Source organism: Limnohabitans sp. B9-3, from assembly GCF_002778325.1.
GTDB lineage: Bacteria > Pseudomonadota > Gammaproteobacteria > Burkholderiales > Burkholderiaceae_C > Limnohabitans > Limnohabitans kasalickyi.
In genome coordinates this window covers 1-111,364 of record NZ_NESI01000010.1, presented here as the reverse complement: position 1 = coordinate 111,364, position 111,364 = coordinate 1, and the positions used below count along the sequence as shown (strand labels likewise).

The following is a 111,364-nucleotide window of genomic DNA, read 5'->3' as shown; positions in this document are numbered from 1 at the left end:
AAAATTTCTTGGAAACACGTAGGGCTGGTGACGTTCACCTCGGTCAAACAGTCGCCAATCACATCGAGGCCGACCAGCAGCAAACCGCGCTCGGCCAACACGGGGCCCAAAGCTTCTGCAATCTCGCGGTCGCGCGCCGAGATGGCTTGCGCCACACCCTTGCCGCCTGCCGCTAAGTTGCCGCGCACTTCACCGCCTTGCGGAATACGCGCCAAGCAGAAGGGCACCACTTGACCACCAATGACGAGCACGCGCTTGTCACCCTGCTCAATGGCAGGAATGAATTTTTGCACCATCACCGTTTGCGCACCCTCTCGATTGAGGGTTTCGATGATGGCACCGAGGTTCAAGCCATCGTCTTTCACGCGAAAGATGCCCATGCCGCCCATGCCATCGAGCGGCTTCAAGATGATGTCGCGATGCAGCGCATGAAAGTCGCGCACGGCCTGCGCACTGCGGGTGACCAAGGTGGGGCTGATGAAGCGCTCAAACTCCAAAATCGCCAGTTTTTCAGGGTGATCCCGCAAAGCGCGTGGTTTGTTGAACACCTTGGCACCTTCGCGCTCGGCTTGCTCTAACAAGTGGGTGGCGTAAAAGTATTCGCTGTCAAACGGCGGGTCTTTGCGCATGACGATGGCATCTGCGGTGTGCAACGCCACATGTTCGTCCACGCCTTGCACCTCAAACCAATCGGTCGCGTCGCCCGTCAAACGGACGCGTTGCACGCGCGCCGTTACCTTTTGGCCGCTTTGCCACACGATGTCTTGTGGCTCACACGCCAGCACCTGATGACCGCGCTTTTGGGCTTCGCGCATCATCGCGAAAGTGGTGTCTTTGTAAATTTTGAAAGTCGACAGCGGGTCGGCAACGAACAGAATGTGCATGGGTTAGATCTCGATCTTGCTGCCCAACTCGACCACCGAGTTGCTCGGTAAGTTCAAGAAGTCCGCAGCGGAACTGGCATTGAGGTGCATTTGTGCAAAGATTTTTTCACGCCAAGTCGCCATGCCCTTGCCAATCGTTGGCACGATGCTGTCACGCGACAAAAAGTAACTGGTGGTCATCGGATTCACCTCGCACCCCATGCCGCGCAGCTGGGTCAAGGCGCCAGGGACATCGGGGTTGTCTTTGAAGCCGTAATGAATGACCACCTGCCAACATTCGTTGACAAGCGGCGTGATGACCACGCGTTCGTTCTCCGCGATCCAAGGCACTTCATGGTTTTGCACGTTCACGAACAGGTTTTGTTTGTGCAGCACTTTGTTGTGCTTGAGGTTGTGCAGCAGCGCATTCGGCACAGTGCCTTTGCCGGTGGTCAAGAACACGGCGGTACCTTCCACGCGGGTGGGAGGCGACACAAAGACGGCCTCTAAGAAACTGTCCAAATCGAGGGCGTCTTCTTTGCGGATGTCATCGAGCAGCTCGCGACCATCTCGCCAAATCAACATGAGCATCATGATGACCGCGGCGATCAGCAGGGGGAACCAACCGCCATCCATCAGCTTCAGCAAGTTAGAGGCCCAGAAAGTCAAGTCGATGACCAAGAAAAATCCAGTGACGCTCAAGCAGATCCACAGCGGATATTTCCAGCTGTAACGGATCACAAAGAACGTCAACACGGTGGTGATGAGCATGTCGGTGCACACCGCAATGCCATACGCGGCGGCCAAATTACTGGACGACTTGAACATCACCACAGCCAAGACGATGACAGCAAACAGGCCCCAATTGACAAAGGGAATGTAGATTTGCCCCGTGTCTTTGACACTGGTATGCAGCACTTGCAAACGGGGCAAGAAGCCCATCTGCACCACCTGTTTGGTGACGCTGAAGGCGCCTGAAATCAGCGCTTGTGACGCGATCACCGTGGCGGCCGTGGCCAAAATCACCAAAGGCAATAAAAACCAATCTGGGGCCATGTTGTAAAAAGGGTTGGACACGGCTTTGGGGTCGCTCAGCAGCAAAGCACCCTGTCCAAAGTAGTTCAAGGTCAAGGACGGCATCACCACGGTGAACCAAGCCACGCGGATCGGCTTTTTACCAAAGTGCCCCATGTCTGCGTACAAGGCTTCGCCACCTGTCACACACAGCACCACGGCGCCCAAAATCAAAAAGGTCACCTCGGGCTCTGCAAAGATAAAACGCAGCGCGTGATGCGGGCTGATAGCCCACAGAATTTCTGGATGAGAGGCGATGTGATACACGCCCAAACCTGCAATCACGGCGAACCAAATCACGGTGATGGGGCCAAAGAATTTACCAATGCCGCTGGTGCCACGCTTTTGAACGGCAAACAGGCAGAACAAAATCACGATGGTCAGCGGTATCACGTATTTCTTGAAGGCCGGCGAGACGACCTCCAAACCCTCGACCGCAGACAGCACCGAAATAGCCGGCGTGATCACGCCGTCACCATAGAACAAGCAGGTGCCAAAGATACCGACGACCATCATCCGCTGTCGCAACTTGGGCTTGTCTTTCACCGCCATGGAGGCCAGCGCCAGCATCGCCACCAACCCCCCCTCACCGTTGTTGTCGGCACGCAGCACCAAGACCACGTATTTGATGGACACGATGAGGGTCAAGGTCCAAAAGAAAATGGACAAGATGCCAAAAATATTGTCGGGCGTGAACTGCACATGGCCAGAGCCAAACACTTCCTTCATCGCATACAACACGCTGGTGCCGATGTCGCCGTAAACGACGCCGATCGCACCAAGGGTGAGCGCCGCAAGCGACGATTTGCCGTGCTGTTCCATCATGGACCTCAGTCGTAATTCTCAGCTTCAGGGTCAGTCGCTTCCAACTCGTAACTCGCCGCCAGCATGGCCAAACGGCCAATGACGCCATACATGTAAAAGCGGTTCGGCGTGCTCACACCCGGCTTCATGCCCGGCTGCGGCGTGTGTGCGCTTTGCTCAAACGCCAAGGGCACGAAGCTGGCACCAGGCGCGTTGAGGTTTTCGTCCACACCGCGCTCCGCGTGCACACGGTAGAAGCCGCCCACGACGTAGCGGTCCATCATGTAGACCACCGGCTCGGCTACAGCGTCGTTCACGCGCTCGTTGGTCAACACGCCTTCTTGGATGATGACTTGGTTCACCGACTGGCCATCTTTGACCACGCTCATTTTGTTGCGCGTTTTGCGATTCAAGACATCCAAGTCTTTGACATCGCGCACGGTCATGATGCCCATGCCGTAAGTGCCGTTGTCGGCCTTGACGACCACAAACGGCTTTTCGTTGATACCGTACTCTTTGTATTTGCGCTTGATCTTGGTCAGCAAGGCATCCACATTGGTCTGCAGGCACTCCATGCCCGTACCCTCTGCGAAGTTGACTTCACCACATTGGTTGAACATGGGGTTGATCAGCCATGGGTCGATGCCCAAAAGTTTGCCAAAGCGCTTGGCCACTTCTTCGTAGCATTCAAAGTGCTTGCTCTTGCGACGCACGCTCCAACCCGCATGCAGCGGTGGCAAGAGATGCTGCTCGTGCAAGTCTTCCAAAATGCCGGGAATGCCCGCGCTCAAATCGTTGTTGAGCAAGATGGTGCAGGGGTCAAAGTCTTTCAGGCCCACGCGACGCGCACTGCGAATCACTGGCTCTAAGGTGACGCTGTCGCCATTGGGCAAGTCGATGGTGGTGTTTTCTTTGATCTCGGGGTTGATCGAGCCGATGCGCACGTTCAAACCAGCCATGTGGAAGATGCGCTGCAGCTGCGCCACATTCGACAAATAGAAGGTGTTTCGCGTGTGGTTCTCGGGGATCAGCAACAGGTTGCGCGCTTCTGGGCAAATCTTTTCAATCGCCGCCATCGCGGCTTGCACGGCCAAGGGCAGCATCTCGGGCGTCAAGTTGTTCCAGCCGCCGGGATAGAGATTGGTGTCAACGGGCGCCAGCTTGAAGCCGGCGTTGCGCACATCCACTGACGTGTAGAACGGGGGCGTGTGCTCCATCCATTCCAAACGAAACCAGCGCTCAATGGCGGGCATGGAATCGAGAATGCGTTGTTCAAGCTCGTTGATGGGGCCGGTGAGGGCCGTGATGAGATGGGGAACCATGGTGTCCTTCTTGATGGAGCGTCATTCTAGGCCGTCAGGTCGCGCCCTTGTTTAGAGGCACAACCTCATAACAGCGCCGTTTTAAACGCGGATTTCGCCTTGACCCAAAACCACGTACTTCAACGAGGTCAGGCCTTCAATGCCCACAGGGCCACGGGCGTGAAACTTGTCGGTTGAAATGCCGATCTCGGCCCCTAAACCGTATTCAAAACCATCCGCAAAACGGGTACTGGCGTTGACCATCACGCTGGAGGAATCCACCTCGCGCAAAAAGCGCTGGGCGTGCATGTGGTCGCGCGTGAGGATGGATTCGGTGTGGTGACTCGAATAATGGTTGATGTGGGCAATGGCCTCGTCCAAGCCTGTCACCACTTTGACGCTGATGATGGGACCGAGGTATTCCTCAAACCAATCTTGCTCGGTCGCGTCTTTCAGCTGGGCGCCTGGCACGTTGGCGAGCATGGCTTTGGCTTCTGGGCAACAACGCATTTCCACACCCTTGGCCGCATAAATCGCGCCGATCTTGGGCAAGAACTCTGCCGCCACCCCACGCGCCACCAACAAGCTTTCGCTGGCATTGCAAGGACTGTACTTTTGGGTTTTGGCGTTGTCGGCCACGGTGACGGCCATGGCGATGTCACACGGATCGTCCACATAGGTGTGGCAGTTGCCATCCAAATGTTTGATGACGGGCACTTTGGCCTCGCGGCTGATGCGCTCGATCAAGCCTTTGCCACCGCGCGGAATGATGACATCCACAAACTGAGGCATGGCAATAAGGTGGCCCACGGCCTCGCGGTCGGTGGTTTGCACCAGTTGCACCGCGTCGGTGGGCAAGCCACTTTCGATCAACGCTTGTTGAACCAACTTAGCCAAGGCTTTGTTGGACTCAATCGCTTCCGAGCCGCCGCGCAAGATGCAGGCGTTACCGCTCTTGATGGACAGCGACGCCGCCTCAATCGTCACGTTAGGGCGGCTTTCGAAAATCATGCCGAACACACCCAGAGGCACGCGCATTTGCCCCACGCGAATGCCGCTGGGTTGCTCTTTCAGGCCTGTGATTTCACCAATCACCTCGGGCATGGCGGCGAGTTGTTCGCAGCCTTGTGCGCAGGTTTCCAATACTTTGGGGGTGAGCTTCAAGCGGTCGACCATGGGTGCGTCGAGGCCAGCGGCGGTGGCTCGCGCTAGGTCTTTGGCGTTGTCGATTTGGAGCGCATCGATGTTGGCACGCAGCAAAGCGGCCAAAGCACGCAAGGCTTTGTTTTTGACAGCCGCAGAAGCTTTGGCCATTTGCGCAGAGGCCGTCTTGGCTTGTGCGCCCAAAGCATTCATGTGGTCAACGACGTTGAGTTCGGTCATGGTGTGGTTTTCTTTCAAGCTTGGCGAGGCATACACGCGCGGCACAAGCGCAAGGCCAAACGGTGCAGGGCCTGCCAGTTATCGGTCGGCCAATCGGCCACTTTGAGGCCTTTGACAATGCCATCGACTTGGTGTGCCGATTGCAACAATTTATCTAGCATGCCCACGCTCAAGCGCGGCAGCACGCGTTCAAACAAACGCTCACGCGGGCCCCAAATACGCTGCTCACGCAGCGCCATGGGCAAGGCTTTGCCTGAGGCCACCGCGTCTTTGACACGCTTCAAAGCACGAATTTCTTCGGCCAGCGTGTAGTGCACCAGCACCTCGGCTTCGCCCTCGGCCTTGAGGCCATCAAGCATGCGCTGCACACGCAAGGGCTGGCCACTGAGCACAGCCTCGGAGAGTTTGAACACGTCATAGCGGGCCACATTCAGCACCGCGCGCTCCACCTGCTCAAAGCTCAACTCGCCAGCGGGGTAGAGCAGACCGAGTTTTTGGATTTCTTGATGCGCCGCCAACAAATTACCTTCCACCCGATCGGCAAAAAACTGCAAGGTGTGTTGGCCCGCTTCGCCTTCGCTCACGCGCTGCTGTTGCGCGCCCAAGCGATGCGCAATCCAAGTGGGCAAGGTGTGACGCTCAATCGGGTCAATTTGCACGCTGATGCCGTTGTTCTCCAAGGCGGTAAACCACGCTGAGCTTTTGGTGGCTTTGTCCAAGCGCGGCAGCAAAACCACCGTCAAGGTGCTGTCATTGCCCACCGCCAATTCCGCAATGTTTTGCAGCGCCACGCTGCCATCTTTACCGGGCTTGCCCGAGGGGATGCGGATTTCAATCAACTGCTTGTCGGCAAACAAACTCATGGAGCCACCTGCCGCCAACACCTCGCCCCAGTCAAAGTGCGCGCCTGCCACGGTGAACACGCTGCGCTCGGTATAGCCTTGCGCACGCGCGGTGGCGCGCAAGGCATCCAAGGCCTCTTGCTGCAACAAGGGCTCATCGCCATGGAAGGTGTAGAGGCTGCGCAGACCTTTGGAAGCCTGGGCTTGCAGGTGCTGGCTGAATTGCGAGGCGGCGACTTGCATGGTCAGAGCTGGCGAATGGCAGCCAGACGCCGCTGAATCTGTTGCACCAAATCGTTTTCCATGTCGCGGTACAGCAAGCCTTCTTCCGACTCTTTGGACAACGCGCCGGTTTCGTTGAAGTTGATGTCACGGGTGAGCACCAACTCGGTGTCGGGGATCAACTCGATGCCCGCTTGTTTGCGCACACGAAAGCGGTAACGCAGGCGCAATTGAAACTCGCGAATCGCGCCTGTCGAGGTGCGCCCGACCACCACTTTTTCACGCAGCTCGAAAAGCTGGTCAAAGATCACTTGGGCGCGCTCGATTTGCTTGGGATCGGTGATGACTTCAACTTGACCGCTCGCTGTCAAGCTGCGAGAAAGCTTGATGCCCAGAGGCGACACCACAGGCACGCTGCTAAAAAGTGTGCTGAAGGCATAGTTCGGTGCCTTGCGCAACTCAAAGCCGCAGCCCGCCAGCCCGACAACGAGGCTGGATGAGACCAACAGGGCACGGCGTGTGGTGGACATACTCAGCGCTTAAACCACGATGTTGACCAAGCGGCCAGGCACCACGATGACCTTCTTGGGTGCAGCGCCGTCGGCTTGCTTGATGAAGGCTTCAGTGGCCAAGGCCGCTTGCTCAATTTGCTCTTTGCTGGCCGTGGCGCTGACCGTGACGGAGCCGCGCAGCTTGCCGTTGATTTGCAGCATCAGCTCCAGCTCGTCGCGCACCAACGCAGACTCATCCACCTCAGGCCAAGCGGTGTCCAGCAGGTCGCCGGCCTTGGCGGCGTAGCCCAGCTCGGCCCACAAGTTCGCACTGATGTGCGGGCAAGCGGGGTAGAGCATGCGCAGCAAGATGGAGACGCCTTCGCACAACACGGCGTTGTCGCCATCGCTGCCGTCGGCCTTGAAATCTTCCAAAGCGTTGAGTAACTTCATGCAACCCGACACCACGGTGTTGTATTGCATGCGATCGTAGTCGTAGCTGACTTGCTTCAACACCACGTGCATTTCACGACGTAAATCAGCGGCTTCTTTGCGTGGCTTGGCAGCGCTCAAGTTGCCAGCGGTTGCAGCCTTGAGGGTGGCTTCGTGTTTGACCGCGAAGTTCCACACACGGCGCAAGAAGCGGTAGCTGCCTTCCACGGCGGCATCGTTCCACTCCAGCGTGGCTTCGGGTGGCGCGGTGAACATGGTGTACAGACGCGCGGTGTCAGCGCCGTAGCGCTCGATCAGGTCTTGCGGGTCTACGCCGTTGTTCTTGGACTTGGACATGGTGCCCACGCCTTCGTAGTCGATGGCGGTGCCCACGGGCAGTTTGCCATCGCTGCTGTCGGCTGCATTCTTCAACTTAGCGCCCACCACTTTGCCTGCGTCATCAAGCACGTGCTCGACGTCGTGTGGCCAGAAATAGTCTTTGCCACCTTTGGCGGTGCGACGTGAGTAAATGTGATTGAGCACCATGCCTTGCGTGAGCAACTTGGTGAAGGGCTCGTCCACTTTCACTAAGCCCATGTCACGCATGACCTTGGTCCAGAAGCGTGCGTAGAGCAAGTGCAGGATAGCGTGTTCAATGCCGCCAATGTATTGGTCCATCGGCGCCCAGTACTGCGCACCCTCGGCCACCATGGCGTCGGTGTTGGTTGGGTCGCAATAGCGCATGAAGTACCACGACGAATCCACAAAGGTGTCCATCGTGTCGGTCTCACGGCGGGCTGCCTTGCCGCAGATTGGACAAGTCACGCCGGCGTGGAAACCTTCGTGCTTGTGCAGCGGGTTGCCCGAGCCATCTGGGATGCAGTCTTGCGGCAGCACCACGGGCAAATCTTTTTCGGGCACAGGCACAGCGCCGTGTTCGTCGCAATGGATGATGGGAATGGGCGTGCCCCAGTAGCGCTGGCGGCTGATGCCCCAATCGCGCAAACGCCACGTGGTTTTCTTCTCGCCCAAACCTTTGACAGCGAGCAGTTCAGCCACTTTGGTGACGGCTGCTTTTTGGTTCAGACCGTCGAGTTCGCCGGAGTTCACGCACACGCAGCTTTGCTTGTCGGCGTACCACTCTTGCCACTCTTGGTCATTGAACGCTTGGTCTTTGACCGACACCACCTGCTTGATGGGCAAGTCATATTTCAAAGCAAACGCAAAGTCACGCTCGTCGTGCGCAGGCACGCCCATGACCGCGCCGTCGCCGTAGGACATGAGCACGTAGTTGCCCACCCACACTTCGGTCTTCGCGCCCGTCAACGGATGCGTGACGAACAAGCCAGTAGGCATGCCCTTTTTCTCTTGCGTGGCCAGCTCGGCTTCGGTCGTACCACCGCTTTTGCATTCTTCGAGGAATGCGGCCATTGCGGGGTTGCTTGCCGCAGCGTGCAGCGCCAGCGGATGCTCAGCCGCCACCGCACAAAACGTCACACCCATGATGGTGTCGGCGCGTGTGGTGAACACATACATTTTTCCGTCGCCAATCAAGGTGCCATCTGCACCAGCAATGTCGTGCGTGAACGCAAAGCGCACACCCTCCGACTTGCCAATCCAGTTCTCTTGCATCAAGCGCACTTTGTCGGGCCAGCCATTCAACGTGGCTTTGTCGTTGCCCATTTGCACATGGTCCAACAGCTCAGGCGCGTATTGGGTGATGTTCAAGTAGTAGCCAGGAATTTCGCGCTTCTCAACTGGTGCACCCGTGCGCCAGCCCTTGCCGTCAATCACTTGCTCGTTGGCCAACACGGTTTGGTCGACCGGGTCCCAGTTCACCACTTGGGTCTTGCGGTATGCGATGCCTTTTTCAAGCATCTTCAAGAACAACCATTGGTTCCACTTGTAATAGGTCGGATCACAGGTAGCCACTTCGCGTGACCAGTCAATGGCCAAGCCCATCGCCTGCATTTGCTTCTTCATGTAGGCAATGTTTTCGTACGTCCACTTGGCCGGTGGCACGCCGTTTTTCAGCGCTGCGTTTTCAGCAGGTAAACCAAAAGCGTCCCAGCCCATGGGCATCAAAACATTAAAGCCCTTCATGCGCAGGTTACGCGTGAGCATGTCGTTGATGGTGTAGTTGCGCACATGGCCCATGTGCAGCTTGCCGCTGGGGTAAGGCAGCATGGAGCAGGCGTAGAACTTTTTCTTGGACGCGTCTTCGGTCACGCGATAGGCGTCGGCATGGGTCCAAGCGGCCTGAACGGCACGTTCGACCTCGGTGTGGTTGTATTTGTCTTGCATGAAATCAGTCAGGAGACCCCGATGGGCACAGGAAGCACGCCTTCAGAAGAAAGGCTGGATATCGCTAGATTTTAGGGCTTGGATCAGGGCTTGAGTCAGGGAGGTGTCAAGGCCGCTTGCGCTCGGTCACAAAGCCAATCCGGTTCATCCCCACTTGCTGAGCCAAGTCCATGACTTCGACCACGCGGCCATAGGGCACACGCGCATCGGCACGCAACTGCACCTCAGGCAACGCCTCAGCGGATTGACCCGCTGCTTGTGCAGCTCGTTGCGTTAAGGCCTGCTTTAACTCGGTCAGAGAAACAGCCTTGTCGTCCAAGAACACGTCGCCTTTGACATCAATGGCGACTTGCACCGACTGCGGCGGTGCGCTGCTGGCTTGGGCACTTTCCTGATTGGGCAAATCGAGCTTCAATGCGCTGACCATCAAGGGCGCGGTGATGATGAAAATCACCAACAAAACCATCATCACATCCACGAGGGGCGTAACGTTGATGTCGCTCATGGGCGTTTGACCTGGCGCGCGCTCAAAACGACCAAACGCCATCAGAGCTCTCGCAAATCGTGGGCAAAGCCTTCGAGCTCTTGCTCCAAGCGGCTGATCACGCGGCCCATGACGTTAAAAGCCAAGACGGCTGGAAGCGCCACAGCCAAGCCTGCCGCCGTCATGATGAGGGCCTCGCCCACCGGACCCGCCACTTGCGCAATCGAGAGCTGACCCGCGTTGGAAATGCCGGTGAGTGCGTGATAAATGCCCCACACCGTCCCCAACAAGCCGACGAATGGCGCTGTAGAACCCACCGTCGCCAACAGCACTTGACCCGACTGCAAACGATGCAGCACAGCATGCAATGCGTCTCTCAGCACACGGGTGCGCTGAGCGGCTTCGTCCCCTTGAGAACCCAACGTGCCGGGCATGCGCTGCTGCTGTGCTTGAGCCAACGGCAGTAGCACGCCACAACGGTCTAAGGCACCCAGCACGGCCAAGCCCTGAGCCGCATCTCTGGCTTGCCAAAAAGCGACCTTGCCCTGTGCCACATCCGCGCTGACCCGATGCAACAACCAAGCCTTGTAAACAATCACCGTCCACGTCAAGACCGACATCGCCAACAACACGACAGCCAGTGTCACGCTGAGTGCGTCGCCTTGCAAAGTGGCTTCGAAAAAACTCATCGTATCTTGGGCTCGGTGAAAAACTTAGCGCAGATTCAACACATCAAACATGTCGAACAGCCCTTTGTCTTTGCTGGCCAAAAAGCTGGCGGCTCGCAAACTGCCTTGCGCGTAAGTGGCGCGGCTCGAGGATTTGTGGGTGACCTCAATGCGCTCGCCCGTTCCGGCAAACAACACGGTGTGGTCGCCCACGATGTCACCGCCTCGGATGGTCGCAAAACCAATGGTGGACGGATCGCGCTCACCGGTGTGGCCGTAACGCTCGTACACCGCGCAATCTTTGAGATCGCGGCCCATCGCTTCGGCGATGACCTCGCCCATTTTGAGAGCCGTGCCCGAAGGCGCGTCGACTTTGTGGCGGTGATGCGCTTCAATGATTTCAATGTCATAGCCGGTGGGCATGGCTTGCGCCGCCATTTGCAACAGCTTCAAGGTCACGTTGACGCCTACGCTCATGTTAGGCGCCATCACAATGGCGATGTCCTTTGCCGCCTCTGTGATCTCTGCTTTTTGGACGTCGGTAAAACCTGTGGTGCCAATCACCAGTTTCACACCCAACTCACGACACACCTGCAGATGTGCCATGGTGCCCTCGGGCCGTGTGAAATCGATCAAAACTTGGCTGTTTTTCAAACCTTGACGCACATCGGCCTCGATGTTGACGCCGCTGGCTTGACCTAAAAAACCGGTGGCATCGTTGCCAATGCCGGGACTGGCGGGCACATCCAAAGCGCCACTGAGCTGAAACTCTGGCGCATGACGCACGGCTTCGATCAACATGTGGCCCATGCGGCCGCTGGCGCCAGCGATGGCAAGTTTCAAAGGAGGTGTTGTTTGGGCCATGAGACGGGCACTTTCAAAAATCAACGGGCAGGGGCTTCAAGCGGCGGATAGCTGACAGGTTTGGAGGGGGCAGGCGTTGGCGCCAGTGAAACGGACGACTTGGCTGGGAACTGGGCCAAGTCTGTCTCGGAGGCCTTCAATTCGGGCACCTTTTTGGCAGTTGCACGGGTGTCAATCTTGGCTGCAAACTCTGCCTCGGTGGGCAGTGGGTCACCTTCGAGTTGCACCAAGATGTCGTTCTTGAAAAACACACTGAAGCGTCGCAACTGGGGCTCGGTGCCTTGACGGCGGATGGTGAACGCGTAGTCCCAGCGGTCACTGTGGAACACGCTGGTCACCAAAGGAGTTCCCAAAATATCTCGCACTGCCTGTCGCGGCATGCCCAATCGCAAGGCTTGCGCTTGCTCGCGCGAGACAAAGTTGCCTTGCACAACATCTGGCCGGTAGGGCGTTATGACGCTCGAACACGCGGTCAACCCTAGGGCAGCCAACAAGCAAGCGATGCCTAGCAAGGGGTGTCGAGGGAACGACAAGAAAGAGGCTTTTCGACAGAGTTCAAACATGGTGTGAAAGGCCGAATTGGGCTGTAACGCTATGATCCGTTCATTGTAGCGGGCCACCTGTTTCGCCCATCTTGGAGATGCCTCATGGCCCACCCCGACGACCTCAAAAGTATTGGCCTAAAGGCTACATTGCCACGACTGAAGATACTGGATTTATTTCAAACCAGCGGCCAACGCCACATGACCGCTGAAGATGTGTACCGACAGTTAATGCTTCAAAACGTCGACATTGGTTTGGCCACCGTTTACCGGGTGCTGATGCAGTTTGAACAAGCGGACATCTTGAAACGCAGTCATTTTGAGAGTGAACGTGCGGTGTACGAGCTCAATGAGGGGGAGCACCACGACCACTTGGTGTGCTTAGATTGCGGCCGTGTGGAAGAGTTTCATGACAAAGAAATCGAAGCGCTGCAGGTCAAAGTAGCCAAACGCCAAGGATTTGAAATCGCCGACCATGCCTTGAGTTTGTACGCCCATTGCCGCAAGCCCAACTGCGAGCACCGCCCCTCAAAAACGAACGTCGCTTAGTTTTGCGACATGGCACGCTGGTGCCTAGAAATGAATTCCTGATAGGTGTCAACACCGCGCAATTGCAAAATGGTGTTGCGCACCGCCGCCTCAACCAGCACCGCAATGTTGCGACCGGCCACCACTTGAATCACCACCTTGCGCACCGGCACGCCCAGCACGTCTTGGGTCAACGGCTCGTGCGGAAGTCGCTCGTAATCGCGCTCCAAGGTCTCTTTACGCACCAAGTGAACAATCAGCTTGAGACGCATTTTGCGACGCACGGCTGTTTCGCCAAAAATGGCGCGAATGTCCAACAAACCGATGCCTCGCACCTCTAACAAGTTTTGAATCAACTCGGGACAGCGTCCTTCAATGGTGGTTTGGTTGATACGAAACAAATCCACCGCATCATCGGCCACCAAGCCGTTGCCACGGGAAATGAGCTCCAAGCCCAACTCACTTTTACCTAGACCTGACTCGCCCGTGATCATCACGCCTAGGCCCAAAATATCCATGAACACGCCGTGCATGGAGGTGCGATCGGCAAAGTGCTTAGACAAATAAGCGCGCAACACATCGATCACAAAAGCTGCAGATTCCGACGTGGAGAACAACGGAATTTGAGCTCGCTCGCACATGGCGATCAACGCAGGCGGCGCCATTTGCCCGTCCGCCAAAACCAACACCGGCGGCTCTAAGGTCACGATGCGGGCAATGCGGCGTGCGGAATCCGCCGCAGAGCACTGAGAGATGTAGTTCACCTCTCGCTCACCCAAGACTTGGGCGCGATAAGGATGGATGTAATTGAGGTAACCGACCAAATCGGCACCGGAACGTGCGGCACGGACGGCCACCTCATCAAAATGCCGCTCAGAAGCACCCAATCCAGCCACCCATTCCCAGCGCAAACTGCTGCGAAAGGCCTCGAACAACAGATCGGCACTGATGACGGTGGGTTTCAAATGGGCACCGAATTCCAGGTTGAAACAATGCGATGCAATTCCGTCGCGTTGTCACATGATTTGATTTTTTCACGCAGAGCTGTGTCGCTCAGTAACTCGGCGATCTCCGACAAAATCTCAAGATGTTTTTGCGTAGAAGCCTCAGGCACCAACAAAAAGATAAGCAAATTCACCGGTTGCTCATCTGGGGCATCAAAGCCAATCGGTTGGTGCAACTGAAAGACGGCGGCCATGGGCGACTTCAGGCCCTTGATACGACCATGTGGGATGGCCACGCCGTGACCCAACCCGGTAGAGCCCAAACGCTCGCGGGCAAACAAACTGTCGGCCACCATCGCGCGACTCAATCCGTGCAGGCCTTCAAACAAAAGGCCGGCCTCTTCAAAAGCACGTTTTTTACTGGTGACCTCTACTTGCACAAGGACTTGTGCTGGAGGCAGGATGGAAGCTAATCGATTCATGGTGTGAGCGCAGATTATGCACCCCTTGTGAGCCCCACTTAAAAACGCAAAAACCGCCAAAGTTGGCGGTTTTTGAAGGTTTCTGTGGGCTAACGGCCTACATCAACCGCTTAGGACTCTCGTGGTGATGCTGCTGTAGCTTGTCTTTGTGACGAACCACTTGTCGATCGAGCTTGTCGACCAACTCGTCGACAGCCGCGTACAAGTCTTCGTGGGCACTTTCTGCAAACATGTCGTTGCCTTTGACGTGAATGTTGCATTCGGCCTTTTGACGACGATCTTTCTCAGTCTGATTTTCAATACTCAAAAGCACTTTCACGTCCACCACTTGATCAAAATGCCGTGTGATTCGGTCTAACTTTCCAGTGACATAACTGCGCAATGCGGGGGTAACTTCAAGATGGTGACCACTGATCGTCAGGTTCATAAAAGCCTCCTAGTGTGAATTGGCAGTTTCACTATGCGCCTGCCTTGGAAAAAATACAAGGCCTTGCACTCAAAGATTTCGTAAAAAGTCCTAGCTGTAAACCCCTATCGCCGTCGGGTCAAGTGCCATAATTCAAGCCTCTTTAACAGCGGAGATATCTCCTTGGAAACCTGCCCTAGTCGGTAGCTTTCGGATCGCATCAGGCCCTCGTGCCGCACGGATTCGAAAGCTGCATTTCACCTCCTTCGAATTTCGGTGCCACACGCACAAGGAACGCCATGCTCAATATTTTCACGCTGGCCAATGGCCGACTCTTCCAAGAAGAGATCGAGTCGCTGGAAGAACTCTCTAAATTTCAACCGATTTGGGTCGATCTAGAAGCCCCAACAGTGGAAGAAAAACGCTGGATCAAACAGTACTACGGCCTGTCTATTCCAGAAGATGCGATGGATGAAGACATCGAAGAATCAGCGCGTTTCTACCAAGAAGACAACGGCGAACTGCACATCCGCAGTGACTTTTTGATCGCCGACGAAGACGAGCCCCGCACCGTGCGCGTGGCGTTCATCTTGAACCAAAGCAACGATGCCTTACGCAGCCGTGGTGTGCTGTTCTCCATCCACGACGAAGATGTGCCCGTGTTCCGCCTGCTCCGCATGCGCGCACGCCGCGCACCAGGCTTGATCGAAGACGCCAAAGAAGTCCTGCTCAAGCTCTTTGACGCGGATGCCGAATACTCCGCTGACACCCTAGAAGGCATTTACGACCAACTCGAAAAAGCCGGTAAATTGGTTCTGTCTGAAGACGTGACCGATGCGTTGGCGGGGGATGTCTTGGGCGCGATCGCGCGCCAAGAAGATTTGAATGGGCGTATCCGTCGCAACGTGATGGACACCCGACGCGCCGTGAGCTTCATGATGCGCTCGCGCATGCTCAATGCTGACCAGTTTGAAGAAGCGCGCCAGATCCTGCGGGACATTGAATCGCTGGACAACCACACCGCATTTCTGTTCGACAAGATCAACTTTTTGATGGACGCCACGGTCGGCTTTATCAACATCAACCAAAACAAGATCATCAAGATTTTCTCGGTGGCCAGCGTCGCGCTGCTCCCCCCCACATTGATTGCCAGCATTTACGGCATGAACTTCCAGTACATGCCCGAGCTCAACCAAACCTGGGGCTATCCGTTCGCTTTGGCCTTGATGCTGGCCAGCGCCTTGGTGCCTATGTGGTATTTCCGTAAACGCGGCTGGTTGAAGTAAAGCGATAGGCCCACCGCCTTTGGCGAATACCCGCTCACGCCACAGGCAGTTGCGCCAGCAAGCGGTCGAGCACAGCCACGCTGTAGCGGTTAGCAATGGTTTGAATGAATCGGGGGAAGTCCACATGCGCAGCGTCGTCAGCACGGTCTGAAATAGTCCGCACAGCAGCCAAGGGCACGCCGTAGTCGTGACACACCTGCGCGATGGCGGCGCATTCCATCTCTACGGCTAAAGCCTGCGGTAAACGACGGTGCAACTCTGCACTTTCAAGTGTGGTCGACACAAAACGGTCACCGCTGGCCACCAAACCTTGGTGGACCTGTGCGGCATCAAGCGACAAGCCCAGCCAGTCGCAGGATGGCAAACTTTGCACCACATCGGCCAAGGCCAAAGGCGCCACTGCCGTCAAGGCATCACGCAAGTCGGCGTCCGCGGGAAAGTGGGTCATCCCCGTCAGTGGCACCTCATGACGCGGGAACAATGGGGAAGCATCCATGTCGTGCTGAACAAACGCTCGGGCCACCACCACGTCGCCCACGTTGACATGCGGCGCCAAACCTCCTGCTACGCCCGTGAAGACCATGCGGGTCACGCCAAATCGTTCGATCAGGGTTGTGGCTGTGGTGGCAGCGGCCACTTTGCCAATACGCGACAGCACGGCAACGACCTCATGGCCATGCCAATGGCCCAACCAAAATTCGCGACCTGCCACCACCGTTTTTTGCTCGTCTGGCAGGCGATCCAAAACCGCCGCCAGCTCTTCATGCATGGCGCTGATCAACGCCAAGCGGCTCATGGGTGGTCGCGTAACTCGCGGCGCAAGACCTTGCCCACGGGGGTTTTGGGCAAGTCGGCACGAAACTCAATCACTCGGGGTAGTTTGTAACCCGTGAGGTTTTGTTTGCAGTGTTCACGCACGCTCGCCTCGGTCAAGGCGGGGTCTTTTTTAACAATCACCAATTTGACCGCTTCGCCCGAACGCTCGTCCGGAATGCCGATCACCGCACACTCCAAAACGCCGGGCAGGCTGGCCACCACGTCTTCCACTTCGTTCGGGTAGACGTTGAAGCCACTGACCAAAATCATGTCTTTCTTGCGATCCACGATGCGGAAAAATCCTTGTTCGTCCATCACGCCCACATCACCAGACTTAAAGAAACCATCGGGTGTCATCACCCGCGCTGTTTCGTCCGGCCGCTGCCAATAACCCGCCATCACTTGAGGACCGCGGATGGCAATCTCACCTCTCACGCCGGGTGCCACTTCTTGGCCATCGTCATCGATGATTTTCATCTCTGTACCGGGAATCGGCACACCAATGCTGCCGGTAAACGCCGTGCTGGTCACGAGGTTGCAACTGGCCGATGGACTGGTTTCAGACAAGCCATAACCTTCGCAAATTGGGCAACCCGTTTTCTCCAGCCAAAGCTTAGCCACAGCACCTTGCACCGCTGTTCCGCCCCCCAAAGACACCACCAGATGCGACCAATCGACCTTGTCAAAGTCAGGGTGATTGGCCAAGCCATTGAACAAGGTGTTGACCGCAGGAAACATGTGGAACCGGTGCTTGGACAGCTCCTTGATCACCGCAGGCAAATCACGCGGGTTGGGAATCAAAATGGAACAGCCGCCCATGCGCAGGGTCAACATCATGTTGATGGTGAACGCAAAGATGTGATAGAGCGGCAAAGCGCAGACAAAGGTCAGCTGTTCTTCGGCAGGGACACGCTTGAGGGCGGGGCTATTCCAAGCCGCGGACTGCAACACGTTGGCCACCAAATTACGGTGCAACAACTCGGCGCCTTTTGACACACCGGTCGTGCCGCCCGTGTACTGCAACACGGCCAAATCGTCGCCAGTGATAACCGGCAAGGTCAGTGTGCTGCGCTCGCCCAAAGACAGAGCTTCATTGAAACGCACCGCATCGGGCAAGTCAAAGGGAGGCACCATCTTTTTGACGCGTCGCACCACTTGGTTCACCACAAAGCCTTTGAGCGCGCCCAAGCGGTCACCCATCGCACACAACACCACATGTTTGACCGGCGTTTTGGTAATGCACTGCTGCAGCGTGGCGGCAAAGTTTTCCAGAATCACAATGGCTTTGGCGCCCGAGTTTGTGAGTTGCATTTCCAACTCACGCGCGGTGTACAAAGGATTGATGTTGACCACCACAAAGCCCGCGCGCAACACAGCCGCCACGGCGATCGGATACTGCAGGACATTGGGCAGCATGATGCCGACGCGGTCGCCCGCCACCAAGCCCAACCCTTGAAGATAAGCCGCAAACACTTGACTCAAGCGGTCCAATTCTGCATAGGACATGCTGCGCCCCATGAAATTGAACGCCGGCCTGTCGCCGTAGCGCTTAAAGCTGTCTTGCATCAGCTCCACCAATGAGGTGTAGGCGCTCGTATCAACGTCAGCAGCCACACCGTCAGGATAGGCACTCAGCCAAGGGCGATTCATCATGCTTATTCCACGGCCTTGATCATGTCTTCCACGACCTTTTTAGCATCGCCGAAGACCATCATGGTTTTATCCATGTAGAACAACTCATTGTCCAAACCGGCATAACCCGCGGCCATCGAGCGTTTGTTGACGATGATGGTTTTGGCTTTATAGGCTTCCAAAATCGGCATGCCATAAATCGAGCTGCCCTTTTGCAAAGCAGCGGGGTTCACCACGTCGTTGGCACCCAAGATGATCGCCACATCGGCTTGCGCAAACTCGCCGTTGATGTCTTCCATCTCAAACACTTGGTCATAAGGCACTTCCGCCTCAGCCAGTAACACGTTCATGTGCCCAGGCATGCGCCCCGCTACGGGATGGATGGCGTACTTCACGTTGATGCCTCTGTGCATCAGCTTTTCGGCCAATTCGTTCACGGCGTGCTGTGCACGCGCCACGGCTAAACCATAACCCGGCACAATGATCACCGTCTCCGCGTTGCCCAAGATGTAAGCTGCGTCATCGGCACTCCCGCTCTTGACGGGGCGCTGCTCTTGAGCCCCCGCAACCGCCGTGGTGGCTTCACCACCAAAGCCGCCCAGAATCACGCTGAAGAACGAGCGGTTCATGGCCTTGCACATGATGTAGCTCAAAATCGCGCCCGAGCTGCCCACCAACGAACCCGCAATGATCAACATGCTGTTGTTCAACGAAAAGCCAATACCCGCAGCTGCCCAACCCGAATAGCTGTTGAGCATAGACACCACCACCGGCATGTCCGCGCCACCAATCGGGATGATGATCAGCACGCCCAACACAAAAGACAGGGCCAACATGGCGTAAAACGCATTCATGTCTTGCGTGGCGGTGTAGACCAAACCCAGGCCCAAGGTTGCCAAGCCCATCACCAAATTCAACTGGTGCTGGCCAGCAAATGTGACCGATGCGCCTTGGAACAAGCGAAATTTGTACTTGCCAGACAACTTGCCAAACGCAATGACAGAACCACTGAAGGTAATGGCACCAATAGCGGCGCCTAAAAACAGCTCCAAGCGATTACCTGCGGGAATCGGAGGCACGGTGCCGTCTGCGGCTTTGAGCACGATCTGGAAGGCCGCTGGTTCAACCGTCGCGGCAATGGCGATAAACACCGCAGCCAAACCAATCATGCTGTGCATGAAGGCCACGAGTTCGGGCATCTTGGTCATCTCGACGCGTTGCGCCATCAAGGTACCTGCACCGCCGCCCAGCACCAAACCGAGCAACACCCAGCTCATGCCGATGCCAGAACCCGACAGTTTGACGATCAGCGCAGCCGTGGTGATGACAGCAATCGTCATACCTGCCATGCCGAATACGTTGCCGCGTATCGAGGTGGTGGGATGGCTCAAGCCTTTGAGGGCTTGAATGAAAAACACACTGGCCACCAAGTACATCAAGGTGACCCAATTCATTGAAACAAAGTCTAAGTTCATGCTTTGTCTCCTGAAGCTGCCTTAAAAGGCTTGTCTTTCTTTTTAAACATTTCCAACATGCGGCGCGTGACCATGAAGCCACCGAACACGTTGACGGCGGCCAGCGTGACGGCGAGCACACCCATGGTTTTACCCAGCGTGGTCTCGGTCATGGCAGCCGCCAACATGGCGCCCACAATGACAATGGCTGAAATCGCGTTGGTCACGGCCATCAAAGGCGTGTGCAGCGCAGGCGTGACGGTCCACACCACGTGGTAACCCACGTAGATGGCCAACACAAAAATAATGAGGTTGATGATGGTGGGGGAAACGGCATCCATGTTCTTAGGTCCTTGCGATCACTTTTTAACCACGGCGCCATCACGGGTGACCAAACAGGCCGCCACGATGTCGTCTTCTAGATCGATGTGCAGCGCGCCTTCTTTGTTGATGACGAGCTTCAGAAAGTCGAGCACGTTGCGGGCATACAGCGCGCTCGCGTCAGCAGCCACCAAGGCGGGCAAGTTGGTTTCACCCACCAAGGTCACACCGTGCTTGATCACGGTTTTGCCAGCTTCGGTCAGCGGGCAATTGCCGCCCACGCCATCGGCACCTTTGCCTGCGGCAATGTCGATGATCACTGAGCCCGGCTTCATGGCTTGCACCATGTCTGCCGTCACCAACACGGGGGCTGCACGGCCAGGAATCAAAGCGGTGGTGATGACCACATCGGCCTGCGCCACGCGCTTGGCGACTTCAATTTTTTGACGATCCAACCAGCTTTGTGGCATGGGTCGGGCGTAACCACCCACACCTTCCGCCGCTTCTTTTTCTTCGGCCGTTTCAAACGGCACGTCGATGAACTTACCGCCCAACGACTCCACTTGCTCTTTCACGCTGGGACGCACGTCGGTGGCTTCAATCACCGCGCCTAAGCGTTTGGCCGTTGCAATCGCTTGCAAACCCGCCACACCCACGCCCAAAATCACCACGCGTGCGGCTTTGACGGTGCCCGCTGCGGTCATCAACATGGGGAAAAAACGTTGGTATTTGTCTGCGCCCAACATCACCGCTTTGTAGCCTGCGATGTTGGCTTGGCTCGACAACACGTCCATGCTCTGCGCACGTGTGGTTCGCGGCGCCGCCTCCAACGCAAAACCAACGGCCCCGGCAGTCGCCAGACGCTGTAGGCCCTCCGTATTGAACGGCTCCAACATCCCCACCACAGCGCTGCCAGATCGGATGCTGGCTGCTTCGGCCGCTTCTGGCACGCGCACTTTGAGCACCAAATCTGACGCCCAAGCCTGAGCGGCATCGACGATGGCCACACCCACTGCAGCATAAGCGTCGTCAGTGATGCTTGCCGCAACACCGGCACCGGACTGCACGCGCACGGCATGGCCTTGCGCAATTAATTTTTTAGCCGTCTCCGGCGTGATAGCCACACGGGTTTCACCGGCCGATATTTCGGCAGGAACGCCAATCTGCATGGGAAGGCTCCTAATAGAAAAGTTCGTCTCTGTCAGACCCCAGAAAGGTTACACCAGAATTCACATAATCTTGAGACGGACTTACCCGAAAGATAATAATGAAATGAACAAACGTTGGAAACCCAGTGTCACCGTTGCCGCCATCATTGAACGCGACGGACGCTACATGCTCATTGAAGAACACACGCCCGAGGGCTTGCGCCTGAACAACCCCGCCGGCCACCTGGACCCAGGCGAGTCCCCAGAGGCAGGTTGTGCGCGCGAAGCTTTGGAAGAAACCACGCACCCCTTCGTCCCCACCGAGCTGGTCGGCATCTACATGTCGCGCCTTGAGCGCCCCGCCCGCGCAGGGCGCGCGGCCGAAGACGTGACCTATTTACGCTTCGCCTATTGCGGCACCTTGGGCGAGCCCGTGCCAGGCGCCAAGTTGGACCATGGCATTGTTCGCACCCTCTGGATGACGGCAGATGAAGTGCGCGCCAACACACACAGACTGCGCAGCGCCTTGGTGCTGCGCTGCATCGAAGACCACAAAAATGGCCAACGCTTTCCCCTAGATATGGTCTACACCGACCCCAGCGTCACCCGTCCCGCAAAGGGATAATTGCCCCTATGGCAAAGAACAAACGTGTGGTGGTGGGACTCAGCGGTGGCGTGGACTCGGCGGTCACCGCCTACCTGCTCAAACAGCAGGGCTATGAGGTCATCGGCATCTTCATGAAAAACTGGGAAGACGATGACGATTCCGAGTTTTGTTCCTCCAACATTGACTTTGTCGACGCCGCCGCCGTGGCTGACGTGGTCGGCATTGAGATTGAACACGTCAACTTCGCCGCCGAGTACAAAGACCGCGTGTTCGCCGAGTTTTTGCGCGAGTACCAAAACGGGCGCACGCCCAACCCAGACATTTTGTGCAATGCCGAAATCAAGTTCAAAGCATTCCTTGATCACGCCATGCGCTTGGGCGCAGACAAAATCGCCACCGGCCATTACGCGCGCGTGCGTGACGTGGACGGGGAATTTCAGTTGCTCAAAGGCTTGGACCCCAGCAAAGACCAAAGTTATTTTTTGCACCGCTTGAACCAAGCGCAGCTGTCCAAAACCATGTTCCCCGTGGGCGAGTTGCACAAAACCGAAGTCCGTCGCATCGCCGACGAGATCGGCCTACCCAACGCCAAGAAAAAAGACTCCACGGGCATTTGCTTCATTGGCGAGCGCCCTTTCCGCGACTTCTTAAACCGCTACATCGCCAACGCGCCCGGGCCCATCAAGGACGAGCGAGGGCGCAAAATCGGCAACCATGTGGGCTTGAGTTTTTACACACTGGGGCAACGTCAGGGCTTGGGTATTGGCGGTCTCAAGGAAAAGGGTGCACAACGTGGTGGCGGCGAACACCACCCGTGGTTTGTGGCCCGTAAAGACTTAGCCACCAACACCTTGTTCGCAGTGCAAGGCCACGATCACCCATGGTTGCTGTACAGCGCACTGCATGCGGACGATCTGAGCTGGTGTGCGCCGCATCAACCAGCTCCCGGCCGCTACGCCGCCAAAACACGCTACCGCCAAACCGATGCACCTTGTGCACTGAGCTACAACGAAAAAGGCGAGCTGGTGCTCGCCTTTGATGATCCTCAATGGGCCGTCACACCGGGCCAATCGGCTGTGCTGTATGACGGTGACGTTTGTTTGGGTGGCGGGGTGATTGCCAGCGCGTCACATCCGTTGTGACCAATGGCCTTGGCACTTGGGACACGTGATCTCAATGTGGCGAAAGTAATGGCCTCGGCATTTTTGGCCGCAATGCGGGCAACGCACAATCACTTTGTCGTTCAGGACTTCCGGTACTTCGATGGCATCCGCGCGTATAAAAAGCGGCGCCCTCAAGTCGTATTGGTTCGACTTTTTAAAATGAACTTGAAAGCCTGAGACCTGGGCATCCACCGTGGCCAAGTCGGCGATCTCTAAAAAAATCGTCGATAGCTTGTCGCCCACCCCATCGACAGATTTGTACCAACGCGGCTCAGGCGACATGCCAATCAAGGCCAGCCCCTCCTTGTTCGGCACCACTTTGTCCGCTTCGGGCGCCACCAACCGCGACTGCTCCATCAGCAACTTCACGGCATATTGCGAGTGGCTTTGGAACGCATAAAAGTAATGGCCGAAATACAAACACGCATCGACCTGATTGCCAAACGAGTACCACTTGAGCACCAGCAAACGCAAGAGATTGACCAAACTCTTGGTGTCTTCATTGATGGTGAACAAGCGCTCGTTCAAGCCTGCCATCAGCACCAAACGCAGCGCCGTCTCAAACCCCAAATCTTGGCGAATGCCCTGCGGGTTCCCAAACATATTTTTTTGCGCAATGCTGTGCTGCGCAATCGCCATGGTTCGAAAAAACTCAGGCATAGCCGCATTCAATTGAGGCAGTTTTTCTCGGAACAGTTTCGCCTGCTGCGCGTCAGATCGGAGATGCTCAAACGGATACGGCATGGCGAGTCTCCTAGTCCTTGCTGAGATGGGCCACCAAATCAGATTTGATGGTCTCGAAATCAATAGGTTGCGTGACCCCCCCGCGGATCAAAGAATACGTGTTGATCCAACCGTGGTGAATGCGGATTCGGCAGTCAAACGCTTTTTCAAACAGATCGATGACCTGGATTTCATCCAGTGAATTTTTATCGAGCCTGGCAATCAATTCCTGCGTCTCCTTGGACTTAACCGGCGCAGGTTTGACTTCCGCAGGTGCCTTCTTAGCCACCAACGATGCCCGCAAATCGTCATAAATTTTGCGCAGCGCAGGGTTGCCAATGACCGCGTAAGACTCATTCAGCAACGCCATCTTGGCCGTGTTTTCGACCTTGTTGGAGAGGTGCCGATCCGGATGGTACTTTTGCGCCAAGGCCTTGTATGCAGCTTTGATCACCACCTCTTCTGCGTCGTGCAGCAGGCCCAATGTTTTATAGTGATTTTTCATTCAATTCACGGATAGGCCAATAACGTAAAAGCCGGTTGACCTGAGATCAACCGGCTTCTCATTCGCGTCGGCAGGGGTGCCAATCGAATCCTCAAAGCCTCAAAATGGAATGTCATCGTCCATGTCGTCAAACCCACCGCGTGCAGGAGCGGGTGCAGGTGCTTGACGTTGCGGCGCTGGGGCAGCTTGACGAGCAGGGGCTGCAGGACGGCTGTAGCCACCGCCACCTTCTTCGCCACCACCGCTGGGACCGCCCATGCCTTCACGGCCGCCCAAGAGTTGCAGCTCGGTCGCAATGATGTCGACGGTGTTCTTTTCCACGCCGGTGGTTTTGTCGGTGTAAACACCGTATTTCAAGCGGCCTTCCACATAAATAGGACGGCCTTTTTTGACGTATTCACCAGCAATCTCGGCCAAGCGGTCATAGAAGGTGACGCGGTGCCACTGGGTGTCTTCAATCATCTCACCGCTGTTTTTGTCTTTGCGCTTGCTGGATGTCGCCACGCTCACGTTGGCCACAGCTTGGCCGCTAGGCAAGTAGCGCACTTCGGGGTCGCGGCCGCAGTTGCCGACGAGGATGACTTTGTTCACAGATGCCATGGGTAAATTCCTCCAGATATAGGCTAATTATGGGGTGTTACGGACGGTGCCGCACGTTGAGGGGCCACCATGGGCCAAGCTACCACCAGCCACAGCACCATGAGTGCCGCGCAAGTTAAAAACAGGCCTTGCGTGCCGTAACTTTTGGCCAACTGACCACCCATCAAGCCACCCACAAAAAAGCCCAAGGACTGCAAGGTGTTGTAGATGCCCATGGCTGCACCCCGCGACGAAGCGGGTGCGATGCGCGACACCATGCTGGGTTGCGTCGCCTCCAACACGTTGAAGCCACAAAAGAAAGCAAACAGCAACCAAGCCAACCACATGATGCTGGGCGAGCCCGACGATACCCACAACAAAGCCAACTGCACAAAAGCCAACAAAGCAATCGCGCTTAAAAAGACAGCACGCAGATAGCCACGGCGCTCCAGCGGGAACACGCCGCCCATGACCACGAAGGAGCCCAAAACGGCTGGCAAATAAATTTGCCAATGGTCGTCTTTCACCCAGCCCGCCTGCACCAACAAGGCAGGCACCACCACCCACATGGCCAGTTGCACGGCGTTCAACACAAACACGCCGATGTTCAAACGCAGCAATGCAGGGTTAGACAGCACTTGACGCAAACCACCTCGCCCTGCATCTTTGAGGACGGCAGGTGCAGGAGGTACCGCCCACACCACGACCGCCATACCCATCACAGCCAGGACGGCCGTGAGAAAAAACAAACCTGCCAACCCGATGTGGGCCACTAACAAAGGGGCCACCACCAGAGATAGAGCAAACATGAGTCCAATGCCAGCGCTGACCAGTGCCAGCGCTTTGGTGCGCACCACGTCACGGGTTTGATCCGCCAACAAGGCCGTCACTGCAGCAGACACCGCACCCGCACCTTGCAAGGCACGTCCCACCAAAAGCTCCCAGAGCGAGTCCGCACAACCCGCATACAAACTGCCCAAGGCAAACACAATCAGGCCAAACAGGATCACGCGCTTGCGGCCAAATCGGTCTGACGCCATGCCAAAGGGGATTTGCAACAGGCCTTGCGTCAAACCGTAGATGCCCATGGCTAGGCCAATCAGCGCGGGGTCATCCCCGCCTGGGTACTTGCGCGCTTCAAGCGCAAATACGGGCATCACCAAGAACAAACCGAGCAACCGGAGCGAGAAAATGGACGCAAGCGTGAAACTGGATCGCAGCTCCATGGGCGTCATGGTGGGGCTGTCTTCTGGCGTGGGGTTGGGGTTTAAATTGGTCGTCACAGCCTGTTATTGTCCCGCATTCCTTGGCAATGACTTACGCCGCCACTATCATGGCGGGTTGCCCTTAATTTGATTGCCCCGTGAACAAACCCACCGATGACGGCGCCTACTTAGGCCTTGCCCTGAACCACCCCTCCGCCATGCGAAACATCAGCATTCGCGGGGCGCGTACGCACAACCTGAAAAACATCGACCTCGACATTCCGCGCAACCAGTTGGTGGTCATCACGGGTTTGTCGGGCTCGGGCAAATCCAGCCTTGCGTTTGACACGTTGTATGCCGAAGGCCAGCGCCGTTATGTGGAAAGCCTGTCGGCCTACGCCCGCCAGTTTTTGGGCCGCTTGGACAAGCCCGATGTGGACCTGATTGAGGGCCTGTCGCCCGCCATCAGCATTGAGCAAAAAGCCACCAGCCACAACCCGCGCTCCACCGTGGGCACGGTGACCGAAATTCACGACTACCTGCGCCTGCTGTTTGCTCGCGCCGGCACGCCCTATTGCCCTGACCACAACTTGGCGCTGCAAGCGCAAAGCGTGTCGCAAATGGTGGACGCCGTCATGGCCCTGCCCGAAGACACCAAGCTCATGCTGCTCGCGCCCATCGCGCGCAACCGCAAGGGCGAATACAGCGAGCTTTTCACGCAGCTGCAAGCCCAGGGCTATGTGCGTTTTCGCATCGAGGGCAAGGTCTACGAATACGACGAACTGCCGGAGCTGAAGAAAACCGAGAAACACGATATCGACGTGGTAGTGGACCGCATCAAGGTGCGCCACGAAGCGCCAGCGCCTGCGGCTGCCCCTGACACGTTCAAAGCGCCCAGCATTGGCGACATCGCCATCACGCCCACAGCACCACCGCCGCCCGCCCTGCGCCAGCGTTTGGCCGAAAGCTTTGAAGCTGCCTTGCGTTTGGCTGAAGGCCGCGCCATCGCGCTAGAAATGGACACAGGCGTAGAGCACAGCTTCAACGCCAAGTTTTCTTGCCCGCAGTGCACCTACTCCATCAGCGAACTCGAGCCCCGCTTGTTTTCGTTCAACTCACCCGTGGGCGCTTGCCCCTCGTGCGACGGCTTAGGCCATCAAGACTTTTTCGATCCTGCGCGCGTGGTGGCATTTCCGTCGTTGAGCCTTGGCAGCGGCGCCATCAAAGGCTGGGACCGCCGCAACGCGCATTACTTCACCCTGCTCGAGAGCTTGGCCAAACATTACAAGTTCGACATTGACGCGCCCTTTGAAGACCTCAGCCCCGAGATGCGCCAAGTGCTCTTGTACGGCTCGGGCGACGAAGAAATCAAGTTCAACTACAGCTTGGACAGCGGTGCCTCGGGTGGCAAAAAGCTCAGCAAAAAACACCCCTTCGAAGGCATCTTGGTCAACATGGAGCGCCGCTACCACGAGACCGACTCGGTGGTGGTGCGCGAAGACTTGGCCCGCTACCGTGGCTCGCGCTCGTGCGTGGCCTGCGGCGGTACTCGCCTGCGCCGCGAAGCGCGCAACGTGCGCATTGGCGATGGCGAACAAATGCGCGGCATTTTCGATATCAGCCACACCACGCTGGGTGAATGTTTCGGCTACTTCAACACCCTGCAGCTGCAAGGCGCAAAAGCCGAGATTGCCGACAAAGTGGTGCGCGAAATTGCCTCACGCCTGAAGTTCTTGAACGACGTGGGCCTGAACTACCTCAGCCTCGACCGCAGCGCCGACACCTTATCGGGCGGCGAAGCACAACGCATTCGCCTCGCATCGCAAATTGGCTCGGGTCTGACCGGCGTGATGTACGTGTTGGACGAGCCCAGCATCGGCCTGCACCAACGCGACAACGACCGCCTGATCGACACCCTCAAACACCTGCGCAATATTGGCAACAGCGTGATCGTGGTCGAGCACGACGAAGACATGATCCGTTGCGCCGACTTCTGCGTGGACATGGGCCCCGGCGCGGGCGTGCACGGTGGCCAAGTGATGGCCAGCGGCACACCCGCCGAGATTGAGGCCAACCCCAACTCGCTGACCGGCCGCTATTTGGCGCAAACCCTGCGCATTGACGTGCCGACAAAGCGCAACAGCTTTTGGCCCGTACCCGCCGACGACTTGGTCTACAACCGCAAGCTCGACAAAGACGCGAGCGAGCACCAAGTCATCCGCATCAAAGGCGCGCGTGGCAACAACCTCAAAAACGTGACCGCCGACTTCCCCGTGGGCTTGCTCACCTGCGTCACGGGCGTCTCGGGCTCGGGCAAATCAACGCTGGTCAACGAAACGCTGTACACCGCGGCCGCACACGCCATTCACCGCGCCCACGACGAGCCCGCGGCACACGACGAAATCACGGGCCTCGACTACTTCGACAAAGTCATCAACGTCGACCAGTCGCCCATTGGCCGCACGCCCCGCAGCAACCCCGCCACCTACACCGGCTTGTTCACGCCCATTCGGGAACTCTTGGCCGAAGTGCCCATGGCGCGCGAACGTGGCTATGGCCCGGGGCGATTCAGCTTCAACGTGGCCGCAGGCTCAGGCGGTGGCCGCTGCGAGGCCTGCCAAGGCGACGGCATGGTGAAAGTCGAAATGCACTTCTTGCCCGACGTGTATGTGCCTTGCGATGTGTGCGCGGGCTTGCGCTACAACCGCGAAACGCTAGAGGTCATGTACAAGGGCAAAAACATCGCGCAAATTTTGACGCTCACCGTCGAAGCCGCGCTGGTGTTTTTCAACGCCGTACCCAACATCGCCCGCAAGCTGCAAACCTTGATGGACGTGGGCTTGTCGTACCTGCAACTCGGCCAAGCCGCCACCACCCTTTCGGGCGGTGAGGCGCAACGCGTGAAGCTGGCCTTGGAGCTGAGCAAGCGCGACACCGGCCGCACGCTTTACATCTTGGACGAGCCCACCACGGGCCTGCACTTTGCCGACATTGCGCTGCTGCTCAAAGTGTTGCAACACCTGCGCGACGCAGGCAACACCATCGTCATCATTGAGCACAACCTCGACGTGATCAAAACCGCCGACTGGCTGATTGACATGGGGCCAGAGGGCGGCTCGGGCGGTGGCATGGTGGTTGGTGTGGGTACACCCGAAGACTTGGCCGACAACGCAGCCAGTTTCACGGGCAGATACTTGAAGCGCTTGTTGAAAAACTGAGCGGCGCAGCGGCAGCTCCGCATCGTCACCTAGTCGTGCTGATGCCCATGCGCGCCATGCACATGGCGGTGGGTAATTTCTTCAGCCGTGGCAGCACGCACTTCCGTGACGCTGCAGCTAAAACGCAGCGCTTGGCCCGCCAGCGCGTGGTTGCCATCGAGGTGGACTTCGGGCCCTTTGATTTTGACCACGTTGAACACTTGCGGTTGCCCGTCAGCGCCTGCGCCTTGCAACTGCCCGCCCACTTTCACGCCCGGTGGAAATTCGGCTTTAGGAATGACGCGCACCAACGATTCGTCGCGCTCGCCAAAGGCATCTTCTGCGCTCAAATCCAGCGTGACGGCAAAGCCCACCGCTTGGCCATTGAGTGCGGCTTCGACCTTTGGAAAAATGTTTTCGTAGCCGCCGTGCAAATAGGCCAATTGCCCCGAGTCCAAAGGCTTGCCAGTGGGTGTGGTGACTTGGTATTTGATGGTGACGGCCGTGTCTTGAGTGATGTGCATGGCTAGGCTTTGAATGAAAAGCGCCATTGTCCACGACCACACGGCTCAACTGCCTTCAGGCCTTACCATTCCCACCCATGAAACCTGTCATCCGTGTCTTCTTTAAAACCGTGCGCCTCGTCCTCGGCCCCGTCATGCTGCTCAAAGAGCGACTCACCCAGCCCAAGGGCGTGCAGCGCGACCCCGCCGCACAAACCACGGTCAACCTGCAATGCCAGACCATGGTGCTGTACCAGTTCAACACCTGCCCGTTTTGCATCAAGGTGCGCCAAGAAATGCGCCGCCTGTCATTGCCGATCGACAAGCGCGATGCACAACACGACAGCACCCACCGCAACGCACTGCTAGAAGGCACGGGTGCCACCAAAGTGCCTTGCCTGCAAATCACCGACGCCAACGGCCAAACTCAGTGGCTGCAAGACTCGACGGCCATCGTGACCTACCTGCGCGCACGCTTCGAGAACGCCCCTCGTTGAAATCTTTCGCCGCCTCAGCGCGTCCGTTCTCAGCGCAACGTGTCTGGCTCGGCACAAGTCCTCACACCATGGAAACCGAACTCAAACTCATCGTGTGCCAGCAAGACGTGGCTGCACTGTTGACGCACCCGCTCCTCACCCAACCGGCCCAAACACAACGCCTGCTCAACACCTACTTCGACACGCCCGCCCTAGATTTGAAGCAACGCCGCATGGCTGTGCGCGAACGATTGGCAGGCGAGCAATGGCTGCTCACGGTGAAGACGGCTGGAAAAAGCGAGAACGGTTTGTCGCGTCGCCAAGAGTGGGAAGGACCAACAACGCCAGGCGCCTTGCAGTTCGACACACTGGTGGACGACACCTCGTTGGCCGCCGATTTGATGGCGTTGCGTCCCAATTTAAAAGCGCTGTTTTGCACCGACTTTGAACGCCAGCGCTGGGTGGTGACGCACGACGGGGCTCAGATCGAAGTGGCCCTTGACCAAGGCCGCATCCATGTGCCTGGCACCGCGTTGCAAGATCCGTTACTCGAGCTGGAACTTGAACTGCTCAGCGGACCCGAATCTGCTTTGATGGTGCTGGCAGATGTGCTGCGCCAAACGCCGCAAGGCCCCGTGACGCTCACACCTAGCGACGCGAGCAAGGCGCAGCGGGGAATGGCGTTGTGGGACACATCGAACACATAACAGCGCCACCCACTTGCGTCACATGGGTCAGGCCTGCACAACGGTGAGCAAGGTCTGGCCATTCGCCACCAACTTTTCGCCCTCGGCATCGACGGCAAACAAGTCACAACTTGTGAAAATCTGTGCCTTGCCTGGCTTGACCACACGGGCACGGGCGATGAATTTTTGGCCCACGGCGGGGCGCAGGCAGTTCACAGAGAAGTTCGCTGCCAACAAATGCGGGCCCGCCACCGTGGCAGCAGCAAAACCGCAAGCCGTGTCGATCAATGTGCCGATCAGCCCCGCATGCAAAAAGCCCGAGTACTGCCCAACCTCCGGACGCCAGGGCATCTGAATTTCTACGAGGCCAGATTCGGCCATCGTCACTTCAATGCCACACCACCGATTGAACTCGGCCATGGCGTTGATTTTCTTCAACATTTCAAGTGCGTTCATTTCGATTTCCTTTTACGATTTTTAAACCAGTCGATGTGACTGAGCAGCGTTTTTTTCAGGACTTCATGTTCTGCAATGACCTTGTCAATTTCGGCCACGCGCTGGTGAATGGCCCCCATCATTTCTTGTGGTGTTAACTTTCCAGATTGAAATTTGGGCAAGTATTCGGCGATAAAGGGCAGCGAAAAACCCATTTCCCGAGACATGGCGATGAAGATCACATGGCTGACGGTTTTTTCGTCGTAATCACGATAGCCATTCAACTGCCGCTGACTGGCAATCAGTCCTGCAGATTCGTAACGCCGCAAGCGATGCACCGACACATGGGTCTTGGCAGAAAGTTCTGAAATTCGCATGAATTCAGTCTAGCAACGCTAGCGCTGCGCGAAGGTTCTGGCCTTTGACGCATGGGTGACAAATGTGTTTTGCCTGTGCTCTAAGTGATACCTAGTTGTCCGGCCTTGAGTTACAAATCGCTCATCTCAAGGAGCGTCAAATGTCCACCACCCAACTCACCTCACCCCATCAACCACTGCCCCACGCCCAACCCGCCGACGTGGGCCTGTGCCCCGAGCGCACGCAGCGCCTGATGGACGTGCTGCGCCGCGAGGTGGCCAGTGGGCGTTTGCCGGGCGCGGTGGCCATGATTGCTCGGCAAGGAAAGATTGCCCTCTTCGAAGCCGTGGGTCAGCAAGACCCCGCCAGCGGTTCGGCCATGCAGCCCGACAGCATCTTCCGCATCTACTCCATGACCAAACCGGTCGTATCGGTGGCAGTGATGATGCTGGTGGAGCGCGGGCTGTTGTTGCTCAGCGACCCCGTGAGCCGTTGGTTGCCCGAGTACGCCAACCAGCAAGTGGCCACCGCCAAAGGGCTAGAGCCGGTGCACAACCCAGCCACGGTGCAAGACCTGCTGCGCCACACGGCGGGACTGACCTATGAATTTTTGGGCACGTCGTCGGTGCAACAGCACTACGACCAAGTCAAGATCGGCTCACGCGAGCGCAGCAACGCCGAGTTTTCGCAAACGCTGGCCGCCCTGCCGCTGCAGTTTCAGCCCGGCAGCGTGTGGGCCTACAGCCGCGCCACCGATGTGCTGGGGCGGTTGGTGGAGGTGGTCAGCGGACAAGGCCTGGGTGCATTTTTGCAAACCGAAATTTTTGGTCCGCTGGGCATGGTGGACACCGGCTTTGCCGTGCCGCCCGAGCAACACCACCGCATTGCCGAACCCTTCGCACACGACCCCGACGGCGGCGTGCCCATGAAAGTGATCGAACCTCGCCAAGTGCCCGCCATGGAGGGCGGCGGCGGTGGCCTGATGTCCACGGCCATGGACTACACGCGCTTTTTGCAGTGTCTGCGCAACCGAGGCGAGCTGAACGGCGTGCGCCTGCTCGGCCCCCACACGGTGGACTACATGACGGCCGACCACCTGGGCGACATTCCTTCAGACGGCCCCTTGCTGCCGCCGGGCCATGGCTTTGGTTTGGGCTTTGCAGTACGCACACACGTGGGCGTATCGCCCGTGCCGGGCTCGGTGGGCTTGTATTACTGGGGCGGCATCGCGGGCACCACGTTTTTTGTGGACCCCGCGCTCGACATGTATGCGATGCTGATGATTCAGGCGCCCAACCAGCGCGACTACTACCGCCCGCTTTTCCGCGATCTCGTCTATGCAGCTTTGGTCTGAAACACGGGCAACACAACGCAAAGAAAGTTACTGACATATGACGCATGAAGTGGACTACCTCATCATTGGCGGCGGCTCAGCGGGCAGCGTGATGGCGGGTCGCTTGAGCGAAGACGCCAACGTGCAGATCATGCTTTTGGAAGCAGGCGGAACTGGTGACAGCTGGCTGGTCAAGACCCCCGCAGCAGCTGTGGCCATGCTGCCTACGCCGATCAATAACTACGCTTTCGAGACCGTGCCTCAAGCGGGCCTCAATGGCCGCAAGGGTTACCAACCTCGCGGCAAAGGGCTGGGCGGATCGTCTGCCATCAACGCGATGATCTATACCCGCGGGCCCCGCAGCGATTACGACCACTGGGCGGCATTGGGCAATGCAGGCTGGTCGTACGACGAGCTGTTGCCCTACTTCAAACGCAGCGAAAACAACGGGCGCATTCACAACGAATTTCACGGCAACGACGGTCCCTTGCATGTGTCGGACCTGCAGACCCACAACCCGTTTCAACAGATCTACCTGAACGCCGCGCGCGAAGCGGGCTTTCCGATCAACGACGACTTCAACGGGGCCACGCAAGAAGGATTGGGCATCTACCAAGTCACCCAGCGCAATGGCGAGCGTTGGAGCGCAGCGCGAGGCTATCTGCACCCGCACATGGGACAGCGCCAGAACCTGCATGTGGAAACGGGTGTTCAAGTGACACGCATCTTGTTTGAAGGCCGACGCGCAGTGGGCGTGGAGTGCATCCAATCGGGCAACAAGCGGGTGATCCGGGCACGCCGTGAAGTGATTTTGTGCGCCGGCGCTTTTCAGTCGCCACAGTTGCTGATGGTCTCGGGCGTGGGGCCAGGCGCGCATTTGCGTCAGCACGGCATCGACGTGCTGCACGACTTGCCCGGCGTGGGCCAGAACCTGCAAGACCACCCTGATTTCATTTTTGGCTATGCCGCCAAGAGCCTGGACCTGATGGGCATTTCGCTGGGTGGCACGGCTCACCTGGCCAAAGAGGCCCTGAAATACATGCGAACGCGGCAAGGCTTTATCGGCACCAATTACGCCGAAGCCGGCGGCTTTCTCAAGACCGACCCAGCATTGGAAGCGCCCGATGTGCAATTGCACTTTGTGATGGCCTTGGTCGAAGACCACGCGCGCAAACTGCGCACCGCCCACGGCTACTCGTGCCATGTGTGCCTGCTGCGCCCCAAGAGCCGAGGGCAAGTCACGTTGGCCAACGCCAACGCGCGAAGCGCACCCCTCATCGACCCGGCCTTTTTGGCGCACAACGACGATTTAGAAACGCTGGTCAAAGGCTACAAGCTGACCCAAAAATTGATGGATGCCCCAGCCTTAGCCAACATCCGACACAAAAACGTCTTCACCCCGCATGTCAAAACAGACGACGACATTCGACAAGTCTTGCGCGACCGCTCGGACACGGTGTACCACCCCGTGGGCACCTGCAAAATGGGCACCGACGCCATGGCCGTGTTGGACTCGCAGCTGAGGGTGCACGGTCTCGATGGCCTGCGCGTGGTGGACGCATCGGCCATGCCGACCTTGATCGGTGCCAACACCAATGCCACGGTCATCGCGATGGCAGAAAAGGCCGTGGACATGGTGCGTCAAACTTAAGATGCAGCCACACAATCAAAAACTGGAGACCTAACCATGCCTCAAATCGGCCTCATGATGACCCGCCCTCTACTCATTTCGGGCATCCTCGAACACGGCGCTGCGCAGTTCGGCGACCAAGAAATCGTCTCGCGCGAAACACACGGCCCGCTGCACCGCACCACCTATGCCGAGACCGCCCAACGTGCGCGCCAGCTGGCCAACGCCTTGGCCCACATGGGTTTGAAGCTTGGCAGCGCGGTCGGCTCCATCGCCTGGAACAACCATCGCCACTTAGAGGCGTATTACGCCGTCTCGGGCTGCGGCATGGTCATGCACACCTGCAACCCGCGCCTGCACCCGCAGCAGCTGATCTATGTGATCAACCACGCCGAAGACGAAGTGGTGTTGTTTGACGCCACCTTTGCGCCGCTGGTCAAAGGCATTGCCGCGCATTGCCCCAAGGTGCGCGCCTGGGTCTGCCTGGCAGATGCAGCCAACACGCCTGCCATCGAAGGCGTGGCCAACGTGATGAATTACGAAGGCCTGATCACCGGCCACAGCGACAGCTTCGACTGGCCCGAATTGGACGATCAAACCGGCGCTGCACTTTGCTACACCTCGGGCACCACCGGCAACCCCAAGGGCGTGCTGTACACCCACCGCGCCATCGTGCTGGACGCCACCACCGCCTGCCTGCCCGATGTGCTGGGCTTCTCCACGCAAGAGACTGTTCTGCCCGTGGTGCCCATGTTCCACATCAATGCCTGGTGCATCCCCTACGCCGCGTTGGTGGCGGGCACCAAGCTGGTTTTGCCCGGCCCCAAGCTCGACGGTGCCAGCCTGTTCGAATTGATGGACAGCGAGCAAGTCACCATCAGCGCAGGCGTGCCCACCATCTGGATGGGTCTGATCCAGCACGTTGAGCAAAACAACTTGCGCTTTGCCCACATGAAGCGCACCTGCGTGGGCGGCTCGGCCATGCCCATGGCGCTGATCGCCAAGTTCATGGACACCTACGGCGTGGAAGTGCGCCACGGCTGGGGCATGACCGAGACCACCGCCGTGGCCACCATGAGCAACCTGAGCCGTGCTGACCGCCTGCGCCCCGCTGCCGAGCAACACGCTATCGTGGCCAAGCAAGGCAAAACCGTCTCGGGCATCGAGATCAAAGTGGTCGATGAAAAAGGTGCGACTTTGCCCCGCGACGGCACATCACAAGGCGAGCTGATGGTGCGCGGCCAGTGGATCATGGAGCGCTACTTCAAGTCCGACAAAACCGCGCTGATCGACGGCTGGTTCCCCACCGGCGACATCGCCACCATCGATGCACACGGCACCATGCAGATCCGCGACCGTACCAAAGACGTGATCAAAACCGGTGGCGAGTGGATCAGCTCCATCGACCTGGAAAACGCCGCCGTGGGTCACCCCGCCGTGGCCATGGCGGCTGTCATTGGCGTCAAGCACCCCAAGTGGGACGAGCGCCCGCTGCTGTTCATCGTGCGCAAGCCCGGGCAGGCGCTGGAGAAGCAAGAGATCCTCGACTTCCTCACCACCAAGGTCGCCAAGTGGTGGGTGCCGGACGATGTGGTGTTCCTCGAATCGCTGCCCGTTGGCGGCACCGGCAAGGTTCAGAAAAACGACCTGCGCAAGGAATACGGCGGCGTGTTCAGCTGATCAAACTCAGCCGATCAAACCCTGGCGCTCGGCCGCTCGTTCATGCGGTCGCGCCAAGCCTGCAAGGCGCTCATGCCCTCGTCGCCGGGCACAAACTTCATCAAGCCGCGTGCAAACTCCAACGCGCAAAACGCGGTGATGTCGGCAATGGTGAAACGCTCGCCCGCGATGAAGGGCTGGCTTTGCAGCCGCTGGTCAAAACCCCGCGCCACCTCGCGCACCTTCTCTGCCTGCGAGCGGCCAAATTCGGGGAACTGTGGCTTTTCTAAAGCAGCCAAGCCGGGATGGCTGTGGCGAATCGCGTTGGCTATGCCGCCCAGCAAATACAGCTCCACCTGCCGGTCGGCCATCTCAATGAAGCCACGCTCATCGCCGTCCAAGCCCATCAGGTTAGGCTCGGGAAAGCGGCCCTCCAGCAACGTGCAAATCGCCCGCGTCTCGGTGATCACGCGGCCATCATCCAGCTCCAGCGCAGGCACTTTGGCCAACGGGCTCTTGGCCAAGTATTCGGGCTGGCGGTGCTCGCCACCGTTCAGGTCCATGTTGACCATCTCAATGCCCGTGATGTTTTTCTCGACCAAAAACATCAACACTCTGCGGGGGCTGGGGGCGCGGTGGGCGGTATAGAGCTTCATGGCTTGTCCTTGTTGAGAGCACTTTGGTTTTGGCCCATCTCGACCATCTTGCGGGCTTCTTCTGAAAACTTCTTGGCGGCATCGTCGCCGTCTTTGGTCAGGTTGATCCGCGACGGCGGTGCTTCGATGCCACGCAACACGGCAGGGCGCTGGCGGATCGCATCGAGCCAGCGCTTGAGGTGCGGCAAGTCGTCCACCTCCACGCCCGACCAGCGGTGCGTGCGCACCCAGGCCCAATTGGCGATGTCAGCAATCGAATAATCGCCCGCCAAATATTCGTGGTCTTTCAGGTGGCTGTCGAGCACCGTGAACAGGCGCTTGCTCTCGCCTTGGTAGCGGTCGATGGCGGGCTGGATCTTTTCGGGAAAGTAGCGAAAAAACACATTCGCCTGCCCCATCATCGGCCCGATGCCGCCCATCTGAAACATCAGCCACTGCAGCACGCGTGAGCGGCCCTTGGCGTCCGTCGGCATGAGTTGGCCTGTTTTTTCGGCCAAGTAAATCAGGCAAGCGCCCGACTCGAACACCGCAAAGTCATCGGCCTCGCGGTCCACGATGGCAGGGATTCGGCCATTGGGGCAGATGGCCAAAAAGTCGGGCAGCTTTTGCTCGCCCTTAGACAGGTCCAACACCTTGAGCGTGTAGGGCAGCGCCAACTCTTCAAGCGCGATGGAGACTTTGTGCCCGTTGGGCGTGGCGGAGGTGTAGAGGTCGATCATGGCCAGAGGCTATCAGCCATGCAAGCTGCGAACTGGCACGCAGATGACAGTGCGCAAGAGTTTCTTCAGTCTGCAAAACCGCCGCGGGAATTGAACCCGCTTTGGCTAAAGCTTTATGCGCGCGCAGCCGCTTGCAAGGTCTCACGCGTTTGCAAGGCCACCCGACGCGCAGCGTCTGCAAAGTCATCGCCTTTTGACGCATACAAAATCGCACGCGAGGAGTTGACGATGATGGGGCCTGTGGTGTTGCCGTCGGCCACACGCAAGCCCGCTTTCACGGTAGCCACCGCATCGCCACCTTGTGCGCCAACGCCGGGGATCAGCAACGGCAAGGTGGGCGCGAGTTCACGCACACGCTCAATTTCTTTAGGGTAGGTCGCGCCCACCACCAAGCCCAATTGGCCATTCAAGTTCCATGGGCCTTGGGCCAATTTGGCGATGTGCTCGTACATCAAGGGCTGGCCGTCGACGGATGCGAGGCGTTGGTTTTGCAGGTCGTCACCGCCAGGGTTGGAGGTGCGGCACAGCAAAAACGCGCCTTTGCCGTGGTACTTCAAATACGGGGCCACCGAGTCCCAGCCCATGAAGGGCGAGAGGGTGACGGCGTCTGCACCGTAGCGCTCGAAGGCTTCGATGGCGTATTGCTCAGCGGTGCTGCCGATGTCGCCGCGCTTGGCATCCAAGATGATGGGCACTTGGGGCGCGACGCGGCGCATGTGTTCCATCAAACGCTCCAACTGACCTTCGGCGCGGTGCGCGGCGAAGTAGGCGATTTGGGGCTTGAAGGCCATGGCCAAGTCGGCCGTGGCGTCGACGATGGCTGCGCAGAAGTCATAAATCTTGTTCGAGTCGCCCTTGATGCGGTCGGGGAACTTGGTGGGTTCGGGGTCAAGTCCCACGCAAAGCATGGAGGCGTTTTGGCGCTCGGCGGCGCTCAACATGTCAAGGAAGGTCATGGCTTGATTTTAGAAGCCTTACCATGCACCTCATGAATGCGCAGCACACACCGGCCCCGCAGGCCACCCCCACCCCCACACCTAAGCCCACCTCCAACATGGGCACACGCCTGCCGCTGCTGACACGCCGCCAGCTGTGGACCCTGATCGCACTGACCCTGGTCTGGGGCTTGAATTGGCCCATCATGAAACTGGGCGTCACAGGCTTTCCACCGCTCACCTTTCGCAGCTTGTCGATGGTCGCAGGCTTGCCCCTGCTGGGCTTGGCGTTGGTTGTGATGAAGGTGCCGTTTCGCATTCCGCGGGCGCATTGGCGCGAGTTGTTGGTGCTGGCGGTGTTCAACATGTTTGTGTGGCACATCTTGGTGATTCTGGCGCTGCCTTTGCTGTCCAGCGGACGGGCCGCAATCTTGGGCTACACCATGCCTATTTTTTCGGCCATGTGCGGCGTGTGGTGGTTCAAAGCGCCATTGCGGCCCCGCCAATGGCTGGGCGTGGTGGCGGCAGCCGTGGGCGTTTTGTTGTTGCTGTGGAATGAGTTGACACACTTTGCGGGCCAACCTGTGGGTGTGCTGATGGTGTTGGTTGCTGCCGCCACTTGGGCTTACGGCACACAGCGTTTGCGTCACACGCCCATGTCCGTGCCCACACTGACCATCGCGTTTTGGATGACCACGCTGACCACGTTGCTGATGATTGTTTTGAGCGTGGCCACCGAACAAGACCGCTGGCAGATGCCTGCCGCCAGCACCGCGTGGGCCATTGCCTACAACGCTGTGGGCGTGTTTGCCTTTGCACAAGCCGCTTGGCTGACCTTGGCTCGCGGCCTGCCACCTGTGGCCTCTACTTTGAGCGTGATGTTCATTCCCGTGCTGGGTGTGTTCAGCGGCGCGTGGTGGCTGGGCGAGGTGCTGCACTGGCAAGACTGGACCGCTGTCGCTTTGATGGTGGTGGCCATTGCCTCGGTGCTGTGGCCGGCGAAAACCAGTTAAGGTTGATCGCTGATCTGCGCCATGGCCAAACACAAATCGGCCCACACCTTGGCTTTTTCAGGTAGGTTGCGCAGCACGTAGGCTGGGTGGTACGTCACCACCACCGGCACACCTTGGTAGCGCCGCACTTGGCCGCGCAGCTTGCCCAACGGGGTGGTGTCTAGCTCAGGCACGGTGTCTTGCAGCAACGCTTGAATGGCGACACGGCCCATGGCCACGATGACTTTGGGTTTCAGCAAGGCCACTTGTTGTTGCAAATACGGCGTGCATTGCGCCGCCTCTTCGCGTTTGGGGTTGCGGTTGCCCGGCGGGCTGCACTTGAGCACGTTGGTGATGAACACCCCACCCGCATCGGGCATTGCGCCTTTTAGAGGACCGATGCGCGACTGACCGCAGGCGCGCAACATGTTGTCGAGCAGTTCGCCCGCAGCGCCCACAAAGGGCTCGCCCTGCGCGTCTTCCGCTTCCCCCGGCGTCTCGCCCACGATGAGCCAGTCGACCTTGGGCGCTTGGCCTTCTTGAATCGGGCCACCGACACCAAACACCGTGTTTTTTCGGGTGCCGCACAAGCTGCAAGCTTGGCAGCTCGCGACAGTGGCTTGCAAGGTGGGCCAGTCCATCTGGTCCAAGCCTTCAGGGCGCTGGATGATGACGGGCGCAGCCATTGCGGCGCGGGGTGACGGCACTGACACGGGAGAACGGGCCGCGCTGGTTGCGCTGGTTGCGCTGGTTGCGGGCAAAGCAAGGGCCGCCAAGTCGGCAGCATCTGCAAAAGTCGAGGGCTTGTTTGCCGATACGTCATGGGCCTGAGGCGCCCCAACGCCAAGCGCAACGGGTGATGTGCCAAAAGCAGGATCCGCGTTTTGGCTCGTCGAATCCGCCGCATGCGGCTCCGCCACCAAATCAGGCTCCCACGCAGGCGCCCAGACGCGCACATGCATCTCGGCCAGCATGGCGCGTTGACGGGGATCGAGGTTGAGGGACGTCATGGCAGAAGGCTCACAGTTTGAACGACATGACCACCGCGTGTTCGCGTTGCCCAAAGTTAGCGGGGTAATAGTTTTTGCGCTCGCCCACACGGCGATAGCCGTAGCGCTCGTACACCTGCATGGCGCGGGCGTTGCTGGCACGCACTTCCAGCCACAGCCACTGTGCGCCACGTCCGCGTGACCACACGGCCAGCGCGTCGAGCATCAGCACCGCCCAACCTTGCCCCTGAAACTCAGGCGCCACGGTGATGTTGAGCAAATGCACCTCATCCACGCCCTCCATCGCGACAAAGTAGCCCAGCAAGGTGTCGCCGCCCAGCAGCGCCACCACCTCGTAACCCGCCTTGAAGGAGTCGGCAAAATTGCCCCGCGTCCAAGGGTGGCTGTAGGCGCTTTGCTCCACGCGCAGCACGTCGTCGAGCAGCGCTGGGGTCAGCGGCTCTAGGCGAACTTCGGGTTTCAAAACGGCGCTCATCGGGGCATTGTCGATCAAGCGGCGGACTGCTGTTTCGCCAGCATGCGCTCTTCGGTGGTCTGAGCCACCTTGTCGCGGATGTACAGCGGCAAAGCCTCTTCAGGCGGCACAGCGCGGCCTTGCGCCCACGCTTGCGGGGCCAAGCGCAGCAAGGCGGAAGCGGTGGGCAAGGCCGTGATTTGCGGTGCGGTGAATGCCTCTGGCCAGCGACCGGCGTACACGCCCCATGCGTTGCCTGCGGCGATGAAAGCAGGGTCGCGGGTGGCAAGTCTGCCGTCGCTGAGGGCACAGGCCTCGTCGGCTGCCCAAGCGCTGGGCCAGCGCAAGGTTTCTGGGTTTTGCAACTCGGCTTCTTGAACGCAACGCCAGACGGGCACGGGAACAACAGTGTGGGCAGAATCGCTGTGAGCCTGCCTATCGTCAGATATGTCGCATTCGTAGGCGGCCACATAAACCTGATCCATGCGCGCATCCAGCACCGCGAGCACTCGGCTGACGGGCGTCAAAGGTTGCGGTGTGACGGGCAAATCTTGCGACTGGGAATCTTGCATGGGAGAAGGCGGCGCATCGTTTGCCACCGCAGCACATGCACGACGCGCTTCTTCAGCAACCGCCAACAAGGTGTCGATGGGCAATACGGGCACGTCAGCCCCAAAAGCCAAACCCTGCGCCACCGAGCAAGCGGTGCGCAAGCCCGTGAACGCGCCCGGCCCACGGCCAAACACCACCGCCTGCAAATCGGCAAAGGCCAGTCCGGCTTGCGCCATCAAGCGCAAGGTCTGCGGCAAAGTCTGCGCCGACGACTGCGCGCCGCCTGCGCTGGTGTGCGCCCACGTTTGTGCGTCACGCGAGACGGCGATAGAGAGGGTGTCGGTGCTGGTCTCTAAGGCCAGCCAAGGCTTGTGTTGCATGGCCTGATTATCCCGCTGTGATAATTTGCTTATGACGACTCCGCACCGGCCCGCTACGCATTCTTTGATGCACCATTTTTTCCTTGATTTGCGGGTGCAATTGCTGCGTGATCTGCAGCACTATTTTTTGTGCCGCCCACAGCAACACGTCACCACCGCGCATCGGCTCCGCACTTGGACCGTGCTTGGCTGCGTGTGTTTGGGCACCCTCTCGCCCGATCTGAGCCAAGCTCGCCCAGACGGACGCGGCGAGGCCCGCCAAAAACAACAACAGAGCGCACCGCCATCCGTTCAAAGCCGAGAGGACATCGGCCAACTGCCCCCCGAGGTCGACGCCGCACTGCAACGCGCCAAAGTGCCCCGCGACGCCTTTCATGTGATGGTGGTGGAAGCCGGCGGCCACACCGCCCCGCGGTTGAGCCACCAAGCGCAAACCGCGGTCAACCCCGCCTCACTGATGAAGCTGGCCACCACCACCGCCGCGCTCGATTTGCTCGGCCCCGCCTTCGTGTGGCGCACCCCCGTTTTTGTGGATGGGCCTGTGCGCGATGGCGTGCTGCAAGGCAACGTCTACGTGCGCGGCAGCGGCGACCCGCGTTTGGGTGTGGAGCGCGTGTGGCTGCTCATGCGCCGCTTGCAGGGCTTGGGCATTCAAAAAATTCAAGGCGACATCGTGCTCGACCGCAGCGCTTTTGAGGTGCCGCCGCGCGATGCCGCCAGTTTTGACGGCGAGCCCCTGCGCCCTTACAACGCTGCGCCCGATGCGCTGCTGTTGAACTTCAAATCGCTGCTCATTCAGTTCGTGCCCGACCGCGCCGCCAACGTGGCGCGCGTGCATGTGGAGCCGCCAATGGCAGGGGTGCAATTCCCTGCCAGCGTGCCACTGTCCGCCGGCGATTGCAGCGATTACCGCACCAGCTTGCGCGCCGACTGGACCGACGCCACACGCCCCCGTTTTGCCGGCAACTTCCCCGCCGTGTGCGGCGAAAAAATGTGGCCCATCGCCTACAGCGCGCCCCCGCAGTTCGCGGCCCGCGCGGTCTTGGGCATGTGGCAACAGCTGGGCGGTCAACTCGGCGGTCAAGTGCGAGAAGGCACAGTGCCCAATGGCCTGCCACCCGCGTTCACCGTGGAGTCGCCCACGCTGGCCGAGGTGATTCGCGACATCAACAAATTCAGCAACAACGTGATGGCGCAGCAGCTCTTCCTCACGCTCAGCCAACAACCACGCGGCGTCGGCAGCTTCGAGGCTTCCCGCGAAGTGATGCAACGCTGGTGGCGCGACCGGGTAGGCGGCGATATGCCCGTGTTTGACAACGGCTCGGGCCTGAGCCGCGAGGAGCGCATCAGCGCCCAAGGCTTGGCGCGTTTGCTGCAAACCGCGTGGGCCTCGGCCAGCATGCCCGAACTGATGAGCTCGCTGCCCATCACCGGCTTAGACGGCACCTTGAAACGCAGCAAAGCCCAGTTCTCAGCCCACCTCAAAACGGGCAGCCTGCGCGACGTGGCCGGTATTGCGGGCTTTGTCGACGGCCCCAACGGCAAGCGCTGGGTGCTGGTCGCTGTGCTGCACCACCCCAATGCCAACGCCGCCCGCCCCGCCCTCGATGCGATGGTGGACTGGGTCGCCCAACAACCTTGAATCCCTTGAAAGAATCCATGCGAAAGAACCCATGCCACTGACCGATTTGATTGGTTACGCCGCCGCCTTTTTAACCACCGCCAGCTTCATTCCGCAGGCGTGGTTGACGTTCAAAACACGTGATGTCAGCGGCATTTCTTTGAGCATGTACAGCGCCTTCACCCTAGGGATCGCGCTGTGGCTGGCCTACGGCTTGCTGATCGAAGCCTGGCCCGTGGTGATCGCCAACGTGATCACGTTGGCCTTGGCATCCAGCATTTTGTGGATGCGCTTGCGGTTTGGCGCGGCCGCAAGCTCAAACTAAAACATCGCCGAGGTTAACGCCAAGCGGCTTGGTAAAACTTGGTGTTGTAAACGAAGTTAGACACCAAGGTGTTGCCCAATGGCGTGAAGTTGAAGTTGTCGGCGAACAAATAACCGTTGAAAGCGGTGGTGGTGAATGCAGTGGTATCGCAGCCGGTATTTTTAGTCACATCGCTCGCCAAATAGCCCACAACATTCACAGAGCAAGCGGGCGTGCTGGGTGGTTGCGTGATGCCATAAGACAGATACGTATTCAAATTACCGGTTGCAGTGGTGCCTGACCATAAATTCAGCTGCTGTGCAATATCAACGTGCAAAACACGACGGCTGTCGGCATCTTTGGGGTATTTGTCCATCAAGGCCACGGTGAGTTTGCAGTGGAACGAGTTGTTGGGGTTGGTTTTCAAACAGCTCTCATCTGCGTCATAGGCCAATGAGCGTAAAAACTCTTTTTGGCTCGTGGGAAGAGACAAGCCCCATGGCGTACGCGCCAAATTTAAAGGCTCCACCACCAACACATATTTCGCGCCAGCTTGGATGAGTAAATCGATGGAGCTCATGATGCCGTTCGCACCGTTCACCGTCGTTTCGAGTCTGGCAAAAGCTGCATTTTTTGCGGTGGTAGTTTCTAAGGCGGCAATGTATTGCTGGCCGATTTCGTATAAATCTCGCGTTCCAGCCGTGATGACGATCAGATCATCTTGGGCCACGACGCCACCGACTTGGGTCAAAAACTTTCTCACCTGCAAGTCCAAACTCTGGGCGTCTGGGCCTGCCGTTGCAATCAAAGAATTACCTTTCGCGTAACTCAGCAGACCCTTTTTAGGAAAAGTCGCTGGCACATAAGAGGCTGTGTACATGGACAAGGGCGGCAAAGCACTCGACCACAGGCCGTAGATATTGGCCAAGTTCTCGCTCACGGTCGTGGGGCTGGCCAAGGTGTTGGCTGCACCGGCGACCGTACCGTTGATGGTGAAGCGCCCGCCTAAATCCGTGACGCTGCCCGTACCCACATCATTCAAACCATCACCCAAGGCGATGATGCGCGAAGGACGTATGGGGTTGACCGTGCTGCTGGCACCGCCACAGGCCGAAAGCACGGCCAAGACAGTGATCGCGCACAGGGCTTTGAAGGTCTGACTAACAATCTGGTTCATCGCGGGCTCTTGGTTGGTTGCGGCGCTAGTTTAACGAGCCGGGGTGGCGGCGCGGGTCAGGCGGTCGCGCACACCGTCCCAAGCGGGGGTGAAAGGCGGTGTTTCCACCCAAATCTGCGCCACGCCTTGTGCGTCGAAGCGGCGGAGTTGGGCAAACAGGTGGTAGGCGCAGACGGCGGGGTCTTGCGGCATGGCATACAGCGCGACTTGTTGGCTCTGCACTGGCGCAATGCTTGTATCGCTGCGTGCCCAAATGGCAATGCTCGGTTTGGCAGGGCAGGCTTCGCCTGCTGATCCCGACCCACCCGGCGCAGCCTGAGTGGGGGTGTTGTATTGCTTTGCGCTTTGGGCGTTCACGGCTAAACCGCGCAGCGCTTCTTGTATTTCAGCCGCCGTCATCAAGCGCACTTGGGCGTGCGGGGCGTAATGCGAAGCGAGCGTGCCCGAGGCGCGCGGAGCGTCAGCATCAGGCGCTTGGGGCGTGACTACGGCGATGCCACATGCCGCACTGAGTTGCTCGGGCGTCAAGGCCCCTGGGCGCAACAACACGGGCGCAGCGCGGGTGCAGTCGACGATGGTGGACTCAATGCCCACGGCACATGCGCCGCCGTCCACGATGAGCAACTCTGGCCCAAATTCACCCGCCACATGCGCGGCGGTGGTCGGGCTGACGCGGCCAAACAAATTGGCGCTGGGAGCAGCTACACCGTACACGCCCAATACTTCGCAAGCTTGCAAAACGGCTTGTGCCACTGGGTGCGCGGGGCAACGCAAGCCGACCGAGTTTTGCCCGCCTGCTGCGGCTGCCGCAACTTCCGCGCGGCGCGGCAGGATGAGGGTCAGCGGGCCGGGCCAAAAAGCGTCGATCAGCTTCTGCGCAAATTCCGGTACATGGCTGGCAAAACGCTGCACGCCTTGCGCGCTGGCCACATGCACGATGAGCGGGTGGTTGGCAGGGCGGCCTTTGGCGGCAAAGATTTTGGCTACGGCCGCGTCATTGCCAGCGTCTGCCGCCAAACCGTAGACCGTTTCTGTAGGCAAGCCCAACAAATCGCCGCGCTGCAACGCTTGCGCAGCGGTGGCGATGGATGGGGGGAGCTGGCCGTCAAGAATCATGGGGCAAACGGAGCGGGCGTCGTTAGGTAATCGGGCGATGGGTGCAGCAATGCGTAGGCCCAGCGTTAAAACGCCGCGATGCCCAAAATGGCAGCCGCTTGCAACGCCGTGTGGCGCGCAGCCTCAGGCGTTGCCGCCGTGATGTTGAGGTGCCCCATCTTGCGACCCACGCGCGCTTCGCGCTTGCCGTAGAGGTGCAAATGTGTGCCGGGCAGCGCCAACACGTCATGCCAAGCGGGTTCGACTTGCGAAGAATTAGGGTCAGAACCCAATTGTTTGGGGAACCACAAATCGCCCAGCAGGTTGAGCATGACGGCAGGGCTGTGTTGGCGGGGTTGCGTCAAGGGCAAATCGGCCATGGTGCGCACTTGCAGTTCGAACTGCGACACATCGCAGGCGTCTTGGCTGTAGTGGCCGCTGTTGTGGGGGCGGGGGGCGATTTCATTGACGACCAACTTGCTCACAACATCACCACCTTCGACCAACACAAAAAACTCCACGCACAACACGCCCACGTAGTTCAGTTCTTGCGCCACGGCTTTGGCTGCCGTGATGGCTTGTTGGGCCAATGCCTCAGGCACATTGCCCGCAAACACCTCGGTCACGGCCAAGATGCCGTCGCGGTGCAGGTTGCGTTGCACGGGCAAATTGACCATCGCGCCATCGCGGCCACGTGCCACGATGACCGAGCATTCGCTGGCCAAGGGCAGCATTTTTTCCAACACGCAAGGCACGCTGCGCAGTTTGGCCCAGCCCGCCTGCAGTTCGTCACGCGTGCTCACGCGCAATTGACCTTTGCCGTCGTAGCCCATGCGAGAGGTTTTCAAAATGCCGGGCAGCAAGGTGTCGCTCACGGCGGCGAGTTGCTCGGCCGTGTCGATCACCGCATGCGGGGCCACAGGCACACCGCATTTCACAAAGTGAGCTTTTTCACGCGCTCGGTCTTGCGCCACAGCCACGGCTGATGCAGCGGGTGACACAGGCAAGGTGGCGGCGAGCTGCGCCAGCGCATCGGCGGGCACGTTCTCAAATTCGGTGGTCACCGCTTGGCACACGGCGGCGAGTTGCTTCAGGCCCGCGGGGTCTAAGTAGTCGGTGTGGATGTGGTGGTGGCTGACCAAGCCTGCGGGGCTTTGTGCATCGGGGTCGAGCACCGCCGTGTTGTAGCCCATACGCTGCGCGGTGTGCGCCCACATGCGGCCCAACTGGCCGCCGCCCAACACGCCCAAAGTCGAGCCGGGCAGCAAAGGCTTCAAGGTTTTGCTCATACGGGTGGCAGCGTCATGTTGCGGGCCACGTCGGTTTGTGCCACACGAAAGGCTTGCAGCTTTTCAGCCAACACAGGATCGGTCGACGCCAGCAGGGCTACGGCGAACAAGGCCGCGTTCGCCGCGCCCGCATTGCCAATGGCAAACGTGGCCACCGGAATACCTTTGGGCATTTGCACAATGCTGTGCAACGAGTCCACGCCTTGCAAATGCTTGCTCGCCACCGGCACACCCAGCACCGGCACGATGGTTTTGGCCGCCAACATGCCCGGCAAATGCGCCGCCCCACCCGCGCCTGCGATGATGGCGCGCAGACCACGGTCTTGCGCGGCCTCAGCGTAGGCAAACATGTCGTCAGGCATGCGGTGGGCAGAAACCACACGGGTTTCAAAAGCGACCCCAAATTCTTGGAGAATCTGGGCTGCATGTTGCATGGTGTCCCAATCAGAATTGGAACCCATGACGACGCCGACTTGGCACTGGGTCATGATGTGGCTGTGTGTGTAAGCAAAAACGAATTTTAAGACGGGACCCCCATGATCGATGTGACGATGGAAAATTTCGAGGCCGATGTGATCGCCGCTTCTCAAACCACCCCCGTGTTGGTGGACTTTTGGGCCGACTGGTGCGGGCCCTGCAAATCCCTCGGCCCCGTGCTGGAAAAGTTGGAAGCTGCCTACGCAGGCCGCTTCAAGCTGGTCAAAATCAACGCCGACACCGAGCAGCAGTTGGCGGGCGCATTTGGTGTGAAAAGCTTGCCCACCTGCATTTTGTTGATGGGCGGTCGCCCTGTGGACGGCTTCATGGGCGCAATTCCTGAGGGCAAAGTGCGGGAATTCTTGGACAAACACTTGCCCTCCGACGGCGAAGTGGCCGCACAAGCCGACGCCCAAGAAGCCGATCAGCTGCTGCAATCGGGCGACGCACACGCCGCCCTGGCCAAACTCAGCGATGCGCTGAGCCAAAACCCCGCCGACGACGAAACCCGCTACAACTTGGTGAAACTGCTGATTTCGGTCGGTGAACTGGCCGAAGCCGAGGCCGCGCTGAGTCCCAAACTCACAGAAATTCCGCTGCAGCTGCGCTTTGACGCCCTGAACTATTGGCTGAAAGCTTTGCAATTCGTGGCGACCGACGAGCGCGCAGCTTGGAGCTTCGAGCAGTTCGACGCCGCCATCGCCCAAAACAAACGCGACTTCGACACCCGCTTGGCCAAAGCACGCGTGTTGATTGCTGCCGAATTGTTTGAAAACGCGATGGAAGAGCTGCTCGAAATCATCATGCGTGACAAGGCATGGAACCACGATGTGGCGCGCAAAACCTACGTGTCTATCTTGGAACTCATGACCCCACCCAAGCCCAAAACGGACGATGCCGCCTTCGGCAAATCCGCTGGCGGCATCGAATTAACCGGCAAAGCTGCGGTACAAGAAGACCCCGTGCTGGAGATGATTTCTCGCTACCGCCGCAAGCTCAGCATGGCGCTGAACTGATCTCGCTGCTAGCTCAGCGGGTGCTCTTGGATGTATTGACGCAACGCTGAGTTCACACGGGTTTGCCAACCCTTACCCGTGGCTTTAAATGCGCCCACTAAATCAGCGTCCAGACGAATCGCTGTGAACACCTTGGTGGCCTCCGCTTTGGGTCGACCGCGCGGTCGCTTCATCGCGACCAAAGCCTCGTAAACGCTTGCTGACAGCGCCTCTTGCGCTGGCTTAGCTTGACTGTCCCAAACATGTGTCAATTCGCGAGAATCGGCATCTGCGGCAATACCCGTTGCAATTGCGGCATCGTCTTGCGCCGTTGGCAATACAGTTCCTGCTTTAAGCTTTGGCATAACTCTTCACCTCTCGTAAATTGGCTTTGCGCAAACTGATGATGCGCAATGCGCTATCGCGCAAACAGAACACCATCACGCACAAGCGCTCACCTACATAGCCCTTGGCTTCAAACCTTGGCTCGGCATACGTCCGGCGGCGATCCTCCAAGATCCATGCGGTTTCCCATTCAAAGTCTTCCGCATCCGATAAGCGCAAGCCGTGCTTTTTGAAATTGCTGTCGTCTTTGACGGGGTCAAATTCGTAGTGCATCCGATGGATAAATTAATGTATTAACAATAAATCAATTTGTCAAGACTGACAACCCCCATTCTTCAAGGGTCAGGCGCAAAAATGACCAGCCAGAAGTCAAAAACCCCGCTTGTTTCAAGCGGGGTTTTCACATCAAAGTACAAAAGCTCAGTCCTGCAACCGATCCCAAGCCTCTTGGTACTTGGCTGCGGTTTGGGCAATCACCGCTTGCGGCAAATGCGGCGCAGGCGGTGATTTACTCCAAGGCTTGCCTTGCACTTGGGCCGTTTCCAACCAATCGCGCAAAAACTGCTTGTCGTAACTCGGTGGGTTCACACCCGCTTTGAAGCTCTGCTCATAACCCTCGACAGGCCAATAGCGTGAAGAGTCGGGTGTGAGCACCTCGTCCATCAACACGAGGTTGTTGTTGGCGTCCAAACCAAACTCAAACTTGGTGTCGGCAATGATGATGCCTTTGGCTGCCGCCACGTCGCGGGCAGTCTCGTACAAAGCGATGCTGATCGTTTTGATCTTCTCAGCCAAGCTGCCGCCAATCATCTCCACCACTTGCTCATACGAGATGTTCTCGTCGTGGTCACCCACCGCCGCTTTGGCGGCTGGCGTGAAGATGGGCTCTGGCAGCTTGCTGGCGTTCTTCAAACCTTTGGGCAGCTTGACGCCACACACAGCTTGGTTGGCTTGGTATTCGGCCCAGCCGCTGCCCGCCAAATAACCACGCACCACGGCTTCCACGGGAATGGGCTTCAAGCGCTTGACCAACATCGAACGACCGGTCACCTGCGCCACTTCGTCCGCGCTCACCACGCTCTCAGGCGCGTCGCCGGTTAGGTGGTTGGGGCAAATGTGACCGAGCTTGCCAAACCAGAACAACGCCATTTGGGTGAGCAATTCGCCCTTGCCCGGGATGGCCTCGCCCATGATGACGTCAAACGCGCTGATGCGATCCGACGCGACCATCAAGATGCGGTCGTCGCCCACGGCGTAGTTGTCGCGCACTTTGCCGCGTGCGAGCAATGGCAATGAAGTGAGCGCCGAGGTGTGCAGTGCTGACATGGATTACTTCACCAACTGGGCGAGTTCGCCTTTGGCGTATTTGGCAGCGACGATTTGCAGGTTGTCACCCTTGATCTTGCTGCCTTGGCCTTCGCAACCGAATTCCAAATAGCGTTGTTTGCAAATGGCCATGGCGGCTTCACGGGCGGGCTTCAGCCACTCGCGGGCATCGAACTTCTCAGGGTTCTCGAACAAGAACTTGCGCACTGCGCCGGTCATGGCCAAACGGATGTCGGTGTCGATGTTGATCTTGCGCACGCCGTGCTTGATGGCTTCTTGAATTTCAGACACGGGCACGCCGTACGTCTCTTTCATCTTGCCGCCGTACTGGTTGATGATGGCCAACAGGTCTTGCGGCACGCTGGAGGAACCGTGCATCACCAAGTGGGTGTTGGGAATGCGTGCGTGAATTTCTTTGACGCGGCTGATGGCCAAAATGTCGCCCGTGGGCATGCGGCTGAACTTGTAAGCGCCGTGGCTGGTGCCGATGGCGATGGCCAAGGCGTCGAGCTGCGTGGCTTTGACAAACTGAGCGGCTTCTTCGGGGTCGGTCAGCATTTGGCTGTGGTCAAGTTTGCCTTCGGCGCCCACGCCGTCTTCTTCACCGGCTTCGCCCGTTTCCAAATTGCCCAAACAGCCCAATTCGCCTTCGACCGACACGCCCACTTGGTGCGCCATGGCCACAACTTTTTGGGTCACGCTGACGTTGTAGTCGAAGCTGGAAGGGGTCTTACCGTCTTCGAGCAACGAACCGTCCATCATGACGGAGCCAAAACCGAGGTCAATCGCGCCTTGGCAAATCTTGGGCGACGTGCCGTGGTCTTGGTGCATGACCAAGGGGATGTGGGGGTAGGCTTCGGTGGCCGCTTGGATCAAATGCTTGATGAACGACTCACCCGCGTATTTGCGCGCGCCAGCACTGGCTTGCAAGATCACAGGCGCGCCCACAGCATCAGCAGCGGCCATCACGGCCTGCACTTGTTCTAAGTTGTTGACGTTGAAAGCGGGAATGCCGTAACCCTGCTCTGCCGCGTGGTCCAGAAGTTCGCGCATCGAAACGAGTGCCATGGAAGATTTCCTCTAATGTTAAAAATTTGTGAAACTGCCAAAATTTTAAATGCGGCAGCTTGGCGGGAAGCTGACAGGACATCGCTGTCGAGCACCCGCCTCAAAAACAATCATCCAACTTCGCAAATGCGCAGCATGTTGGTGCCACCAGGCGAGCCCATCGGGTCGCCGCAGGTGATGGCGTACACGTCGCCTGTATTGATGATGCCGCGCGACTTCAACCGCGCTTCGGCTTGGGCCATGGCCGTGTCGCGGTCGGTGCTGGTGTCCATCAACAAGGGGCGCACATTACGGAACAACGCCATGCGGCGTTGCGAGGAGACCTTAGTCGTCAGTGCGTAAATAGGAATATGAATGCGGTGACGGCTCATCCACAGTGCCGTCGAACCCGACTCGGTCAAGGCCACGATGGCCTTGGCACCCAAGTGGTGGGCGGTGAACAAGGCGCCCATGGCGATGGTTTGGTCAATGCGGCTGAAAGTCTGGCCTGTGAAATCGGCATCCAACTCGACCTGCTCGGCGCCTTCAGCAGCAGCGCAAATTTTGGCCATTTCTTCCACGGTTTCGAGCGGGTATTTGCCAGCAGCGGTTTCGGCACTGAGCATCACGGCGTCGGTGCCGTCGAGCACGGCGTTGGCCACGTCGCTCACCTCGGCGCGGGTGGGCACGGGGTTGGTGATCATGCTTTCCATCATCTGGGTGGCGGTAATCACCACTTTGTCGTGCTGGCGGGCCAGCTTGATCATGCGTTTTTGAAGCGCGGGGACAGCGGCATTTCCGACCTCCACCGCCAAATCGCCGCGCGCCACCATGATGCCGTCGCTGGCTCGCAGAATGGCCTCGAGGTGAGGAATGGCCTCGGCGCGCTCAATCTTGGCAATCAAACCGGGCTTGTGTTTGTATTCGGCGCCCGCCACGTTGCAGAGCTGACGCGCCATTTCCATGTCGGTGGCGTTTTTAGGAAAGCTCACCGCCACGTAATCGGCCTGAAAACTCATGGCAGTGCGGATGTCGTCCATGTCCTTGGCGGTCAACGCAGGCGCCGTCAAGCCACCGCCTTGTTTGTTGATGCCTTTGTTGTTGGACAGCTCACCACCCATTTTCACGGTGGTGAGCACTTGCTCGCCGCGCACCGCGTCCACCGTCAACACGATCAGGCCGTCGTTGAGAAGCAAGAGGTCGCCCGATTTCACATCGCGGGGTAACTCTTTGTAGTCCAAGCCCACGCCTTGCAAGTCGCCGAGTTCGGTGCGTGAGGCGTCCAACACAAATTTGGCACCGTTTTCTAGCATCACTTTGCCGTCAGCGAACTTGCCAACGCGGATTTTGGGTCCTTGTAAGTCGGCCATGATGGCCACTTCACGGCCAGCGCGCACGGCCGCTTCGCGCACCAAATGGGCGCGGTCAATGTGGTCTTGGGCCTTGCCGTGGCTGAAATTCAAGCGAACCACGTTGACGCCTGCACGGATCATTTGCTCCAGCAACGCGGGATCGCTGGAAGCAGGGCCTAATGTGGCAACAATTTTGGTGGCGTGACGGGGCATTCAGCAGTCTCCTAATGGGTGTTCTTTGCGTTGATTCTCACACGGTTGACAGGCCAATTTCGCAAAGTCCCGCCCCCTTTCTCGGTGTCAGAGCGGTCAAAGCCCGTACCACGCAAGGGCAGACTCGCGCCAATCGGCTCAACAGAGCACAAAAAGCGATAATCAAGGTCGTATTTGATTCAAATCAGTGCAAATTGCCTCGGCAAACCTAAGATTCAGTGACTATGACCACCCACATCCAACCTATTCTTCCCGGCGAACCCATGCCTCACCGCAAAGTGATGCGTGAGTGGCTGCTGCCTCTGTCTGGCCGCACCACGGCCCTTGCCTTTGTTTTGATCATCACCGACTACATCTTGTGGGCCGCTTTGCTCACCGGTACCGTGCTATTTGAAGCCTGGTGGGCCAAGCTCTTGTGCGGTTTGGTCGCTGGCTTTGTGATTGGCCGCCTGTTCATCTTGGGCCACGACGCGTGTCACCAAAGTCTGACACCTCACCGCAACCTCAACAAGTGGTTGGGCCGCATCGCGTTCTTGCCCTCGTTGACGGCTTACAGCTTGTGGGACATTGGCCACAACGTGGTGCACCACGGCTACACCAACCTCAAAAACTTCGACTTCGTGTGGGCCCCCTACACCCCAGAAGAGTTCGCCGCACTGAGCCCGTTTGAGAAGCTGCGTGACCGCGTTTATCGCAGCGGCTGGGCACCTGGCCTGTACTACATGATCGAAATCTGGTGGAACAAGATGGTGTTCCCCAACGAAAAGAACATGCCCACACGCCGTCCCATCTTCACCAAAGACTGCTGGTTGATCACGGTCTTCGGCTTCGCATGGGTCGCGGTCATGGCTTGGGCGGCCGTGGCGACCGAGCAATCGATTGGCTACATCTTGTTGATGGGCGTCGCGGTGCCGTTCTTCTTCTGGGTCACCATGATTGGTTTTGTGGTGTATGTGCACCACACCCATGTAGAAGTGTCTTGGCACGAAGAGCGCACTGGCTGGTCTAAGGCGTCGCCGTTTGTGTCCACCACCGTGCACCTGACCTTCCCCATGCAGATCGGCGCGCTGATGCACCACATCATGGAGCACACCGCCCACCACTTGGACATGAGCATTCCTCTGTACAAGCTGAAGCAAGCACAAAGCAAACTTGAAGAATTGCTGCCCGAACGCATCATTGTTCAGCCCTTCTCGTGGAGCTGGTATGTGCAAACCGCCCGCGACTGCAAGCTGTATGACTTCAAAACAGACAGCTGGATGACGTACGACGGCAAAGTCACCAGCCCTCGGGCGATGAAAGCGGCCTGAGCCTTTTGAGCCATCAGACGCAACGAAAAAGCCCCGCAATGCGGGGCTTTTTAATGGGCGAGGTTGAAAGGCGACACATCAAATACTTTTAAAGTACCGCCTCTAGACCTTTACGCTCTAACAAACTGAGCAATTTGAGCGATGGACCGCTCGGGTGCTTGTCACCCAACTCCCATTTACGCACCGTCGAAATGCTGGTGTTGAGCACCGCAGCCAACACGGCTTGGCTCAATTGCAAACTCTGTCGCAAATCACGAATCTTGGCGCTGTCAAAGTCGGCCACCGGCGCAATGCACAACGCATCAAACTTGCTCATCTTACGTTTGTCGATAAAACCCAAGCGATGCAAATCTTGCGCCGTTGCATGTGCAGCTTCTAACAATCGGCTTTTTGTTTTTAATTCAGTGCTCATGACAAATCTCCTTCAATGCGCCATCCGCGACTGCAATTGCAAGCTCAGCACCGGACCTCAGCAATAGCTGTTCAGCTAGCTCTTGTAAAACATCTAACTCATCGGCATCAATATTGGTGCGTTCGTTTTTCTCAAAACCAAAAACAAAAAACCATCGATTGTTTTTGTTATTCGCCACCAAGGTTCGTGCGCCACTGCGTTTGCCACGGCCCGCCAAGCCCACGCGCTTTTTAACCAATCCATGACCAAGGTCTGCATCGATCAAACCTTGCGACATTTCTAGCACTGCTGTGCATAAAGCCACGTCAGTGAGATCGGTCTTGCGCATCCATCGGTCAAAGTGACGCGTTTTGAAAACTCTCTTTTTAATTATGCCACTTAGTGGCATAGATTTAATCATCGTCATGGTTCACCTTGCAGGACATGAGTCCATGCAAGATACCCATGCGATAGCGTTTTAGTGCAAGTAAAAATCGTAAAAAAGCCCCTCGCATCTGACATGCGAGGGGCTTGTGATTGCCTGATCGTCAATTCGCGCAAATTTTCTCGCCAGTCGATTCGCGTTTGAAGCAATTCATGGGCAGTTTGTCATCAGCGCCGTTCAGCTTTGGAGGCGGTGATGGGTAGCGGTAGCGGTCTTTCATTTCCTTCTCCCATTCTTGGCCTTGAGCTTTTTGCTTCGTCTGACAGTCTTGAATTGCCGCATGATTCGGCAAATTGACGCAACTCTGAGGCGAGCCAATCGGAAAGGGCTGCAACGGTTGCGCCCAGACAGCCAACGGAAAAAGGACAACGCCAGCGCAAACAAATTTGACCGTGAAACGCATCTTCAAACCCCCAAATGAAAACACGGGCAAAGATACCCGTGTTACTTGGTGCGCCGTTGAGTTCAACTCAACTTGACATCAGGTCCTCGCTCAACCGGCTGCGCGCTTGGTCAAGATCTCAAAGGCGGGCAAAGTTTTGCCTTCCAAGATTTCCAAGAAAGCACCACCGCCGGTGGAGATGTAACCCACTTGCTTTTCAATGCCGTACTTGGCAATGGCCGCCAAGGTGTCGCCGCCGCCCGCAATGCTGAACGCGCTGGATTCGGCAATGGCTTGCGCAATCACCTTGGTGCCGTTCTCAAACGCGGCAAATTCAAACACGCCCACGGGGCCGTTCCACACGATGGTGCCTGCCGATTTGAGCTGTATGGCCAACTTGGCTGCGGTTTCTGGACCAATGTCCAAAATCAGGTCGTCGTCGGCCACTTCGGTGGCTTTTTTCACGGTGGCCACCGCATCGGCCGAGAAGGTTTTGGCGGTCACCACGTCGGTAGGAATCGGCACTTCGGCACCGCGAGACTTCATGAGTTCAATCACGGCTTTGGCTTCGTCGATCAGATCGGGTTCGGCCAAGCTCTTGCCAATCTTCAGGCCCGCCGCCAGCATGAAGGTGTTGGCAATGCCGCCGCCGACGATGAGTTGGTCCACATTGCTGGCCAAGCTCTTCAGAATCGTCAATTTGGTGCTGACCTTGCTGCCAGCCACGATGGCGGCCAAGGGACGCTTAGGCGAGGCCAAGGCTTTTTGGATGGCGTCAATTTCAGCCGCCAACAAGGGGCCAGCGCAGGCGATGGGCGCGAATTGCGCGATGCCGTAGGTGGTGCCTTCGGCGCGGTGGGCGGTGCCAAAGGCGTCGTTCACAAAGATGTCGCACAGCGCGGCCATTTTGCGGGCCAAGTCTTCGTTGTTCTTTTTCTCGCCCTTATTCACGCGGCAGTTTTCCAGCAACACCACTTGACCGGGGGCCACGGTCACGCCGTCCACCCAGTTCGAAATCAGTGGCACCTCGCGGCCCAACAACTCTCCCAAGCGCTTGGCGACGGGGGCCAACGAATCTTCGGGTTTGAACTCGCCTTCGGTGGGGCGGCCCAAGTGGCTGGTCACCATCACGGCGGCACCCGCGGCCAGCGCCATTTGAATGCAAGGCACCGAAGCGCGCACGCGTGTGTCTTCGGTGATGGCACCGCTGTCGTCTTGCGGCACGTTCAAGTCGGCACGGATGAAAACACGTTGGCCTTGGGCTTTGCCGTTGGCGCACAAATCAGAGAAGCGAATGACGTTCATGGTGGGCTGAGTTTGAAATTGAATAACTCGCCCATTCTAAAAGTCTGGGCTTGCGCAACCTGACACGCCACGATCAGCCTCTGCGCCTGAAGCTGATCGTGTCGAACGCTGCTAAGCGTTACATCACCGCGCCGAGTTGCCACGGCACAAACTCGTTTTGACCATAACCGTGTTGCTCGCTCTTGGTGTACTGGCCTGACGCTGCTGCGATCATCATTTGAAAAATGCGTTCGCCGGCTTGCTGCACAGTTTCTGAGCCATCGACCACGCCGCCGCAGTTGATGTCCATGTCGTCTTCTTGGCGCTGCCACAACGCGGTGTTGGTGGCTAACTTCAGCGACGGGCTGGGCGCGCAGCCATAAGCAGAGCCGCGTCCGGTGGTGAAGCAAATCAAGTTAGCACCGCCTGCGACTTGGCCAGTGGCCGACACGGGGTCGTACCCCGGGGTGTCCATGTACACAAAGCCTTTGGCGGTGATGGGCTGGGCGTACTCGTACACATCCACCAAATTGGTGGTGCCGCTTTTGGCAATGGCACCCAAGCTTTTCTCAAGAATGGTGGTCAAGCCGCCCGCCTTGTTACCGGCGGAGGGGTTGTTGTCCATTTGCATGTTGTTGCGACGGGTGTAGGCCTCCCACCACGCAATGCGCGCGCGCAATTTGTCGGACACGGCCACGCTGACGGCACGTCGGGTGAGCAAGTGTTCACCACCGTAAATTTCAGGCGTTTCCGACAACACCGCCGTCCCGCCATGGCGCACCAGCAAATCAACCGCAGCGCCCAACGCGGGGTTGGCACTGATGCCCGAATAGCCGTCGCTGCCACCGCACTGCAGACCCACTGTCAGGTGGCTCAGCGGCACGGGCTCGCGGGTCACGCGGTTGGCCTCGGGCAACATGGCTTTGATCAGTGCCACGCCTTTCTCCACGGTCTTGCGCGTGCCGCCCGTGTCTTGAATGTTGAAGGTCGCCAGCTTCACATTTTCTTGCAATCCTTCTTGTGCAATCAAGCCTGTGATTTGGTTGGTCTCGCAGCCCAAACCCACCACCAGCACGGCCGCAAAGTTGGGGTGCTTGGCGTAGCCACCCAAGGTGCGGCGCAACACTTGCAGTTCTTCGCCGTCGCTGGCTGTGGCGCAGCCCATGCCATGGGTCAACGCAACCACACCATCGACGTTGGGAAAGTCAGCCAAGGCTTCAGGGCGAATGTCGCGACGGAAGTAATCGGCAATAGCGCGCGCTGCGGTGGCCGAGCAATTGACCGAGGTCAACACGCCAATGTAGTTGCGCGTGGCCACGCGGCCATCCGCGCGCACGATGCCTTGAAACGTGGCGGGTTGGTCCACATACGCGGTGGGCTGTGCGGCCGAGCCGGGTGCGTGTTCACGCGCAAAGTCGCTGAAGGCCAAGTTGTGTGTGTGCACATGCTCACCCGCCGCAATGTCACGTGTTGCCATGCCGATGATTTGGTCGTAGCGACGCACAGGCTGCCCCTTGGCAATCGCCGTGGTGGCCACTTTATGGCCCGGCGGCACCAAGCCAGACACCGTCACGCCTTCTTGCGCGAGCACGGTGCCGCCCAAAAGTTGTTGGCGCGCAATGACCACGTTGTCTTGCGCGTGAATGCGAATGACGGGCAACATCAGTTCGACCACCCGCCGTCAATGATTTGTGACGTGCCCGTGGTGAAGCTCGACTCATCGCTGGCCAAGTACACGGCCAACAAGGCAATTTCTTCCACACGGCCCACGCGGCCCATCGGCTGACGTGCCACAAAAGCGGCTTCGACTTGCGCAATGGTTTGGCCGCTGGCCTGTGCCTGTGCCGAGATGCGGTCACGCAACGAAGGCGACTCGACGGTGCCCGGGCAAATCGCGTTGCAACGCACGCCAGTGGTGATGTAGTCGGCGGCGACCGCTTTGGTCAAACCAATGATGGCGGCTTTGGTCGTGCCGTACACAAACCGGTTGGGCGCACCCTTGATGCTGCCGGCCACGGAGGCCACGTTGATGATGGAGCCTTTGCCTTTTTTGAGCATGCCGGGCAAGAAGGCTTTGATCATGTGGAACTGCGAGCGCACGTTGAGGTTGAACGCAAAGTCCCACTCGGCTTCGGTGCAATCGAGCACGGTGCCCGCGTGCACAAATCCTGCGCCGTTGAACAGCACATCGATCTCGCCATGCTTGGCGTGTGCGGCTTGAATGGCTGCGTCGCTGGTGACGTCCAACACGTCGATGGCGCAGCCGCATTCTTGCTTCAGAGTTTCAAGGGCTGCTGCATTCACGTCGGTCGCAATGACCGTCGCGCCTTCGCGCACAAAGGCCAGTGCGGTGGCGCGGCCAATGCCTTGACCTGCTGCAGTGACGAGGGCTGTTTTGCCTGCTAAACGATTGCTCATGGTTGTCTCTCTGTGTGGATTAAGTGTTGGAAGTTTTGGGCACCAAAGAGGCGCCCGTGATGCGTTCTTGTGCCTCGACCAAGGAGGGCACAAATTTTTTGCCAAAGCCCAAAGCACTGGCCATGCTGAGTGACTGATGCACCGCCTCGCCCATCAAAGTGGGAACGCCCATGCCTTCGGCCAAATGGGTGTAGTACCGGATGTCTTTGCGGGCGTTGTCGAGCTCGAATTTCAAGCCCGTCAAGTCACCATCCAAGGTTTTGGCCATGGCTTGGAACAAGCCAGAATTCACCGGCCCTGCACCCACCAAGGCGACGAGTTGCTTGGGGTCAATGCCCGCGCGTTTGCCCACGGCAAAAGCCTCGGCTGTGGCTGTGCAAATGGCTTGGCCAATGAAGTTGTTGAGCAGCTTGATGCCGTGGCCCGCACCGGGCCCACCCACATGAAACACGTTTTCTGCGCAGCATTTCAAAATGGGCTCGAGTTGGGCAAACACCGCAGGCTCAGCGCCCACCATGATGTTGAGCCGACCCGCCTCAGCCTCGACAGGCGACCGTGCCAACGGCGCATCCACAAAGGTCACGCCTTTGCCGTGTGCCAATTCACGCAAATGCGTGGTGGAGTGCGGCTCGCTGGTGGAGCAATCGACGATGACCAAGCCCGCTTTGGGGTTGGACAACAAACCATTTGCGCCTGACACCACAGCTTCGACTTGAGGAGAGCCGGTGACGCAAATCAGCACCACATCACATGTCTCGCCTAACTCGGCCGCATTGGCCGCCAGGGTCGCGCCTGCGTCCAACAAATCTTGCACACGGTCGCGCTGCTTGTGCACCGTGATCGCCACCTGTTGGCCTTTGGCCAACAGGTTTTTTGCCATGCCGTGGCCCATGAGGCCGGAAGCACCGATGTAACCAATTTTCATGTCTGTCTCCTTTGTGTTTTGTTGCTCTGTTTTTCAGTCGTTCAAATTCATACGCCTGCCGCGCTCAGCTCTTCTCGGGTAGGCAGGCCTTCGCAATCGCCACGCACTTGCACAGCGCGTGCACCCAGCCATGCGCCACGACTTGCTGCTTTTTCTAAGGACATACCTTCAAGCAAAGCGCTGATCACGCCCACAGCAAAGGCGTCGCCTGCGCCCACGGTGTCCACCACCTTCGCCACGGGGAACGCTGGCACGAACGCACAGCCTGCTGGGCCATCCACGTAAGCACCTTGCGCGCCCAACTTAACGACCACCTGCGTGGTACCTGCGTCGCGGTAAAAACGTGCAATGTCTTGCGGCGTGTCGCAACCGGTGAGTTGACGACCTTCATCCAAGCCAGGTAACACCCAATCGGCTTGCGCCGCCAAGGCGTTGAGAGTGTCGCGCATCACAGCGCGATCGGGCCACAACGCGGGGCGCAAATTGGGGTCAAAGCTGATGGTTTTGTGGTGTGCCCGCATGTGGCGCATGGCCGCTTGCGTGGCAGCCATCGTGCTGGCCGACAGCGCAGGAAAAATACCCGTCACATGCAAATGACGGGCGCTGGCCAGCCACGGTAAATCCAAATGTTCGGGGCCAAGCTGACTGGCTGCCGAGTTCGCACGTTGGTAGGCAATGGGCGGGTCTGACCCATCATCCACACGCCCCTTGCGCATGGAGGCGGTGAGGCCATTTGACATCGTGGCAACGTGCGAGCAGTCGATGCCTTCGCGCTCAAAGGCTTGCCGCAAATAATCGCCATTTGCATCGTCACCCAAGCGGCTGACCCAACCGACACGCAAGCCCAAACGCGCCAAGCCCACCGCCACATTGGTTTCAGCACCTGCCGTGTGTTGGCTGAAGCTTTGCACCTCAGCCAACGGCCCCGTTTGCTCGGCAGCCCACAGCACCAAGGCCTCGCCCAGCGTCACCACATCAGGGGGTGCGGCGTGTTGCATGGGCTAGGGCAAGGGCAAGGATGCGTATGAGGGGCGTTTTAGCCGCGGCCCACAAAAGGCATCTGGTTCGCCATCACCGTGACGAACAAGATGTTGGACGACAGCGGCAAGCTGGCCATGGTCATGAAGGTGTCGACCACCGAGCTCATTTCCATACGGGCTTCGGGCTTGATGGTGCCGTCGGCTTGGTGCACGCCATTGGCCATCTTGATGGTCATGTCGCTGGCCACGTTGCCAATGTCAATTTGACCCACCGCAATGTTCATACCGCGACCGTCCAAATTGGCCGCACGGGTCAAACCGCTGATGGCGTGTTTGGTGGCGGTGTAGGCAATCGAACCTGGGCGCGGTGCATGTGCCGAAATCGAGCCGTTGTTGATGATGCGTCCGCCTTGTGGCGACTGGGTTTGCATTTGCTTGAAGGCGTGTGAGAGGCAATAAAACGCGCCGTTCAAGTTGACGTCCACCGCTTGACGCCATGTGTCTGCCGCCATATCACCGGGCAGGGTGTAGGGCAGCGAAATGCCGGCGTTGTTGAACAACAAATCCACGCGTCCAAATTTGGCGACCACAGTTTTAAAAAGCTGCGCAACCTCTGCGTCTTTGCTCACATCAGTGGGCACGGCCAAGGCGTTAGCGCCGTTGGCACCGGCTTCTGCGATGGCGGCATTCAGCGCGTCGGCGCGTCGCCCCACCAAGGCCACTTGCCATCCGGCTTGGAGCAAAGCCAAGGCACACGCTTTGCCAATGCCTGAGCTTGCGCCCGTCACAACTGCTACTTTTGTCATCTCGCTTGTCCTCTTGAAGTCTGGAAATTAATGGTTGTCTTTGGGCACGGCAGAGCCGCGCATGCCACGCAAGAAGTCAAGGTCAGCACCTTCATCCGCTTGCAGCACATGGTCAATGTAGAGCTTCCAATAGCCGCTATTCATCGCAGGTGCTGGCGGCGTCCACGCGGCGCGGCGGGTGGCCAACTCGGCATCATCCACATGCAAATGCAGGCTGCGATTGGGCACGTCAAGCGTGATCAAGTCACCGTTTTGCACCAAGGCCAAGGTGCCTCCCGCAGCAGCTTCGGGTGCGGTGTGCAACACCACGGTGCCGTAGGCGGTGCCGCTCATGCGGGCATCGCTGATGCGCACCATGTCGGTGATGCCCTTACGCAACACCTTGGGAGGCAAGGGCATGTTGCCCACTTCGGCCATGCCGGGGTAGCCCTTGGGTCCGCAATTTTTGAGCACCAAGATGCAGGTTTCGTCCACATCCAAATTCTCATCGTCGATGCGGGCGTGGAAATCGTTGCTGTCTTCAAACACCACGGCGCGACCGGTGTGTGTCATCAACGCGGGGGTGGCTGCGCTGGGCTTGATCACGGCGCCGCGTGGCGCCAAATTGCCACGCAAGATGGCGATGCCGGCCTTCTCTTTGAACGGCTGGTCAAACGGCTTGATGACGTCGGTGTTGTAGTTTTGGGCGTCCGCCACGTTTTCGCCCACGGTCTTGCCGTTGGCGGTGATGATCTCGGTGTGCAGCAGGTGGGCGATTTCTTTCATCACCACGGGCAAGCCACCGGCGTAGCAGAAGTCTTCCATCAGGTATTGGCCCGAGGGCTGCAAGTTCACCAAGCAAGGCAATTCGCTGGCCAAACGGTCAAAGTCGTCGATGCTCAAAGGCACGCCCAAGCGACCGGCGATCGCCACCAAATGGATCACCGCGTTGGTGCTACCGCCAATCGCAGCCAAGGTGCGAATGGCGTTCTCGAACGCTTCACGGGTCAAGATTTGTGAAATCTTGATGTCGTCTTTGACCATTTGCACAATGCGGCGACCCGCATCACGGGCCAGCACATTGCGACGGCCATCTACCGCAGGGTAGGCGGCGTTGCCGGGCAAACCAATGCCCAAGGCTTCGACCATGCTGGCCATGGTGCTGGCCGTGCCCATGGTCATGCAGTGGCCGTGGCTGCGGTGCATGCAGCTCTCGGCTTCAAAGAAATCTTGCAGCTTCAAGGTGCCTGCGCGCACTTGCTCGCTCATGCTCCACACGCCGGTGCCAGATCCTAACTCTTGGCCGCGCCACTTGCCGTTGAGCATCGGGCCACCGCTCACGCCAATGGTGGGCAAGTTGACACTGGAAGCCCCCATCAACAAACTGGGTGTGGTCTTGTCACAGCCCATCAGCAGCACCACGCCGTCAATCGGGTTGCCACGGATGCTCTCCTCCACATCCATGGAAGCGAGGTTGCGGTAAAGCATGGCGGTAGGGCGCAACAAGGTTTCGCCCAAGGACATGACAGGGAATTCAAGCGGAAAACCACCCGCTTCATACACGCCAATCTTGACCTGCTCGGCCAAGGTGCGGAAATGCGAGTTGCAGGGCGTGAGCTCGCTGAAGGTGTTGCAAATGCCGATGACCGGACGGCCATCGAATTGATCATGCGGCACACCTTTGCCTTTGACCCAGCTGCGGTAAGCGAAGCCGTCGCGGTCTTGGCGACCGAACCATTGTTGACTGCGTAAATCTTCGGGGCGTTTTTTGGGCTGATCGGTCATGCGGTTCTCGTGGGTTTACTGGTTTCCCCGCATCCGGATGCAGGGCACCCGAGCATATTATGGTATGACGATTGAATTCCAACCCCGTAGAAGCCCTAGGAGCCCGCTTTGTCTCAAATTGATGTCTTGTCCGTGACCAAACTCTCGCCTTTGCTGGAACCGCAATTGCGCGCCGTCTTCAACCTGCACGACCGCCTGCACGAAACCGATCCTGCTGCGTTTGCCAAGATCGCGCCCAGCATTCGTGCCATCGCCGCAAGTGGCGAGTCCAAAGTGCCCGCTTCGTTGATTGAGCAGTTGCCCAAGCTTGAAATCATTTCTGTTTTTGGCGTGGGCTATGACGGCGTCGATGTGGCCGCAGCCAAAGCGCGCGGCGTGATGGTGACCCACACCCCCAATGTGCTCAATGACGATGTGGCCGACTTGGCCATGGGCTTGATGCTGGCAGCGGCTCGCCAATTGCCCGCCTCTGACCGCTACGTGAAAGACGGCAAATGGCCCACAGGCCCCATGCCCTTGGCGCGCAAAGTGTCAGGTGCACGCATGGGCATTGTGGGCATTGGCCGTATTGGCCAAGCCATCGCGCAGCGCGCGCTTGCCTTCAACATGTCGGTGGCTTACACCTCGCGCAGCCCCAAGGCCGACTTGCCCTTCACCTACTTTGCTTCGGCCGAAGCCTTAGCGGCTGAGAGCGATTATTTGGTGGTCATCACCCCGGGCGGCGCGGGCACACGCAAGCTCATCAACGCCGACGTGCTGAAAGCTTTGGGCACTAAAGGTATTTTGGTGAACGTGGCTCGCGGTTCGGTGGTCGATGAAGAAGCTCTGATTGCGGCCTTGCAAAACGGCGTGATTGGTGGCGCGGGCTTGGATGTGTTTGAGAACGAGCCCAACGTGCCTGAGGCGCTCAGGGCTTTCCCCCATGTGGTGCTGGCGCCGCACATTGGCAGCGCCACCACACAAACTCGCCAGGCCATGGCGGACTTGGCCTTCAACAACACCAAGTCGCATTTTGATGGGCATCCCGTGCACACCCCCGTGCCGGAATGTGCAGTCAAGGGTTAACCCATGAATGCGGGTAACTCCGCATTTTTGATCGACTCAATCATCATACGATAGCACCAAGGTCTAAGCAGCCTTGCATTTCCAACATTAGGAGACAACAGATGAAACTGAAGACATGGTTGACAGGCGCAATGGTTGCGGCCGGCCTGATCACAGCGGTGGGCCCCGCCTTCGCCCAAGAGAAATTGAACGTTTGGTGGGTCAAAGGCTTCTACAAAGCCGAAGACGACGCCTTGTTCGCGGCCATCAAAAAATTTGAAGAGAAGAACAAAGGGATCAAGATTGAATTGTCCCAGTACCCGATTCAAGACATGATCCCCAAGACGGTGGCAGCGCTTGACTCTGGCAGCCCCCCTGACTTGGCTTACGCCGACACCTATGACTTCCAAGTCACAGCCAAGTGGGCTTATGACGGCAAGCTGGAAGATGTTTCCAGCGTGATTGACAAAGTGCGCAACAACTTTGAGCCTGCTGCACTGTCCACCACGTTCTTGTACAACAACCAAACCAAAACGCGCGCTTACTACGCCTACCCCATCAAACAGCAAACCATGCACATCCAGTATTGGAAAGACATGCTCGCTGAGTCAGGCTACAAAGAAAGCGACATCCCGACCGACTGGAAAGGCTACTGGGACTTCTGGTGTTCCAAAGTCCAAACCGGCTATCGCCAAAAAACCGGCAAACGCGGCTTTGGTACTGGCTTCCCCATGGGCGTGGACTCCACCGATTCCTTCTTCTCCTTCCTGACGTTCATGGACGCGTACAACGTCAAGTTGGTGAGCGACTCCGGCAAACTCTTGGTCGATGACCCCGCTGTGCGCGCCGGTCTGATCAACGCTTTGAACGACTACACCGCCGTGTACACCAAGGGCTGCACACCACCGTCGTCCACCAGCTGGAAAGACCCGGACAACAACGTCGCATTCCACAACAAAACGACGGTCATGACGCACAACGCCACGATCTCGATCGCTGCCAAGTGGTTGGACGACATGAACAACACCGCGCTGACCCAAGAGCAACGCGATTTGGGCAAGAAGAACTACTACGAGCTGATTGGTACAGCAGGTTTCCCACTGAAACCCGATGGCACCAAGATGACTTACCGTTCGGCGGTCAAAACCGGCGTGATCTTCAAGGATGCCAAGCGCAAAGACTTGGCGAAACAATTCTTGGCTTTCATGCTGGAAGAGCAAAACCTGACACCTTACGTGGAAGGCTCGCTCGGTCGTTGGTTCCCTGTGACCAAAGCGGCGCAACAACGCCCCTTCTGGAAGCAAGACCCTGCTCGTTTGGCGGTTTACAACCAGTTCATGAATGGCACCCAACCGTTTGAGTTCACCAAGAACTACAAGTTCACCGTGTTGAACAACGAAAACGTGTGGGCCAAAGCCATGAACCGCATGTTGAACGAAAAAGTGCCGACTGAAAAAGCTGTGGACGAAATGATCGCCCGCATCAAAGAAGTCGCCGGTAACTAAACCCAAAGCGCACACCGGTGCCAGCCTTGCGCTGCACACCGGTGTGTGTCTTTCCCCCTCCCGATTGACATTGGGTTGCACGCGTGAAAACTGCAACCTTTGAGGCGAACTTTGCCCATGAATACCCTAGCTACCCCTCTTAACCCGCCGCCCACCAAGCCGATCACGACGTGGGAGTACTGGGGCCGCCTGATGGTGGTGCCCTACATCGTGGTGTTTTTGGTGTTCGTGCTCTACCCCGTTGGCTACGGTTTGTGGCTAGCGCGCCATCCACAAAGCTATGTGGATCTGTACAACGACCCTATCTTTTTCCGCAGCGCAGTCAATACACTGGTGTTCTTGGTCGTGGCCATCAACTTGAAAATGATGGTGGCCTTGGCGCTCTCAGGCTTCTTTGTGATGGAGCGGTGGTGGGTCAAAATTGTGGCCGCCATCTTTATCTTGCCTTGGGCTGTGCCCTCGATTCCCACCATCTTGTCGGTGCGCTTCATGCTCAACCCTGAGTGGGGCATCATCAACAGCGCGATCTTCCGCTGGACCGGCTTAGACGGCCCCAATTGGCTCAATGACCCCACCCTGGCCTTGAGTTTGTCCATGGTCATGCACATCTGGAAATCGCTGCCATTTTGGACCTTGATTTTGGTCGCTGCGCGCTTGTCCATTCCGACGGAGCAGTACGAAGCAGCCTCTGTGGATGGCGCGACCGGATGGCAAAAATTCAAGTTCATCACTTGGCCTTCCATGCGCTCGATCTACCTGACCTCGACCATCCTCTCCATGATCTGGACACTGGGCGACTTCAACAGCGTGTACTTGCTCACCGGCGGCGGCCCTGCCGACATGACCCACGTTTTAGCCACCCTAGGCATTCGTTACCTGCGTCTTGACCAAGTGGACTTGGCCATGGCCTCCATCGTCGTGGGACTTCCATTTATCTTGCCCTTGGTTTACTTCATGATGAAAAGGCTGTCGAAATGAGCTTGAAAAAAATAGCCACCGAAGCCAAGTTGCTGCTGATCGGCATCCCTGTGCTGATTTGGACCTTGTTCCCCATTTATCACATGGTGTTGTTTGCCATCTCCCCGCGCGACACCGCCACCTCCGGCCATCTCTGGCCTGAGCACCCGACGCTGCAAAACTTTGAAATCGTCTTTAAGCGCGATCACTTTTACTTAGACCATTTTTGGCAGCAACTCGGCAACTCGTTCGTGATCGCGTTGTCCGTTGGCGCGCTGACCTTGTTCGTCGCCACCACCTCCGCGTTTGCCATCAGTCGCCTCAAAGTACGCGGCGGGCGCACAGTGATGAACTTGGCTTTGTTCACCTACTTCATCCCTGCCGCTTTCTTGGCAGTGCCCATGTACAAAACCATGGGTTTGTATGGGTTGCTGAACAACCAATGGGCCTTGATCTTGGCCATGGTCACCATCGCGTCGCCCTACTGCATTTGGGTGCTCAAACAAGCCAGCGACAAACTGCCGTTTGAGTTGGACGAGGCCGCTCGCATTGACGGCGCCACGCCTTTGCAATTGTTCTGGATGGTGTACCTGCCCCTGATGGTGCCCTCGCTCGTCGCAGTTGGCACCTATGCCTTGTTGCTGGCTTGGAACGAGTACCTCTACGCCTTCTTGTTGCTGTCCAGAGACCAAGACGTGACCTTGGCCGTCGCGCTAGGCAACTTCTTATCGGCTGACGACTCACCGTGGGAACTGCTGATGGCCACTGGCTTGATTTACGCCTTGCCTCCCGCCGCGATTTACTACACCTTCAAACGCTACATGGTGTCGGGCTTGACCGCCGGCGCTGTGAAAAGCTAACTTTTTGCGCAACTGAGAACCAAACCATGGCATCCGTTTCATTTAACAACGTTCAAAAAACCTACGGCAACAAAGTCAAGGTCATCCACGGCATCACGTTCGAGATTCAGAACGGCGAATTCGTGGTGTTGGTCGGCCCCTCAGGCTGCGGCAAATCCACCCTGCTGCGCATGTTGGCCGGCTTGGAAGAAATTTCGGGTGGTGAGATCAGCATCGACAGCACCGTCATCAACGAGTTGGAATCCAAAGACCGCGACATCGCGATGGTGTTCCAAAGCTATGCGCTGTACCCCCACATGACCGTGCGCGAGAACATGGCGTTCTCGCTGCGGCTGCGCAAAGCCGACGCCAAGACCACCGAAGAACGTGTGGGCAATGCCGCCCGCATCTTGAACCTTGATGCGCTGCTCGATCGCTATCCCCGCGAACTCTCCGGCGGTCAACGCCAGCGCGTCGCGATGGGCCGTGCGATCGTGCGCGACCCCAAAGTGTTCTTGTTTGACGAACCGCTGTCCAACCTCGACGCCAAGCTGCGCGTGGCCATGCGCGCTGAAATCAAAGCCCTGCACCAACGCCTGAAAACCACCACCGTTTATGTGACGCACGACCAGATCGAAGCCATGACCATGGCCGACCGCATCGTGGTGATGCACGACGGCATCGTCGAGCAGATCGGCACGCCGCTGGAACTCTTTGACAAGCCGGGCAATTTGTTTGTGGCGCAGTTCATTGGCTCGCCCGCCATGAACGTGTTCAAAGGCACCGTGCAAAACGGCCAAGTGACTGCATTAGATGCCTCGTGGCCCATGCCGCCCACGACCCAACCCGTGGCAGACGGCACCTCGGTTCATTACGGCGTGCGCCCCGGTGATTTGGAATTGGCCGAGAGTGGCATCGCCGCCCAAGTGGTAGTGGTCGAGCCCACGGGCGCCGAAACCGAATTGCTGCTGCAAATTGGTGAGCAAAAATTCACCTTGGTCATGCACGGCCGTACCTCGGTTCAACCCGATCAAACGGTGTATCTGAAGTTCGACACCCACAAAGCGCACGTGTTTGACGGCACCACCGAGCAACGCCTCTGACCATGACACCTCCCCGCCTCATCATCATGGGCGTGAGCGGTTGCGGCAAAAGCACCGTGGGGCTGCGCTTGGCGCAACGTATTGGCGTACCGTTCTTAGAGGGCGATGCCTTGCACCCCCCGCGCAACGTGGCCTTGATGGCTGCGGGCACACCGCTGACCGATGCTGACCGTGCGGGCTGGCTCGACGCCATCGCTGAGCACTTGTCGGCGCTGACGCCTGATGAAGGCCTGATCGTGTCCTGCTCGGCACTCAAACGCGCGTACCGCGAACGACTGCGCGCCTCCACCCCCGACTTGCAGTTTGTCCATTTGCACGGCACCCGTGCTTTGCTGGCGGCGCGTTTGGGCGGACGTCAAGGCCATTACATGCCGCCTGCCTTGCTCGACAGCCAGCTCGACACCCTAGAAATTCCCAGTGCTGACGAAGCCGCGCTGACCCTTGACATTGCCGAACCTGCCGACCTGTTGGTCGCACAGATCGAGCACCATTTGCAATTCAACCTTGCATGACAAACCTTGCATGACAAACCTCGCATGACGAACCACGCATGATCACCGCACAAACTTTTCGACTCGACGGCCGCATGGCCTTGATCACCGGCTCCTCGGCGGGCATAGGCTTGGGCCTGGCACGGGGCTTGGCCCAAGCGGGCGCCAGCGTCGTACTCAACGGACGCGACGCCACCAAGCTCAAAGCCACAGCCGCCACCTTGCGCGCGGAAGGGTTGGACGTGTTTGAGCGCTCCTTTGACGTGACCGATGCAGACGCCGTGAAAGCGAACATCGATGGCATAGAGCGCGATGTGGGTCCGATCGACATCTTGATCAACAACGCAGGCATACAACGTCGCGCGCCCTTGCACGAGTTCGACCACAAAGATTGGCACGAACTCATGCAAACCAACTTGGACAGCGTGTTCTTTGTCGGCCAAGCGGTGGCCAAGCACATGATCACGCGCAAGAAGGGCCGCATCATCAACATTTGTTCGGTGCAAAGCGAGTTAGGCCGCCCCGGCATTTCGCCCTACATGGCCAGCAAAGGCGCTTTGAAAATGTTGACCAAAGGCATGGCGATTGACTGGGGTCCGCTCGGCCTGAACGTCAACGGCATTGGCCCCGGCTACTTCAAAACCGAACTCAATGAAAAACTGGTGAACGACACCACCTTCAGCGCTTGGCTGACCAACCGCACGCCCAGCCGTCGCTGGGGCGATGTGGAAGAACTCGCCGGTGCGGCCGTGTTCTTGGCCAGCGACGCCTCCACCTTCGTGAACGGCCACATCCTCTATGTGGATGGCGGCGTCACCGCTCAGCTCTAAGGAACACCTATGAAAGCCATTGTTTGCCACGCGCCCGACGACTTGCGTCTCGATGCGTTTGAAACCGACACCCTCGGCCCCCAACAGCTCGCCGTGCGCGTGGCGTATGGCGGCATCTGCGGCTCTGATTTGCACTACTTCCGCCACGGCGGTTTTGGCACGGTGCGCATCAAAGAGCCCATGGTGCTGGGCCACGAGGTGTCGGGCATCGTCAGCGCCGTCGGCTCGGACGTGACAAATTTTGCGCCCGGCCAACGCATTGCTATCTCGCCCTCGCGCCCGTGTGGCGTATGCCAGTACTGCCAAAAAGGTCACCACAACCATTGCTTGGATATGCGTTTTTACGGCAGCGCCATGCGCTTCCCGCACATCCAAGGCGCATTCCGCGAATCGCTGGTAATTGACGCTTCGCAAGCGCACAAAATCAACGACACGCTGAGCTTGTCGCTCGCTGCGCTGGCCGAGCCTTTGTCGGTCGGCCTGCATGCCATTCAGCGGGCTGGCTCGGTGTTTGGCAAGCAGGTGCTGGTCACCGGCTGCGGCCCCATTGGTGCGCTGTTGATTGCTGGCTTGCGACGTGCCGGTGCGGCACGCATCGTGGCCGTCGACGTGGCCGACAAACCACTGGAATGCGCGCGCGCCATGGGCGCCGATGACACCATCAACCTCGCCACCACGCCCGATGGCTTGGCCCCATTCGCGGCCAATAAAGGCGTGTTCGATGTGATGTTTGAAGCCTCGGGCAATGACAAAGCTTTGCGCAGCGGCCTCGATGTGGTGACCCCGCGCGGCATCATCGTCAGCATTGGCCTGGGCGGTGACTCGACCTTGCCGCTGAACCAACTGGTGGGCAAAGAGCTGGAGTTGCGCGGCACCTTCCGCTTCCATGAAGAGTTTGCGGTGGCTGTGCGCTTCCTCAATGAAGGCTTGATCGATGGTCGACCCGTGATCTCGCATGTGTTGGACTTCGATCACGCCACCCAAGCTTTTGAGCTGGCCTGTGACAAGAGCCAAGCCATGAAGGTTCAAATCAACTTCGGCGCAGATAAAGTAACCGCATGACCACCTTCACCAAAACCATTCTCTTCACCGACACCGATGGCTGCGCGCGTTTTCGCGACGAGCCCATTTCTTTGACCGAAGGCAAACCTCAAGCGCGTTTGTCGACACTCATGAGCAGTGGCGGCTACCAGTTGCGTCACAGCCCTGTGGGCTTTCGCAGCACCTTCCACTGCAGCGACCATGGGCAATGGGTGTTCATCTTGAGCGGTCACATGGAAATTGGTTTGCAAGACGGCAGCTCACGCGTGTTCAGCCCCGGCGAACACTTCTACTCCGAAGATTTGCTGCCCGCAGGCGCCACCTTTGACGACAAGGTGCACGGCCACTGGAGCCGCCAAGTTGGCAACCAACCCTTGGTGACTTTGTTCGTGCGCGGATAAACCCACATGGCCATCAAAAACATGCTCGGCCACTCGCTCGATTTGCTGGGCGAAGCCATCGTGTCGGGCTATTACGCACCGGGTGCATCCATCCCACCCGAAACGGTGCTGTGCGTTGAACTGGGTGTCAGCCGCACCGTGGTGCGCGAGGCCGTCAAGTCGCTGGTCGCCAAAGGCTTGGTCAGCACGGGGCCCAAAGTGGGCACACGTGTGCTGCCCTCAGACCAATGGAATTGGTTTGACCCCAACGTCGTGGCATGGCAATCCAAAATCGGCCTGACGCGCGAATTTTTGCGCGACCTGCAAGACCTGCGCCGCGTGGTCGAACCCGCGGCCGTGCGACTGGCCGCTGAACGTGCCACCCCCGAAGATTTGGCCGAGGTCGAGGCTGCCTATGCCGGCATGAAGCACGCCATCGAATTTGGCGGCGACTACGTGACCCATGATTTGTTGTTCCACCAAGGCTTGCTCAAAGCGTGTCACAACCGCATGGTCGCGCAAATGAGCAAAGCCATTGGCGCCTTGCTGCGCACCAGTTTCGAGATCACCACCACCAAACCCAATGGGCCTGCCTTGTCCCTGCCATTGCACCGCGCCGTGCTCGACGCCGTGATTGCTGGCGAACCTGACAAGGCCGAACGCGCCGTGCTCAAGCTGATCGATAGCGCACGCGAGGACATTGAAATGGTCTTGGTCTCGAAAAAGAAACTGCCTTCATTGGCACTTCCTGCGGCCTCTTTGCGCGCGCCCAAATCGGTGCGTGCTTCCTCCATCACACCCTGAACGAAAGAACCGACCCATGCGTTTATTGATCACCGGCGGCGCTGGCTTTATTGGCGCCCGATTGGCCCGAACCCTCTTGGCGCGCGGCCAATTGAACGGCCAAGCCATCACCCAAATCATCTTGGCAGACCAGTTTCCAGCTCCTGCTGATTTGGCGGCTGACCCACGCGTGTTGGTCAAAACTGGCCCGCTGTTGGACCATTGCCAAGCCTTGGCCCATGAAGCTGTGGACGGTGTGTTCCATTTGGCATCTGCTGTGTCGGGCGAATGTGAGGCCGACTTTGACTTAGGGCTTCGCTCCAACCTCGACAGCACCCGCGCCTTGCTCGACGCCTTACGCTCACGCGTGCAAGGCGGCGCAGCACCCGCGCGTTTGGTGTTCTCCAGCTCGGTGGCGGTGTTTGGCCCAGATGATGCCGTGCCCATGCCCGACGTGGTGGGCGACGACACGCTGCCCACACCCCAAACCTCGTACGGCGCCCAAAAACACATCTGCGAACACTTGGTCGCAGACTACACGCGCAAGGGCTACATCGACGGCCGCAGCGCACGTTTGATGACGGTCACTGTGCGCCCCGGCAAGCCCAACGGGGCAGCGTCTTCGTTTTTCAGCGGCATCATCCGCGAGCCCTTGGCGGGCGAGCCCTCGGTGTGTCCTGTGTCGCCTGAGGTGTCGCACCCCGTCACCTCGCCGCGTGCCACCGTGGAAGGTTTGATCACGGTGTTTGAGTGCTCACGCGAAGCCTACGGGGGTCGCACCGCTTTGAACTTGCCAGGCTTGAACGTGACCGTGCAAGAGATGCTCGACGCCTTGACCCGCGTGGCCGGCCCCGAGGTGCGCGCCCGTGTGACGTTTGAGCGCAACGAGACCATCGCTGGCATCGTGTCGCGTTGGCCCAAAGGGTCCAGCTCGGTGCGCGCCAACAAGCTCGGCCTCTTCGCCGAAAAAACCTTTGACGACATCATTCGTCAATACATCGCCGACACCCAAGCGGGACCCAACGCGGCACAAGCTCTGAAAGGATACACACCATGAACCAGATCGATTTACAAGGCCGCGTCGCGGTCGTCACCGGCGGTGCCCAAGGCATTGGCTTTGCCACCTGCGAACGCCTGCTGCGCTCCGGCGCATCCGTGGTGATGTGGGACATCGACAGCGCCAAGATCAACGAAGCCAAGGCGCTGTTGAGCGAGCTCGGCCCCATCAGCGGCTACGTGGTGGAACTCACCTCCGACGCGGCCGTGGCAGCCACCACGGCACAGACCATCAAAGACTTGGGCCGCATCGACATCTTGGTGAACAACGCGGGCATCACCGGCGGCAATGCCACAACCTGGGAACTCGACCCTGAAGTATGGCGTCGTGTGATTGAGGTCAACCTGATTGCGCCTTATTTGACCTGCCGTGCTGTGACCCCGCACATGATCGAGCGCGGTTGGGGCCGCATCATCAACATCGCGTCCGTCGCTGGCAAAGAGGGCAACCCCAACGCCAGCCACTACAGCGCCTCCAAAGCCGGCGTCATTGCCTTGACCAAATCGCTGGCCAAAGAAGTGGCTACCAAAGGCGTCTTGGTCAACGCGATTGCCCCTGCCGTGGCGCGCACCGCGATGTTTGCGCAAATGACCGAAGCGCACATTGCTTACATGCTGGGCAAGATCCCCATGGGCCGCTTCGTGGAAGTGGAAGAAATTGCCGCCATGGTGGCGTGGCTGTCCAGCGAAGACTGCTCGTTCACCACCGGTTCGGTGCTGGACATCACCGGTGGTCGCTCGACTTACTAAAACCCAAGCCCGAGATGCAACGGTAAGTACACCGCCATGCCGCCCAAGATGGTCCACAGCACGTTGCGTTTGAGAAAGTAAATCAACGCACCGGCTGCTGCGGCAAACAAGCGGGCGTCTTGCCACGTGGTGATGAGCTGGCCATGGCTCATCACAATCTCGGGCACCACCACCGCCGACAAAGCGGCAATGGGTGCGTATTGCAAACCGCGTTGGGCCCAGTGCGGCAAATGCCACGGCTTGTTCGACAAGAAAAAGAAGCTGCGCGTCACCACCGACACCACGCCCAGGCCAACGATCACCAGCAAGGTCCAAAGATCGGTGGTGTTCATGTGCCCACCCCTGTTGGGTCTGTGGGTTTGAAGCGCTCTAGCGTCATGCACAAGATCACAGCCGCCGCGATTGCGACCACAATGTTGAGCTTCAAAGGCAGAGCATAAGCCACCACCGCCGCCACGCCCGCCACCGCCGCCGAGACCATGCGAAGCCGCGAACTGGCCAGCGAACACTGCACACCCACCAGACACAAAATGCCTGCAAAGCCCAAGCCCCATTCCGTTGGAATCCCATGTGCCAAAGCAATGCCCAACAAACTGGCCACCATCCAACCGCTCCAGTTCAAACAATCGCTGCCCGCCAAATAGGCCTCTTGACCCAAGCGCTCTTCGGGTGTGGCGCCGGGCTTATGAAACCGTTTGGTGAACAACACATAGCTGATGTCAGCCGTGACATAGGCGTGCATCAAACGCTCCCAACGCGGCAAGTGAATCAAGTGTGGCCGCAAGTGCAAGCTGAACACCACAAAGCGCAAGTTCACACAAAAACCGGTGGCCAAAATCACCCAAGCAGGGGCCCCGGCCACGATGAGCGGAATGGACGCCAGCTGCGAGCTGCCAGCAAACACCACCAAGGTCATGAACACCGACTCAACAATGCTCATGCCCGACTTGACCATGGCCACGCCGGTCATCAAACCCCAGGCGGCCACGCCCATCGCTTGAGGCGCGAGTTCGTGTAAACCGATTTTGAATTCAGGATGGCGGTAGAGCTTGGGGCTGAGAAACATCATGGCAACATCATTCCGCTGTGAGGTCGAAATGCTGGCCTGCACTGACAGCAAAGCCACGCAAAAACTCGGCCGCTGCCAAGCGTTTGCCACCTGCGCGTTGCAGCTCGGTGACACACAACACCCCCTCACCACACGCAATGCGCACACCCTGTGCATCCGCACTGAGCACCGTGCCGGGCAGGGTGTTGACGGCACGGTTAGACACCTCCGGCACCGCACGCCACAGCTTGATGACTTCACCCTCCAGCTGAGCCGAAGCGGCTGGAAACGGATTGAACGCGCGCACGCGGCGGTCAATGGTTTCAGCCGTGTCGCGCCAGTTCACGGCAGCCTCGGCTTTTTCAATTTTGTGGGCGTAAGTGACGCCCTCCAACGGCTGCTTGACGGGCGTGAGCTGGCCCGCTTGTGTATCTCTCAAAGCCTGCACCACCAACGCGCCGCCTAGGTCGGCCAAGCGGTCGTGCAGGGTCGCGGTGGTGTCTTGCGCATCGATGTCGAGCACCCCGGTCAACAGCATGTCGCCCGTGTCCAAGCCCGCATCCATTTGCATGATGACCACGCCGGTTTGCGCGTCACCCGCCTCAATGGCGCGGTGAATCGGTGCCGCGCCACGCCAACGTGGCAGCAACGACGCGTGGATGTTGAGGCAGCCCAAACGCGGGGCACTGAGCGTCCATTGCGGCAAGATCAACCCATAAGCCGCCACCACCATCACGTCGGCGTTGGCGGCTGCAATGGCCGCTTGGGCCTGAGCTGCGTCGTCGGGGTATTTGCCATCCAAACGCAAGCTCAAGGGCTGGGCGACGGGGATGTTGTGTTGCAAAGCAAGTTGCTTGACAGCCGAGGCTTGCAGCTTCATGCCGCGACCGGCAGGGCGGTCGGGTTGCGTCAGCACCAAGGGCACCTCGTGGCCTGCGGCCAAGATCTGGGCCAAAGCCACAGCAGCAAATTCGGGCGTACCCGCAAAAATAACGCGCATCAATGACCTTGGGTTCAGGCGTCGTCGCGCGCAGATTTGAGCATTTTTGTTTTGATACGGGTGCGCTTCAAAGGCGAGAGATATTCCACGAACACCTTGCCCAGCAAATGGTCCAGCTCGTGCTGCACGCAGACCGCCAACAGGCCCTCGGCCTCGATGGTGCGCACCTTGCCGTCCGCATCCATGGCTTTGACTTTGACTTGGGTGGCACGTTCGACGCCGTCGTAAATGCCAGGCACCGACAAGCAGCCCTCTTCACCTTTGACGCGCTCGTCACCCATCCAAGTGATTTCAGGGTTGATGAGCACCATGGGTTCGTTGCGTTTTTCTGATACGTCAATGACCACCAAACGCTCGTGCACATCCACTTGGGTGGCCGCGAGGCCAATGCCATTGGCGTCGTACATGGTCTCGAGCATGTCAGCGATGAGGGTGCGGATGCGCGCATCCACCTCGGCCACTGGCTTGGCAACGGTGTGAAGTTTGGGGTCTGGGAATCGAAGAATGTCTAACTTGGGCATACGCTTATTGTCTCTGCTTTTGAAATTTTCGACCTGCGCGCATGTCTATTGAAAACCGAGCTCCGCACAATGGTTTTCTCACCCCAAGGAGACCTGCATGCCATCTACACCTCTGACCAAAGACGAACTGCGCGCTTGGCTGCGTCTGAGCTTGAGTGACGGTGTGGGCAACGATGCCGCACGACGCCTGCTGGCCGCCTTTGGCAGTCCGCAAGCGGTGTTTGCCCAAAGCGAGGCGACATTGCGCCAAGTGGTCAGCGCCAAACAGGCCTTGGCCCTGCTGACCGAACCCAACGAACTCGCCGTGCAATGCGTGCGCACCCAGCAATGGCTGGCACAACAACCCGACACCCACGGTCACGCGGTGTGGACCTTGGGCGACGCCCATTACCCCGCCGCCTTGCTGCAACTGCCCGACCCGCCCTTGATGGTCTACGCACAAGGCCAACTTGAGGCGACTTTGGGCCCGGCTGTGGCCATCGTCGGCAGCCGCAACCCCACGCCGCAGGGCGCACAGACGGCCGCGCAATTTGGCGAAGCATTGGCCGCGGCGGGCATGTGTGTGGTCTCGGGTTTGGCCTTGGGCGTCGACGGCGCGGCACACCTGGGCGCGTTGCGCGGCGCGCAGTCGCGTGGTACGGGTGAGCATTGGCACACGGTGGCCGTGGTGGGCACTGGCTTAGACCGCGTGTACCCGCGCCAACACCAGACCTTGGCCTACGACATCGCGCTACACGGCCTCATGCTGAGTGAATACCACTTGGGCACAGCGCCGCTGCCACCCAACTTTCCCAAACGTAACCGCCTCATCGCCGCGCTTGGCTTGGGCACGTTGGTGGTGGAAGCGGCTTTGCAATCGGGCTCGCTCATCACCGCCCGCTTGGCCCTTGATTTGGGGCGCGAAGTACTGGCCATCCCAGGCTCTATCCACGCCACGCAATCGCATGGCTGCCACGCCCTGATCCGCCAAGGGGCCAAGCTGGTGGAGAAGGCCCAAGACGTGTTGGAAGAACTGCAATTGCAAGAACAAACGTCGCTGTTTGATGACGCACGGCCAGACGACACCCTTGCGGATCAGGGCGAACGCGACGCCACCGAGCCTGCGCTTTTGACGCACATGGGCTACGGCCCCGTCAGCCTAGATGCCTTACAAGCGCGTTGCGGCCTCGCCACGGCCAGCCTGCAAGCGCAACTCTTGACCTTGGAGCTGGACGGGCTGATTGGGCGCTTGCCCGGTGGTTTGTTTCAACGTATGGGGCGTGCGTGATAGATCTGCAATAAATGCCGTTATATTGAACCCATGTTTGAAGTGCTCGTCTTTGTCTACGAAAACTATTGGCACGGTGATGCGTGTCCAGAGTTGCACCAGCTGGGCCGCAAACTCAGCGCCGTAGGCTTTGAATCGGACGACATTTCACAAGCGCTGCAATGGTTGGACGGCCTGAATATCGCCTCGCACAACACCGAGCTGATCGATATCGGTCAATCTTCCTCTGAACACCACACTGAATCAGCCCACAGCCTGCGCGTGTACTCGGTGGCAGAACAAGACCGCTTGGGCGCGGCATGTTTGGGCTTCATTCGCTTTTTAGAAACCGCCGACGTGCTGTCGCCTCACATGCGCGAAATCGTGATCGACCGCGCCATGGCGATGGACGTGGCCGCACAACCCATCACCCTCGATGATCTGAAACTTGTCGTCTTGATGGTGTACTGGAGCATCGGACTCGAGCCCGATGCGCTGGTGCTGGACGAGTTGTGCGACGACGCGGATCGCGTCGCGCATTGAGCTGTTAGACCACCGCGCCCGAGTTCTCGTCGTCAGGATCGCCCGGGGCTTTGACCGGTGTTTTGATCAAATCTTCGCGTTGAATGCCCAGCCACATGGCAATGGCGGCGGCCACGAACACGGAGGAGTAAATGCCGAAGCAAATGCCGATGGTCAGGGCCAGCGCAAAGTAGTGCAGGGTGGCACCACCGAACAACAACATGGACAACACCATGAGCTGCGTACAGCCGTGGGTAATGATGGTGCGGCTGATGGTGGAGGTGATGGCGTTGTCGATGATCTCGACCGTGTCCATCTTGCGGTAGCGGCGGAAGTTTTCACGAATACGGTCAAAGATCACCACCGATTCGTTCACCGAGTAACCCAGCACGGCCAGCACCGCAGCCAGCACGGGCAGGGAAAACTCCCACTGGAAGAACGCGAAGAAGCCCAAGATGATGATCACATCGTGCAAGTTGGCAATGATGGCGGCCACCGCAAACTTCCACTCGAAGCGCATGGCCAAATAAATCATGATGCCGATGACCACAAAGGCCAAAGCCTTGAGGCCGTCAGCCGCCAACTCGTCGCCCACTTGTGGCCCCACAAATTCAGTGCGGCGCAGCTGCACATTGGGGTCCATGGTTTTCAAAGCGGTCAACACTTGCTCGCTTTGCTGGGCAGAACTTTGACCTTTGACCGCAGGCATGCGGATCATCACGTCGCGGGCCGTGCCAAAGTTTTGCACCTGCACGTCGTTCAGGCCAAGCTTGGCGATTTGGTCGCGCACCACGTTCAAGTCAGCGGGTTGGCTGTAGCTGACTTCCATCAGCGTACCGCCCGTGAACTCGACCGACAGGTGCAAGCCACGGCTGAACAAGAAGAACACCGCCGCCAAGAACGTGATGAACGAAATGGCGTTGAACGCCACCGCGTTCTTCATGAACGGGATGTCTTTGCGGATCTTAAAAAATTCCATGACTTAATTTCTTTCTTGTCGCAGCGCGATCAGGCGCGCCACACGGTGCCGATGGACACGCTTTGCAATTTCTTTTGACGGCCATACCAAAGGTTGACCAAGCCACGCGAGAAGAACACGGCAGAGAACATGCTGGTCAAGATGCCCAAGCAATGCACCACGGCAAAGCCGCGCACGGGGCCCGAACCAAAGGCCAACAAAGCCAATCCGGCAATCAAGGTGGTGACGTTGGAGTCGAGGATGGTGGCCCACGCACGGTCGTAACCCGCATGGATGGCCGACTGGGGCGAGGCACCGTTGCGCAGCTCTTCGCGCACGCGTTCGTTGATCAGCACGTTGGCGTCAATCGCCATACCCAACACCAAGGCCATCGCGGCCATGCCAGGCAAAGTGAGTGTCGCTTGCAACATCGACAGAACTGCTACCAAAAGGAGCAAGTTCACGGCCAGTGACACGCTGGAGAACATGCCAAACAGCATGTAATACACGCACATGAAGGCCGTCACGGCCACAAAGCCCCAAGTGACCGAGTCAAAACCTTTGGCAATGTTCTCAGCACCCAAGCTTGGACCAATGGTGCGTTCTTCGATGATTTCCATGGGCGCAGCCAACGAGCCAGCGCGCAACAACAACGCGGTGTCGTTGGCTTCCACGGTGCTCATGCGGCCCGAAATTTGAACACGACCGCCACCAATTTCGCTGCGAATCACAGGTGCGGTGACGACTTCGCCCTTGCCTTTTTCAAACAGCACGATGGCCATGCGTTTGCCCACGCTTTCACGGGTCACGTCTTTGAAGATGCGTGCGCCTTTGGCGTCAAGCGTCAAATGCACAGCCGCTTCTTGGTTTTGGGTGTCAAAGCCGGGTTGTGCATCGGTGAGGTTTTCGCCGGTCAAGATGACTTGCTTTTTCACGATCACCGCTTGACCGCTGCGCTCCAAAAAGCGCTCGGTACCAAACGGCACAGGGCCGTTGCTCAGCTCCGCGCTACGCGCTTCGGCGCTGTCATCCACCATGCGGATTTCCAGCGTGGCCGTGCGGCCCAAGATGTCTTTGGCCTTGGCGGTGTCTTGCACGCCAGGCAGTTGCACCACGATGCGGTCCGTGCCTTGCTGCTGAATCACGGGCTCGGCCACGCCCAACTCGTTGATCCGGTTGTGCAAGGTGGTGATGTTTTGCTTGATCGCTTGCTCTTGCACGCGCTTAGCAGCCACAGGGTTGATCACCGCCGTGAGTTTGAAGTCAGCGCCATCGGGCGCGCTGGTCGTTTGCAAATCGGCGAACTGGTCTTGAATCACGCGCTGGGCAGATTCCAAGGTGGCCATGTCCCGAAAGCGAATGTCGATGGTTTGGTTGTTACGGCTGATGCCGCTGTGGCGCACGTTTTTCTCGCGCAAGCCGGTGCGAATGTCACCGGCCAAGGATTCGGCTTTTTTGGTCAAGGCCGCAGGCATGTCCACTTGCAACATGAAGTGCACACCACCGCGCAAGTCCAAACCCAAATACATGGGCGAGGCGCCCAAGCTGGTCAGCCACGCAGGCGAGCGGGCCAACAGGTTCAAAGCCACCACATAGGCTGGGTCATTGGCGTCAGGCACCAAGGCGTTTTGAATCGCGTCTTTGGCTTTGATTTGGGTGTCGGTGTTGTCAAAGCGGACTTTGAGTGAGCCGTTGTCCAAGGTCAACACATCAGGCGTGATGTTGGCCGCTTTCAGCGCCGCTTCGACCCGCTCTTGCACCGCAGCATCGACTTTGACACTGGGTTTGCCCGCGCTCACCTGAACAGCAGGCGATTCGCCAAAAAAGTTAGGCAGCGTGTAGAGGCTGCCAATCAACAAAGCGATCACGATGATCGCGTATTTCCAAAATGGGTAACGGTTCATGATCGCTTTGTATCTCAGAGATTACTTGACGGTGCCCTTGGGCAACACTTGCACCACAGCGCTGCGCTGCAATTGCACTTCCACGCCAGCAGAAACTTCCAAGCTGAGGGTGTTGTCACCCAGCTTGGTGACTTTGCCGAGCAGACCGCCTGCAGTGGCGATTTCGTCGCCTTTAGCGAGCGCATCGATCATGGCTTTGTGCTCTTTTTGACGCTTCATCTGAGGACGAATCATCACGAAGTACAACACCACGAACATCAACACCAAAGGCAACATGCCGGTGAGAGAAGACATCATGTCGCCACCGGCAGCAGCGGCAGGGGCGGTTTGGGCAAAAGCAGAAGAAATCAACACGATCGAACTCCAATAAGTAGGACTCCCGCCAAGGTGCAAAACGCCTCAGCGAGTCAATCGCGGATTGTATGCGGCGAGGGTGTGACGGGGATTAACCCTGCCATGCGGCCATCAAACCAGACCACTTGCCTCGCACTGCCGCCAAATGACGGGCTTTGACGTGGCCAAAGCCCTTGATTTGCTCAGGGATTCGGGCAATGTCCAGCGCCAGCGCATGGTTGTCCGCGTTCAGCTTAGCGAGCACTTGGGTGATGCTGTCTTGGTACTCAACGATCAAAGCGCGCTCGGTGCGGCGCTCTTCGGTCTTGCCAAACACATCCAACGCGGTGCCACGCAAGCCTTTGAGGTGCTTGAGCAGTTTGAAGCCGGTCAACATCAAGGGACCAAACTTCTGTTTTTGCAACTCGCCTTTCGCATTGGTTTTGGCAATCAAGGGCGGCGCCAAGTGGTAGTTCACTTTGAAATCACCCTCGAACATGCCGTTGATTTTTTGCAAAAACGCAGTGTCGGTGTGCAAACGGGCCACTTCGTACTCATCTTTGTAGGCCATGAGCTTGAACAAGTTGCGGGCTACGGCTTCGGTCAAACTGGTTTTTTGCAAGGGGGCTTCAGCCGCACGCACACGGTCCACCACCGCACGGTAACGCTGTGCGTAAGTCGCGTCTTGGTAGTCAGTGAGGAAGGCCACGCGTTGGTCAACGATGGCATCCACGCTAGGACGGGCATGGAACTGCACCACCTGCGCTGGGTTTTGCGCAGCGTCCATCAAGGCATTCACGCCAACGAGGTTGTGTGCGCAATGGCGCCCCCACGTGAAGGCCGCCTTGTTTTGTTCCACCGCCACGTTGTTGAGTTCAATGGCGCGCATCAGCGCCTCCAGCCCAAGAGGCACCCAGCCCTTTTGCCAGGCGTAACCTAACAACATGGGGTTGATGAAAATGCTGTCGCCCAACGACTGCAAGGAAACGCGGTTGGCGTCAAACGCGCTCACACCATCGACGCCCACCGTGTGGACAATGTCGGCCAAGCACTGGTCGGCGGGGTTTTGCCAATCGGTATTTTTGACAAACGCAGCGGTGGGTGTGCTGTGCGCGTTCAAGGCCACATGGGTGCGACCAGCAAGCATGCGTTGCAACGTTTCTTTGCCCGCCGAGACAATGGGGTCGCAGCCGATGATCAAGTCGGCCGCAGCCATGCTGACCCGCGTGGTGCGGATGGTCTCTTGGTCATCCGCAATCAAGACGTGGCTCCAGGTGGCGCCGCCTTTTTGCGCCAAACCTGCGGAGTCTTGCGTGACGATGCCCTTGCCTTCAATGTGCGCGGCCATGCCCAACAACTGGCCGATGGTGATGACGCCCGTGCCACCCACACCAGCCACCACCATGCCCCACGCGTGCTTGGTGCTGGGCAACGTGGGCTCGGGCAATGCCCCATCGGGCATGGCGATTTTGGAGACGCCCTTGGCCTTCTTTTTCAGCTGCCCGCCTTCGACGGTGACAAAGCTGGGGCAAAAACCTTTGAGACAACTGGTGTCTTTGTTGCAGGTGCTTTGGTTGATGGTGCGCTTGCGACCGAAGTCGGTTTCTAAAGGCTCCACGCTCAAGCAATTACTTTGCACGCCGCAGTCGCCACAGCCTTCGCACACGAGTTCGTTGATCAGCACGCGTACGGCGGGGTCCACCATGGTGCCGCGTTTGCGACGGCGGCGTTTTTCGGTGGCGCAGGTTTGGTCATAAATGATGACCGTGCAGCCTTTGATTTCGCGCATCTCGCGTTGAATGCGGTCCAGCTCATCGCGGTGGAACACGGACACACCACTCACCAAGTCAGAACCTTCGTATTTTTCGGGCTCATCCGTCACGATGGCAATGCGCTGCGCACCTTCGGCTTTCATGCTCTGCGCGATTTGCAAGGTGTTGTGCCCTTCCGGGCGCTCGCCCACGGGCTGCCCGCCAGTCATGGCAACGGCGTCGTTGTACAAAATTTTGTAGGTGATGTTCACCCCTGCCGCCACACTTTGGCGGATAGCCAAAATGCCGCTGTGGAAATAGGTGCCGTCACCGATGTTGGCAAAAATGTGCGCGTCGTTCACAAACGGCTGCTGACCCACCCACGGGGTGCCTTCGCCGCCCATTTGGGTGAAGCCCGCCGTGCTGCGGTCCATCCAAAGCGACATGAAATGGCAGCCAATGCCGGCCATGGCTCGCGAACCCTCGGGCACTTTGGTGCTGGTGTTGTGGGGGCAACCCGAGCAGAACCAGGGCTGGCGGTCGGCCTTGACCTCCACCGTGGTCATCGCCTGTTCTTTGGCCGTGATGATGGCCAACTGCGCATTGATACGGGCGGTGGTGTCAGCATCCACACCGAGCTTGAGCACGCGCTGCGCAATCGCCTTGGCAATCAACGACGGGTTCAAGTCGGCATTGGCGCGCAACAAGGTGTTGTCTTTGGGGTTGGGCATGGACCACTCGCCACCGCCCTCGCTGGTTTCGTTGAACTTACCCAGCACCACCGGACGCACATCGGCGCGCCAGTTGTACAGCTCTTCTTTGAGCTGGTATTCGATCACTGGGCGCTTCTCTTCAACCACCAAAATTTCTTGCAAGCCCGTGGCGAACGCACGCGTGAGCTGCGCCTCCAGCGGCCACACCACCGCCACTTTGTGCAGGCGAATGCCGATGCGGCGGCAGGTGTCGTCGTCTAGCCCCAAATCGAGCAAAGCTTGGCGTGTGTCGTTGTAGGCCTTGCCGCTGGCAATCAGGCCCAGGCGATCATTCTGGCCCTCAATCACGTTGTAATTCAGGCGGTTGGCACGCACATAGGCCAAAGCGGCGTACCACTTGTAATCAAACAAACGCGCCTCTTGGCTGAGTGCGTCGTCGGGCCAACGAATGTGAATACCGCCTGCGGGCATCTCAAACTCAGGAATCACGATGTTGACGCGTTCAGGGTCGATCACCGCGGTGGCGCTGGACTCCACAATTTCTTGGATGGTCTTCATGCCCGCCCAAACGCCCGAAAAACGACTCATGGCGATGCCGTGCAAACCCAAATCCAAAACGTCTTGCACGCTGCTAGGAAAAAACACCGGTGTACCACAGGCTTTGAAAATGTGGTCGCTTTGATGTGCGGCGGTAGAACTCTTGGCAATGTGGTCGTCCCCAGCCACGGCCAACACGCCACCCCAAGGGGTTGTGCCCGCCATGTTGGCGTGTTTGAACACATCGGAGCATCGGTCCACGCCGGGGCCTTTGCCGTACCAAATGCCGAACACGCCATCAAATTTGTTGCTGCCGGGAGGCGCAAAACCCAACTGCTGCGTGCCCCACAAGGCTGTGGCGGCCAACTCTTCGTTCACACCGGGTTGGAACACGATGTGCTGAGCTTTCAAATAATCTTTGGCTTTCCACAAGGCTTGGTCGTAGCCACCCAGAGGCGAGCCACGGTAGCCGCTGATGAAGCCTGCGGTGTTTTTGCCTTGCAGTGCATCGCGTTGGCGCTGCAGCATGGGCAGCTTGACCAAGGCCTGCACACCACTCATGAAAGCTCGACCCGCATCGAGGCTGTATTTGTCGTCCAGCGTCACGGTTTCGAGGGCGCGGCGAATGTGCTCGGGCAAAGGGGCGTTCATGCGTGTCTCCGGTTGGTCGTCGTCCTACAAAGTGTAGGCCTAGGCACACAGCAAGGCGTTACCTTGGTGACACGGGCTCAGTGCACTTGGCGCGCCTCAGGCGGCGCAAGGGCCAACGCTGGTGCGTCGTCAAACCCCACACCCCAGCCGGCGCGTTCTTGTAACTTATTCAGTAACGTCATCATGATTTGCAGCACGTGCGGTGGCAACTTCAAGTTCACGCTGTTTTTGGTAATCAGCTGCAACTCAATCGCGGTTTGCCCGTCGTCTTGCGGGTTGATCACCAAGCCAATCACCAACAAAGGCGCCTCGCCCAAAGGTTTTTGCGTTGCGGGTTTGTAAGCGTCGTTGAAGTTGGCCTGCGCCGCCGCCGATTGTTGTTGGAACGATTGCACGGCCTGCGCCACTTGAGGCTCGTGCGTTTTCTCGAGCGCCTTCACTGTCACCTGTTGGCTACCTTGAATCAAGCCACGCACCATCATGCGGGTCAGCCAAAAGCTGAACTCTTCGCCCGTGCTGGTGTTGAAGCGAAACAAAACGCGGTCTTCTTGAGAAATCCACTCGCCATTGAACTGTTGAATTGACATCGTTTTACCTCGGCCACAACACCCACAGGCGCAGCGGTTGTTTCATGCGGCCCGCAAAATCCCCCGCCTCGGGGCCGGTGCCTGCAAAGTAATCAGCCCGCACAGCGCCGACGATGGCACTGCCCGTGTCTTGCGCGAACACCAAGCGTTGCAAATTCGCGCTAGGTCCGCTCGTGCTCATCCAGACAGGCGTGCCGTACGGGATGGAATCTTTGTCAACGGCAATCGAGCGGCCTGGCGTCAATGGCACGCCTTGGGCGCCACGAGGTCCCAAACTGGCCTGGGCCCCTGTGCGCGTTTCTTCGCGAAAAAACACATACCGCGGGTTGCTCCAAAACATCTCTTGCACCAAAGCAGGGTTGGTTTGTTGCGTCGCCACGATCCAAGCTTTGATGCCTGGCCAAGACGCATCGCGGATCAAACCTCGGTCCAACAGCCAGCGGCCGACACTTTGGTAGGGCCATTCGTTCGCACCCGCAAACGCCAAACGCACCACACGCACGCTGCCGTCGGGGTTGGTAAACCGCATGCGGCCCGAGCCTTGAATATGCAGCACCAGCGCATCCACAGGATCGGCCAGCCAAGCCACTTCGCGGCCGCGCAAGGCATCACGCGCTGGGGGGTGCGTGTCAATCTCTTGGCGGCTGAACCATGGACGACCGCTGCGACGCGCCTCGCCCAATGCTTCGGGCGGTGCGTACAAAGGCACGTCAAACCCGGGGCGCTGCGTGGGTGATGCATCAAACAGCGGTTCGTAATAACTGGTGAGCAGGCCATCCGCAGCGCCCGTGTCGGCCGCCTCGACGCGGTATGGCTGCAACTGGCTCATCATCCAGACGCGGCGCTCATCCACGCTGCCTAAGGAGAGTTGACGCACGTTTTGGCACAACGGTGCAAACAAAGGGCCGGGGCGTTCGCAGTTTTGCAGCCAAGCATGCCACGCATCTTGCAGATCGTCGTTTTGCCAACCGGGCACCTCGCCCCACGACACGGGCACCCAACGGCTGCGGTATGCGGCGCGCGGATTGGGCGTGCCCGGCATGCCTGCCAAGGTACCTGTGGCACGTGGCAAGTCCGGCACAACATTCGCGCTGGGCACAGGTTCCACACGCGGCGCGGGGCGCGTGTATTCCTCCACCGGCACGCGATGACCCGAGCCTGTGCTGCAAGCCACCAAGCTTCCTACAATCAAGGCCCCCACCACATGCCACAGGATTTTTTTCATGTACTTGATTTTGCTTGAAGCGCTGGGCGCGGGTTGCATCTTGGTGCTGATCGTGTGGTGGACCATGTTCTCAGGCCGCAGCGACACCGAGGCCCAGCACCAAGCCGCACTGGACCAAGCCGCCAAAGATAGCGCCAAAGACACCACCCCACCGGGCAGGACAGACCACAAGCCGTGAGGCGCTCCGGCGCACAGGGTTCACGTCAATCTCCGCGGAGCAAATTGGCCAACTCCACCGCAGACTTGACCGCCATCTTGTCAAACACGCGGGCACGGTGCACCTCCACCGTGCGCACACTGATGTCGAGCTGATCGGCGATCAATTTGTTGGGCAAACCCTCCACCACCAAGCGCATCACGTCGCGCTCGCGCTCGGTCAAATCGGCCAAATTTTGTTGCAAATGGGTGCGGTCGTGGTGCTGTTGCAACGTGCGCTGCGATCGCTCCAACGCTTGCTCTATCCGATCGACCAAAGCGTTGTCTGAAAACGGCTTTTCATAAAAATCAAACGCGCCACGCTTGACCGAATCAACAGCCGTCGGCACATCGGCGTGACCGGTCAAAAAGATCACAGGCAAAACCTCCAGCAACTGGCGCTCAATCAATTGCTCAAACAGGGCCAGGCCGCTCATGCCCGGCATGCGCACGTCCAGCAGCAAGCAACCGGGTTGTGCGGGTCGCCAAGCTCGGTCAGCTGGCTCGTTTAAAAACGCCGCAAACGCATCGGCGCTTTCAAACGATTGGCTGGGCAAGCGTCGTGAACGCAACAGCCAAGCCAGGGCTTCACGCACACCCGCGTCGTCGTCGACAATAAAAACCAAGGCATCTTCGGTGGGTTGCATGCGCGATAACTCCGTTCAAGATTGCGGCAAGGTGAAGCTGAACACCGTACCGCGAGGCTGATTCGCGCAGTGACTCAAAAAGCCACCGTGCTGCTCCACCACGGTGCGACACAGGCTCAGGCCCAAGCCCATGCCTTCAGCTTTGGTGGTAAAGAAAGGGGTAAAAAGTTTTTCGGCCACAGCCTCAGGAATGCCAGAGCCCACATCGGACACCGCAAACTCCAGCCAACGACTCACCGCATTCGAAGCCGCGGGTCGCACCGACAACGTCAACACTTTGAGTGGCGTGTCGTCACCCATGGCCTGCATGGCATTACGCGATAAATTCAAAAGCACTTGCTCGACCATGGTGCGGTCGCACAACACAGCGGGCAACTCTAGGGCGCAGCGCACGTCCACGCGCACCCCCAATTTGCGCGCTTGCAAAATCACCAAAGGCATCACAGCATCAAGCAAAGCACGCGGGTTCACGGCCTCACGCGCTTGGTCACGACGGCGCACAAAGTCGTGCACGCTCTTGATGACCTTGCCCGCACGTTCAGCCTGTTGGCCAATGCGCTGAATCGCACTGCCTAAAGAATCGGCCAATTGCGGGTCATGAAGCGCGGCGTCTTGCAACAAGTTCAGGCTGCCGGTGGCGTAACTCGAAATGGCTGCCAAGGGTTGGTTCAACTCATGGCTCAACAGCGACGCCATTTCACCCACGGTCGCCAAACGCGCCGTGGCCTGCAGGCGCTCTTGACTGGCCCGCGACACCTCTTCGACGCGGCGCTGTTCGCTGACGTCCAACACCGCACTCATCCAGCCCGTTTGATGGCCGGTGGCATTGATGAGCGGCGCCTCAAAAATGAGCACGGCAAAACGCTCACCGTTTTTGCGCATGAAGACCGACTCCACCCCCTCGCGCGTCGGCGCATTGCCCGCCAAGCGCAGGGCTTGGCGCTTGCCATATTCGTCCACCATTTCGGGCGGCCAATAGGGCGCAGGAATGCCATGGCCCATCAGCTCTTTGGTGTCAAAGCCCACCATCTCGCAAAACGCAGGGTTGACATAAGTGATGCGCCCTTGGCTGTCACGCGCTCGCAAACCGGTGACCAAAGAATCTTCCATGGCCTTGCGAAACGCCAAGGCGTCCGCCAAATCCAACTCCACTCGCTGGCGACGGCGCATGTCGCGCGCCAGCATGATCAGCACCGTGACCAGCGCAATCGCCATTGCCGTGACCAGCGCCGTCAAGACATTGGGAAATAGGTCGGGCGCCGCGCGCCAACTGTCCATGCGCAGCACCATCGCGTGGCCCGGAATATCCAGCAACTGCTTGGCCGTGAAAATGCGCGAGCCACGACGCGGTGTGCCGTGCATCGCCAAGCGCGTGCCATCGGCCTCAATGAATGACACCTCTTGGCTGCGTGTGAGCGACGAGCCCACCATGTTCACCAACACCTCTTGCAAGCTGTAGCTGGCCACGGTGTAGCCGGTGAGCTGCCCATCGGTGATAACGGGCAAGCACAAATCCATGATTTCCAAACCCAGACCATTGGACAAAGGGACGTAGTTGCTGGAGCCATACCCGGGCCCACTTTGACGGCGCGCGACACCACAGGCTTGCACGATCTCGGGCTGGCGAGCCGGACGCCCCATGCGTGCAAACACGGGCGCGCGAAACGGCGTGTCGACCGCGGCGAGCAGATTCAAATCGGCATCGCGCCACTCCAAGCGCACCCATTCACGGTGTTCACGCAACAAGGCTGCTGCGTCTTGGCTCCAAGGCACAGCGCTGCGGTCGGCAAATTGCAGGGCTTGCAGACTTTGCGCGTTGCGGGTGAGAGCGTTGCGAATATCGCCTACAGCTTCGGCGGCATCACGCTCGATGCGGCTTTGCACTTGGCTCATCTCGTAGCGCCCCGCCAGCCAGACCAAGGTGCTGAGCATGGACAAAACGAGCAGCACCAGCAGCACCCACAGCACCCATCGACGCAGCAAAGTTCCCGCACGAAACGGCATCAGTCCACCTTGGTCACGCGAGGGTTGGCCCATGTGCCATCAATGCGAAATTCGCTGGTGGCGGCTCGCACCAAGGGTCGACTCAGCAGCAACTGCGCCAAGTAGCTGGTCAGGCCAATCACGGGATTGATGGTGGCCATGTACAGCGACGCTGTGCCCGCATTGATTTCGGGCACCACCACCACCTTGAGGTCCTGGGTTTCACGCGCCAAGTCGGCACGACCTTCCAGCAAGGCGCCCGCCACCACCCCCTTCATTTGCAGGTTGTTGGTGAAGGCCACGCCTTGTTCAATGCGCACGTCGCCACGCACGAAGTCAAACGAAAAACCTTCGCTGAAAACATCGCTGAAATCGAGCGTCAAACGACGCGGTAGGGCTTGCAAATTCAACACACCCAACAAACGCGCCGCGCCAGGGTCGGTTTTCAAGAATTGGCCTTTTTCAATGTTCAGATTGAGCTTGCCCGCCATGCTGGGGTAGTCCAAGGTGATGGGCGAGCCCTGCCACGCCACTTGACCTTCTAAGCGGCCATGGCCGTTGCGGATGGCGTCTGGCGTACCCAGGCGGGTCAACAGCTCACCGCTGTTGCGGACATCGAGCTGCCAATTGAGCTTCGTGCGTTGCAAGCGTGGGCCATCGGACGTCCAGTTGCCATTGGCGCTGAAGGTGGCCTCGGGCACGATGAGGTTGAGTTTGTTCAAGTGCCACTCACGGGCCGCGTTGGCACCCACGCGATTGACGGCTTCAATTTCTAAACGGCCTAGTTTTTTGCCGCGCAGGGTGAGCTCGTTCACCACAATGTCCAACGCCGGAATGCTGCTGGGCTCTTCGGTCAACAGGTTCTCCACCTCGGGCACCAAGCTGGGCGGAATGTTGAGGTAGGCCAAGCGGGCGAACAACTGGGCTGGCGTGTTGCCGTTGGCGGGACGCACCTCAGCCGAACCATTCAACTCATCCGCGCTGAGGTTGACGCGCCACACCTCACCGACACGCGTGCCGCCCACCAACACACGGTGAATGGCACGCTCCGCCACCTTGAGTTGGTCTGCGCGCATCACCAGCACTTGGGGCACATAGTCTTGCGCCTCGTCCGAGGCTGCAGCCTCTTGACCCACCACAGCCGTCTTGTCAGACTTGGCTGAAGCATTGACCAAAGGCAGGCCTGTGAATTGGCTCAGGGCTTGGTTCCAGGCGTCTAAATCGACAAACGGCAATTGCAAATTCAATCCAACGCCGCTGTCGCGCGGCGTCAGGTTATCCACCACCTCGGGACCGACGGCAATGCCCCCGCGCAAGACGCGTGTGCGTGCACCGCTCAGGTCACGCACATACGCCAGCGCCAGCACACGCCCCACGCTGACTTTGATTTGGTCTTGCAACACGCGGCTTTTGGGGGCCAAGGATTCACGCGTCAGCTGCATCTCCACACGCAAGGGCAAGGTCGATACGGCAGCCTTGGCCATGGGCGCGGGCAAATTCAAAGCCATACCGCGCAAATCGCTGTTGATCAACAACTCAGGTTGGCCGCGACGCAACCCCACAGTGGCGGTGTACGAGGAGGCCCCCGAGGCCCGCTGCGCCAAACGCGAAGCAAACCCCAGCTCACGCGCCTGGCGCAAGCCCTCGGCGGTGAGGTTGCCGTTGATTCTGAGTTGCAAAGGCGATTCACCCGCAGCGGCCTCAAATGACAAGCCGCCATCAATTTGTGCCTCACCCCCCAAAGCTCGGGTGCGCAAGTTTTTAAGACTGAGGCCGCGCTCGTTGAACTGCAGCATGCCGCGCGTACGGCTGAGTACCGGAATGCCCGGCATGACCTGCAACTCGTTGTCGGCAAACGTGACGCTGCCCTGCACCTTGGTTTTGTTCGGTGCGTCCAGGGGCACGCTCAAACTGAGTTTGTAATCCGCATCGCCGCTGGCTTGGCTTTGGTCCAAGACTTGGTCGGTCAACTCGTTCAAAGCCGATTGCGACACCATGGCCAACACCTCTGGCAAGGGCCCGCGCGCTTCCCCCAACACGCTGACCACCGCCTTGTCGAGGTTGGGAATGTGCGCCTCCACCTTGCGCCACATCACTTTGGGCGCCCCCGTCAGTTGGGTGTTGCCTTTGAAATGCAAGGCACTGCGCTCGAACACCAGCTCGCCATTGAGCGCGGTCAAACTCGGCCATTGCTGCAAGGCAGGGGTACCGAGCTTGGCAGGCACATAGGCATATTGGCCTTGGGCGATTTGTGCGGAAATGCGGAACTCACCCAGCTTGGGGTTGTTAAACGGCATGTCATCCAAGTTGCCACGCACACGCAGTTTGACGTTGCTGGCAACGCCTGCTTTCACCGCCTCCTGCACATAGCCACGCACGGAGGCAGACAAGGTGTTGGGCAAATAGCGATAAACCTGAGCCACTTGGACGCGGCTGAAGTTGGCCGTGAGATCAAGTACACCCGGCAAGCGTGCAGGGCCTACGCCTGTTTTCCAGCTGCCACTGAAGTCACCTGACAAATCAGGGTTGCTCACACGGCCTTGGGCGACATTGACCTGCATTTGGTCGCCATTGAGGTCCCACCCCAGTTGCGCCGACGCGTCTTGCAGCACGATGCGTGGCTCATCCAATCCGAGAGGCAGGGTCAAACTGCCATCTTGGATATTGAGCTTGGCTTTGCCACCGCGCTGCGTCAGATCAAACTCAAGCTGCGCCCCCTGCACACCCGGCAAAGTGGCCAGTGGGCTGTCGGCCACGGTGTCGCGTTGGAGTGAGAACTGCTGCACGGTCCCACGCGCCGTGTAGGCCAGTTCAGGGTCGCCTTTGGGTGGGGTCGTGTGTTGCCAAGTGGCGCTGAGTTGGTTCACTTGACCTTTCGGCTGAACCCGGGCCAGCAGAGCGCGTGCCGTGTCGGGCAAAGGAAGGCGCTGGCTGATTTGCACCAAAGCAGCCAAATCGAGACGGTCAGCACTGAGTGTGCCGGCTGAGACGTCGTTGGTTTTCCATTTGGCACGCAACACGCCGCCGGGCCAATGCGCGCCGTCTTGGGTGTCAAACACCAAATCTTCACTGCTCAGGCTGACCTCATCGGCTTGCCAATTGACCGCCAAACGGCCCTGGACATGACGCAAGTCCAGGGGCTGGAGGTTGGCGCCCAAGCTGGCCTTCACCTCGTCCAACGCCATGTCTGCACTGAGGCCAATGAGTTGGCCGTAGGCCACATCGGCCCACAGCCGCAACGCGCCACGGCCTTCTTGCAGCGACCGATCGGGCTCCATGGCCAGCCATTGCCGCAGGGTAGACAGGTCCAAATGCGGCGCATCGGCAAACAGCTCGCCGCGCCATTGCGCGATGTCGCCCGCCCGCTGCCAAGGTGATTGCTTGAACTTGCCGCGCAAAGAAAAGCGCTGTCCCAACTCAGCGGGAGGCGTGGCATCCAAACGCACGTCGTGGTGCAGCCAGTGGTTTTGGATGACCAAGGCCACATCGGACATGACCAACTCAGGCGCTTGTTCGCCAAAGCGCAACTCGTCACGCCAACGCACCACACCGTTGCGTATCAAAAACTCGGGTTGAGAGAAGAACCAATCGGCACCACGGCCGTCACCTGCAGAAGCCCCCGTGTCAATGCCGGCCACCCAAACATGGCCCACGCTGTCACGACGGATGTCAAGTTCAGGGCGGTCGATGGTGAGTTGCTCAAACTGACCCCGCACCAGCGATCGCGGTGAGAGGGCCACCTGCACACGCGACAACGTCAAAGCTTCATGGCCTTGGGCATCGAACACTTGTAAGTCGTGAATGTCAAACAAAGGCACCCACCAACCCCCTTCAGCCGTGATGCGGCCAATCTTCACCGGCATGCCCACAGCCCGCGAGGCTTGGGTTTGCAGCATCTCTCGGTAATCGCCGATGCGCGGCACAATGAACATGTTCAAGGTGCTCCACGCCAAGATCATGACCAGCCACACGGTGCCCACCGCCCACAAGGCCGCATAAACCGCACGCGACCAACGCGAAGGTTTGGCCAGTGGCGCAAGGGGTGGAGCTGACAGATCTGACAATTTATTCATGGTGCTTACAACGTGACTGGAATTATCCCCCCCTCGACCGGCGACTTCAGTGCGCATTCACGCTTGGTGCAGCGTCTGCGGCGGCGGTATGGCGATGCCTTGCTCGCCCTGCCTGCGGGTGAGCCCGTGCGGGCCACGATGCAAGCCTGTTTTGACACTTTGCGCCAGCAGCACAGCAGCAACGACGCCCTGCGCATGCTGCGCCAGTGCGTGATGGAGCGCTTGGTGGTGCTCGACACCACCCAACAGGCGCCCTTGGGCGTGGTGACACGTGCCATGACCGAGTTGGCGGAGTTCAGCCTCGATGTGGCGTGCGTTCAAGCGCAACAGCAGCTGGACTCCTTGCACGGCGCGCCCCTGGCCCCCTCTGGGGCGCGGGCGGTACTTTGGGTCGTTGGCATGGGCAAGCTGGGCGCACGCGAATTGAATGTATCGAGCGACATCGACCTGATTTATGTGTACGACGAAGATGGCGACACAGCCGGCAAGCCTGACGGACGCGGGCGCATCAGCAACCACGACTATTTCGCCAAGGCGGTGAAGCTGATTTACAGCCAAATTGGCGACACCACCGAGCACGGCTTCGTTTTTCGGATGGACTTGGCGCTGCGGCCCAACGGCAACTCCGGCCCCAGCGTGGTGTCGCGCCAAGCGTTGGAAGATTACTTCTTGGTGCAGGGGCGCGAATGGGAACGCTTTGCATGGCTGAAAAGCCGTGTGGTGGCCCCTTTCAGTGAGCCACTGAATGCCTTGCGCAACGCTGCCGAGTTGCGTGACACCGTGCTGCCCTTTGTGTTTCGCCGCTACCTCGACTACAGCGTGTTTGCGGCATTGCGTAACTTGCACCAACAAATCCGCCACCACACCCTCAGCCAAAGCGCCGGGCGGCCTGAGCGCGCGAACGATGTCAAACTGGGTCGCGGTGGGATTCGTGAAATCGAGTTCACGGTGCAGCTGCTGCAAGTGGTGCGCGGCGGGCACTACCCAGAACTGCGCACGCGCCCAACCTTAGACGCCTTACAACGCCTTGGTGACGCCAAGCTCATGCCCGCATCCACCGCCGACGCGCTGGCCAAGGCCTATGTGTTTTTGCGTCAAGTGGAACACCGCATTCAGTACCTGGACGACCAGCAAACCCACCAACTGCCCACGGCTGAAGCTGATTTGTTGTGGATCGCCCAAACCATGGGCTGTACCGACGTACCCGCCTTTTTGGCTCAGCTCGGCGGCCACCGCGAACTCGTCGCCTACGAGTTCGACCACTTGCTGGGTCAAGGCGAAGACGCGAACGCATCAACGGGCGCCGCTGGCGCGAACGCGAGCCACCCGGCCGTGGTCAACGAGAGCATGCGCTTGACGACCTTGCTGCCCGAATTGAATGCCCGCTTGGCGCTGCGCGTGACCGACTGGGCCGAGCAGCCTCGCATCCGTACCCTGCGCGATGAAGTCATGCAACGGCTGCTCAAACTCTTGCAACGCACCAACGCGTGGGTCGAAGAAGGCCGCGTGAGCGAAGAAGCTGCCGTGCGCTGGTGCGACTGGATGGAGCCGCTGCTGCGTCGCGAGAGCTATTTGGCCTTGCTGGTCGAGCGACCACGGGTGCATGAGCAGTTGCTACGCCTGCTGGGACTGGCGCGCTGGCCTGCGAAGTATTTGCTGCAACACCCGGGCGTGATCGACGAATTGGCCAGCCCCGCTTTGCTGCGCGAACGGTTTGACGCAGCCGTGTTTGAAAAAGAACTCGAACAGCGCCGGCAAGCCCTGCAGTCGACCAACCAAGCCGACGAAGAAACACTGCTCAACTTGCTGCGCCGTGCCCACCATGCCGAAGTGTTTCGCACTTTGGCACGCGATGTGGAACAGCGCATCAGCGTCGAGCAAGTGGCGGACGACTTGAGTGCACTGGCCGACAGCCTGCTCAAAATCACCAGCCGTTGGGTGTGGCAAAACATCAAGCAGCGCCACCGCGAAGAGCCGCAATTTGCGATCTTGGCCTATGGCAAATTGGGTGGCAAAGAACTGGGCTATGGCAGCGATTTAGACATCGTGTTTGTGGTCGAAGACACACACCCGCAAGCTGGCGAGATTTACGCCACTTTTGTGCGCAAGCTCATCAACTGGCTGAGCGTGAAAACCAGTGAAGGTGATTTGTACGAGATCGACACCGCCTTGCGACCCAACGGCAACTCGGGCCTGCTGGTCTCCACCTTCGAGGCCTACGCCAATTACCAAGAACAACGCGGCAACAACACCGCTTGGACATGGGAACACCAAGCCATGACACGGGCACGGTTTTGCATTGGCATGCCCGATCTGAAAGCACGCTTTGACACGGTTCGGGCCAACGTGATCAACGCACCTCGAGACCCTGCTGCGTTACGCGCAGAAATTGTAGGCATGCGCGACAAGCTCCGCGCCGCGCGCCCCGTGAAGGAAGGCTTCTTTGACGTGAAGCACAGCGCCGGCGGCATGGTGGACGTGGAGTTTGCCGTGCAGTTTTTGGTGCTGGCGTTCGCCAAACAACACCCCGCGTTGTTGGACAACGTGGGCAACATCGCCCTGCTGCAACATGCCGAAATGGCTGGGTTGCTGCCCTTGGGGGTGGGTGTTGCGGCTGGCAGCGCTTACCGAGAACTGCGCCGAGTTCAGCACCGTGCGCGTTTGGATGAGTTACCGACCCAGGTGCCGCTCGCTGAATTGGCCCAAGAGCGCGCCGCCATCTTGGCGCTGTGGCAAGCGGTGTTCGCCTAACAAGTCAGCCTTGGCGTATTTTTTTCACCAAGGCGGTGGTGGAGTAACCGTCCACAAAAGGAATAGCCTGGGCCCGGCCACCATAGGCCAGCACCACGTTGGTCTCGGCCAGTTTGGCCATGTCGTAGTCGCCGCCTTTGACCAACACGTCGGGGCGCAATTCGGTGATCAGTTCCAACGGGGTGTCCTCGTCAAACCACGTAACCAAGCTGACCGACTCCAAGGCGGCCATCAAGGCCGCGCGGTCCGCCTCGTTGTTCAAAGGACGGTCTGGGCCTTTGCCCAGGCGCCGCGCAGAGGCGTCGCTGTTGAGCGCTACCACCAAACTACCGCCTAAGGAACGCGCTTGCGCCAAATAGCTGGCATGGCCGCGATGCAACACGTCAAACACGCCATTGGTGAAGACCACCGGCCCTTGCGCACGCAAGGCGGCTACCCGAGCAGGGGCGTCGGCACGGGCGACCAATTTAGACAAAAAAGCGGGGGCGGGCAAAGTGGACAGGGTCATTTTTTCAATTTTAGGGCGGCATGGCGCCAGCGCTTAACCTCCAAGGCTATATCGGCAAAGCCGCCCAAAATGTCCACTTGAGGGATCTTGCGCCGCCTCAACGCCAAAGCTTGTCCACCGGCCCAAACACTGACAGCGTCGGTCAAATGACGTCTCAACTCGTGCAGGCCCTCCACAACATCGTTGGGTTTGACCAAGCTGCTGAAGCTCAAAGCCACCACATCCACTCGGTGCGCGACGGCCCCAAAGGCGATGTCGAGCACCGGCGTTTGTGTGCCCAAGGACAAACAGGTGCATCCCTGTTCCACCAAGACGCATTCCAACATCAGCAAGCCCAAACCATGCGGCTCTTGCGGGAACGTGGTCAACAACACACGCGGCCCCAGCTTATCCCGAGGCACCGTGCAGGTCATGATGCCTAGGCGCATGACGCGGATGACGCACTCCGTGAACAAATGCTCTTCAAAAATCGCCAAGTCACCCCGAGCCCAAGCTTCACCCACACATATCAGCAGAGGCGCCACGATGTCGGTCACGAAATCACTCAAGCCCTCACGCGCCATGTCTTGCGCCAGCAAGGCTTGCAAAGCTTCGCTGTCGTGACTTTTGATCAAACCAAAATGCACCACCAAGTGCTCAGGAATGACCATCTCCCCCAATACCTCACCCTCGGGCACTTGGCCCAGCGTGAGCAAAGTTTCTAGAGGCTGAGAGACGATGCGACCCGGGCGATGGCCTTGGTCCATCAAACGGCGGATGACACGCAGCTTTTCAACTTGCTCAAAAGGGTAGCTGCGTTCGCCAAAGGCATCGCGCCCGGGAACAGGAAATCCATAACGGCGCTCCCAAACACGTAAGGTGTCTTTGCCTAAGCCCGTGTCGCGCTCGACAGCGGCAATGGATAACATCGAACCATTGGGATTGGGTAAGGTGTTCATGAATGTAATGACCGTTAGCGGAAGCGGATATTCAGTTTGTCCCAGACAATACCCGTAATTTAGCCATGTTCAAAGAACCATGAAAAACATTTCATTTTTAACAAACGTTTGGCGAACCCTGATTGTGGCGTCAATGCTTGCAAGCACATCGGGCTATGCAACGACTGAAAAAGTTGTCAGTACAGCATGCCCGCGCGTGCTGCAGCACACCGTTCAGCGGCTGCAAGACGAGAAACCCCAAAACCTGTGCCAATACGCGGGTCAGGTGGTGGTGGTGGTGAACACAGCCAGTTTTTGCGGTTTCACGTCCCAATACAAAGGCTTAGAAGCTTTGCACGCCAAGTACAAGGACCGAGGCTTGGTATTGCTGGGCTTTCCCAGCAACGACTTTTCCCAAGAGCCAGACAGCAACGCCAAAATTGCCGACTTTTGCGAAAGCACTTTTGGTGTGAAGTTCCCCATGTTTGTTAAAACTACCGTGCGTGGCCCCGACGCGCTGCCCCTGTTCAAGCAATTGACAGAGCAAACGGGCACCACGCCCAAGTGGAACTTTTACAAATACATCATCAGCCGCGATGGCCAAACCGTCAAAAGCTTCAGCAGCATGACGGGGCCACAAGACAAATCCTTTGTGCAAGAAATTGAAAAGCAATTGGCGCTCAAAGGGGCAGGTCAATGACGCGACGCGTGGCGATTGTTGGCTCAGGCATTTCGGGCCTGTCAGCCGCCCACCATTTGCATGGCCACGCCGAGCTCACCCTGTTTGAAGCGGGCGATTACTTTGGTGGCCACACCCACACCGTGGACGTGACCTTACCCACTGCGACGGGCTTGCAAACCCACGGCGTGGACACAGGGTTTTTGGTCTACAACGAACGCACCTATCCAGGCCTGATTGCCCTGTTTGACGAGCTGCAAGTGGCGACAGCCAAGTCGGACATGTCGTTCTCGGTGCAAGTGCCTGGCAAACCCGGGCAGCGCGCTTTGGAGTGGAACGGTGCCAACTTGAACACGGTGTTTGCGCAGCGCAGCAACCTGTTCAAACCGCGTTTTTTGAACATGTTGCGCGACGTGATGCGCTTCAACACCTTGGCCACAGCGCTGGCTGAACGCAACCAAGACCACGAACTGGCGCAACCGCTGCAAGACTTTTTGCACACCCACGCCTTTGGCGACACCTTCCGCGACTGGTATTTGCTGCCCATGCTGGGCTGCATTTGGAGTTGTCCCACCGACCAAATGCTGCAATTCCCCGTCGCCACGATGGTGCGGTTTTGCCACAACCACGGCCTGATTCAGGTCAACAACCGCCCGCAATGGCACACGGTGGCTGGTGGCGCGAAACATTACGTCGAGAAGATTGTGGCGCGCATCCCCGACAAACGGCTGAACACACCCGTGATGCGCATCGAGCGCGATGCCCAAGGTGCCACCGTGCACACGAACACGGGCAGCGAACGCTTTGATGCCGTCATCTTGGCCACCCACGCGGGCCAAGCCCTACGCATGCTGGCCGCACCGACGCCGCAAGAACAAGCCACCCTAGGCGCGATTCGCACCCACGCCAACCGCGCGGTGCTGCATACCGACACATCGGTCATGCCCAAGAAAAAACTCGCTTGGGCGGCTTGGAACTACGAACGCGCCGCGCAACACAACACCGAGTCGGCGCGTGTGTGTTTGCATTACTGGCTCAACCTTTTACAGCCCCTGCCTTTCACGCAAGACGTGGTGGTGTCACTCAACCCTGTGCACGAGATTGACCCCGCCAAAGTGCTGGGCACCTACGACTATGCGCACCCCGTATTTGACTTGGCAGCCACGCAAGCGCAAGGGCTGATGCCGCAATTGCAAGGCCAGCAAAGTACGTGGTTTGCAGGCGCTTGGATGGGCTACGGCTTTCACGAAGACGGCTTCAAAGCTGGGCGTGCTGCCGCACAGAGTTGGCTGACGTCTTGAGCGGACACTGAGCGTGTGATGCAAGCCCCCCTGACGCAAGCTCTCGCGAAAGCGCTGCCCGAAACCGGCTTGATCGGGTTTGGCCAAGTGCGTCACACCCGTTTGCGCCCCACGCATCATGAGTTTGCCTACGGCACCTATTTCTTGATGTTGCCGATGCGTAGCTTGGCGACGGGCGACGCACCGTTGGCCATCAACCGTGCAGGGGCAATCAGCTTTCATGACGTGGACCACGGCGATGGCCGCAGTCCGGCACAAGGCGGCGCTCTGGCTTGGCTAGACGATATGTTGCTGGCCGAGGGCATCACCGATGCTACGGGCGAGGTGTGGCTGCATTGCTACCCGCGCGTGCTGGGCTACACCTTCAAGCCCGTGAGCTTTTGGTATTGCCACGCGGCTGACGACTCTTTGCGCGCCATCGTGGTGGAGGTGAACAACACCTTTGGCGAACGCCACTGCTATTTGCTCGACCGCCCGAAGTATGGCGTCGAACTGCGCGCCGACAAGGTGTTTCATGTCTCGCCGTTTTGTGCGGTGCAAGGCGACTACCGTTTTCGCTTTCTACGCACCGCCACACACACCGTGGCCCGCGTGGACCACGACGATGCCCAAGGCCCGTTGATCGAAACGAGCGTGAGTGGCGAACTTCAACCCATCACGCGCACCGCCTTGCGACGCGCTTTGTGGCGCTACCCCCTGATGACCGCGATGGTCATGGTGCGCATCCACTGGCAAGCCTTCAAGCTGTGGCGCAAACGCGTGCCGTTTTTCCGGCAACCCGCACCGCCCAAACATTTTGTGACCCGCTGATTCAAAGACACCACCAGCCATGACCACCACCCGCAACGACACCGCCCAACGCGCCACCTCACCCTCTGACATGCCCTCGGCTGCTCGGCGCGTCCTTGGCCTGCTGCAACGCCTCAAACATGGCACCTTGCATGTGCAATGGCCCGACGGCAGTACCGAACAATTTGGCGAAACGCCAGCCCAAGGCCAAGCCTTGCACGCCAGCCTGCATTTGAACAACTGGACACCGCTGACCCAAGCCCTCAAATCGGGCGACATTGGTTTTGCAGAAAGCTACATCGCGGGCGACTGGACCACCCACAACTTGGCTGACTTGTTGCAGCTCTTGGTCGCCAATCGCCGCGACATGGACGACCTGATTTATGGCCACTGGCTGGGCCGCTTGGTCTACCGCGTGAAGCATTTGCTCAACCGCAACACGCGCAGCAACAGCGCCAAAAATATCCACGCCCATTACGACTTGGGCAATGCGTTTTACGAGCTGTGGCTGGACGGCACGATGAACTATTCGTCCGCTTGGTTTGACGGTGACCGCAGCCAACCCATGGCCCAAGCTCAAAGCGCCAAAGTGCGCCGCGCCCTGCGCATGGTCGACGTCAAACCCGGTGACCGCGTGATGGAAATTGGCTGCGGCTGGGGCGCACTGGCCGAGATGGGCAGCACCGAATTTGGCGCGCACATGAGCGGCGTGACCTTGAGCCACGAACAACTGGCCTACGCCAACCGCCGCATGCAAGCCTTGGGCAAGCAAGACCAAAGCAACCTGCGTTGGCAAGACTACCGCGACATCAACGATGGCCCGTATGACGCGGTCTGCTCCATCGAAATGATCGAAGCGGTGGGCCAAGAATATTGGCCTACCTATTTCGCCACCGTCGCTCGGCTGCTCAAAAGCGGCGGCAAGGCGTGCATCCAGAGCATCGTCATCGACGACAGCTTGTTTGACCGGTACGTGACCAGCACCGACTTCATTCAGCAATACATCTTCCCCGGCGGCTGCTTGCCCTGCCCACGCGAGTTCCGCGCACAAGCAGCGAAAGCAGGCCTCAAGGTGGTGGATGAAATGGCCTTTGGCTTGGACTATGCCGAAACCTTGCGCCGTTGGCGCCAGCAGTTCATGGCTGACCAAGCGCAGGTGCTGGCGTTGGGCTTTGACCTGCGTTTCATCCGCATTTGGGAGTTCTACCTCGCCTACTGCGAAGCAGCCTTTGAGCAACACAACATCGACGTGGTGCAGTACACCTTGGTCAAGCCATGAACACGCGCCGCAGGCTTCTCACTGTTGGCCTGCAGGCCGGGCTGACGCTCGCCGCCGCTGGGCGACTACCCAACGCTGCGGCACAAACCCCACCCAGCGACGCCTTGCCCATGCAACGCTTGCAAAAATGGCTGACCACCCCTCGCCTGATGGGGCAGCAACGTTTTACCTTTTGGGGCTTTTCGGTCTACGACGCCAGCCTGTGGGCGAATGCGACTTTTTCAGCCAGCGATTGGGACAGACAAGCCTTGGTATTGGATCTGCGTTACCTGCGGGACTTCAAAGGCGCCGACATTGCCCAGCGCTCCATGGATGAGATGCAGGGCCAGCGTGCCCTGACTCCCGCTCAAACCCAAAACTGGTCGACACTGCTGAACCAACTCATTCCCAATGTGCGCGCAGGCGAGCGACTCACCGGCGTCTACGTGCCTCAAAAAGGCCTGCAACTTCTGCACCAAGAACAGCTGCTGGGCGAGATGCGTGACGCCGAATTGGCCCAACGCTTCATGGGCATTTGGCTGGCCCCCGAGACTTCGCAACGTCAACTGCGACAACAACTTTTAGCAGGTGCACAACCATGAAACCCCTCAATCCAACCATCACCGATTGGCAAGGCCGCAGCGTGTGGCTGATTGGCGCCTCGAGCGGCATTGGCTTGGCGACCGCCCAAGCCCTGCACTCAGCAGGTGCGCGCGTGGTGGTGTCGGCCCGCAAGGCTGAGTTGCTGCAACAGTTTGTCGATACCCACCCTGGCGCACAGGCAGTCGTGCTCGATGTGAGCGATCCCATAGCCATGCGCCAAGCCGCGCAACACATACAAGCTGAACAAGGCTTAGACGTGGTGATTTACTGCGCCGGCTATTACAAACCGGTGCGCGCCACGGACTACAACCTGGACGAAATGCTGCGCCACCAAACCGTCAACTACCTGGGCGCGCTCTACATGCTCGACGCGGTGTTGCCCGCCTTGCTGACGCAAGGCTTTGGCCACCTCAGTCTGGTGGCCAGCGTGGCGGGCTACCGAGGCTTGCCGCAAAGCTTGGCCTACGGCCCCACCAAAGCGGCCTTGATTCATCTGGCCGAGGCTTTGTATCTGGATCTGTCCACCCAAGGTTTGGGCGTGAGCGTGGTGAACCCCGGTTTTGTAGAAACACCCTTGACCGCGCAAAACACCTTCCACATGCCGGCTTTGATTAGCCCCGAAGAAGCCGCCCGCGAAATGCTGCGCGGCTGGGCAAAAGGGGCCTTCGAGATCCACTACCCCAAACGTTTCACACGCTGGCTCAAGTTCATGCGCTTGCTGCCTTACCGCTGGTACTTTGCGTTGGTGCGCCGCGCCACGGGGATGTGAACCCCATGGGCAACACTGACACCTGCGAAGCCGCGCTGCAGCGCGTGGTCGACTTTTTTGAACAACTTCAACCCGCCGACGTCGCCCGCATCGCCGACATCTACACAGCCGACGCGCAGTTCAAAGACCCGTTCAACGAGGTTCAGGGCGTGCCCGCCATTGAGGCCATCTTTGCGCACATGTTTCGCGAGCTTGATGCGCCACGTTTTGTCATCACACAGCGTGTGCAGCAAGGTGCGCAATGTTTTGTGACTTGGGATTTTTTGTTTGGCATGCGCCGCTTTGACGCAGGTCGCACACAAACCATTCGCGGCGCCAGCCACTTGGTGCTGCGCGAAGAAGCGGGTGTATGGCGCGTGGCCATACACCGCGATTACTGGGATGCTGCCGAAGAGTTGTATGAAAAGCTGCCCGTGGTGGGCAGCTTGATGCGTTGGCTCAAGCGACGAGCCAACAGCTAGCTTCGAGTTAGGCCGGCAGCGTGTCTTTGAAGCTTTGTCGCTGTGACAAGCGCTCAAAAAGGTCAGCCAAATTGGCGTGACGCTCGCGCCAGTTGATGTCGGGGAAACGGAAATCGAGGTAACCCAAGGCACTGCCCAAGGCGATATCGCTCAAGCTCAGATGGATGCCCACGCAGTGGCTACGCTCACCCAATCCGCGACTCATGGCGGCCAAGCTGTCATCGATCTTTTTCATCTGACGATCTATCCAAGCTTGGCTGCGCTCGTTGTCTTTGCGACCAATCCAGTGAGCTTCTAAGCGGGCCAGAATGGCAGCGTCCAACAAGCCGTCGGCCAAGGCTTCCCACGTTTTCACTTCCGCACGCTCACGGCCACCAACGGGAATAAGTTTGCCCACGGGTGACAAGGTGTCGAGGTACTCCACGATCACGCGGGAGTCAAACAGGGCCTCGCCGCCTTCCATGATCAAGCACGGGACTTTGCCCAGCGGATTGGATTCTGTGATGGTGGTGTCGGCCGCCCATACGTCTTCGGTGACGAATTGAACGTCTAGTTTTTTCTCGGCCAAGACGATACGCACTTTGCGCACGTAGGGACTGGTGACGGCACCAATAAGCTTCATACGTTCATTTGAAATTGACAGAGCGCGTATTTTATAGGGGCGCATTGCATGCACCGCGTCAGCGGCACCACCTAAAATTGCAGGATGAGCAACACCCCTACCTCCCCATCTACTTCCCAAGCTGTTTCCCAAGTCACCGCCCTCTCGCCACTTGATGGCCGCTACGCCGGCAAAGTCGCCGCGCTGCGCCCCTTGATGAGCGAACAAGGCTATATGCACCGCCGCGTGCAGGTGGAGATTGCGTGGTTCATGGCTTTGAGCGATGCGGGCTTTGCCGAATTCAAACCATTGAGCGCTGCCTCACGCGCCTATCTGATCAGTTTGGTGACGAACTTCAGCACAGAAGATGCGCTGGCCATCAAAGACGAAGAGAAGGTCACGAACCACGACGTGAAAGCCGTGGAGTACTGGATCAAGAAAAAATTCAAAGGCCACGCCGAGCTCGAAGCCGCCGCCGAGTTTGTGCACTTTGCCTGCACCAGCGAAGACATCAACAACACCAGCCACGCTTTGCAACTGCAAGCGGGCCGCGATGACGTGATCTTGCCTGGCCTCGATGGTTTGATTGCCAAGCTGCGCGAGATGGCTCACGCCTTCGCCGAGGTGCCCATGCTCAGCCGCACCCATGGCCAAACCGCCAGCCCCACGACGGTTGGCAAAGAAGTGGCCAACGTGGTGGTGCGCTTGAAACAAGTGCGCGAACGCATTGCAGGCGTGCACATGATGGCCAAGATGAACGGCGCGGTGGGCAACTACAACGCCCACCTGAGCGCTTGGCCCGACTTCGACTGGGAAGCCTTCAGCCGCAAAGTAGTGGAAACGCCAGCGCCTCTGGGCCTCGGCCTGACCTTCCAGCCCTACAGCATTCAGATCGAACACCACGACTACATGGCCGAGTTGTTTGATGCCATGGCGCGCGCCAACACCATTCTGATCGACTGGTCTCGCGATGTGTGGGGCTATGTGTCGTTGGGCTACTTCAAGCAACGCCTGAAAGCTGGCGAAATTGGCTCGTCCACCATGCCACACAAAGTCAACCCGATTGACTTTGAAAATGCCGAAGGCAATTTGGGTTTGGCCAATGCCGTGCTCAAACACCTGAGCGAAAAGCTACCCATCAGCCGTTGGCAGCGTGACCTGACCGACTCCACCGTGTTGCGCAACATGGGTGTGGCCCTGGGCTACACCGCGTTGGCGTATCAGTCGCTCAGCGTGGGTTTGAACAAACTCGAACTCAACGAAGAAGCTTTGGCTGCGGACCTCGACGCCGCTTGGGAAGTGTTGGCAGAGCCCATCCAAACCGTCATGCGCCGCTACGGTGTGCAAGGCGCTTACGAGCAGCTCAAGGAAGTCACGCGCGGCAAGACGGTTACGGCTGAGGCGCTGCACGGTTTGATTGCATCGCTGCAAATTCCGCAAGCCGACATTGACCGTTTGCTGGCCATGACCCCCGGCAGCTACGTGGGCAAAGCCGCCGAACTGGCGCGTCGCGTTTAAAACCATGGCGATCAAATCCACCATCTTCAAAGCGAACGTTCAGATCGCGGACATTGACCACAGCTACTACGCCGACCACGCTCTCACCCTCGCACGCCACCCCAGCGAGACCGACGAGCGCATGATGGTGCGTTTGGTCGCGCTCTCGTTACAAGCACATTTGCTGCAAGACGTGTGTAACGGCGACGGCGTGCTGGCTTTTGGTGCGGGCCTGTCGAACCCCGACGAGCCCGATGTGATGCTGACCGATTTCACGGGCCGCAAACGCCTGTGGATTGAAGTGGGTCAGCCCGAAGAAAAGCCTTTGCTCAAAGCCTGCAGCAAGGCCGACCAAGTGATGTTGTATGTGTTCTCCAGCTCTGGCGATGTCTGGTGGAAGACCATGCAAAACAAACTCATCAAGCCCACGTCGTTGCAGGTGTGGCGCATCCCCAGCACAGCGTCGCAAGAGTTGGCCAAACTGGCGGAGCGCAGCATGCAATTGCAAGCCACGGTTCAAGAAGGTGTGGTGATGATGAGCAACGGCAAGACCACCGTCGACATTGAGTGCGAGCGCTGGAAATAACGCTGCAAAAAAAACTTACTCGCCCCGCGCCCGCTCGGCGTATTTGTTAAAACGCCAAGAGGTGCCAATCATGGTGATGCGTCGCCATGTGCTGCGCTTCTCGCTGGGCGTCATGCCTGGCCAGTGCTGCACTTCTTCAAAGGTGCGTCCGCAGCCTTTGCACTCCTCGTCACCTTGGCTGGTTGAGCAAATCGCGATGCAAGGTGCGTCGGGTGTGGTGTTGTACCAAGTCAGCCATGCATCCAAGGCTTTGGATGGAAAGCCTCGCTCTGCCGCCTCGTCTTGGTGGTGAAACACCATCAACGCATACACCTCGGCCAAAGCGCGCAGCTCGGGGGCGAGCGTGATGCCGTCGGGTGAGGGAGATCTGTCGCGCCAATAGTTGATGGCGGCCTCAATGTCGGTGATGTGAATGCTGGCCATGGCGCTAGAGTGAACGACCTAAAAGTAGGGGTGGGAGTGGGGTGTGGATCATAGCTGCAGTGCTATGCTGACTGAACAATGAAACTCATCCTGACTTGGTTACTCCACGCTGCCGCCTTGTTGGCGCTGGCCCACCTTTACAGCGGCGTTGAAGTGAAAGACTTCCGAACGGCTTTGGCTGCAGCCTTTGTCATCGGCTTGTTCAACTTGGTGGTGCGCCCCGCTTTGGTCGTGTTGACGCTGCCGGTTACGTTTTTAACCTTAGGCTTGTTTTTGTTCATCATCAACGCCTTGTTGTTTTGGGCCGCCGCAGGGTTGCTGGAAGGCTTTCAGGTGCAGGACTTTGGCTCTGCCTTGCTGGGCTCGCTGATTTACACAGCGTTTGGCGTGCTGATTGACTCAGCGCTGCAACGCCTGTTCTCGCCGAAAACCCTCTAACTCGCGCAAGCGCGCGTCCACGATGGACGCTTCGATATGGCCCCCTCGGTCTAATTTGCCTTCACGCGCCATGCTGTGCGCCAAAGCTTGTGCCGCCTTCAGCCGATCGACGGCAGCAGGGTAATCAAGCTCCACAGCACGGGCCTCGGCTTGGGCGCGAATGGCGCGCAAACTGTCGCCCTGCACCTCATAGGCCGACACCAGTTGCAACCAAGCCGACGCATCACGCGGGTGCTGACTGAGCCACAGCCGTAAGGCATCGGCTGCGAGCTGGGCTTGCTCAGGTTGGCGAGTGGCCACACGGGCTTGCATCAGCAACATCAACGATGCGCGATCCGATTTGAGGGAGGGTGGCGTCGACAGCAGGCGCAGTGCGGTCATCGTGTCGTTGGCGGTCAATGCCAACTCGGCCCCCAACAAGCGCACGACCCGCTGCGCAACGGCATCAAAAGCTTGCGTCGTGGCAGGTTGCGTCGTCTGCTGCGAAACGACCTGTGCGGTCGATAAAACTTGCAAACGTGCCAGATGCTGACGGGCGCCGACAAAGTTGCGTTGACGCATCTCAGCCATCACCGCTGCATACAAGACACCCGCCTGTCGTGCTGGCGGTGCCGTGGCCAGGGCAGCTGTATCGGCAAGTGCTGCGAGAGAGCGCAAGACGTCGATGCCCGGATTGGCCAACACCTGCGCACGCGCCGCCATCATGGCGTGCAGCGGCGTGGTGAGCGAGGTAGGTTGTGGGGGCAGCAACTGTTGGCGCGCCTGTGCATCGGCAATCCGCTCGGTGGTCATGGGGTGACTGCGCAAGTAAGGGAATGAGCCGTTGTCATTGAGACGCGAAGCCTGCTGCAACTTCTCAAACATGGTGACAAAGCCTTGCGGCTCGTAGCCCGCATCGGTCATCACGCCGTAACCCACGCGGTCGGCCTCGCGCTCCATGTCGCGAGAAAAGTTCAACTGGCTCTGCATCGCCGCAGCCTGTCCGCCCACCATCACCGCGTTGGCGGCGCTCATGCTGCTGGGATTGGCGGTGCGGCTGGCGGCGAGCATGCCCAAAATCATGGCACCCATGACCATCGGCCCCTGACGGCCTTGCTGCGCGATCATGCGCGCGATGTGTCGCTGAGTGACGTGGCTCAACTCATGCGCCAACACCGAAGCCAACTCGTCGCCGCTACTGACAGCCGCGATCAACCCCAAGTGCACGCCCAAATAACCCCCAGGCAGAGCAAAGGCGTTGATGCTGCGGTCGCGAATCAAGGCCACGTCCCAGGCAAATTGCTGTTCTAACTCAGGCGTGAGCTCGCCACGTTGACGCGCCGCAGCCAACAAAGGCTGCCAAATCGATTGGATGTAATCGCCAAGAACGGCGTCGTCTAAATAGTCGGGATCGCGGTAAATTTCACGGGCAATACTTTCGCCCAAACGACGCTCCACGCCCAAGGGCAAATCGGCACCGTCGCCCAAATTAGGCAAACGGATGGTACTGCTTTGTGCCTGCACGCCATTGATCGGCAACAACAAGGCCACGCACAAACCCAACACGCCTAAACGGTGCGGCAACGACGGCAAATGCAGGAAGGATGGCTTGTTTTTGGTGGGCATGCGACGGGCAAGATAACTCGGACCTTATGATGCTGTTCTCATGTTAACCCGCTGTAAATTGCCCCATGTCCACACTCACCCACTTTGACGCACAAGGCCAAGCCCACATGGTGGACGTGGCCGACAAGGCCCACACACGCCGCGTCGGCATCGCCACCGGACGCATCCAAATGCTGCCCGCCACCTTGGCCCTGATCGAAAGCGGCACCGCTAAAAAAGGCGACGTGTTGGGCATTGCACGCATCGCTGGCATTCAAGCCGCCAAGAAAACCAGCGACTTGATTCCGCTGTGCCACCCGCTGGCTCTGACACGCGTTGCGGTTGAGTTTGCAGTGGACGCCGCCACCCACAGCGTGCAGTGCACCGCCACCGTGGAAACCGTGGGTCAAACGGGGGTGGAGATGGAAGCCCTCACCGCGGTGCAAGTCGCTTTACTCACGATTTATGACATGTGCAAAGCGGTGGACCGCGGCATGACGATGACCGATGTGAAGCTGCTGGAGAAGCATGGGGGGAAGTCGGGGAGTTATGTAAATCGTTGATTTATATAGACTTCTTTGACCTCACGCATCTTTTACAGCTTAAGTCACTGGGATAAAAACATCAGTGCTTGAAAGCTTGATTTTGTAATTTGCTCCATTTCTGCTCCAACTAAGGAAAAGAAATGGCATCGATACAAAAACGCAAGGATGTTTGGCAAGTTCGCATTCGCGTCAAAGGTTACCCAACACTCAGCAAGTCATTCAACAACCAAAGGTCTGCCAAAGTTTGGGCCACTGAAAAAGAAAACGAACTCTTGAGAGGGGTTTATCAAGATGACTCCAGCGCTAAAGCAATCACGCTTGGTCAATTGATAGAGCGCTATCTGCGGGAAGTGACTCCCATGATGAAAGGAGCCCATGAGGATGGCTATAGGCTTCGAGCACTACAACGCATGGCGATTAGCAAGCACTCTCTCTTTTCATTGACGCCTGCTGTGGTTGCAAGGCACCGTGACCATCGTCTAAAGTCAGTTGCAGCTGGAACAGTCATTCGTGAGTTGGCCTACATATCCAGTGCAATCAACCATGCTAGGCGTGAATGGGGGATCAATCTATCCAACCCCGTTCAAATGGTCCGTAAGCCACCGAGCCCCGAGGGTCGGAACCGACTATTAAACCCTCAAGAACTAGAGAGACTTCTTCAAGAATTGTCACCAACTGGCAAACGCAACCATCTAACCAAACCAGTCGTTCTACTTGCTTTAGAAACAGCGATGAGACGAGGTGAGTTGCTTTCTTTGCGATGGGAGCATATTGATTTTGACAGGCGAACTGCTCACTTATTTGAAACTAAGAATGGTGTCAGTCGTACGGTACCGCTATCTACGGAAGCAGTGCAAATCTGGGCGTGTCCTAGATTTTGTGTAAACGGTCTAATGGCAGGAAACTGCCTTCATCTTCAAAGGAAGAGAAATGACCGTAAGCAACGAACTCATAGACCGCCTGTTGGCGGATTACAAAAAACCTGAAG

At 58.5% G+C, this 111,364-nt stretch carries 112 protein-coding genes (1 of these 112 cut by a window edge); 43 read left to right on the top strand and 69 right to left on the bottom strand.

Annotated elements, in window-relative coordinates; translation table 11 throughout:
- The 11 genes from gshB to B9Z42_RS14600 form a co-directional block, all read right to left on the bottom strand.
- A protein-coding gene (gene gshB / locus B9Z42_RS14650; protein ID WP_100134152.1) for a glutathione synthase crosses the window boundary here: on the bottom strand, nt 1–884 show its 5' portion. Its footprint begins 64 nt before the window's first position; only the first 884 of its 948 coding nucleotides appear in the window; it begins with the start codon at nt 882–884; its stop codon lies off the left edge, out of view.
- A gap of 3 nt (nt 885–887) precedes the next feature.
- On the bottom strand, nt 888–2,762 hold the full coding sequence (locus tag B9Z42_RS14645; protein WP_233203661.1) for a potassium transporter Kup: 1,875 nt from the start codon (nt 2,760–2,762) through the stop codon (nt 888–890).
- Between the two features lie 5 nt (nt 2,763–2,767).
- Nucleotides 2,768–4,063: a glutamate--cysteine ligase gene (gshA, locus tag B9Z42_RS14640; protein WP_100134151.1), complete on the bottom strand. Its 1,296-nt coding sequence runs from the start codon at nt 4,061–4,063 to the stop codon at nt 2,768–2,770.
- 81 nt (nt 4,064–4,144) lie between these two features.
- On the bottom strand, nt 4,145–5,425 hold the full coding sequence (locus B9Z42_RS14635; RefSeq protein ID WP_100134190.1) for a glutamate-5-semialdehyde dehydrogenase: 1,281 nt from the start codon (nt 5,423–5,425) through the stop codon (nt 4,145–4,147).
- Between the two features lie 14 nt (nt 5,426–5,439).
- On the bottom strand, nt 5,440–6,510 hold the full coding sequence (gene holA / locus B9Z42_RS14630) for a DNA polymerase III subunit delta (RefSeq protein WP_100134150.1): 1,071 nt from the start codon (nt 6,508–6,510) through the stop codon (nt 5,440–5,442).
- A gap of 2 nt (nt 6,511–6,512) precedes the next feature.
- Complete coding sequence (gene lptE, locus B9Z42_RS14625; RefSeq protein WP_100134149.1) at nt 6,513–7,019, bottom strand: LPS assembly lipoprotein LptE; 507 nt, start codon at nt 7,017–7,019, stop codon at nt 6,513–6,515.
- 9 nt (nt 7,020–7,028) lie between these two features.
- Nucleotides 7,029–9,716, bottom strand: a complete 2,688-nt coding sequence (leuS, locus tag B9Z42_RS14620; protein ID WP_100134148.1) for a leucine--tRNA ligase — start codon at nt 9,714–9,716, stop codon at nt 7,029–7,031.
- 106 nt (nt 9,717–9,822) lie between these two features.
- Nucleotides 9,823–10,263, bottom strand: coding sequence for a biopolymer transporter ExbD (locus B9Z42_RS14615; RefSeq protein ID WP_100134147.1), 441 nt, complete (start codon nt 10,261–10,263; stop codon nt 9,823–9,825).
- Nucleotides 10,263–10,889: a MotA/TolQ/ExbB proton channel family protein gene (locus tag B9Z42_RS14610; protein WP_100134146.1), complete on the bottom strand. Its 627-nt coding sequence runs from the start codon at nt 10,887–10,889 to the stop codon at nt 10,263–10,265. Before B9Z42_RS14610 ends, B9Z42_RS14615 begins: the two co-directional genes overlap by 1 nt.
- A 24-nt stretch (nt 10,890–10,913) precedes the next feature.
- Entirely contained in the window at nt 10,914–11,732 is an 819-nt protein-coding gene (gene dapB / locus B9Z42_RS14605) for a 4-hydroxy-tetrahydrodipicolinate reductase (protein WP_100134145.1), read from the bottom strand.
- Between the two features lie 20 nt (nt 11,733–11,752).
- Nucleotides 11,753–12,295 (bottom strand): outer membrane protein assembly factor BamE, encoded by a 543-nt coding sequence (locus tag B9Z42_RS14600; protein ID WP_100134144.1) that lies wholly within the window; start codon nt 12,293–12,295, stop codon nt 11,753–11,755.
- 84 nt (nt 12,296–12,379) lie between these two features.
- On the opposite strand from B9Z42_RS14600, the gene fur reads away from it, so the two are divergent.
- A complete protein-coding gene (gene fur / locus B9Z42_RS14595; protein WP_100134143.1) occupies nt 12,380–12,823 on the top strand; it encodes a ferric iron uptake transcriptional regulator in 444 nt (147 codons plus the stop codon).
- On the opposite strand, the gene hprK is transcribed toward fur, so the two are convergent.
- From hprK to hpf, 3 genes are all read right to left on the bottom strand, one after another.
- On the bottom strand, nt 12,820–13,767 hold the full coding sequence (gene hprK / locus B9Z42_RS14590) for an HPr(Ser) kinase/phosphatase (RefSeq protein ID WP_100134142.1): 948 nt from the start codon (nt 13,765–13,767) through the stop codon (nt 12,820–12,822). The two genes, fur and hprK, sit on opposite strands and share 4 nt — an antisense overlap.
- Entirely contained in the window at nt 13,764–14,228 is a 465-nt protein-coding gene (locus tag B9Z42_RS14585) for a PTS sugar transporter subunit IIA (protein ID WP_100134141.1), read from the bottom strand. Before B9Z42_RS14585 ends, hprK begins: the two co-directional genes overlap by 4 nt.
- Before the next feature lie 97 nt (nt 14,229–14,325).
- Nucleotides 14,326–14,655 (bottom strand): ribosome hibernation-promoting factor, HPF/YfiA family, encoded by a 330-nt coding sequence (gene hpf, locus B9Z42_RS14580; RefSeq protein ID WP_100134140.1) that lies wholly within the window; start codon nt 14,653–14,655, stop codon nt 14,326–14,328.
- Between the two features lie 278 nt (nt 14,656–14,933).
- On the opposite strand from hpf, the gene corA reads away from it, so the two are divergent.
- Nucleotides 14,934–15,920 (top strand): magnesium/cobalt transporter CorA, encoded by a 987-nt coding sequence (gene corA / locus B9Z42_RS14575; RefSeq protein ID WP_100134139.1) that lies wholly within the window; start codon nt 14,934–14,936, stop codon nt 15,918–15,920.
- A 34-nt stretch (nt 15,921–15,954) separates the two neighbouring features.
- On the opposite strand, the gene B9Z42_RS14570 is transcribed toward corA, so the two are convergent.
- Genes B9Z42_RS14570 through B9Z42_RS14550 form a run of 5 tightly spaced genes read right to left on the bottom strand, consistent with a single transcriptional unit; the run spans nt 15,955 to nt 21,312 of the window.
- Nucleotides 15,955–16,716 (bottom strand): 5'-methylthioadenosine/adenosylhomocysteine nucleosidase, encoded by a 762-nt coding sequence (locus B9Z42_RS14570; protein ID WP_100134138.1) that lies wholly within the window; start codon nt 16,714–16,716, stop codon nt 15,955–15,957.
- Nucleotides 16,713–18,389, bottom strand: a complete 1,677-nt coding sequence (locus B9Z42_RS14565; RefSeq protein WP_100134137.1) for a long-chain-fatty-acid--CoA ligase — start codon at nt 18,387–18,389, stop codon at nt 16,713–16,715. The genes B9Z42_RS14570 and B9Z42_RS14565 overlap by 4 nt, the downstream gene beginning before the upstream one ends.
- 2 nt (nt 18,390–18,391) lie before the next feature.
- A complete protein-coding gene (locus B9Z42_RS14560; protein ID WP_100134136.1) occupies nt 18,392–19,843 on the bottom strand; it encodes an NAD(P)(+) transhydrogenase (Re/Si-specific) subunit beta in 1,452 nt (483 codons plus the stop codon).
- Nucleotides 19,840–20,163 (bottom strand): NAD(P) transhydrogenase subunit alpha, encoded by a 324-nt coding sequence (locus tag B9Z42_RS14555; protein WP_100134135.1) that lies wholly within the window; start codon nt 20,161–20,163, stop codon nt 19,840–19,842. The genes B9Z42_RS14560 and B9Z42_RS14555 overlap by 4 nt, the downstream gene beginning before the upstream one ends.
- Before the next feature lie 18 nt (nt 20,164–20,181).
- Nucleotides 20,182–21,312 carry a Re/Si-specific NAD(P)(+) transhydrogenase subunit alpha gene (locus B9Z42_RS14550; protein ID WP_100134134.1) on the bottom strand — a complete coding sequence of 377 codons (1,131 nt, stop codon included), beginning with the start codon at nt 21,310–21,312 and terminating at the stop codon, nt 20,182–20,184.
- 103 nt (nt 21,313–21,415) lie between these two features.
- On the opposite strand from B9Z42_RS14550, the gene B9Z42_RS14545 reads away from it, so the two are divergent.
- Together B9Z42_RS14545 and mnmA are read left to right on the top strand one after the other, a co-directional pair.
- Complete coding sequence (locus B9Z42_RS14545) at nt 21,416–21,916, top strand: NUDIX hydrolase (protein WP_100134133.1); 501 nt, start codon at nt 21,416–21,418, stop codon at nt 21,914–21,916.
- A gap of 8 nt (nt 21,917–21,924) precedes the next feature.
- Nucleotides 21,925–23,040, top strand: a complete 1,116-nt coding sequence (gene mnmA / locus B9Z42_RS14540) for a tRNA 2-thiouridine(34) synthase MnmA (protein ID WP_100134132.1) — start codon at nt 21,925–21,927, stop codon at nt 23,038–23,040.
- Here mnmA and B9Z42_RS14535 read toward each other — a convergent pair.
- The 4 genes from B9Z42_RS14535 to B9Z42_RS14520 form a co-directional block, all read right to left on the bottom strand.
- A complete protein-coding gene (locus tag B9Z42_RS14535) occupies nt 23,026–23,805 on the bottom strand; it encodes a zf-TFIIB domain-containing protein (protein ID WP_143474100.1) in 780 nt (259 codons plus the stop codon). The genes mnmA and B9Z42_RS14535 overlap by 15 nt on opposite strands.
- Before the next feature lie 10 nt (nt 23,806–23,815).
- Nucleotides 23,816–24,289, bottom strand: coding sequence for a J domain-containing protein (locus tag B9Z42_RS14530; RefSeq protein WP_100134130.1), 474 nt, complete (start codon nt 24,287–24,289; stop codon nt 23,816–23,818).
- Between the two features lie 99 nt (nt 24,290–24,388).
- Nucleotides 24,389–24,889, bottom strand: a complete 501-nt coding sequence (gene ssb, locus B9Z42_RS14525) for a single-stranded DNA-binding protein (RefSeq protein ID WP_100134129.1) — start codon at nt 24,887–24,889, stop codon at nt 24,389–24,391.
- Nucleotides 24,890–24,912: 23 nt separating this feature from the next.
- A complete protein-coding gene (locus B9Z42_RS14520; RefSeq protein ID WP_100134189.1) occupies nt 24,913–26,103 on the bottom strand; it encodes an MFS transporter in 1,191 nt (396 codons plus the stop codon).
- Between the two features lie 188 nt (nt 26,104–26,291).
- Between B9Z42_RS14520 and uvrA the strand changes: the two genes are divergently transcribed.
- A complete protein-coding gene (gene uvrA, locus B9Z42_RS14515) occupies nt 26,292–29,291 on the top strand; it encodes an excinuclease ABC subunit UvrA (RefSeq protein WP_100134188.1) in 3,000 nt (999 codons plus the stop codon).
- Nucleotides 29,292–29,320: 29 nt separating this feature from the next.
- Here the strand turns inward: uvrA and B9Z42_RS14510 are convergent, their stop codons facing one another.
- Complete coding sequence (locus B9Z42_RS14510) at nt 29,321–29,794, bottom strand: peptidylprolyl isomerase (protein ID WP_100134128.1); 474 nt, start codon at nt 29,792–29,794, stop codon at nt 29,321–29,323.
- 77 nt (nt 29,795–29,871) lie between these two features.
- Between B9Z42_RS14510 and B9Z42_RS14505 the strand changes: the two genes are divergently transcribed.
- Together B9Z42_RS14505 and B9Z42_RS14500 are read left to right on the top strand one after the other, a co-directional pair.
- On the top strand, nt 29,872–30,270 hold the full coding sequence (locus tag B9Z42_RS14505; protein ID WP_100134127.1) for a glutathione S-transferase N-terminal domain-containing protein: 399 nt from the start codon (nt 29,872–29,874) through the stop codon (nt 30,268–30,270).
- Nucleotides 30,271–30,338: 68 nt separating this feature from the next.
- Nucleotides 30,339–30,956 carry a CYTH domain-containing protein gene (locus B9Z42_RS14500; RefSeq protein ID WP_100134126.1) on the top strand — a complete coding sequence of 206 codons (618 nt, stop codon included), beginning with the start codon at nt 30,339–30,341 and terminating at the stop codon, nt 30,954–30,956.
- Nucleotides 30,957–30,983: 27 nt separating this feature from the next.
- Here B9Z42_RS14500 and B9Z42_RS14495 read toward each other — a convergent pair whose 3' ends face one another.
- Both B9Z42_RS14495 and B9Z42_RS14490 read right to left on the bottom strand, forming a co-directional pair.
- Nucleotides 30,984–31,391 (bottom strand): PaaI family thioesterase, encoded by a 408-nt coding sequence (locus tag B9Z42_RS14495; RefSeq protein WP_100134125.1) that lies wholly within the window; start codon nt 31,389–31,391, stop codon nt 30,984–30,986.
- Complete coding sequence (locus B9Z42_RS14490) at nt 31,388–31,747, bottom strand: MerR family transcriptional regulator (RefSeq protein ID WP_100134124.1); 360 nt, start codon at nt 31,745–31,747, stop codon at nt 31,388–31,390. The genes B9Z42_RS14495 and B9Z42_RS14490 overlap by 4 nt, the downstream gene beginning before the upstream one ends.
- 140 nt (nt 31,748–31,887) lie before the next feature.
- Here B9Z42_RS14490 and B9Z42_RS14485 point away from each other — a divergent pair, with 140 nt between their 5' ends.
- Genes B9Z42_RS14485 through B9Z42_RS14475 form a run of 3 tightly spaced genes read left to right on the top strand, consistent with a single transcriptional unit; the run spans nt 31,888 to nt 36,370 of the window.
- Nucleotides 31,888–33,081, top strand: coding sequence for a serine hydrolase (locus tag B9Z42_RS14485; protein ID WP_100134123.1), 1,194 nt, complete (start codon nt 31,888–31,890; stop codon nt 33,079–33,081).
- Nucleotides 33,082–33,118: 37 nt separating this feature from the next.
- Entirely contained in the window at nt 33,119–34,711 is a 1,593-nt protein-coding gene (locus B9Z42_RS14480) for a GMC family oxidoreductase (RefSeq protein ID WP_100134122.1), read from the top strand.
- Between the two features lie 36 nt (nt 34,712–34,747).
- Nucleotides 34,748–36,370: a long-chain-fatty-acid--CoA ligase gene (locus B9Z42_RS14475; RefSeq protein ID WP_100134121.1), complete on the top strand. Its 1,623-nt coding sequence runs from the start codon at nt 34,748–34,750 to the stop codon at nt 36,368–36,370.
- A gap of 14 nt (nt 36,371–36,384) precedes the next feature.
- On the opposite strand, the gene B9Z42_RS14470 is transcribed toward B9Z42_RS14475, so the two are convergent.
- The 3 genes from B9Z42_RS14470 to pyrF all read right to left on the bottom strand — a co-directional run bounded on the left by B9Z42_RS14470 (nt 36,385) and on the right by pyrF (nt 38,680).
- Complete coding sequence (locus tag B9Z42_RS14470) at nt 36,385–37,005, bottom strand: glutathione S-transferase family protein (RefSeq protein WP_100134120.1); 621 nt, start codon at nt 37,003–37,005, stop codon at nt 36,385–36,387.
- Nucleotides 37,002–37,724, bottom strand: coding sequence for a glutathione S-transferase family protein (locus tag B9Z42_RS14465; RefSeq protein WP_100134119.1), 723 nt, complete (start codon nt 37,722–37,724; stop codon nt 37,002–37,004). Before B9Z42_RS14465 ends, B9Z42_RS14470 begins: the two co-directional genes overlap by 4 nt.
- Nucleotides 37,725–37,837: 113 nt before the next feature.
- Entirely contained in the window at nt 37,838–38,680 is an 843-nt protein-coding gene (gene pyrF, locus B9Z42_RS14460; RefSeq protein WP_199172092.1) for an orotidine-5'-phosphate decarboxylase, read from the bottom strand.
- Nucleotides 38,681–38,790: 110 nt separating this feature from the next.
- On the opposite strand from pyrF, the gene B9Z42_RS14455 reads away from it, so the two are divergent.
- Nucleotides 38,791–39,672: a DMT family transporter gene (locus tag B9Z42_RS14455; RefSeq protein ID WP_100134186.1), complete on the top strand. Its 882-nt coding sequence runs from the start codon at nt 38,791–38,793 to the stop codon at nt 39,670–39,672.
- Here B9Z42_RS14455 and B9Z42_RS14450 read toward each other — a convergent pair.
- From B9Z42_RS14450 to tsaB, 3 genes are read right to left on the bottom strand one after another with little or no spacing between them, the layout of a single operon-like run.
- Nucleotides 39,669–40,661, bottom strand: coding sequence for a uracil-DNA glycosylase family protein (locus B9Z42_RS14450; RefSeq protein WP_100134118.1), 993 nt, complete (start codon nt 40,659–40,661; stop codon nt 39,669–39,671). The genes B9Z42_RS14455 and B9Z42_RS14450 overlap by 4 nt on opposite strands.
- Before the next feature lie 10 nt (nt 40,662–40,671).
- Nucleotides 40,672–41,136: a ribosomal protein S18-alanine N-acetyltransferase gene (gene rimI, locus B9Z42_RS14445; protein WP_100134117.1), complete on the bottom strand. Its 465-nt coding sequence runs from the start codon at nt 41,134–41,136 to the stop codon at nt 40,672–40,674.
- A 14-nt stretch (nt 41,137–41,150) separates the two neighbouring features.
- Complete coding sequence (gene tsaB, locus B9Z42_RS14440) at nt 41,151–42,047, bottom strand: tRNA (adenosine(37)-N6)-threonylcarbamoyltransferase complex dimerization subunit type 1 TsaB (RefSeq protein WP_100134116.1); 897 nt, start codon at nt 42,045–42,047, stop codon at nt 41,151–41,153.
- A gap of 67 nt (nt 42,048–42,114) precedes the next feature.
- On the opposite strand from tsaB, the gene dacB reads away from it, so the two are divergent.
- Both dacB and B9Z42_RS14430 read left to right on the top strand, forming a co-directional pair.
- Complete coding sequence (gene dacB, locus B9Z42_RS14435) at nt 42,115–43,689, top strand: D-alanyl-D-alanine carboxypeptidase/D-alanyl-D-alanine-endopeptidase (protein WP_100134185.1); 1,575 nt, start codon at nt 42,115–42,117, stop codon at nt 43,687–43,689.
- Nucleotides 43,690–43,720: 31 nt separating this feature from the next.
- A complete protein-coding gene (locus tag B9Z42_RS14430; protein ID WP_100134115.1) occupies nt 43,721–43,993 on the top strand; it encodes a SemiSWEET transporter in 273 nt (90 codons plus the stop codon).
- A 13-nt stretch (nt 43,994–44,006) separates the two neighbouring features.
- On the opposite strand, the gene B9Z42_RS14425 is transcribed toward B9Z42_RS14430, so the two are convergent.
- From B9Z42_RS14425 to purE, 4 genes are all read right to left on the bottom strand, one after another.
- On the bottom strand, nt 44,007–45,149 hold the full coding sequence (locus B9Z42_RS14425; protein ID WP_100134114.1) for a hypothetical protein: 1,143 nt from the start codon (nt 45,147–45,149) through the stop codon (nt 44,007–44,009).
- Between the two features lie 30 nt (nt 45,150–45,179).
- On the bottom strand, nt 45,180–46,265 hold the full coding sequence (locus B9Z42_RS14420) for an L-threonylcarbamoyladenylate synthase (protein WP_100134113.1): 1,086 nt from the start codon (nt 46,263–46,265) through the stop codon (nt 45,180–45,182).
- A 65-nt stretch (nt 46,266–46,330) separates the two neighbouring features.
- A complete protein-coding gene (locus tag B9Z42_RS14415; protein ID WP_100134112.1) occupies nt 46,331–47,533 on the bottom strand; it encodes a 5-(carboxyamino)imidazole ribonucleotide synthase in 1,203 nt (400 codons plus the stop codon).
- On the bottom strand, nt 47,530–48,021 hold the full coding sequence (gene purE / locus B9Z42_RS14410) for a 5-(carboxyamino)imidazole ribonucleotide mutase (RefSeq protein WP_100134111.1): 492 nt from the start codon (nt 48,019–48,021) through the stop codon (nt 47,530–47,532). Before purE ends, B9Z42_RS14415 begins: the two co-directional genes overlap by 4 nt.
- Nucleotides 48,022–48,069: 48 nt before the next feature.
- Between purE and trxA the strand changes: the two genes are divergently transcribed.
- Entirely contained in the window at nt 48,070–49,026 is a 957-nt protein-coding gene (trxA, locus tag B9Z42_RS14405) for a thioredoxin (RefSeq protein WP_100134110.1), read from the top strand.
- An 8-nt stretch (nt 49,027–49,034) separates the two neighbouring features.
- Here trxA and B9Z42_RS14400 read toward each other — a convergent pair whose 3' ends face one another.
- From B9Z42_RS14400 to pyk, 5 genes are all read right to left on the bottom strand, one after another.
- A complete protein-coding gene (locus B9Z42_RS14400; RefSeq protein WP_100134109.1) occupies nt 49,035–49,370 on the bottom strand; it encodes a BrnA antitoxin family protein in 336 nt (111 codons plus the stop codon).
- Complete coding sequence (locus B9Z42_RS14395; RefSeq protein WP_100134108.1) at nt 49,357–49,623, bottom strand: BrnT family toxin; 267 nt, start codon at nt 49,621–49,623, stop codon at nt 49,357–49,359. Before B9Z42_RS14395 ends, B9Z42_RS14400 begins: the two co-directional genes overlap by 14 nt.
- 147 nt (nt 49,624–49,770) lie before the next feature.
- Nucleotides 49,771–50,676: a phosphoribosylaminoimidazolesuccinocarboxamide synthase gene (locus tag B9Z42_RS14390; RefSeq protein WP_100134107.1), complete on the bottom strand. Its 906-nt coding sequence runs from the start codon at nt 50,674–50,676 to the stop codon at nt 49,771–49,773.
- Nucleotides 50,677–50,679: 3 nt separating this feature from the next.
- On the bottom strand, nt 50,680–51,744 hold the full coding sequence (gene fba / locus B9Z42_RS14385; protein WP_100134106.1) for a class II fructose-bisphosphate aldolase: 1,065 nt from the start codon (nt 51,742–51,744) through the stop codon (nt 50,680–50,682).
- 110 nt (nt 51,745–51,854) lie between these two features.
- On the bottom strand, nt 51,855–53,288 hold the full coding sequence (gene pyk, locus B9Z42_RS14380) for a pyruvate kinase (RefSeq protein WP_100134105.1): 1,434 nt from the start codon (nt 53,286–53,288) through the stop codon (nt 51,855–51,857).
- Nucleotides 53,289–53,512: 224 nt separating this feature from the next.
- On the opposite strand from pyk, the gene B9Z42_RS14375 reads away from it, so the two are divergent.
- Nucleotides 53,513–54,598 (top strand): fatty acid desaturase, encoded by a 1,086-nt coding sequence (locus B9Z42_RS14375; RefSeq protein WP_233203660.1) that lies wholly within the window; start codon nt 53,513–53,515, stop codon nt 54,596–54,598.
- Between the two features lie 88 nt (nt 54,599–54,686).
- Here the strand turns inward: B9Z42_RS14375 and B9Z42_RS14370 are convergent, their stop codons facing one another.
- From B9Z42_RS14370 to B9Z42_RS14325, 10 genes are all read right to left on the bottom strand, one after another.
- Nucleotides 54,687–55,010, bottom strand: coding sequence for a DNA-binding transcriptional regulator (locus tag B9Z42_RS14370; protein ID WP_100134104.1), 324 nt, complete (start codon nt 55,008–55,010; stop codon nt 54,687–54,689).
- Nucleotides 55,000–55,416, bottom strand: coding sequence for a type II toxin-antitoxin system RelE/ParE family toxin (locus B9Z42_RS14365; RefSeq protein ID WP_233203659.1), 417 nt, complete (start codon nt 55,414–55,416; stop codon nt 55,000–55,002). The genes B9Z42_RS14370 and B9Z42_RS14365 overlap by 11 nt, the downstream gene beginning before the upstream one ends.
- A gap of 121 nt (nt 55,417–55,537) precedes the next feature.
- Nucleotides 55,538–55,837, bottom strand: coding sequence for a hypothetical protein (locus tag B9Z42_RS14360; RefSeq protein WP_100134103.1), 300 nt, complete (start codon nt 55,835–55,837; stop codon nt 55,538–55,540).
- 90 nt (nt 55,838–55,927) lie between these two features.
- Nucleotides 55,928–57,121 (bottom strand): phosphoglycerate kinase, encoded by a 1,194-nt coding sequence (locus B9Z42_RS14355; RefSeq protein ID WP_100134102.1) that lies wholly within the window; start codon nt 57,119–57,121, stop codon nt 55,928–55,930.
- 118 nt (nt 57,122–57,239) lie between these two features.
- Complete coding sequence (locus tag B9Z42_RS14350; protein WP_100134101.1) at nt 57,240–58,763, bottom strand: UxaA family hydrolase; 1,524 nt, start codon at nt 58,761–58,763, stop codon at nt 57,240–57,242.
- On the bottom strand, nt 58,763–59,518 hold the full coding sequence (locus B9Z42_RS14345; RefSeq protein WP_100134100.1) for an SDR family oxidoreductase: 756 nt from the start codon (nt 59,516–59,518) through the stop codon (nt 58,763–58,765). Before B9Z42_RS14345 ends, B9Z42_RS14350 begins: the two co-directional genes overlap by 1 nt.
- Nucleotides 59,519–59,537: 19 nt before the next feature.
- The gene (locus B9Z42_RS14340) at nt 59,538–60,443 is read right to left on the bottom strand and encodes an NAD(P)-dependent oxidoreductase (RefSeq protein ID WP_100134099.1); all 906 of its coding nucleotides are present in this window, start codon (nt 60,441–60,443) and stop codon (nt 59,538–59,540) included.
- A gap of 47 nt (nt 60,444–60,490) precedes the next feature.
- The gene (locus B9Z42_RS14335; protein WP_100134098.1) at nt 60,491–61,441 is read right to left on the bottom strand and encodes a sugar kinase; all 951 of its coding nucleotides are present in this window, start codon (nt 61,439–61,441) and stop codon (nt 60,491–60,493) included.
- A 38-nt stretch (nt 61,442–61,479) separates the two neighbouring features.
- A complete protein-coding gene (locus tag B9Z42_RS14330; protein WP_100134097.1) occupies nt 61,480–62,229 on the bottom strand; it encodes an SDR family oxidoreductase in 750 nt (249 codons plus the stop codon).
- 27 nt (nt 62,230–62,256) lie between these two features.
- Nucleotides 62,257–63,993 (bottom strand): IlvD/Edd family dehydratase, encoded by a 1,737-nt coding sequence (locus tag B9Z42_RS14325; RefSeq protein WP_100134096.1) that lies wholly within the window; start codon nt 63,991–63,993, stop codon nt 62,257–62,259.
- A gap of 108 nt (nt 63,994–64,101) precedes the next feature.
- On the opposite strand from B9Z42_RS14325, the gene B9Z42_RS14320 reads away from it, so the two are divergent.
- From B9Z42_RS14320 to B9Z42_RS14265, 12 genes are all read left to right on the top strand, one after another.
- A complete protein-coding gene (locus B9Z42_RS14320) occupies nt 64,102–65,058 on the top strand; it encodes a 2-hydroxyacid dehydrogenase (RefSeq protein WP_100134095.1) in 957 nt (318 codons plus the stop codon).
- Nucleotides 65,059–65,159: 101 nt separating this feature from the next.
- The gene (locus B9Z42_RS14315) at nt 65,160–66,542 is read left to right on the top strand and encodes an ABC transporter substrate-binding protein (protein ID WP_100134094.1); all 1,383 of its coding nucleotides are present in this window, start codon (nt 65,160–65,162) and stop codon (nt 66,540–66,542) included.
- Between the two features lie 117 nt (nt 66,543–66,659).
- Nucleotides 66,660–67,520: a carbohydrate ABC transporter permease gene (locus B9Z42_RS14310; RefSeq protein WP_100134093.1), complete on the top strand. Its 861-nt coding sequence runs from the start codon at nt 66,660–66,662 to the stop codon at nt 67,518–67,520.
- Nucleotides 67,517–68,359: a carbohydrate ABC transporter permease gene (locus tag B9Z42_RS14305; protein WP_100134092.1), complete on the top strand. Its 843-nt coding sequence runs from the start codon at nt 67,517–67,519 to the stop codon at nt 68,357–68,359. The genes B9Z42_RS14310 and B9Z42_RS14305 overlap by 4 nt, the downstream gene beginning before the upstream one ends.
- A gap of 26 nt (nt 68,360–68,385) precedes the next feature.
- Nucleotides 68,386–69,441, top strand: a complete 1,056-nt coding sequence (locus tag B9Z42_RS14300) for an ABC transporter ATP-binding protein (protein ID WP_100134091.1) — start codon at nt 68,386–68,388, stop codon at nt 69,439–69,441.
- A 2-nt stretch (nt 69,442–69,443) separates the two neighbouring features.
- On the top strand, nt 69,444–69,953 hold the full coding sequence (locus B9Z42_RS14295; RefSeq protein WP_100134090.1) for a gluconokinase: 510 nt from the start codon (nt 69,444–69,446) through the stop codon (nt 69,951–69,953).
- Between the two features lie 38 nt (nt 69,954–69,991).
- Nucleotides 69,992–70,762 carry a glucose 1-dehydrogenase gene (locus tag B9Z42_RS14290; RefSeq protein ID WP_100134089.1) on the top strand — a complete coding sequence of 257 codons (771 nt, stop codon included), beginning with the start codon at nt 69,992–69,994 and terminating at the stop codon, nt 70,760–70,762.
- Between the two features lie 9 nt (nt 70,763–70,771).
- Entirely contained in the window at nt 70,772–71,824 is a 1,053-nt protein-coding gene (locus B9Z42_RS14285; RefSeq protein ID WP_100134088.1) for an L-idonate 5-dehydrogenase, read from the top strand.
- Nucleotides 71,821–72,204 carry a hypothetical protein gene (locus B9Z42_RS14280; protein WP_100134087.1) on the top strand — a complete coding sequence of 128 codons (384 nt, stop codon included), beginning with the start codon at nt 71,821–71,823 and terminating at the stop codon, nt 72,202–72,204. Before B9Z42_RS14285 ends, B9Z42_RS14280 begins: the two co-directional genes overlap by 4 nt.
- Nucleotides 72,205–72,210: 6 nt before the next feature.
- Nucleotides 72,211–72,987 carry a FadR/GntR family transcriptional regulator gene (locus B9Z42_RS14275; protein WP_100134086.1) on the top strand — a complete coding sequence of 259 codons (777 nt, stop codon included), beginning with the start codon at nt 72,211–72,213 and terminating at the stop codon, nt 72,985–72,987.
- A 16-nt stretch (nt 72,988–73,003) separates the two neighbouring features.
- Nucleotides 73,004–74,023 carry a D-erythronate dehydrogenase gene (gene denD, locus B9Z42_RS14270; RefSeq protein ID WP_100134085.1) on the top strand — a complete coding sequence of 340 codons (1,020 nt, stop codon included), beginning with the start codon at nt 73,004–73,006 and terminating at the stop codon, nt 74,021–74,023.
- Nucleotides 74,020–74,772: an SDR family NAD(P)-dependent oxidoreductase gene (locus tag B9Z42_RS14265; protein ID WP_100134084.1), complete on the top strand. Its 753-nt coding sequence runs from the start codon at nt 74,020–74,022 to the stop codon at nt 74,770–74,772. The genes denD and B9Z42_RS14265 overlap by 4 nt, the downstream gene beginning before the upstream one ends.
- On the opposite strand, the gene B9Z42_RS14260 is transcribed toward B9Z42_RS14265, so the two are convergent.
- Genes B9Z42_RS14260 through def form a run of 4 tightly spaced genes read right to left on the bottom strand, consistent with a single transcriptional unit; the run spans nt 74,769 to nt 77,341 of the window.
- Nucleotides 74,769–75,104, bottom strand: coding sequence for an AzlD domain-containing protein (locus tag B9Z42_RS14260; RefSeq protein ID WP_100134083.1), 336 nt, complete (start codon nt 75,102–75,104; stop codon nt 74,769–74,771). The two genes, B9Z42_RS14265 and B9Z42_RS14260, sit on opposite strands and share 4 nt — an antisense overlap.
- Nucleotides 75,101–75,838: an AzlC family ABC transporter permease gene (locus B9Z42_RS14255; RefSeq protein ID WP_100134182.1), complete on the bottom strand. Its 738-nt coding sequence runs from the start codon at nt 75,836–75,838 to the stop codon at nt 75,101–75,103. Before B9Z42_RS14255 ends, B9Z42_RS14260 begins: the two co-directional genes overlap by 4 nt.
- A gap of 10 nt (nt 75,839–75,848) precedes the next feature.
- A complete protein-coding gene (gene fmt / locus B9Z42_RS14250; protein WP_100134082.1) occupies nt 75,849–76,820 on the bottom strand; it encodes a methionyl-tRNA formyltransferase in 972 nt (323 codons plus the stop codon).
- Nucleotides 76,821–76,834: 14 nt separating this feature from the next.
- The gene (gene def, locus B9Z42_RS14245; protein WP_100134081.1) at nt 76,835–77,341 is read right to left on the bottom strand and encodes a peptide deformylase; all 507 of its coding nucleotides are present in this window, start codon (nt 77,339–77,341) and stop codon (nt 76,835–76,837) included.
- Nucleotides 77,342–77,438: 97 nt separating this feature from the next.
- Between def and dprA the strand changes: the two genes are divergently transcribed.
- Nucleotides 77,439–78,608 (top strand): DNA-processing protein DprA, encoded by a 1,170-nt coding sequence (dprA, locus tag B9Z42_RS14240; protein WP_233203658.1) that lies wholly within the window; start codon nt 77,439–77,441, stop codon nt 78,606–78,608.
- A gap of 33 nt (nt 78,609–78,641) precedes the next feature.
- The gene (locus tag B9Z42_RS14235; protein WP_100134080.1) at nt 78,642–79,130 is read left to right on the top strand and encodes a DUF494 domain-containing protein; all 489 of its coding nucleotides are present in this window, start codon (nt 78,642–78,644) and stop codon (nt 79,128–79,130) included.
- 4 nt (nt 79,131–79,134) lie between these two features.
- On the opposite strand, the gene secF is transcribed toward B9Z42_RS14235, so the two are convergent.
- The 6 genes from secF to B9Z42_RS14205 all read right to left on the bottom strand — a co-directional run bounded on the left by secF (nt 79,135) and on the right by B9Z42_RS14205 (nt 87,834).
- Complete coding sequence (gene secF, locus B9Z42_RS14230; RefSeq protein ID WP_100134079.1) at nt 79,135–80,088, bottom strand: protein translocase subunit SecF; 954 nt, start codon at nt 80,086–80,088, stop codon at nt 79,135–79,137.
- 29 nt (nt 80,089–80,117) lie between these two features.
- Nucleotides 80,118–81,971, bottom strand: a complete 1,854-nt coding sequence (secD, locus tag B9Z42_RS14225) for a protein translocase subunit SecD (RefSeq protein WP_100134078.1) — start codon at nt 81,969–81,971, stop codon at nt 80,118–80,120.
- Nucleotides 81,972–81,992: 21 nt separating this feature from the next.
- Nucleotides 81,993–82,325, bottom strand: coding sequence for a preprotein translocase subunit YajC (gene yajC, locus B9Z42_RS14220; RefSeq protein WP_100134077.1), 333 nt, complete (start codon nt 82,323–82,325; stop codon nt 81,993–81,995).
- Nucleotides 82,326–82,416: 91 nt separating this feature from the next.
- Complete coding sequence (locus B9Z42_RS14215; RefSeq protein ID WP_100134076.1) at nt 82,417–85,956, bottom strand: indolepyruvate ferredoxin oxidoreductase family protein; 3,540 nt, start codon at nt 85,954–85,956, stop codon at nt 82,417–82,419.
- 77 nt (nt 85,957–86,033) lie between these two features.
- A complete protein-coding gene (locus B9Z42_RS14210) occupies nt 86,034–86,543 on the bottom strand; it encodes a hypothetical protein (protein WP_100134075.1) in 510 nt (169 codons plus the stop codon).
- 4 nt (nt 86,544–86,547) lie between these two features.
- The gene (locus B9Z42_RS14205) at nt 86,548–87,834 is read right to left on the bottom strand and encodes a murein transglycosylase A (protein WP_100134074.1); all 1,287 of its coding nucleotides are present in this window, start codon (nt 87,832–87,834) and stop codon (nt 86,548–86,550) included.
- Here B9Z42_RS14205 and B9Z42_RS16380 point away from each other — a divergent pair.
- On the top strand, nt 87,767–87,946 hold the full coding sequence (locus B9Z42_RS16380) for a hypothetical protein (protein ID WP_199172096.1): 180 nt from the start codon (nt 87,767–87,769) through the stop codon (nt 87,944–87,946). The genes B9Z42_RS14205 and B9Z42_RS16380 overlap by 68 nt on opposite strands.
- 25 nt (nt 87,947–87,971) lie before the next feature.
- On the opposite strand, the gene B9Z42_RS14200 is transcribed toward B9Z42_RS16380, so the two are convergent.
- The 3 genes from B9Z42_RS14200 to B9Z42_RS14190 are packed head-to-tail and all read right to left on the bottom strand — an operon-like array spanning nt 87,972 to nt 94,666.
- Nucleotides 87,972–88,610: a response regulator transcription factor gene (locus B9Z42_RS14200; protein ID WP_100134073.1), complete on the bottom strand. Its 639-nt coding sequence runs from the start codon at nt 88,608–88,610 to the stop codon at nt 87,972–87,974.
- 15 nt (nt 88,611–88,625) lie between these two features.
- On the bottom strand, nt 88,626–90,647 hold the full coding sequence (locus tag B9Z42_RS14195) for a nitrogen regulation protein NR(II) (protein WP_100134072.1): 2,022 nt from the start codon (nt 90,645–90,647) through the stop codon (nt 88,626–88,628).
- On the bottom strand, nt 90,614–94,666 hold the full coding sequence (locus B9Z42_RS14190; RefSeq protein WP_158235970.1) for a YhdP family protein: 4,053 nt from the start codon (nt 94,664–94,666) through the stop codon (nt 90,614–90,616). Before B9Z42_RS14190 ends, B9Z42_RS14195 begins: the two co-directional genes overlap by 34 nt.
- Before the next feature lie 12 nt (nt 94,667–94,678).
- On the opposite strand from B9Z42_RS14190, the gene glnE reads away from it, so the two are divergent.
- Nucleotides 94,679–97,417 carry a bifunctional [glutamate--ammonia ligase]-adenylyl-L-tyrosine phosphorylase/[glutamate--ammonia-ligase] adenylyltransferase gene (glnE, locus tag B9Z42_RS14185; protein WP_233203657.1) on the top strand — a complete coding sequence of 913 codons (2,739 nt, stop codon included), beginning with the start codon at nt 94,679–94,681 and terminating at the stop codon, nt 97,415–97,417.
- A gap of 4 nt (nt 97,418–97,421) precedes the next feature.
- On the opposite strand, the gene rfaE2 is transcribed toward glnE, so the two are convergent.
- Together rfaE2 and B9Z42_RS14175 are read right to left on the bottom strand one after the other, a co-directional pair.
- Nucleotides 97,422–97,925, bottom strand: coding sequence for a D-glycero-beta-D-manno-heptose 1-phosphate adenylyltransferase (gene rfaE2 / locus B9Z42_RS14180; protein ID WP_100134070.1), 504 nt, complete (start codon nt 97,923–97,925; stop codon nt 97,422–97,424).
- Nucleotides 97,922–98,863 carry a MerR family transcriptional regulator gene (locus B9Z42_RS14175; RefSeq protein WP_100134069.1) on the bottom strand — a complete coding sequence of 314 codons (942 nt, stop codon included), beginning with the start codon at nt 98,861–98,863 and terminating at the stop codon, nt 97,922–97,924. The genes rfaE2 and B9Z42_RS14175 overlap by 4 nt, the downstream gene beginning before the upstream one ends.
- 133 nt (nt 98,864–98,996) lie before the next feature.
- Here B9Z42_RS14175 and B9Z42_RS14170 point away from each other — a divergent pair, with 133 nt between their 5' ends.
- The 7 genes from B9Z42_RS14170 to B9Z42_RS14140 are packed head-to-tail and all read left to right on the top strand — an operon-like array spanning nt 98,997 to nt 104,702.
- On the top strand, nt 98,997–99,542 hold the full coding sequence (locus B9Z42_RS14170) for a glutathione peroxidase (protein ID WP_369806883.1): 546 nt from the start codon (nt 98,997–98,999) through the stop codon (nt 99,540–99,542).
- Complete coding sequence (locus B9Z42_RS14165) at nt 99,539–100,822, top strand: NAD(P)/FAD-dependent oxidoreductase (protein WP_100134067.1); 1,284 nt, start codon at nt 99,539–99,541, stop codon at nt 100,820–100,822. The genes B9Z42_RS14170 and B9Z42_RS14165 overlap by 4 nt, the downstream gene beginning before the upstream one ends.
- Before the next feature lie 18 nt (nt 100,823–100,840).
- Nucleotides 100,841–101,632 (top strand): DUF1365 domain-containing protein, encoded by a 792-nt coding sequence (locus B9Z42_RS14160; protein WP_100134066.1) that lies wholly within the window; start codon nt 100,841–100,843, stop codon nt 101,630–101,632.
- A gap of 19 nt (nt 101,633–101,651) precedes the next feature.
- Nucleotides 101,652–102,890, top strand: coding sequence for a cyclopropane-fatty-acyl-phospholipid synthase family protein (locus B9Z42_RS14155; RefSeq protein WP_100134065.1), 1,239 nt, complete (start codon nt 101,652–101,654; stop codon nt 102,888–102,890).
- Nucleotides 102,887–103,471, top strand: a complete 585-nt coding sequence (locus tag B9Z42_RS14150; protein ID WP_100134064.1) for a chalcone isomerase family protein — start codon at nt 102,887–102,889, stop codon at nt 103,469–103,471. The genes B9Z42_RS14155 and B9Z42_RS14150 overlap by 4 nt, the downstream gene beginning before the upstream one ends.
- A complete protein-coding gene (locus B9Z42_RS14145) occupies nt 103,468–104,241 on the top strand; it encodes an SDR family oxidoreductase (RefSeq protein WP_100134063.1) in 774 nt (257 codons plus the stop codon). Before B9Z42_RS14150 ends, B9Z42_RS14145 begins: the two co-directional genes overlap by 4 nt.
- Nucleotides 104,242–104,246: 5 nt before the next feature.
- Nucleotides 104,247–104,702 (top strand): nuclear transport factor 2 family protein, encoded by a 456-nt coding sequence (locus B9Z42_RS14140; RefSeq protein WP_100134179.1) that lies wholly within the window; start codon nt 104,247–104,249, stop codon nt 104,700–104,702.
- Nucleotides 104,703–104,709: 7 nt separating this feature from the next.
- Here B9Z42_RS14140 and B9Z42_RS14135 read toward each other — a convergent pair whose 3' ends face one another.
- A complete protein-coding gene (locus tag B9Z42_RS14135; RefSeq protein WP_100134062.1) occupies nt 104,710–105,324 on the bottom strand; it encodes a glutathione S-transferase family protein in 615 nt (204 codons plus the stop codon).
- A gap of 84 nt (nt 105,325–105,408) precedes the next feature.
- Between B9Z42_RS14135 and purB the strand changes: the two genes are divergently transcribed.
- Together purB and B9Z42_RS14125 are read left to right on the top strand one after the other, a co-directional pair.
- Nucleotides 105,409–106,821, top strand: a complete 1,413-nt coding sequence (gene purB, locus B9Z42_RS14130; RefSeq protein ID WP_100134061.1) for an adenylosuccinate lyase — start codon at nt 105,409–105,411, stop codon at nt 106,819–106,821.
- A gap of 4 nt (nt 106,822–106,825) precedes the next feature.
- Nucleotides 106,826–107,386: a YaeQ family protein gene (locus B9Z42_RS14125; RefSeq protein ID WP_100134060.1), complete on the top strand. Its 561-nt coding sequence runs from the start codon at nt 106,826–106,828 to the stop codon at nt 107,384–107,386.
- A gap of 15 nt (nt 107,387–107,401) precedes the next feature.
- Here the strand turns inward: B9Z42_RS14125 and B9Z42_RS14120 are convergent, their stop codons facing one another.
- Complete coding sequence (locus B9Z42_RS14120) at nt 107,402–107,809, bottom strand: DUF3717 domain-containing protein (protein ID WP_100134059.1); 408 nt, start codon at nt 107,807–107,809, stop codon at nt 107,402–107,404.
- 78 nt (nt 107,810–107,887) lie between these two features.
- On the opposite strand from B9Z42_RS14120, the gene B9Z42_RS14115 reads away from it, so the two are divergent.
- Nucleotides 107,888–108,247 carry a phage holin family protein gene (locus B9Z42_RS14115; RefSeq protein WP_100134058.1) on the top strand — a complete coding sequence of 120 codons (360 nt, stop codon included), beginning with the start codon at nt 107,888–107,890 and terminating at the stop codon, nt 108,245–108,247.
- On the opposite strand, the gene B9Z42_RS14110 is transcribed toward B9Z42_RS14115, so the two are convergent.
- Nucleotides 108,209–109,852: a M48 family metalloprotease gene (locus tag B9Z42_RS14110; protein ID WP_100134057.1), complete on the bottom strand. Its 1,644-nt coding sequence runs from the start codon at nt 109,850–109,852 to the stop codon at nt 108,209–108,211. The genes B9Z42_RS14115 and B9Z42_RS14110 overlap by 39 nt on opposite strands.
- 65 nt (nt 109,853–109,917) lie before the next feature.
- Here B9Z42_RS14110 and moaC point away from each other — a divergent pair, with 65 nt between their 5' ends.
- Nucleotides 109,918–110,394, top strand: coding sequence for a cyclic pyranopterin monophosphate synthase MoaC (moaC, locus tag B9Z42_RS14105; protein ID WP_100134056.1), 477 nt, complete (start codon nt 109,918–109,920; stop codon nt 110,392–110,394).
- A gap of 122 nt (nt 110,395–110,516) precedes the next feature.
- Entirely contained in the window at nt 110,517–111,362 is an 846-nt protein-coding gene (locus tag B9Z42_RS14100) for a site-specific integrase (RefSeq protein ID WP_100134055.1), read from the top strand.
- Nucleotides 111,363–111,364 lie beyond the last annotated feature (2 nt).

Bases quoted from the DNA above. Each gene is read 5' to 3' on its own strand.
- B9Z42_RS14645 (WP_233203661.1), bottom strand. From the start codon at position 2,762: ATGATGGAACAGCACGGCAAATCGTCGCTTGCGGCGCTCACCCTTGGT.
- gshA (WP_100134151.1), bottom strand. From the start codon at position 4,063: ATGGTTCCCCATCTCATCACGGCCCTCACCGGCCCCATCAACGAGCTT.
- B9Z42_RS14635 (WP_100134190.1), bottom strand. From the start codon at position 5,425: ATGACCGAACTCAACGTCGTTGACCACATGAATGCTTTGGGCGCACAA.
- holA (WP_100134150.1), bottom strand. From the start codon at position 6,510: ATGCAAGTCGCCGCCTCGCAATTCAGCCAGCACCTGCAAGCCCAGGCT.
- lptE (WP_100134149.1), bottom strand. From the start codon at position 7,019: ATGTCCACCACACGCCGTGCCCTGTTGGTCTCATCCAGCCTCGTTGTC.
- leuS (WP_100134148.1), bottom strand. From the start codon at position 9,716: ATGCAAGACAAATACAACCACACCGAGGTCGAACGTGCCGTTCAGGCC.
- B9Z42_RS14615 (WP_100134147.1), bottom strand. From the start codon at position 10,263: ATGGCGTTTGGTCGTTTTGAGCGCGCGCCAGGTCAAACGCCCATGAGC.
- B9Z42_RS14610 (WP_100134146.1), bottom strand. From the start codon at position 10,889: ATGAGTTTTTTCGAAGCCACTTTGCAAGGCGACGCACTCAGCGTGACA.
- dapB (WP_100134145.1), bottom strand. From the start codon at position 11,732: ATGGCCCAAACAACACCTCCTTTGAAACTTGCCATCGCTGGCGCCAGC.
- B9Z42_RS14600 (WP_100134144.1), bottom strand. From the start codon at position 12,295: ATGTTTGAACTCTGTCGAAAAGCCTCTTTCTTGTCGTTCCCTCGACAC.
- fur (WP_100134143.1), top strand. From the start codon at position 12,380: ATGGCCCACCCCGACGACCTCAAAAGTATTGGCCTAAAGGCTACATTG.
- B9Z42_RS14585 (WP_100134141.1), bottom strand. From the start codon at position 14,228: ATGAATCGATTAGCTTCCATCCTGCCTCCAGCACAAGTCCTTGTGCAA.
- hpf (WP_100134140.1), bottom strand. From the start codon at position 14,655: ATGAACCTGACGATCAGTGGTCACCATCTTGAAGTTACCCCCGCATTG.
- corA (WP_100134139.1), top strand. From the start codon at position 14,934: ATGCTCAATATTTTCACGCTGGCCAATGGCCGACTCTTCCAAGAAGAG.
- B9Z42_RS14570 (WP_100134138.1), bottom strand. From the start codon at position 16,716: ATGAGCCGCTTGGCGTTGATCAGCGCCATGCATGAAGAGCTGGCGGCG.
- B9Z42_RS14565 (WP_100134137.1), bottom strand. From the start codon at position 18,389: ATGATGAATCGCCCTTGGCTGAGTGCCTATCCTGACGGTGTGGCTGCT.
- B9Z42_RS14560 (WP_100134136.1), bottom strand. From the start codon at position 19,843: ATGAACTTAGACTTTGTTTCAATGAATTGGGTCACCTTGATGTACTTG.
- B9Z42_RS14555 (WP_100134135.1), bottom strand. From the start codon at position 20,163: ATGGATGCCGTTTCCCCCACCATCATCAACCTCATTATTTTTGTGTTG.
- B9Z42_RS14550 (WP_100134134.1), bottom strand. From the start codon at position 21,312: ATGCAGATTGGCGTTCCTGCCGAAATATCGGCCGGTGAAACCCGTGTG.
- B9Z42_RS14545 (WP_100134133.1), top strand. From the start codon at position 21,416: ATGAACAAACGTTGGAAACCCAGTGTCACCGTTGCCGCCATCATTGAA.
- mnmA (WP_100134132.1), top strand. From the start codon at position 21,925: ATGGCAAAGAACAAACGTGTGGTGGTGGGACTCAGCGGTGGCGTGGAC.
- B9Z42_RS14535 (WP_143474100.1), bottom strand. From the start codon at position 23,805: ATGCCGTATCCGTTTGAGCATCTCCGATCTGACGCGCAGCAGGCGAAA.
- B9Z42_RS14530 (WP_100134130.1), bottom strand. From the start codon at position 24,289: ATGAAAAATCACTATAAAACATTGGGCCTGCTGCACGACGCAGAAGAG.
- ssb (WP_100134129.1), bottom strand. From the start codon at position 24,889: ATGGCATCTGTGAACAAAGTCATCCTCGTCGGCAACTGCGGCCGCGAC.
- B9Z42_RS14520 (WP_100134189.1), bottom strand. From the start codon at position 26,103: ATGACGCCCATGGAGCTGCGATCCAGTTTCACGCTTGCGTCCATTTTC.
- uvrA (WP_100134188.1), top strand. From the start codon at position 26,292: ATGCGAAACATCAGCATTCGCGGGGCGCGTACGCACAACCTGAAAAAC.
- B9Z42_RS14510 (WP_100134128.1), bottom strand. From the start codon at position 29,794: ATGCACATCACTCAAGACACGGCCGTCACCATCAAATACCAAGTCACC.
- B9Z42_RS14505 (WP_100134127.1), top strand. From the start codon at position 29,872: ATGAAACCTGTCATCCGTGTCTTCTTTAAAACCGTGCGCCTCGTCCTC.
- B9Z42_RS14500 (WP_100134126.1), top strand. From the start codon at position 30,339: ATGGAAACCGAACTCAAACTCATCGTGTGCCAGCAAGACGTGGCTGCA.
- B9Z42_RS14495 (WP_100134125.1), bottom strand. From the start codon at position 31,391: ATGAACGCACTTGAAATGTTGAAGAAAATCAACGCCATGGCCGAGTTC.
- B9Z42_RS14490 (WP_100134124.1), bottom strand. From the start codon at position 31,747: ATGCGAATTTCAGAACTTTCTGCCAAGACCCATGTGTCGGTGCATCGC.
- B9Z42_RS14485 (WP_100134123.1), top strand. From the start codon at position 31,888: ATGTCCACCACCCAACTCACCTCACCCCATCAACCACTGCCCCACGCC.
- B9Z42_RS14480 (WP_100134122.1), top strand. From the start codon at position 33,119: ATGACGCATGAAGTGGACTACCTCATCATTGGCGGCGGCTCAGCGGGC.
- B9Z42_RS14475 (WP_100134121.1), top strand. From the start codon at position 34,748: ATGCCTCAAATCGGCCTCATGATGACCCGCCCTCTACTCATTTCGGGC.
- B9Z42_RS14470 (WP_100134120.1), bottom strand. From the start codon at position 37,005: ATGAAGCTCTATACCGCCCACCGCGCCCCCAGCCCCCGCAGAGTGTTG.
- B9Z42_RS14465 (WP_100134119.1), bottom strand. From the start codon at position 37,724: ATGATCGACCTCTACACCTCCGCCACGCCCAACGGGCACAAAGTCTCC.
- pyrF (WP_199172092.1), bottom strand. From the start codon at position 38,680: ATGACCTTCCTTGACATGTTGAGCGCCGCCGAGCGCCAAAACGCCTCC.
- B9Z42_RS14450 (WP_100134118.1), bottom strand. From the start codon at position 40,661: ATGACGTCCCTCAACCTCGATCCCCGTCAACGCGCCATGCTGGCCGAG.
- rimI (WP_100134117.1), bottom strand. From the start codon at position 41,136: ATGAGCGCCGTTTTGAAACCCGAAGTTCGCCTAGAGCCGCTGACCCCA.
- tsaB (WP_100134116.1), bottom strand. From the start codon at position 42,047: ATGCAACACAAGCCTTGGCTGGCCTTAGAGACCAGCACCGACACCCTC.
- dacB (WP_100134185.1), top strand. From the start codon at position 42,115: ATGCACCATTTTTTCCTTGATTTGCGGGTGCAATTGCTGCGTGATCTG.
- B9Z42_RS14430 (WP_100134115.1), top strand. From the start codon at position 43,721: ATGCCACTGACCGATTTGATTGGTTACGCCGCCGCCTTTTTAACCACC.
- B9Z42_RS14425 (WP_100134114.1), bottom strand. From the start codon at position 45,149: ATGAACCAGATTGTTAGTCAGACCTTCAAAGCCCTGTGCGCGATCACT.
- B9Z42_RS14420 (WP_100134113.1), bottom strand. From the start codon at position 46,265: ATGATTCTTGACGGCCAGCTCCCCCCATCCATCGCCACCGCTGCGCAA.
- B9Z42_RS14415 (WP_100134112.1), bottom strand. From the start codon at position 47,533: ATGAGCAAAACCTTGAAGCCTTTGCTGCCCGGCTCGACTTTGGGCGTG.
- purE (WP_100134111.1), bottom strand. From the start codon at position 48,021: ATGACCCAGTGCCAAGTCGGCGTCGTCATGGGTTCCAATTCTGATTGG.
- trxA (WP_100134110.1), top strand. From the start codon at position 48,070: ATGATCGATGTGACGATGGAAAATTTCGAGGCCGATGTGATCGCCGCT.
- B9Z42_RS14400 (WP_100134109.1), bottom strand. From the start codon at position 49,370: ATGCCAAAGCTTAAAGCAGGAACTGTATTGCCAACGGCGCAAGACGAT.
- B9Z42_RS14395 (WP_100134108.1), bottom strand. From the start codon at position 49,623: ATGCACTACGAATTTGACCCCGTCAAAGACGACAGCAATTTCAAAAAG.
- B9Z42_RS14390 (WP_100134107.1), bottom strand. From the start codon at position 50,676: ATGTCAGCACTGCACACCTCGGCGCTCACTTCATTGCCATTGCTCGCA.
- fba (WP_100134106.1), bottom strand. From the start codon at position 51,744: ATGGCACTCGTTTCGATGCGCGAACTTCTGGACCACGCGGCAGAGCAG.
- pyk (WP_100134105.1), bottom strand. From the start codon at position 53,288: ATGCCCCGTCACGCCACCAAAATTGTTGCCACATTAGGCCCTGCTTCC.
- B9Z42_RS14375 (WP_233203660.1), top strand. From the start codon at position 53,513: ATGACCACCCACATCCAACCTATTCTTCCCGGCGAACCCATGCCTCAC.
- B9Z42_RS14370 (WP_100134104.1), bottom strand. From the start codon at position 55,010: ATGAGCACTGAATTAAAAACAAAAAGCCGATTGTTAGAAGCTGCACAT.
- B9Z42_RS14365 (WP_233203659.1), bottom strand. From the start codon at position 55,416: ATGACGATGATTAAATCTATGCCACTAAGTGGCATAATTAAAAAGAGA.
- B9Z42_RS14360 (WP_100134103.1), bottom strand. From the start codon at position 55,837: ATGCGTTTCACGGTCAAATTTGTTTGCGCTGGCGTTGTCCTTTTTCCG.
- B9Z42_RS14355 (WP_100134102.1), bottom strand. From the start codon at position 57,121: ATGAACGTCATTCGCTTCTCTGATTTGTGCGCCAACGGCAAAGCCCAA.
- B9Z42_RS14350 (WP_100134101.1), bottom strand. From the start codon at position 58,763: ATGTTGCCCGTCATTCGCATTCACGCGCAAGACAACGTGGTCATTGCG.
- B9Z42_RS14345 (WP_100134100.1), bottom strand. From the start codon at position 59,518: ATGAGCAATCGTTTAGCAGGCAAAACAGCCCTCGTCACTGCAGCAGGT.
- B9Z42_RS14340 (WP_100134099.1), bottom strand. From the start codon at position 60,443: ATGAAAATTGGTTACATCGGTGCTTCCGGCCTCATGGGCCACGGCATG.
- B9Z42_RS14335 (WP_100134098.1), bottom strand. From the start codon at position 61,441: ATGCAACACGCCGCACCCCCTGATGTGGTGACGCTGGGCGAGGCCTTG.
- B9Z42_RS14330 (WP_100134097.1), bottom strand. From the start codon at position 62,229: ATGACAAAAGTAGCAGTTGTGACGGGCGCAAGCTCAGGCATTGGCAAA.
- B9Z42_RS14325 (WP_100134096.1), bottom strand. From the start codon at position 63,993: ATGACCGATCAGCCCAAAAAACGCCCCGAAGATTTACGCAGTCAACAA.
- B9Z42_RS14315 (WP_100134094.1), top strand. From the start codon at position 65,160: ATGAAACTGAAGACATGGTTGACAGGCGCAATGGTTGCGGCCGGCCTG.
- B9Z42_RS14310 (WP_100134093.1), top strand. From the start codon at position 66,660: ATGAATACCCTAGCTACCCCTCTTAACCCGCCGCCCACCAAGCCGATC.
- B9Z42_RS14305 (WP_100134092.1), top strand. From the start codon at position 67,517: ATGAGCTTGAAAAAAATAGCCACCGAAGCCAAGTTGCTGCTGATCGGC.
- B9Z42_RS14300 (WP_100134091.1), top strand. From the start codon at position 68,386: ATGGCATCCGTTTCATTTAACAACGTTCAAAAAACCTACGGCAACAAA.
- B9Z42_RS14295 (WP_100134090.1), top strand. From the start codon at position 69,444: ATGACACCTCCCCGCCTCATCATCATGGGCGTGAGCGGTTGCGGCAAA.
- B9Z42_RS14290 (WP_100134089.1), top strand. From the start codon at position 69,992: ATGATCACCGCACAAACTTTTCGACTCGACGGCCGCATGGCCTTGATC.
- B9Z42_RS14285 (WP_100134088.1), top strand. From the start codon at position 70,772: ATGAAAGCCATTGTTTGCCACGCGCCCGACGACTTGCGTCTCGATGCG.
- B9Z42_RS14280 (WP_100134087.1), top strand. From the start codon at position 71,821: ATGACCACCTTCACCAAAACCATTCTCTTCACCGACACCGATGGCTGC.
- B9Z42_RS14275 (WP_100134086.1), top strand. From the start codon at position 72,211: ATGGCCATCAAAAACATGCTCGGCCACTCGCTCGATTTGCTGGGCGAA.
- denD (WP_100134085.1), top strand. From the start codon at position 73,004: ATGCGTTTATTGATCACCGGCGGCGCTGGCTTTATTGGCGCCCGATTG.
- B9Z42_RS14265 (WP_100134084.1), top strand. From the start codon at position 74,020: ATGAACCAGATCGATTTACAAGGCCGCGTCGCGGTCGTCACCGGCGGT.
- B9Z42_RS14260 (WP_100134083.1), bottom strand. From the start codon at position 75,104: ATGAACACCACCGATCTTTGGACCTTGCTGGTGATCGTTGGCCTGGGC.
- B9Z42_RS14255 (WP_100134182.1), bottom strand. From the start codon at position 75,838: ATGTTTCTCAGCCCCAAGCTCTACCGCCATCCTGAATTCAAAATCGGT.
- fmt (WP_100134082.1), bottom strand. From the start codon at position 76,820: ATGCGCGTTATTTTTGCGGGTACGCCCGAATTTGCTGCTGTGGCTTTG.
- def (WP_100134081.1), bottom strand. From the start codon at position 77,341: ATGCCCAAGTTAGACATTCTTCGATTCCCAGACCCCAAACTTCACACC.
- dprA (WP_233203658.1), top strand. From the start codon at position 77,439: ATGCCATCTACACCTCTGACCAAAGACGAACTGCGCGCTTGGCTGCGT.
- B9Z42_RS14235 (WP_100134080.1), top strand. From the start codon at position 78,642: ATGTTTGAAGTGCTCGTCTTTGTCTACGAAAACTATTGGCACGGTGAT.
- secF (WP_100134079.1), bottom strand. From the start codon at position 80,088: ATGGAATTTTTTAAGATCCGCAAAGACATCCCGTTCATGAAGAACGCG.
- secD (WP_100134078.1), bottom strand. From the start codon at position 81,971: ATGAACCGTTACCCATTTTGGAAATACGCGATCATCGTGATCGCTTTG.
- B9Z42_RS14215 (WP_100134076.1), bottom strand. From the start codon at position 85,956: ATGAACGCCCCTTTGCCCGAGCACATTCGCCGCGCCCTCGAAACCGTG.
- B9Z42_RS14210 (WP_100134075.1), bottom strand. From the start codon at position 86,543: ATGTCAATTCAACAGTTCAATGGCGAGTGGATTTCTCAAGAAGACCGC.
- B9Z42_RS16380 (WP_199172096.1), top strand. From the start codon at position 87,767: ATGTACTTGATTTTGCTTGAAGCGCTGGGCGCGGGTTGCATCTTGGTG.
- B9Z42_RS14205 (WP_100134074.1), bottom strand. From the start codon at position 87,834: ATGGTCCACCACACGATCAGCACCAAGATGCAACCCGCGCCCAGCGCT.
- B9Z42_RS14200 (WP_100134073.1), bottom strand. From the start codon at position 88,610: ATGCAACCCACCGAAGATGCCTTGGTTTTTATTGTCGACGACGACGCG.
- B9Z42_RS14195 (WP_100134072.1), bottom strand. From the start codon at position 90,647: ATGGGCCAACCCTCGCGTGACCAAGGTGGACTGATGCCGTTTCGTGCG.
- B9Z42_RS14190 (WP_158235970.1), bottom strand. From the start codon at position 94,666: ATGAATAAATTGTCAGATCTGTCAGCTCCACCCCTTGCGCCACTGGCC.
- rfaE2 (WP_100134070.1), bottom strand. From the start codon at position 97,925: ATGACCCTGTCCACTTTGCCCGCCCCCGCTTTTTTGTCTAAATTGGTC.
- B9Z42_RS14175 (WP_100134069.1), bottom strand. From the start codon at position 98,863: ATGAACACCTTACCCAATCCCAATGGTTCGATGTTATCCATTGCCGCT.
- B9Z42_RS14170 (WP_369806883.1), top strand. From the start codon at position 98,997: ATGCTTGCAAGCACATCGGGCTATGCAACGACTGAAAAAGTTGTCAGT.
- B9Z42_RS14165 (WP_100134067.1), top strand. From the start codon at position 99,539: ATGACGCGACGCGTGGCGATTGTTGGCTCAGGCATTTCGGGCCTGTCA.
- B9Z42_RS14160 (WP_100134066.1), top strand. From the start codon at position 100,841: ATGCAAGCCCCCCTGACGCAAGCTCTCGCGAAAGCGCTGCCCGAAACC.
- B9Z42_RS14155 (WP_100134065.1), top strand. From the start codon at position 101,652: ATGACCACCACCCGCAACGACACCGCCCAACGCGCCACCTCACCCTCT.
- B9Z42_RS14150 (WP_100134064.1), top strand. From the start codon at position 102,887: ATGAACACGCGCCGCAGGCTTCTCACTGTTGGCCTGCAGGCCGGGCTG.
- B9Z42_RS14145 (WP_100134063.1), top strand. From the start codon at position 103,468: ATGAAACCCCTCAATCCAACCATCACCGATTGGCAAGGCCGCAGCGTG.
- B9Z42_RS14140 (WP_100134179.1), top strand. From the start codon at position 104,247: ATGGGCAACACTGACACCTGCGAAGCCGCGCTGCAGCGCGTGGTCGAC.
- B9Z42_RS14135 (WP_100134062.1), bottom strand. From the start codon at position 105,324: ATGAAGCTTATTGGTGCCGTCACCAGTCCCTACGTGCGCAAAGTGCGT.
- purB (WP_100134061.1), top strand. From the start codon at position 105,409: ATGAGCAACACCCCTACCTCCCCATCTACTTCCCAAGCTGTTTCCCAA.
- B9Z42_RS14125 (WP_100134060.1), top strand. From the start codon at position 106,826: ATGGCGATCAAATCCACCATCTTCAAAGCGAACGTTCAGATCGCGGAC.
- B9Z42_RS14120 (WP_100134059.1), bottom strand. From the start codon at position 107,809: ATGGCCAGCATTCACATCACCGACATTGAGGCCGCCATCAACTATTGG.
- B9Z42_RS14115 (WP_100134058.1), top strand. From the start codon at position 107,888: ATGAAACTCATCCTGACTTGGTTACTCCACGCTGCCGCCTTGTTGGCG.
- B9Z42_RS14110 (WP_100134057.1), bottom strand. From the start codon at position 109,852: ATGCCCACCAAAAACAAGCCATCCTTCCTGCATTTGCCGTCGTTGCCG.
- moaC (WP_100134056.1), top strand. From the start codon at position 109,918: ATGTCCACACTCACCCACTTTGACGCACAAGGCCAAGCCCACATGGTG.
- B9Z42_RS14100 (WP_100134055.1), top strand. From the start codon at position 110,517: ATGGCATCGATACAAAAACGCAAGGATGTTTGGCAAGTTCGCATTCGC.